Consider the following 115343-nt stretch of genomic DNA (forward strand, 5'->3'; position numbering starts at 1 on the left):
GCATTGATGCAAGCAGACCCACCGCCATCGCGAGCAAGCTCGGCTCCCACAGGGCTCGGCGGTGGACGCTGATCTTGTAAAGGACCAAAAACCTATGTGGGAGCGGGCTTGCTCGCGAAGACGGCGGGTCAGCTAAATAAAATGCCGGGATGTGCCCCGCTCTTGCTCTTGCTCTTGCTCTTGCTCTTGCTCTTGCTCTTGCTCTTGCTCTTGCTCTTGCTCTTGCTCTTGCTCTTGCTCTTGCTCTTGCTTTGGCTTTTGATCTTGGGCGCCCCGTTAAACCACGCTGGCCGAACGCAGGCATTGCGTAGTGGGCACCTCGGCATGGATGCCGAGGTAGCCGCGCTGGGCCATGGATGGCCCTTCGCGGCGGCCCACGGAGCAATGCCGGAGTGAGGGCATGCCGAGCTCTAGCGAGGCACCGAGTGGTGGGGCAAGAGCGTTTTGCTTACTTTTGCGCTTCTCAAAAGTGAGCCGCCGTAAGGGCGGAACCGCCAGTAGCCGTTACCGCAGAAACGGATATACACCCCCTCCAAAAGCAAGGTCCTAGGAGATTTCCTTCAAGTTGTAGCGAATTTGGTGAACTTGTCCGGCACCGGACTCGTGGCTAGTCTGGGTTTGTCACCGAAAAAACGGTGACACGGACGTGCAAGTCCGAAATATCTGTTTAGGGCGAAACGGCCCATGCCATTCAGCGATCTCATTTGGACTCGCTGTGTAGCAAAGGCTCCTTACTAGTCGTTTAGGAGTTCTCCAATGACAACAGCGGAAACGAAACACACTTCACACAGTCCCAACACACTCGACGAAGCTGCCCAGCGCGCCCTCGACTACTACCTCAATCCAAAACCTACCGATGAAGCCTCGGGAAAAGCCCCAACCGCCCAGCTCTTCATCGTAGCCCCAGACATCGACACCGAAACCCTCCTGGCCAATGCCTCCGAAGACTTGCTGTCCATCAGCGCCATCGCCGCCGACCTGGCTGATGACGTCGACGGCTCACGCCGCAGCGTGATCCTGGCGATCAGCCGGATGGCCGATGGGGTGCAGTTGTTGGTGGAGCGGGCGATGGATCGGCTGGAGGTTCAAGCAACGGGCTGACAGGCCTGCGGTGAATTGAGGACTGTCATCGCGAGCAAGCTCGCTCCCACACTGGATTTGTGTCGAGCCGAAATATCGAGATCAACACCGATCAACTGTGGGAGCTTGCTCGCGATAGCGTCAGCCCAGACAACACGACCCCCTGTGGCGAGGGAGCTTGCTCCCGCTGGCCTGCGAAGCAGGCCCCCAGCAGCTCTTCAGGCAGACCGCGTTACCTCGTTTTGCGACTGCTGCGCAGCCGAGCGGGAGCAAGCTCCCTCGCCACAGGGATCGGGTTGTGTCATTTGAGGCTAGATCAACCCCTTCTCATCATCATCGATCAACCGGCTCAACCCGCCCAGTGCTTCCCGGGCCTGGGTGCGGTCCATCAGCTTGGCCTGGGCCGCAGCAGGCAGGTCGGTGACGCGGATGACGCCTTTGCTGGTCAGCACCTGGATCAAGTCATCGAGTACCCGGATCATTTCCAGGTCGCTCTGCTTGAGCTGCTTGAGGCTGTTTTCCACCGCCTGGTTGGCGAACCAGTCCTGGATCTCGTGGCTGTCGGCCGGCAAGGTCTCGGTGGCTTCGGCATAAGCGGTGGCTTCTACGCGCACCAGCAGGCCTTGTGCATCGCGTTGCACATAAAACATCGGGCATCCCTCATGTATGAAGCGGCGTCATGCTGGGCAGCATAGGCCAACTGTGGGGGAGTATGAACACTTATCCCGTGGCGAGGGAGCTTGCTCCCTCGCCACGGGTTTTGTGTCAGGTTCAGCTGTTGTTGTGATCGACCTTGATGGTCGGGTCACTGCCGGCGATCAACGAGTTCAGGTTCACGTTCGACCAGTTGTTGCCTTCGAGCTTGATCGTCACGTCCGGCGCCGCCGCGGCACCGTTGGCCCCATTGAACTGGCCAGAGGTACTGACCTGCAGCGACGACACGCCATCGACCGTGCTGATCTTCAGGAAGTGGTCGATGGTGCTGCCGGTTTCGCCCTGCAACAGATCCCGCAGGTCGATCCGGTCGCCTTCGCCGGCGTTGAAGTTCTTGATCACGTCGGTGCCGGTGTCGCCGGACTTCCAGACAAAGGTATCGCCCCCCAGGCCGCCGATCAGGGTGTCATTGCCCTGGCCGCCGATCAGTGTGTCGTTGCCCGTGCCACCCAGCAGGATGTCATTGCCCTTGCCACCGTTGAGCGTGTCGTTGCCGCCCTGGCCGAAAATGATGTCGTTGCCGGCGCCGCCCAGCAGGGTGTCGTTGCCATCGTGGGCACCGGACACATCGAACGCGGTGTAGTGCTCGGTGATGTACTGGTGCACGTTGCTGGTGGTGACCTTGCTGACGTCCACGCCGTTCTGCTGGGCGACGAAAGCCTGGATGGCCTGATAGCCCTCGCCGGCAACGCCGTTGAAGCTCACCAGGTCGCCGAACAGGATGTCATTGCCGTCGCCACCGTTGACCGTATCGGCGCCCGGCAGGGTCGCTTCGGTGTGGCCGATGATCGAGTTGGCCAGGTTGTTCGGGTCGATGTTGGTCTGTGGTGTCGAGTCCGAATCGTAAGGCTTGAGGTCGTTCAGGGTCACATCACTGTTCAGGCCAATGGCTTCCACGCTGCTCAAGCCTTTGAGCAGCGTGAAGCTGTCGGTCGAGCCCGCTGCTGAATCGACATAGTTCCAGTAGTCGCCATAGCCGGTGCCGCCCTGGTTCGACAGTTCAAAGGTGCCATTGCCCTCGGCATGCACCGTGCCCACATAACTGTCGGTCCATTTCTTGCCGCTTTTGGTCGACAGGTACATCTCGCCGTTTTCGTAGATGGTGTACTTGTGTGTGCTGTCGATCGTCTGGGTGTAGTACTTGCCGACGCTGTAATTGGCTGCGCTCAAGACATCATCGAGCTTGACGGTGCCGTAAAGCGTCGGATTGGTCTGTTCGCCGGTCTGGTAGTAAGTCGGCTTGCCGTCGGTAATGAAATACGTCAGGTTCTTCGCCCCGGTATTGTTCAGGGCGTCGGTGCTCTTGAAGAAGTTCGCCGTGGTCTTGAACACGTCTTCATAGTTGGTACCGCCGCCGGACACCATCGAGTCGAGTACGCCCTTGAGCAGGGTCAAGGCGTTCGGGTTGTTGAGGTTGACCGAGACCGTGTTGTTCACCTGGCTGTCGAAGTCCGCCAGGAAGATGTTCACCGTGCCGGAGTTGCTGCCCAAGCTTTGCTTGAGGGTGTTGAACACCGAAGTCAGCGAGGCCTTGGCCGCTGCGATGGACGAGTCGCTCATGCTGCCAGAGCTGTCGACCATGAAGGCGATGTTGTAGTTGACCCCCGGCACCACGGTCAGCCCGCCGATGTCGGCGACCACGATGTCGTTGCCGTCGGTGCCGGTGACGTTGTCGCTGCCAGACGTGGCGGTGACCGCGTTGTAGGTCGCCGGGTAGACGGTGACCGGGATCTGCGCCGTACTGACCGCCGAGCCGCCGAGGGCTTCGGTAGAGGTCGACGTCACGGTCAGGTTGAACTGGCCGTTGTAGTAGGTCGGTGGCGTCAGGGTCAGGCTGCCCAGGTTCCAGCCGGTGACCGAGGCCTCGCCGTTGCTGCCCACGGTCGCGGTATGGCCCGCGCCGTCACTCAGCACGCTGCCTTCCGGAATGCCGCCGATCTTCACGCTCAGGCTTTCGGAGCCGTCGGTGTCGGTCAGGGCGGTGGTGATCTTCGACAGGTGCACGCTGGTGCCTTCGGCGCCTTCGTTGAGCTTGAAGCCGTCGTAGTAGCCTTCGCCGTTGCTGCCGTGCAGGTCGGAGACGGTCACGCCAGCGTTCGCCAGGTCGGTCACGCCGGTGTAGAGCGGCACGCCGGCACTGCTCAGGTCCACGGGTGTGCTGCCGTTGACCGATAGGTTCACGTCGTAGCTGCCCGGGCCGGTCTGGTTGTGGTGGTAGATGTCCAGGGTGTAGTAGCCGCTGGTGGTCGGCGTGAACGAACCGTTCAGCTTGCCGCCCGCGCCCCAGGTAATGCCCGCCACATCCTTGCCGCCAATGGTCACCAGCAGGCTGTCATCGCCCGTGCCGCTGAAGGTGTAGGTCTTGCCGGCTTCGAGGAAGATCAGGCCCGAGGTTTTCGACGCGGTGCCCGGGTTGACGTTGCTGTCGGACTGCACGTTGGTCACGTTGGTGCTGCTGTTTGGTGTGCCGGCGGCATCGATCACCGACTTGAGCGTGCCGGACGGTGCGCCGCTGCCATCGGTGCCCAGGCCCGACAGGCCGGTCCAGACTTCCTTGATCAGACCGGTGGAGGTCACGCTGTTGCCAGCCACGTTGAGGCTCGGTGCGTCGGCGACCGGCGTGATATCGATCTTCACGGTGCTGGTGTTGCCCAGCGCCTGGCCGTCGGTTGGTTGGAAGCTGATTTGCGCGTAATCGGCCTTTTGATCGCCCACGCCGGTCGGGTTGCCATTGGCGCCGGATTCGTTGGCATCGGGGGTAAAGCGCAGTTTGCCGGCGTCGATGTCGGCCTTGGTGAACGTCTGGTTGTTGGCCACGTCCTTCCAGGTTGCGCCGTCCAGGTACTGCAGCTTGCCGTCACCCGGCAGCCCGGTGATTTTCACACCCTGGCTGGCGGCGGCGCTGTCCACGTCACTGATACCGAACGTCGACCAGCCGAGCACCAGCGAAGTGTCTTCGGTACCGGTCACCGCGCCACCGGTGGCTACTGGTGCGTCGTTAACCCCGACCACGTTCACGGTAGTGGTAGCGGTGTTCGAGTAGTTGCTGCCGTCGGTCACCGTCACGGTGATGATGCGCGGTACGGTGCTCGGATCTTCGCTGTTGTTGATGAAGCTGATGTTCTTGATCTGCTGCATGTAGTCGGCCAGCGTCGCATTGCCCGACAGCGTCAGCACGACCTTGCCGTCGGTGCTGTTGGCGTTGATGCTGATGCCGTTGACGCTGTTGCCCAGGTTCAGCGCATCGCCAGGCTGACGGTTGGTCAGCACGATGGTGGCGCCGGTCAGCATGGTGCTGTCCGGGTCGGTGATCTTCAGGTCGGTGTCGGCGATGGACACGCCCGGGCCAGTGGTGCCTTCGGTGAAGGTCACCTGGTAATCGGCACCCGTCTTGCCGCTGGAGTTGTTGGCGTCCAGGTCGAGTACCGGCGGCGCATCGTTGTCGATGATCGAGGTGCTGACGCTGCCGTTGGTGCCGCTGACGCCCAGGTGTTCGAAACTGCCCCCGGTGGCCGAGTCGATCTTGACCACGAAGTTTTCGGTGCCTTCGGTGATCTTGTCGTCCAGCGTCGCCACGTTGAAGGTAGCGCTGGTGGCGTTGGCCGGGATCTTCACGGTGTAGACACCGGTGAAGTCCGTGCCGTCGGCGGCGGTGCCGCTGTAGACGATCTTGACGGTCACTTCCGTCTGCGCCGGGTTGGTCAGGCTGACGGTGTACGTCGCGGTCTGGCCTTCGGTGACGGACGTGCTGCCGCTGATGCTGACGGTGGTGTTGTCGACGGTATCGCCCACCGCCGTTGACGCGCCGGTCTTGTCGACAGCGATGGCTTCGAGGTTGCCGCCGGAAGCCGATTTGATCGTTTCGGTGATGGACGGAGCACCGGTGTAGACATCGTTGCCAGCAGCCACATCCAATACGCCCGAGCTTGCGCCGGCGGCGATGGTGATGGTTTTGCCGCTTTCCAAGGTCACAGTGACCGGACCGTTTTGTGCGGTGACGGGTTTGCCGTCGGCGCCGGTCAGGGTGGCGGTGTAGGTGATGGTGCCGTTTTCGTTCACGGTTGGTGTGGCGGTCAAGGTCACCGTGGTGGTGTCGTTGACGTCGCTGACCACAGTGCTGACAGGCGCGGTGTTTGGTGCGATGGCTTCGAGGTTGCCACCGGATGCATCTTTGATCGACTCGGTGACGGTGGTCGGGCCTTGATAGACGTCGTTGCCGACGGCTACGTCCAAGACGCCCGAGCTTGCGCCGGCAGCGATGGTGATGGTTTTGCCGCTTTCCAAGGTCACAGTGACCGGGCCGTTTTGTGCGGTGACGGGTTTGCCGTCGGCGCCGGTCAGGGTGGCGGTGTAGGTGATGGTGCCGTTTTCGTTCACGGTTGGTGTGGCGGTCAAGGTCACCGTGGTGGTGTCGTTGACGTCGCTGACGATGGTGCTGACTGGAGCGGTGTTTGGCGCGATGGCTTCCAGGTTACCGCCCGTGGCGGTACTGATGCTTTCGGTGACGGTAGTCGGGCCTTGATAAACATCATTGCCAACCGCTACGTCCAACACACCCGAACTCGCGCCCGCTGCGATGGTGATGGTTTTGCCGCTGTCCAACGTCACGGTCACAGGACCGTTCTGCGCGGTGACGGGCTTGCCATCGGCACCGGTCAGGGTGGCGGTGTAGGTGATGGTGCCGTTTTCATTCACGGTTGGTGTGGCGGTCAAGGTCACCGTGGTGGTGTCGTTGACGTCACTGACCACAGTGCTGACAGGCGCGGTGTTCGGAGCGATGGCTTCGAGGTTGCCGCCGGATGCCGAGGCAATCGATTCAGTAACCGTCGTTGGACCTTGGTAAACGTCATTGCCAACTGCTACGTCCAACACTCCCGAGCTGGCACCAGCGGCGATGGTGATCGTCTTACCGCTGTCGAGAGTAACGGTCACTGGACCATTTTGCGCGGTGACGGGTTTGCCGTCGGCACCGGTCAGGGTGGCGGTGTAAGTGATGGTGCCGTTTTCGTTCACGGTCGGTGTAGCAGTCAAGGTCACGGTGGTGGTGTCATTGACGTCGCTGACGATGGTGCTGACTGGAGCGGTGTTCGGTGCGATGGCTTCCAGGTTACCGCCCGTGGCGGTACTGATGCTTTCGGTGACGGTGGTTGGGCCCTGGTAGACGTCGTTGCCAACGGCTACATCCAGCACGCCCGAGCTTGCGCCCGCTGCGATGGTAATGGTCTTGCCGCTGTCGAGCGTCACGGTCACAGGACCGTTCTGCGCAGTGACGGGCTTGCCATCGGCACCGGTCAGCGTGGCGGTGTAAGTGATCGTGCCGTTTTCGTTCACGGTTGGTGTGGCGGTCAATGTCACCGTGGTGGTGTCGTTGACGTCACTGACCACAGTGCTGACTGGAGCGGTGTTCGGAGCGATGGCCTCAAGGTTGCCACCGGATGCATCTTTGATCGACTCGGTGACGGTGGTTGGGCCTTGATAGACGTCGTTGCTGACGGCTACGTCCAATACACCCGAGCTTGCGCCGGCTGCGATGGTAATGGTCTTGCCGCTTTCCAAGGTCACAGTGACCGGGCCGTTTTGCGCGGTGACAGGTTTGCCGTCGGCACCGGTCAATGTGGCGGTGTAGGTGATGGTGCCGTTTTCGTTCACGGTTGGTGTGGCGGTCAGCGTCACCGTGGTGGTGTCGTTGACATCGCTAACGATGGTGCTGACCGGAGCGGTGTTCGGTGCGATGGCTTCCAGGTTGCCACCGGAGGCGGAAGCAATCGACTCAGTCACCGTCGTTGGACCTTGGTAAACATCGTTGCCGACAGCCACATCCAAGACGCCCGAGCTTGCGCCCGCGGCGATGGTGATGGTCTTGCCGCTTTCCAAGGTCACAGTGACCGGACCGTTCTGCGCGGTGACGGGCTTGCCGTCGGCACCGGTCAGAGTGGCGGTGTAAGTGATGGTGCCGTTTTCGTTCACGGTCGGCGTAGCAGTCAACGTCACGGTAGTGGTGTCGTTGACATCACTCACCACGGTGCTGACAGGCGCGGTGTTCGGAGCGATGGCTTCGAGGTTGCCGCCGGATGCGGAAGCAATCGATTCAGTTACCGTCGTCGGGCCTTGGTAGACGTCGTTGCCAACCGCTACGTCCAATACGCCTGAGCTTGCGCCAGCGGCGATGGTGATCGTCTTACCGCTTTCCAACGTCACGGTGACCGGGCCGTTTTGTGCGGTGACGGGTTTGCCATCGGCACCGGTCAGGGTGGCGGTGTAGGTGATGGTGCCGTTTTCGTTCACGGTTGGTGTGGCGGTCAATGTCACGGTGGTGGTGTCATTGACATCGCTGACGACGGTGCTGACTGGAGCCGTGTTCGGAGCGATGGCTTCGAGGTTGCCGCCCGATGCGGAGGCAATCGACTCCGTCACCGTCGTTGGACCTTGGTAGACGTCGTTGCCTACCGCCACGTCCAACACACCCGAGCTTGCGCCCGCTGCGATGGTAATGGTCTTGCCGCTTTCCAACGTCACGGTCACAGGACCGTTCTGCGCGGTGACGGGCTTACCATCGGCACCGGTCAGGGTGGCGGTGTAAGTGATGGTGCCGTTTTCGTTCACGGTTGGTGTCGCGGTCAACGTCACGGTGGTGGTGTCGTTGACGTCGCTGACCACGGTGCTGACCGGCGCGGTGTTCGGAGCGATGGCTTCGAGGTTGCCGCCCGATGCCGAAGCAATCGACTCCGTCACCGTCGTTGGACCTTGGTAAACATCGTTACCCACAGCGACATCGAGCACGCCGGAGCTTGCGCCCGCGGCGATGGTGATGGTTTTGCCACTGTCGAGGGTGACGGTGACCGGACCATTTTGCGCGGTGACCGGTTTACCGTCAGCACCGGTCAGGGTGGCGGTGTAAGTGATGGTGCCGTTTTCGTTCACGGTCGGCGTGGCGGTCAACGTTACCGTGGTGGTGTCATTGACGTCGCTGACGATGGTGCTGACTGGAGCGGTGTTCGGAGCGATGGCCTCAAGGTTGCCACCGGATGCATCTTTGATCGACTCGGTGACGGTGGTCGGACCTTGGTAGACGTCGTTGCCGACGGCTACGTCCAAGACGCCCGAGCTTGCGCCCGCTGCGATGGTGATGGTTTTGCCGCTGTCCAAGGTCACAGTGACCGGGCCGTTCTGCGCAGTGACCGGTTTTCCATCGGCACCGGTCAGGGTGGCGGTGTAGGTAATCGTGCCGTTTTCGTTCACGGTTGGTGTGGCGGTCAAGGTCACCGTGGTGGTGTCGTTGACATCGCTAACGATGGTGCTGACCGGAGCGGTGTTCGGTGCGATGGCTTCCAGGTTGCCACCGGAGGCGGAAGCAATCGACTCAGTCACCGTCGTTGGACCTTGGTAAACATCGTTACCCACAGCGACATCGAGCACGCCGGAGCTTGCGCCGGCTGCGATGGTGATGGTCTTGCCGCTGTCGAGGGTGACGGTGACCGGACCGTTCTGCGCGGTGACGGGCTTGCCATCGGCACCGGTCAGCGTGGCGGTGTAAGTGATCGTGCCGTTTTCGTTCACGGTCGGCGTAGCAGTCAAGGTCACGGTGGTGGTGTCATTGACGTCGCTGACGATGGTGTTGACTGGAGCCGTGTTCGGTGCGATGGCTTCGAGGTTGCCGCCGGATGCGGAGGCAATCGATTCAGTCACCGTCGTTGGACCTTGGTAAACATCGTTGCCCACAGCGACATCAAGCACACCCGAGCTCGCGCCTGCCGCGATGGTGATGGTTTTGCCGCTGTCCAGCGTCACGGTCACAGGACCGTTTTGCGCGGTGACAGGTTTACCGTCAGCACCGGTCAGGGTGGCGGTGTAGGTGATTGTGCCGTTTTCGTTCACGGTTGGTGTCGCGGTCAACGTCACGGTGGTGGTGTCGTTGACGTCGCTGACCACGGTGCTGACCGGCGCGGTGTTCGGAGCGATGGCTTCCAAGTTACCGCCCGTGGCGGTACTGATGCTTTCGGTGACGGTGGTCGGGCCTTGGTAGAAGTCGTTGCCGACAGCCACATCCAACACGCCCGAGCTTGCGCCGGCAGCGATGGTGATGGTTTTGCCGCTTTCCAACGTCACAGTGACCGGACCGTTTTGCGCAGTGACGGGCTTGCCATCGGCACCGGTCAGCGTGGCGGTGTAGGTAATCGTGCCGTTTTCGTTCACGGTCGGCGTAGCGGTCAACGTTACCGTGGTGGTGTCATTGACGTCGCTGACGATGGTGCTGACTGGAGCGGTGTTCGGAGCGATGGCCTCAAGGTTGCCACCGGATGCATCTTTGATCGACTCGGTGACGGTGGTCGGACCTTGGTAGACGTCGTTGCCGACGGCTACGTCCAAGACGCCCGAGCTTGCGCCGGCAGCGATGGTGATGGTTTTGCCGCTTTCCAATGTCACGGTCACCGGACCGTTCTGCGCAGTGACCGGTTTGCCATCGGCGCCGGTCAAGGTGGCGGTGTAGGTAATCGTGCCGTTTTCGTTCACGGTCGGCGTGGCGGTCAAGGTCACCGTGGTGGTGTCGTTGACATCGCTGACCACGGTGCTGACTGGAGCCGTGTTCGGTGCAATGGCTTCCAGGTTACCGCCTGTGGCGGTACTGATGCTTTCGGTGACGGTGGTTGGGCCTTGGTAAACATCGTTGCCTACCGCTACGTCCAACACACCCGAGCTTGCGCCCGCAGCGATGGTGATCGTTTTGCCGCTGTCGAGGGTGACGGTCACAGGACCGTTCTGCGCGGTGACGGGCTTGCCATCGGCACCGGTCAGCGTGGCGGTGTAAGTGATCGTGCCGTTTTCGTTCACGGTCGGCGTAGCAGTCAACGTCACGGTAGTGGTGTCATTGACGTCGCTGACGATGGTGCTGACTGGCGCGGTATTTGGCGCGATGGCTTCCAGGTTACCGCCCGTGGCGGTACTGATGCTTTCGGTGACGGTAGTCGGGCCTTGATAAACATCGTTGCCTACCGCTACGTCCAACACACCCGAGCTTGCGCCGGCGGCGATGGTGATGGTTTTGCCGCTGTCGAGGGTGACAGTGACCGGACCGTTCTGCGCGGTGACGGGCTTGCCGTCGGCACCGGTCAGGGTGGCGGTGTAGGTGATGGTGCCGTTTTCGTTCACGGTTGGTGTGGCGGTCAACGTTACCGTGGTGGTGTCATTGACATCGCTGACGATGGTGCTGACTGGAGCGGTGTTTGGCGCGATGGCTTCGAGGTTGCCGCCGGATGCCGAGGCAATCGATTCAGTAACCGTCGTTGGACCTTGGTAAACGTCATTGCCAACCGCTACGTCCAAGACGCCCGAGCTTGCGCCTGCGGCGATGGTGATCGTTTTGCCGCTGTCGAGGGTGACGGTGACCGGGCCGTTTTGCGCGGTGACGGGCTTGCCGTCGGCACCGGTCAAGGTGGCGGTGTAAGTGATGGTGCCGTTTTCGTTCACGGTTGGTGTGGCGGTCAGCGTCACGGTGGTCGTGTCGTTGACATCACTCACCACGGTGCTGACTGGAGCGGTGTTCGGTGCAATGGCTTCCAGGTTGCCACCGGATGCCGAAGCAATCGACTCAGTCACCGTCGTTGGACCTTGGTAAACATCGTTACCCACAGCGACATCGAGCACGCCGGAGCTTGCGCCGGCTGCGATGGTGATGGTCTTGCCGCTGTCGAGGGTGACGGTGACCGGACCGTTCTGCGCGGTGACGGGCTTGCCATCGGCACCGGTCAGCGTGGCGGTGTAAGTGATCGTGCCGTTTTCGTTCACGGTCGGCGTAGCAGTCAACGTCACGGTAGTGGTGTCATTGACGTCGCTGACGATGGTGCTGACTGGAGCGGTGTTCGGTGCGATGGCTTCCAAGTTGCCGCCCGTGGCGGTACTGATGCTTTCAGTGACGGTGGTCGGGCCTTGGTAGACGTCGTTACCCACAGCGACATCGAGCACACCCGAGCTTGCGCCGGCGGCGATGGTAATGGTCTTGCCGCTTTCCAAAGTTACGGTGACCGGACCGTTCTGCGCAGTGACGGGTTTGCCATCGGCACCGGTCAGGGTCGCGGTGTAGGTGATGGTGCCGTTTTCGTTCACGGTCGGCGTAGCGGTCAAGGTCACGGTGGTGGTGTCATTGACGTCGCTGACCACAGTGCTGACTGGCGAAGTGTTCGGTGCAATGGCCTCAAGGTTGCCACCGGATGCGGAAGCAATCGACTCAGTCACCGTCGTTGGACCTTGGTAAACATCGTTACCCACAGCGACATCGAGCACGCCGGAGCTTGCGCCCGCGGCGATGGTGATGGTTTTGCCGCTGTCGAGCGTCACGGTGACCGGGCCGTTTTGCGCGGTGACGGGTTTGCCATCGGCGCCGGTCAGGGTGGCGGTGTAGGTGATGGTGCCGTTTTCGTTCACGGTTGGTGTGGCGGTCAAGGTCACCGTGGTGGTGTCGTTGACGTCGCTGACCACGGTGCTGACAGGCGCAGTGTTCGGTGCAATGGCTTCGAGGTTGCCGCCCGATGCGGAGGCAATCGATTCAGTCACCGTCGTTGGGCCCTGGTACACGTCATTGCCGACGGCTACGTCCAATACGCCCGAGCTTGCGCCAGCGGCGATGGTGATCGTTTTGCCGCTTTCCAACGTCACGGTCACAGGACCGTTCTGCGCAGTGACCGGTTTACCGTCAGCACCGGTCAGGGTGGCGGTGTAGGTAATCGTGCCGTTTTCGTTCACGGTTGGTGTCGCGGTCAACGTCACGGTGGTGGTGTCGTTGACGTCGCTGACCACAGTGCTGACTGGCGAAGTGTTCGGTGCAATGGCCTCAAGGTTGCCACCGGATGCCGAGGCAATCGACTCAGTAACCGTCGTTGGACCTTGGTAAACATCGTTGCCTACCGCTACGTCCAACACACCCGAGCTTGCGCCGGCAGCGATAGTGATGGTCTTGCCGCTTTCCAAGGTCACGGTGACCGGACCGTTTTGCGCGGTGACGGGTTTGCCATCGGCACCGGTCAGGGTAGCGGTGTAGGTAATCGTGCCGTTTTCGTTTACGGTCGGCGTAGCGGTCAACGTCACGGTAGTAGCGTCTATCGAATCGGTGATCGTAGTGACCGCAGGCGCAGTGCTCGGCACCAGATTCTCAAAGTTGCCACCTGTCGCACCGGTGATGGTGGTGCTGACAGTGCTGCCGTTGTTGTAGACGTCGTTGGCCGGGGTGTCCACGGCAATGGTGCCGGTAGTAGCACCGGCGGCGATATTGATCACCGCGCCATTGCTCAAGGTCACGGTCACTGGGGTTTGAGCGGCATTGGTCAAGGTGGCGGTGTAGGTAATCTGGCCGCCTTCGGTGATGGTGTTGCTGGCCGTCAGGGTCAGGCCAGTGGTATCGACCGAATCGGTAATGGTGGTAACGGCAGGCGTGGTGCTCGGCACCAGGCTCTCGAAGTTGCCACCGGTCGCACCGGTGATGGTGGTGCTGACAGTGCTGCCGTTGTTGTAGACGTCGTTGTCCGGGGTGTCCACGGCAACGGTGCCGGTAGTAGCACCGGCGGCGATATTGATCACCGCGCCATTGCTCAAGGTCACGGTCACTGGGGTTTGAGCGGCATTGGTCAAGGTGGCGGTGTAGGTAATCTGGCCGCCTTCGGTGATGGTGTTGCTGGCCGTCAAGGTCAGACCAGTGGTGTTCACCGAATCGGTAATCGTAGTCACCGCTGGTGCGGTGCTCGGTACCAGGTTCTCGAAGTTGCCACCCGTCGCACCGGTAATCGTGGTGCTGACAGTGCTGCCGTTGTTGTAGACGTCATTGGCCGGTGTATCGACGTTGACGGTGCCGGTGGTTTGGCCCGCAGCGATGGTGATGACTGAGCCATTGCTCAAGGTCACTGTCACTGGGGTTTGAGCGGCATTGGTCAGGGTTGCGGTGTAGGTGATCGAACCGCCTTCAGTGATGGTGTTGCTGGCGGACAGGGTCAGGCCAGTGGTGTCCACCGAATCGGTAATCGTAGTCACCGCTGGTGCGGTGCTTGGCACCAGATTCTCGAAGTTGCCACCTGTTGCACCGGTAATCGTGGTGCTGACGGTGCTGCCGTTGTTGTAGACGTCGTTGGCTGGCGTCTCAACGTTGACGGTGCCGGTGGTCTGGCCCGCAGCGATGGTGATGACCGAGCCATTGCTCAAGGTCACTGTCACTGGGGTTTGAGCGGCATTGGTCAGGGTTGCGGTGTAGGTGATCGAACCGCCTTCAGTGATGGTGTTGCTGGCGGACAGGGTCAGGCCAGTGGTGTCCACCGAATCGGTAATCGTAGTCACCGCTGGTGCGGTGCTCGGTACCAGGTTCTCGAAGTTGCCACCGGTCGCACCGGTGATGGTGGTGCTGACAGTGCTGCCGTTGTTGTAGACGTCGTTGGCCGGGGTCTCTACGGCAACGGTGCCAGTGGTAGCACCGGCTGCGATGTTGATCACCGCGCCGTTGCTCAAGGTCACGGTCACCGGAGTCTGGGCCGGGTTGGTCAACGTCGCGGTGTAAACAATCGAACCGCCTTCGGTGATGGTGTTGCTGGCCGTCAAGGTCAGGCCAGTGGTATCCGCCGAATCGGTGATCGTGGTGACCGCAGGCGCAGTGCTCGGAACCAGGTTCTCGAAGTTACCGCCGGTCGCGCCAGTAATCGTGGTGCTGACAGTGCTGCCGTTGTTATAGACGTCATTGGCTGGCGTCTCGACGTTAACGGTGCCGGTCGTCTGGCCAGCAGCAATGGTGATGACCGAGCCATTGCTCAAGGTCACGGTCACTGGCGTCTGGGCTGGGTTGGTCAGGGTCGCGGTGTAGGTGATCTGACCGCCTTCGGTAACGGTGTTGCTGGCCGAGAGGCTCAGGCCAGTGGTATCGACCGAATCGGTAATGGTGGTAACCGCAGGCGTGGTGCTCGGCACCAGGTTCTCGAAGTTGCCACCCGTCGCACCGGTAATCGTGGTGCTGACAGTGCTGCCGTTGTTGTAGACGTCATTGGTCGGTGTATCGACGTTGACGGTACCTGTGGTCTGGCCCGCAGCGATGGTGATGACCGAGCCGTTGCTCAAGGTCAAGGTCACTGGGGTCTGGGCCGGGTTGGTCAAGGTGGCGGTGTAGGTGATCTGACCGCCTTCGTTGACGGTATTACCTGCCGTCAAGCTGACGGTGGTGGTGTCGACGGTATCGGTGATCTGGGTCACGGCCGGCGTGGTGGGCACGGTCACGGCGATGCCGGTGCCGCCGGTGGTGCCAGTGACTGTCACGCTGATTTGGGTGGCGTCGTTATAGACGGTGTCGTTCGGCGCCAGCGGTACGTTGACGCTGCCGGTCGTTTGTCCGGCAGCAATGACGATCACCGAGCCGTTGGACAGTGTCACCGTCAGGTCGGTCTGAGGCGCCTGGGTGACTGTCGCGGTGTACACCAGCACGCCGCCGGCCTCGGTCAGGGTCGGTGTGGCGCTCAGGGTCATCGTCGCGTTGAGCACGGCGTTGGTGGTCGTATCCGTGGTATCGCCACCCAGGATGTTGTTATCGGTGGCGGCAGCCGCAGCGAGACCTTCCGTTGGGAAACCGACGGTAGGGTCGACGCTGCCGGCGGTGGCATCCAGCACCACAAAACTGTGGCCGCCACCGGCGGCACCACCCGTACCCGCGGCAGTGGCGCCGGCGGCGGTGGCTTCCAGGGCGGTCGTCGGGTCGGCGCCCGCGGCGATGGCTTGCTGCAGCTCTTCTACCGACGGCGCGGCCTGGGCAGTGGCTTGGGCCAGGTCGGTGGACGAGTCCGGGGCACTGGCGCTCCACTGGGTATCGCGACCCAGGTCCAGGGTGCGGCCATCGGCCAGTTCCAATGTGACGGCGCCGGCAGGGCCGGTGTCCAACTGGTCGCCTACGTTCAGGCGATCACCTTCAATGAGTACGCGCCGGATGCCCTCTGGGGATACGACGAAAACCTGACCAACAATGCTTTTGACGACGGCAATAACACTGCTCATTGAAGACTCTCCGGGTGCCACGTTCAGTAGACTTCCATGGACCCGGGGGCCTCTGGGCCTCGGCGGTCTGGACGTTCTCTTTAACTAAGTAAGGTTGTTTTGACGTTCCGCTATGTCAAAAATTTGGCTGATTAATTCCGATTTATTTGTTTATGCCAAACTATTGACCTTATGTCGGCCATCCTAAACAATCGCTTCAGTAATGTCACATTGATATTTAAGCGGCGACCTGTCCTTTCGGTGCTTGATCCAGTTCTTGTTTCGAACTTTCCGACATACGGTCATTCCGGTTGCCATCATCCGATGCAGCGCCACGTTTCGCTGTGATTCAAGACAAGAGTTTCAGGAAAAAACCACCATGCGTCCGCACTTGTTCATGGCTTTGCCCTTCGCCCTCGCCGCAAATTTCGTACAAGCACAAACCTTGCCGCAAGCCATGCAACAGGCCTTGGATGTCCATCCGGAAATCCAGGCCGGAGTGAACAGCCGGTTGGCGGCTGACTACCAACTCAAGGCGGCCAAGGGCGGCTACCTGCCTAGAGTGGACCTTGCAGCCGGGTATGGCCGTGAAGGCACCGACAGCGTCACCACTCGGTCGGGTAGCAACAACCATTGGGAAACCCTGAACCGCAGTGAATCGAGCCTGCGCCTGTCACAAATGGTTTTTGACGGTTTTGCCACGTCCAGCGAAGTGGGGCGTCAACAAGCCACCGTCAATGCCCGTGCCTACTCGTTGCTGGACGCCTCCGAGCGCACCGGTTTGACGGTGGCCCAGGTCTACCTGGACGTGCTGACCCGTCGTGAGTTCGTGCGCCTGGCCGAGGAAAACCTCAAGAGTCATGAACGCATCTTCGACCAGATCAAGCTGCGCACCTCCCGAGGCGTGGGCAGTGGCGCCGACCTGGACCAGGCCGAAGCGCGCATGGCCCAGGCCCGCAACAACCTGATCACCGAACAGACCAACCTGGCCGACGCCGAGACCAACTTCCTCAGCGCCGTGGGCCAAATGCCCGATCAACTGGAGCGTCCCGCCGACTTTCTGGCGCTGTTGCCGGCCAACCTGACCGAAGCCCGTGCCCAGATGCTGGAAAACAGCCCGGTGCTGCGTTCGGCCGAAGCCGACATCGCCGCCGCCGAGCAACAGTACGAAGCCGCCAAGTCGAGCTTCTACCCACGTTTCGACGCCGAGTTGGGTCGCACGGCCGACAACGACCTGGACGGTCAGAACGGCCACAACAACGAGTGGCAAGCCATGCTGCGCATGCGTTTCAACCTGTATGCCGGTGGCAGCAACAAGGCCGACCTGGAATCCAAGTCGTACCTGTCCAACCAGGCCCTGGACATCCGCAACAACGCGCTGCGCCAGTTGAACGAAGAGCTGGGCTTGGCCTGGAACGCCTTGAACAATGCTAACGCCCAGGTGCCGGTCGCCCAGCAATACGTGGATCGCAGCGCCAATGTGCGCACCGCCTACCAGAAGCAGTTCAGCCTCGGCGAGCGGACCCTGCTCGACTTGCTCGACAGCGAAAACGAGCTGTTCAGCGCTTCCCGTCGCCTGGCGGAAATCAAGAATGTGCAGCTGTTCACCCAGTACCGGATCAAGGCAACCATGGGCCAGCTGTTGAAAAGCCAGGGTGTGGTCGCACCGTTGGCATCGGTTGTGCAGAACGACATGAAGCCCAAGGTTCAATTGCCTGGGATGAATTGAGTCCTACCACCCGTTTTAATCAGTCAGAGTGCCGAGCGTGGAATCAGAAGTCAGTCCAGTCGAACTAGTTCATGACCCGCGCACGCTGCACGACGACCCGCTGCTGGACGGTCTGCTGGCGCTCTGCATGCTGCATCAGAAGCCGGCCAGCGCAGCGATGCTCACCACTGGCCTGCCGCTGCCCAAGCAACGGCTGAGCGTCGAATTATTGTCGCGCGCGGCGGCCCGTGCCGGCCTGCAAGGCCGGGTGCTGCAACGCAAGCTCGAGCAGATCCCGACCATCGCCATGCCGGCGCTGTTGCTGCTCAAAGACGGCCGCAGCGCCGTGCTGCTGGGCTGGGTCGGTGACGATCAGGCGCGGCTGCTGCTTAGCGAAAGCGACGGCGGTGAGGTGACCGTCAGCCGCGAACTGCTGGCCGATGACTACAGCGGCAAGGTGTTCTTCGCCCAACCGCAGCATAAATTTGACGTCAACCACGGCACGCTCATTCCCCGGGCGCGTTCGTGGTTTCGCGATACCCTCAAACGGTCCCGCTGGCTGTACGCCGATGCCATCGCCGCGAGCCTGCTGATCAACATCATCGCCATGGCCGCGCCATTGTTCGTGATGAACGTCTACGACCGCGTGGTGCCGAACCAGGCCGAGTCGACCCTGTGGGTGCTGGCTGTCGGTATCACCGGCGCCTATGTGTTCGACCTGATCCTCAAGATGCTGCGCAGCCTGTGCCTGGACCTGGCGGGCAAGAAAACCGACCTGATCATCTCGGCGACGCTGTTCGAACGCATCGTCGGCATGTCCATGAAGTACCGCCCGGCGCGGGTCGGCAGCTTTGCCCAGAACATCCATGAGTTCCAGAGCCTGCGGGACTTCCTCGCTTCGCTGACCCTCACCAGCCTGATCGACTTGCCGTTCACCCTGCTGATCTTCATGGTCATTGCGATTATCGGCGGGCACCTGGTGTGGATTCCGGTGCTGGCGTTCCCGATTGCCCTGCTGATCGGCTATGCGTTGCAGAAGCCCCTGGTGGCGACCATGGAGCGCACCATGGCCCTGGGCGCCGAGCGCCAGTCCAGTCTGATCGAGACCCTGGCCGGTCTGGACGCGGTGAAGGTCAACAACGCCGAGAGCGAGCGTCAATACCAGTGGGAACAGACCATCGGCACCCTCAGTCGCCTCGAATTGCGGGTGAAGATGCTGTCCGGGCTAGCAATGAACATCACCTTGCTGATCCAGCAATTGGCCGGGGTGATCATGATCGTCTTCGGCGTTTACCTGATCATCGCCGGCAACCTGAGCATGGGTGGGCTGGTTGCCTGCTACATGCTCAGCGGCCGTGCCCTCAGCCCACTGGCGTCGCTGTCGGGCCTGTTGACCCGCTATCAGCAGGCGCGGGTGACCATGACCTCGGTCGACCAGATGATGGAGCTGCCCCAGGAGCGCAATTTCGACGAGCGCCCCCTCAGCCGCAAGGTGTTGCAGGGCGCCATTGAATGCCGTCAGTTGAACTTCACCTACCCGAACCAGCAGAACGCCGCGCTGAAAAACATCAACCTGGTGATCAAGCCCGGCGAGAAAATCGGCATCATCGGTCGCAGCGGCTCGGGCAAAAGCTCGCTCGCCAAATTGCTGGTGGGCCTGTATCAGCCTGACGACGGTGCCTTGCTGGTGGACGGCGTGGACATCCGCCAGATCGACGTCAGCGAGCTGCGCTACAACATTGGCTACGTGCCCCAGGACATCCAGCTGCTGGCCGGCACCCTGCGGGACAACCTGACCTCCGGCGCCCGTTACGTCGAAGACGAACTGGTGCTCCAGGCCGCTGAGCTGGCGGGCGTGCATGAATTCGCCCGCCTGCATCCGCAAGGCTATGAACTGCAAGTCGGCGAGCGCGGGCAGAACCTGTCCGGCGGCCAGCGCCAGAACGTCGCCCTGGCCCGCGCGCTGTTGCTCAACCCGCCCATCCTGCTGCTGGACGAACCCACCAGCGCCATGGACAACACCGGTGAAGAACGCTTGAAGCAGCGCCTGGCCGCCGTGGTGGAAAACAAGACCGTGCTGTTGGTGACGCACCGGGCATCCTTGCTGTCGCTGGTGGATCGCCTGCTGGTGATCGACCGTGGACAGATCCTCGCCGATGGCCCGAAAGCCGCTGTCATGGAAGCGCTGAAGAAGGGGCAGATCAGTGTTGCTTAAGCCAGGTTTAAAGGGCGGGGTGGGCCGCTATTTCAAAGGTTCCGACTCGCTGCACGGCCAACCGCTGCCCGAGGTCAACAAAGCCCTGATCGAGGACGCTCCCCGGGTGGTGCGTTTGACGATCTGGGGCATCATCGGCTTCTTTGTATTCCTGATGCTGTGGGCCAACTTCGCCGAGATCGACGAAGTGACCAAGGGCGACGGCAAGGCGATCCCATCGTCCAAGATCCAGAAAATCCAGAACCTGGAAGGCGGCATCGTCGCTGAGCTGTTCGTCAAGGAAGGGCAGATCGTCGACGTCGGCGCGTCGTTGATTCGCCTGGACGACACACGGTTTGTCTCCAACGTCGGCGAAACCGAGGCTGATCGGCTGTCCATGTTGTTGCGGGTCGAGCGCCTGAGCGCCGAGGTCGATGACCGTCCGCTGAACTTCCCGGCCGATGTACTCAAGGCGGTGCCGGGCCAGGCGGCCAGCGAAGAGTCGCTGTACATCAGTCGCCGCCAGCAGCTGCACGATGAAATCGGCGGCTTGCAGGAGCAGTTGATCCAGCGCCAGCAGGAACTGCGCGAGTTCGTGTCCAAGCAGGCGCAGTACCGCTCCGGCCTGGCGCTGCAACGCCAGGAAATCAACATGTCCGAGCCGCTGGTGGCCCAGGGCGCGGTGTCGCCGGTAGAAGTGCTGCGGCTCAAGCGCGCCGAAGTCGAGACCCGTGGACAACTGGACGCCACGACGCTGGCGATCCCCCGCGCCGAATCGGCGATCAAGGAAGTGCAGCGCAAGATCGACGAGACCCGCGGCAAGTTCCGCAGCGAAGCCCTGACCCAGCTCAACGAAGCCCGCACCGACCTGAACAAGGCCCAGGCCACCGGTAAGGCCCTGGAAGACCGGGTGAGCCGGACCCTGGTGACGTCGCCGGTGCGCGGCATTGTCAATAAATTGCTGGTGAACACCATCGGCGGCGTGATCCAGCCCGGCAGCGACCTGGTGGAAATCGTGCCGCTGGACGACACCATTCTGGTGGAAGCGAAAATCCGTCCCCAGGACATCGCCTTCCTGCACCCCGGCCAGGACGCCACGGTGAAATTCACCGCGTACGACTACACCATCTACGGCGGGATGAAAGCCAAGCTGGAACAGATCGGTGCCGACACCATCACCGATGAAGACAAGAAAACCACCTACTACATCATCAAGCTGCGCACCGAACGCAGCCACCTGGGCACGCCTGAAAAACCCTTGCTGATCATCCCTGGGATGGTGGCGTCGGTGGACATCATCACCGGCAAGAAAACCGTGCTCAGCTACCTGCTCAAACCGATCATCAAGGCCCGGTCCGAGGCGTTGCACGAGCGCTAGTTTTCAAGCCTGTCCTCCACAGCCGCCAATCGGTGGCTGGATAGCTTTTGTGGTGCTAGATCTTCAGCGAACCCCCTTGTGGGAGCGAGCTTGCTCGCGATGGCGGTGTGTCAGCGACAGATAGGTGTCTGACCTGGTGCCATCGCGAGCAAGCTCGCTCCCACAGTTTCTGCCACCTGAGCTAAACGCCATATCGTTATTCATTAACGGTATTTAAATTTCAATTCTTATACCCTTAAAGTCATCCCCCTGCGTACCTGCCGACCAATCGGCACGCCGCACGACACAAACCAACACGGTGACCCCGTGAGTTTTGATCGATTGCGCGCCCATTGAAGCGCGCCGTGCGTGGGAGTGATGTATGCCAGCCGTCTCTTTTTCTCCAGATTCAAATGCCGCGACCATCGCGCCGCAGTCGTTCGGAATCTTCCCGTTTCGCGATGCCGTCGGCGCCGAGATCGTTGGGCTGGACCTGTCCCGGCCCATCAACGACCAGGATTTCGCCCGTATCCATCGCGCGCACCTGGACTATCACGTCGTGGTGTTCCGCGACCAGCGCATCACCCCCGAACAGCACATCGCCTTCAGCCGCCGTTTTGGCGTGCTGCAAATCCATGTGCTCAAGCAGTTCCTGCTGGCCGGGCATCCGGAAATCCTCATCGTTTCCAACATCATCGAAAACGGCCAATCCATCGGCCTGGGCGATGCAGGCAAGTTTTGGCATTCGGACCTTTCCTATAAGGAACTGCCCAGCCTCGGCTCGATGCTCCACGCCCAGGAACTGCCGAGCGAAGGCGGCGACACACTGTTTGCCGACATGCACAAGGCCTGGGACGGTTTGCCCGAAACGCTGCGTAAAGCGGTCGAGGGCCGTTCGGCGGCGCATTCCTACACCGCGCGTTACAGCGAAACCAAATTCGAAGGCAACTGGCGCCCGACGTTGACGCCGGAGCAACTGGCCCAGGTGGCCGAGGTCGTGCACCCCATCGTCCGCACTCACCCGGAAACCGGGCGCAAGGCGTTGTTCGTCAGCGAGGGGTTCACCACCCGCATCGTCGGCCTGCCGGAGGATGAAAGCAAAGCCATCCTGACGGAGCTGTATGCCCACAGCGTGTTGCCTCAAAACATCTATCGCCATCAATGGCAGCCCCATGACTTGGTGTTCTGGGACAACCGCTCGCTGATCCACCTGGCTGCCGGTTGCCCGAGCCATCTGCGCCGCAAGCTGTATCGCACCACCATCCAGGGCGACGCCCCTTTCTGATCGGCTGCGCCTCGCGCAAAGAGCCCGGAGAATCACCATGTCCAAACGCATTGCTTTTGCACCGCTGGCCGCCGCCATCGGCCTGGGCTTCAGTTTGCTGGCCGGCAGCCTGGTCGCGCCGGCCAGCGCCCACGCCGAAGGCGAGATTCGGATCGCCGAGCAGTTCGGCATCGTTTACCTGTTGCTGAACGTGGTCCGCGACCAGCAATTGATCGAGAAGCACGGCAAGGAAGAGGGTATCGACATCAAGGTCGATTGGACCCAACTGTCCGGCGGGGCGGCGGTCAACGATGCATTGCTGTCGGGTTCCATCGACATTGCCGGAGCCGGCGTCGGGCCGTTGTTGACCGTCTGGGACCGTACCCGTGGCAAGCAGAACGTCAAGGCCGTGGCCTCGTTGGGCAACTTTCCCTATTACCTGTTGAGCAACAACCCCAACGTCAAGACCATTGCCGACTTCACCGAGAAGGACCGCATCGCGGTGCCCGCGGTGGGAGTTTCGGTGCAGTCGCGTTTCCTGCAATACGCCGCCGCCAAGCAGTGGGGCGACAAGGACTTCAATCGCCTCGACAAGTACACCTTGGCTGTCCCGCACCCGGACGCCACGGCGGCGTTGATTGCCGGCGGCACCGAGTTGACCGGGCATTTTTCCAACCCGCCGTTCCAGGACCAGGCCCTGCAAAACCCCAACGTCCATGTGGTGCTCAACTCCTATGACGTGCTCGGGCCAAACTCGCCCACGGTGCTGTTCGCCACCGAGAAATTCCGCGAAGAGAATCCGAAGACCTACAAGGCGTTCGTCGAGGCGCTGACCGAAGCGGCCGAGTTCGCCCAGAAGGACAAAGGTGCGGCGGCGGACACCTACCTGCGGGTGACCAAGGCCAAGATCGACCGGGCGACCTTGTTGAAAATCATCGACAACCCGCAGATCGAATTCACCGTCACCCCGAAAAACACCTACCCGCTGGCGGAATTCCTCTACCGCGTCGGCGCCATCAAGAACAAGCCGGCGTCGTGGGAAGATTATTTCTTCCAGGACGCCAAACCGTTGCAGGGGAGCTGATTGTCATGAACGCGCTTTTGCAAGGCCACGCGGCCAGCAACCCCACCCGCACCGACACGGCATTGTTGTCGGTGGATAACGTCAGCCTGGAATACCGCACCCCGCAGCGGGTGGTGCGGGCCACCCACCAAGTGAGTTTCGAAGTCGACCCTGCGGACCGTTTTGTTTTGCTTGGCCCGTCCGGGTGCGGCAAGTCCACCTTGCTCAAGGCCATTGGTGGCTTCATCACGCCGTGCGAAGGCGAGATTCGCTTGCAAGGCCAAACCGTCAACGCGCCGGGACCGGACCGGATCGTGGTGTTCCAGGAGTTCGACCAACTGCCACCGTGGAAAACCGTCAAGCAGAACGTGATGTTCGCGTTGCTGGCGTCCGGCACCCTCAAGCGTCGCGAGGCCGAGGAGCGGGCGCTGCATTACCTCGACAAGGTGGGTCTGGCGGCGTTTGCCGATGCCTACCCTCACACGTTGTCCGGTGGCATGAAAGCTCGCGTCGCGATTGCCCGGGCGTTGGCGATGCAGCCGAAAATCCTCTTGATGGACGAGCCTTTCGCCGCCCTCGATGCCCTGACCCGACGCAAGATGCAGGAAGAACTGCTGCTGCTCTGGGAAGAGGTGCGTTTCACCCTGCTGTTCGTCACCCACTCGATTGAAGAAGCGCTGGTGGTGGGTAATCGCATCCTGCTGTTGTCACCACATCCGGGGCGGGTCCGGGCGGAAATCCACAGCCATCAATACGATCTGCACAGCCTCGGTGGCGTGGGGTTCCAGCACACGGCCCGGCGGATTCATGGGCTGCTGTTCAATGAAGGTCAGCCGCCTGAAACCGAGCATGAGCTGGATTTCACCGACATCCGTATTGCGTATTAAGGGGACCTTTCATGAGTCAGTTATCGCCTGCGCGCGAAGAATACGAAGTCGATCTGCAACCTTTGACCCACGTGCCCTTGGAGCGCGAGTTGCCCTTGGGCCAGCGCCTCTGGCAACAGGGTTGGCTGCGCAAAAGTTTGATCCTGTTATTGCTGGCGGTGGTGTGGGAGGGCGTGGCGCGTTACCAGAACAACGACCTGCTGCTGCCGAGCTTCTTGCAGACCGCCAGCGCCTTGTACGACGGTTTGCTCAGCGGCGAGCTGTTGGGCAAGGTGTGGATTTCCCTGGTGGTGCTGCTCAAGGGCTATCTACTGGGCATCATCCTGGCGTTTGGCTTGACCACCTTGGCAGTGTCGACGCAGTTGGGCCGCGACCTGCTCAGCACGTTGACGTCGATGTTCAATCCGCTGCCGGCCATCGCCCTGTTGCCGTTGGCGCTGCTGTGGTTTGGCCTGGGGCAGAACAGTCTGATTTTTGTGCTGGTGCATTCGGTGTTGTGGGCGCTGGCGTTGAACATGTATTCGGGGTTTCTCGGTGTGTCGGAAACGCTGCGCATGGCCGGGCGCAACTATGGGCTGCGGGGCCTGCGTTTTGTGCTGTTCATCCTGATCCCGGCGGCGCTGCCGTCGATTCTCGCCGGGCTGAAGATCGGCTGGGCCTTCGCCTGGCGTACCCTGATCGCCGCCGAACTGGTATTCGGCGCCACCAGCGGCAAGGGCGGCCTGGGCTGGTACATCTTCCAGAACCGCAACGAGCTGTACACCGACAAGGTGTTTGCCGGGTTGGCGGTGGTGATTTTGATCGGGTTGCTGGTGGAGAACCTGGTGTTCGACAGCCTGGAGCGGGTGACGGTGAAGCGTTGGGGGATGCAGCGCTGATCGGTGGAGTGAATGAACCCTGTGGCGAGGGAGCTTGCTCCCGCTGGCCTGCGAAGCAGGCCCCTGGGTTTCTTCAGCCTGACCGCGTTGTCTGGTTTTGCGACTGCTGCGCAGTCGAGCGGGAGCAAGCTCCCTCGCCACGGATTCTGGGTTGTCTGGGCTGGCGTCATCGCGAGCAAGCTCGCTCCCACACTGGATTTGTGTAGAACCGAAAAATTGAGGTCAACACTGTTTAACTGTGGGAGCGAGCTTGCTCGCGATGGCGGTTTTCAATCCACCACGGGAACGTCAGCCCGACGCCTGGACCTCAAGCCGATCCATCGCCCGCTCCACCAATAAATGCACGCCATCAGCCATGCGGCTGATCGCCAGGATGACACTGCGACGACTGCCTTCAACGTCATCCGCCAGGTCGGCGGTGATGGCGCTGATGGACAGCAGGTCTTCGGAGGCATTGGCCAGCAGGGTTTCGGTGTCGATGTCCGGGGCGACCATGAAGAGGTGGGCGGTTTGGGTTTTGCCCGAGGTTTCATCGGCCGGTTTGGGATTGAGGTAATAGTCGAGAACGCGCTCGGCGGTTTCGTCGAGTTTTTTGGTTTTCGAGGATGTGCCAGAGCTGTTGCCAGGATCGCCTGGCGGATTTGGTGTCACTTTGAACATGTCATGTAGCTCCATCTGTAGTGTTGGAACTGACACTCTTTGCTTGCACGCAAATGAGGTGGCAGTTGTACGCAGGTGTGCAAGACCGGGCAGACGGAACCCCGGCAGACTCTTCCTTACGGAAAAATCTCCCACGCACAACTGCCATAAAGAGAGCCTTAGTCAGGGCTGATAGCAGTGTGCGACGTCTTTTACCCGGACTTGCACGTCCGTGTCACCGTTTTTTCAGTGACAAACCCAGACTAGCGGCGGGCCCGAAGCCGGACAAGTTCACCAACATCGCTACAACTTGAAGGAAATCTCCTAGGACCCAACTGTACGAGTGCACCCAATCCAAATAGCCAGATAAAGCCTCCTCCTTTTCCATTAGACTTGCGACCCTCCAGCAAGCCTTCAGGACACGGAATGCCAGTCCCTCAAAGCCCCCTTCGCAAAGCCTTGGTCAATTGGCTTTATGCCGCCGCCCTGATGCATCTGCTTGCCGGCATCACCCTGAGCTGGGCAGGCCATTCGGGCTTGTTCGATGGCTACCTGCAAAACATCGAACAGACCTTCTGGGGCGCTGCCGCAGTGCCCGTTACGGCCCGCGCACAGCAGGTCTGGTGGCTGGCCTTGTTCGGCGCCACGTTGCAAAGCTACGCGCTGTACATGCTCGCCCTCGTGCACATAGGCAATCGACTGAAAAGCGCCATGCCTTGGGCCTGGATAATCGCCGGCATCCTGCTCTGGGCGCCCCAGGACATGTTGATTTCCGCCCAGGCGCGCGTCTGGTCGCACTTGTGGCTCGACAGTCTCGCGCTGCTGCTGTTACTGCCGCCGCTGTTCTGGCTCTACCGCCACGACCGCCGCACCTCCCTGACTGACCACGCGCCGAGTGATGCAAACCATGCCTGACTTTTCCCTGCTGGACTGGGCCATCACGCTGTTGATCGCCCAGGCGATCCTGGGCGCGCTGGATACCCTGTATCACCACGAACTTACCGTCGCCTTGCCCTATCGCCACAGTGCTCGCCTGGAGCTTTCCATCCATGCCCTGCGTTCGTGTTTCTACGGGATTCTGTTCCTGGGCATGGCGCACCTGGCCTTCCAGGGGACGTGGGCGATTGTCATTGGCTTGCTGTTCGCGCTGGAGATCGGCCTGACGCTCTGGGATTTCGTGGTCGAGGACCGGACCCGCAAGTTGCCCGCCATCGAGCGCATCATGCACACGGTGCTGGCGGTCAACGGCGGGGCGTTTTTCGCGCTGTACGGTGTGCAACTGGCGCAGTGGGCGAGTCTGCCGACCGGCCTGGTTGCGATCGATTTCGGCTGGCGCGGTTGGCTGCTGACCTTGTTCGCCATCGGCGTCACGGCCTCGGGGATTCGTGATGGATTAGCGGCATTGCGCATGCAGCGTCAAGGCCGACCGGCCAATCCATTCGCGGGCGGTGCCTATAAGCGCGTGCTGGTGACGGGGGGCACCGGGTTTATCGGCGAGGCCCTGGTCAACCAATTGCTCGACGCCGGGCACACGGTCAGCGTGCTGGCCCGCGATCCCTTGAAAGCGGCCTATCTGTTCGACGGCCGTGCCCGGTGCCTGCGTTCGTTGGGCAAACTGGGCCATGACGAAACCTTCGACGTCGTGATCAACCTGGCGGGCGCGCCGGTGGCCGGGCCGCGCTGGAGCCCGACACGTCAGGCACAACTCATTGCGAGTCGGGTCAACACCACCGAAGCCTTGATGACCTGGTTGAAAAACGCCCGACACAAACCGGCCTTGTGGATACAGGCCTCGGCCGTCGGTTTTTATGGCGTGCGCGACGCCAGCGAAAGCCTCGATGAAAGCGCCACCCGGGGCGAGGGCTTCATGGCTGAACTCTGCGCGCGTTGGGAGGCTTCAGCGCTGCCCGCCACTGAGCTGGGCGTGCGCCAGGTGGTGATGCGCCTGGGCGTGGTGTTCGGCCCGGGTGGTGCATTACTGCCGCTGCTGATTCCGTTTCGCCTGGGGTTCGGCGGGCGGATGGGCGACGGTCGGCAAATCATGAGTTGGGTGCACCGCGACGATGTCATCCAAGTGATCGCCCGTGCGTTCGATGACGAAAGCCTGAGCGGCACCTACAACCTGGTGGCGCCAGAAACCGTCAGTCAGGCGCTGTTCGCCGAGCGCGTGGGCAAGGTACTCAAGCGTCCGGTGTGGTTCCACATCCCAGCCGCGCCAGTGCGTGCCCTGGCGGGTGAGATGGCCCAGTTGTTTTTCGACGGCCAGCGCGTGGTGCCCAATCGTCTCGTCGAGGCCGGTTACACGTTCCGTTACCCGACCCTCGACGCTGCCCTGCGCGACCTGGCCTGAGGACCGTCCATGAGCAAGCCCCGGATGTACCTGCTGGCCGGCAACGGTAGCGCCGCCGATTGGTGGGACGACGCGTTGCCGCATTTTCAACACCACGACGTGGTGCCGCTGGAACTGCCCGGCTTCGGCAACAACCCCCAAGCCCCTGGCGAGGACCTGACGGCCTACGCCCAGGCGTTGCTGGCGGCGACGGTCAAGGGCAGCGCGATCATGGCGGTGGGGATGAGTGCGTTGTTGGTGCTGCATGCGCTGCAACGTCAGCCGGGACACTTTTGCCGCAGCGTGTTGCTGGCGCCGGTGGGCGCTTTTTTGTGGCAGCGACGACTGCCGGCGTTGATGTCGCCGTTGCCGATTCGCAAGACCATTCACTGGTTGCTCTCGAATAAGCCGACGCTGTTTGCCCACAAATTCTCCCGCCAGACCTGGACGTCTGCGCAATACCAGCGCATGGGCGCCGGGTATGCCCGCTGCCGCGCCTTTGTGCCGCTCTGGGATCAACTGCGTGCGGATACCGCGTTGCCACTGCTGGAATGGATCACCGACCCGGTCGAACTGGTCTGGGGCGATCAGGACAAGGTGCTGGGCGTTGCCCAAGCGGCCGCCTGGTCCGCCATTTTGGCCCGTGCCGATCTGACCATCAGCCTGAAACCCGGCTGGGGTCACTACCCGTGGATCGACTCCCCGGCCGAGTTCGCCGCATGGCTGGAGTCCGGCGAGCGTGGGTTCGTTGCGCACACCAAGGGTGGGCGCTTGTGCCTGGCGGAGCTGGCCGGGCAAGCGGTGCCTGCGGCGCTGTCGCTCAACGACTGTCATGATCCGCGCTTACCAGGTTTTTTGAAGAGCCAGGCGGAAGCTATCTGGGCCGTGCGTTCCTCCAGTTATGGCGAAGATCAGGCCGATGCGGCCAATGCCGGCCTGAGCACCACGTTCTTGCGTGAACCGACGCACAACGTGCCAGTGCGCATTGCCGAGTTGACGGCGGCGGGTGTCGAGGAAGTGGTGGTCCAGCGTTTCATCACGCCGCGGTTGTCGGGGATTGCCTTCGTGCGCCACCTATCCGTCGAGCTGGAGTGGGTCGAAGATCACCTGGAGTCGTTGGCCGATGGTCAGGTGAGCCCCGAACGCGCGATCATTTCCCGCCTCGGCGAGTCATGGAACAGCGGCACATTCAAGCCCGCCCATGGCCTGACCGAAGACGTGCTGTGGCGTTTCCTGCAAGGCGTGCTGCGGGTCTTCCACTACGTGCCCGGCGACGTCGAATGGGCTTGGGACGGCACCCAGCTGTGGCTGCTGCAATACCGGCCGATCAGCGACTACGGCTGGCGTCGCCACCTGACCGCTGCCAACATCGCCGAGATCCTGCCGCCGCAACCCAGCGTGTTGGTGGAGTACGCCCAGCGCCGCGCGGCGGCGAGCATTCCGGCGATCATGGCGCGCTGGGACTCGCGGGTGTTGCAGGACAACGAGCCGTTCACGGCGGTGTTTGGCGGTGCGTCGTACATCAACAATGATTTGTTTCTCGCCCGACTGGCTGACTGGGGCATCAGCGCCAGCAGCTACGCGGGCGAGGTCGGCGGCGCGACACCGCACCTGCCTTGGCGGCCACTGCGCCTGCTGCGCTCGCTGCCGTTGTTCCTGCGGATGCAACGCATCGCCCGCGGGCATTTGCTGACGTTGGAAAACGGCTTGCGACGTTTTGACCGAGAGCTGCACGAACTGACCACACAAGGCGCCGACGGCCAGCAATTGGCCGACTGGTTCACCCGCTTCTATGTGTTTGTGGTGCAGGGCAACCTGTGCATCGCCAGCGCCTTGGCCAGCAGTGGCGGCGACCTGTTGGGGCGACCGCCGACCGCCTATGACGACCTTGAACACAGCCCCCATCGCCTGCCCTGGGAAACCGACCCGGCAACGCCACGCCCAGCACCAACCGAGTTGCCCTTGCAGGCCTTTCCAGAATGGCCCCTGGCGATTCGTGTTGCTCATTCGACCGGCTTGCCGGGCTTGCGTGGTTACTACCTGCAAGTGCGCGAATGGTATCGCGACAACCTGATGCGCATGTTCTTCCGCCTGCACCACGCCATGCCGACGGCTGACCGAGCACATTGGTTCGCGCCGCACCCGGACATCCGCACCCGCGATGGCAGCTTCTGGCAGGACGGTCGTGAAGGCACCGAGCAGGCCAGCGGCTTCATGATTTATCCGGGGCAGGCCCAGGGGATTCTGGGCGAGGACATTTTGTTGGAAGACACCCTGGACCCTGGTCGCCATGCACACTATCAAAGCGCCCGGGCCGTGATTGCGCGAATGGGTGGGCGTTTGTCCCACGGCTCGACGCTGCTGCGTGAGCTGCGCAAACCCTCGGCGGTGCTGCCGCAGGTGGATGTGACGTGGCTGGGGCGTGAGGTTGTGTATCGGGATGGTGAGTTGCGGTTGGTGACGTAGCCAGCCGCGACACCCGTCAGGCATGGAACCGTTTGGATCGGGGCATGGTTAACCTGTGGCGAGGGGATAAATCCCCTCGCCACAGGGAGCGCGTTCAACTCAGGGGTTGTTCTCAACCCCTAAAAACGAAAAAACCGGCCGAAGCCGGTGTTTTCACCCCAACGGCCAGAGAATTTAATCTCTGCGTACGAGGTTGAGCAGTGAGCGAATCCTAGGCTGAAGGGGCCGAGAGGTCAACGCTATAAGTGCTGATGTTACTTGACCTGTGGCGAGGGGATTTATCCCCGCTGGGCTGCGTAGCAGACCCAAATGGCTGAAGAACAGCAGCCAGACACACCGAGATGACTGCTTTCAGGGCCGCTTCGCGTCCCAGCGGGGATAAATCCCCTCGCCACAGGGCGTGTATGACCACCAAATTTCTCGCCTCCCTTGACGCCCCCCACCGCTGTCGTAGACTCCGCCCATCCGTCAGGGAGTAACGGCATGGGACGTTTGAGTAGTTGGGTTGTGGGATTGACCTTTGTAACGTGCGGCGTGCAGGCGCAAACGCCTGTCGCGGACGATCCTCTGCTGGAAAGCGGCGTCACGGCCAGTGCGCCGAGTGGCGACGAGGCACGTGGGGTGCTTCGGGCGCGAGACCAGGCGGTGCTGGCCAGCGAGTTGGCCGGGCGCATCGTCGAGTTGCCGTTTAGCGAGGGCGAGTCGTTCAAGAAGGGCGATACCCTGGCGCGGTTCGATTGCTCGGCCTATCAGGCCCAGCTCAACGCGGCCCAGGCGGCAAGCCGGGGGGCCAGTGAAGAGCTGGCGCATAACCGGCAACTGGCGGCGCTGAAGTCGGTCGGACGTTTTGAAGTGTCACGGGCCGAAGCCCGGCTCAATGAAACCCAGGCTCAATCCCAGGTGTACCAGGTTCAGGTCAAGCGTTGCAGCGTCGTTGCACCCTTCGACGGGCAAGTGGTGGCGCGCAAGGTCCAGCGCTATGAAAGCGTGGCGGCCGGCGCGCCGTTGCTCGATGTGGTCGACAACCGCACCCTGGAGATCCACCTGCTGGTGCCGTCGCGCTGGATGGACCGGCTCAAGCCTGGCCAGCCCTTTACCTTCGTCCCCGATGAAACCGGCAAGCCGTTGCAAGCGACGGTCAAGCGCCTGGGCGCGCGCATCGACGAGGGCAGCCAGACCCTGTTGCTGGTGGCGAGCGTGCCGGATGCCAGCGGCCTGCTGTCCGGCATGAGCGGCACGGCGCGTTTCGCGGAGCCCAAGTGAACGCGCCGGTATCGGGCAGCGCCGAGCAGGTGTTTGCCCGCTTCCTTGACCTTGAACGCCAGACCCGGGCCGCACGAACGCCGGCACAATTGAGCTACAGCCTGGTCAACGACGGCCAGGCCCTGTTCGGCTTTCGTCATGCCGCGTTGTTGATCGCCGGCAAGGTCCAGGCGGTGACCGGCGTCAGTACCGTGGAGCCGAATGCGCCATTCGTGGCATTTGTCGAGCAGGCGGTGGCGCAGCTATTCAAACAGGGCCTGTTGAATCAGGCTCGGGTGATCGCCGCCGATGGGGTGAGCGAATCCATCCGGGCGGACTGGCAAAGCCTGTCCGCCGGGCAAGTGTTCTGGCTGCCGTTGGTCGATCATCAGGGCCAGGTATTCGGCGGTTTGTGGCTGGCCCGGGACCTGCCCTGGACCCCACCCGAACAAGTGCTGCTGTCGCAACTGGGGGACACCTACAGCCATGCGTGGCTGGCGCTGCAACCGCGCAAGCCGTGGCGCCTGCGTTGGACGCGCAAGCGCCAGGTCGCCCTGGTGGCGGTGTTGCTGCTGGGCTTGCTGATCCCGGTGCGCCAGTCCGTGTTGGCCCCCGCCGAAGTGGTGCCGCTGGGCGGGCAGGTGGTGGCGGCGCCGTTGGATGGGGTGATCGCCGAGTTCCTGGTCAAGCCCAACCAGACCGTCAAGAACGGCGACCTGTTGCTGCGTTTCGAAAGCACCAGCCTCAAGGCCCAGGCCGATGTGGCCGAGCGTGCGTTGGGCGTGGCTGAGGCCGAACTCAAGGCCAATTCCCAGCGCTCGTTTGCCGACGCTGAATCCAGTTCGAAGATTGACTTGCTGGCCGCCCGCGTCGAACAGAAACGCGCCGAGCGCAACTACGCGCTTGAACTGCTCAAGCGCAGCGAAGTACGCGCCGAGCGCGACGGCATCGCGGTGTTCGCCGACGCCGAGCGCTGGCTCGGCAAGCCTGTGCAGACCGGCGAGCGACTGATGGAAATCGCCGATCCGAACCAGGCCGAGTTGCGTATTGAATTGGCGGTGGGCGACGCGATCGCCCTGGAGCCCGGTGCGCAAGTGGCGTTGTTTCTCGACAGCGACCCGTTGCAGCGGCACCTGGCCTGGCTCGAGCGCTCGGCCTATGAAGCGCAGCCTACCGCCGCCGGGCAACTGGCGTATCGGTTGGACGCGCGTTTCGATGCCACGGCGCCTCGCATCGGCCTGCGGGGCACGGCGAAGGTCTTTGGCGACCGCGCGCCGCTGGCGTTGTACCTGTTGCGGCGGCCATTGGCCGGCCTGCGCCAGAGCGTAGGCCTGTAGCATGGACTTGCCGAGCCTGCGGCCGGACCTGCAATTGTCCGCGGCGGCGCCGGACCCGGACGGTTCGCCGCAGTGGACCTTGGCCGATCCGGTGCGCGGGCGCTATTTCAAGCTTGGCGCGGCGGCAATGCGCATGTTGCGGCATTGGTCCCTGGGCGATCCGGAACAGGTGCTGCAAGCCGCAAACCGCGAGCCGGGCCTGCCGCTCAATGGCGAGTCGCTGGAGCAACTGCTGGGTTTCCTGCGTGGCCATGACCTGATTAGCGCGATGGACCCACAACAGCGCGACAGTTACCTCTTCAAGACCGCCGCACAACGCCAGAGCCTGTGGCAGATCCTGCTGCATCAATACCTGTTTTTTCGCATACCGCTGTGGCGCCCGGACGCCTTTCTCAACCGGGCCTGGCCCTGGTTGGCGCGGTTCGGCCCCGGGATCCTGCGCTATGGCCTGCCGCTGACCCTGGGCCTCGGCATCTTCCTGGTGTCGCGGGACTGGCAGCGCTTCATCGCGACGTTTCCGCACCTGTTCAGCCTGGGCGGTGCGCTGGCCTTCGGGACGGCGTTGCTCTTCGCCAAGCTGTGCCATGAGTTCGGCCATGCCTTCATGGCCAAGCGCGCCGGTTGTCGTGTGCAAAGCATGGGCGTGGCGTTCATGGTGCTGTTGCCGATGTTCTATACCGACGTCAGCGACGCCTGGCGGATCAACGATCGTCGCGCACGGCTGCTGATCGGTGCCGGCGGAGTCCTGGCCGAGCTGCTGCTGGCGTGCATCGCGCTGCTGGCCTGGTCGCTGCTGCCTGACGGGCCGGCACGCACCGCGGCGTTCATGCTGGCCAGCGCCACCTGGATCACCACGCTGATCATCAATTTGAACCCTTTCATGCGTTTTGACGGGTATTTCCTGCTCAGTGATTTCTGGGCGGTGGATAACCTTCAGGGGCGTGCGTTCGCCCTGTGCCGCTGGCGCCTGCGCGAAGCCTTGTTCGGTTATGGCGCGGCGGCGCCGGAACCCTGGTCGCCGAAGATGCGCCGGCGTTTGCTGGTCTGGGGATACGGCTCCTGGCTGTGGCGGGCGTTGTTGTTTTTCGGGATTGCCCTGGCGGTCTATCACCTGTTCTTCAAGGTGCTGGGCATTTTTCTGATGATGGTGGAATTGGTGTGGTTCATTTTTATGCCCATCGTGAGTGAGTGGCGGCAATGGTGGAGTCGCCGTGAGCAAGCCCGCGGTGGGCGGATGCTCCTGAGCGGCCTGGTGTTGCTGGCGTTGCTGTTGGCGTTGCTGTTGCCCTGGCGCAGCGCGGTGGAAGTGCCTGCCATGCTCGAGGCCGGGCGGGCCAGTGCCTTGCATGCGCCGGTGGCGGCACGGGTCAAGCAGGTGAACGTGCACGACGGCCAGACCGTGGCCCAGGGCGATGTATTGATTGAACTGGAATCGCCGGACATGACCTCGCGCCTGGCCATCGTGCGCCGGGAAATCCAGATCCAGCAGTTGCAGATGCGCCGTCAGGCCGGGCGCAGCGAAACCGCGGCCGATGCCGGCATCATCGAACAGCAACTGGCCGAAGCGGTGGCCGAGTACCGGGGCCTGGTGGCCCAGCGTGAACGCCTGTTGTTGCGTGCGCCCCATGCCGGCCAGGTGCGCGACGTGTTGCCGCAACTGTCGGTAGGGCGCTGGCTGTCACCGACGCAGGTGCTGGCGCGGGTGGTGCAGACCGATTCGCGGTTGCGCGGGTACCTCACCGAAGCCGAGCTTTGGCGGGTCGGGCCGGGCGCCACGGGACGGTTCATCGCGGACGATCCGATGCACACGTCGATTGCCGTGCAGTTGAATGAAATCGACACCAATGGCGTGGCCTGGGTCGAACAACAAGCGTTGACGTCCGACCACCATGGGCCGATTGCGGTGCGCCGCGATTCGCAGCAACGGGCCGAGCCGGTGCAGGCTCAGTACGGTGTGCGGCTGAGTGCAGTGGACGACGCGTCCGCTCCGGCGCAGCCGCTGCGTGGCGTGGCGGTGTTGCAGGGCAAGGGCGAGTCGGTGTTGGGAGCGGCCTGGCGACGGTTGGCGGCGTTGGGTGTAAGGGAAAGCGGGTTCTAGTCCTAGGGAGCGAGCATGGATTCAGTGGCGGCAGAGGGATTGGTGGTGCGTCCATCGCGGGTCAGCGATGGTCCGTTCCTGCAGGGCCTGTACCAGGCGGCGCGGCCGGACCTGCAATGGATCGACGGTGACCCCGAACAGGTGCAGCAGGTGATTGCCCAGCAGTTCCAGGTGCAGGAGCAAGGGTTGGGCGAGAACTTCCCCGACGCCATGCATTACGTCGTGGAAAAACTCGGCACCGCGATCGGTGCCTTGAGCACGGATTTCGGCCCCAATGAAATTCGCGTGCTGTACCTGGCGTTCATCCCCCAGGCGCGCGGGCAGGGGTATGGCCGGGCGGTGTTGCAAGGGGTGCAGAAAGCCGCGCAACAGATCCGTTGCCCGGTGGCGACCGTGGTCTGGACCAGCAACCCCCATGCGCGCCGGCACTACCTGGCGCTGGGCTTCGAAGTGCAAGAGCGCAACCCGGCGGCGGAGCGGTTGGTCTGGTATCCGAAAGGCAACTGAACAGTGCCTGACTTGCCACCTGTTCAATGTGGGAGCGAGCTTGCTCGCGATGAGGGCGGTAAATCCAACATGGATGCAAGCTGACCGTCCGCCATCGCGAGCAAGCTCGCTCCCACAAGGGATCATCAGTCTTTAGTTAAACGCGATGTAGAAATATCCCAACGCCGGATCCCGTCCCATGGGCGGTATCCGTGACACGAACACCCCCTCGATCTTGCCCAGTTCCGGCACCTCCAGCCCGCAGAGGCCGTCCACGAACGCGGTGCTCTCCAGGCTGTTGAACTCGACGCTGAAGGGCATGCGCTCGGTGCTCGGCATCTTCGCCCGAGGTGTTTCTTCAAGGGTTTCGAAGCGCACCGGCAGGCAACTGCCGTCGGGCAGGATCAGGTTGCCGGTCTGGCCCAGCAGCGGTTGGAAATGGCGGCTATGAACCTGTTGCAGCATGTCGACACTCCAAAAGGCCGGAGGACCGCAGCCCTCCGGCGGTTCATCAGTTACGAGACGGGAAGTAGCCTTGAAGGGCGATGCTGAAGTTGATGGCCAGGAAGGGGTTCATGACGGCCAATGGCATTCCGTTGCCCGCAGGGGAAATCGTGCCGCTGACGGTGGTGCTGACACCTTGCAGCGGTACTGGCGAGGCACCGATCTGGTCGGAGTAGATCGCCGCCGAGCCTGGTCCGGTGCCCGAGGTGCCGATGAATGAGTTGGTGGCCGTGGGTGTGTTCACTGGATTGCTGGCCGGGTTCGCCAGTTGCAGGGTGGTCGAGGCGGTGACGCCCGTGAGGGTGTGGGTGTGGATGGGCAGGTTGTTCAGCGTCGGGGTGACGTTTTCGGTGCCGGAGATCTCGCCGATGACGCGTGGGGTCAGGCCCAGGCCGTTGCCTTGGCCCAAGGGCAGGCGACCTTGCAGGTTGGGTAGCATGAAGGTGGTCTGGCCATTGCCTCCGTACGTCACGCCGATCAAGGCGAACAAGGTCTGGTATTGAGAAAGGGAAAGCGTCTGTCCGTTGCACAGGGCCCAGTCCCTGGGGGCAAAGTTAAAGGCGAATGACTGGATAGTGCCGATGAATACTTCCATAGATTCCTCATCCTTCAGGTGATTGGGTTTCGCAATGCCCGGCGCGTCAAAGGACAAGAGTGCGATCAGCCCGACTCCTTTATTCCCTGGCCTGGTCACGCACGGCTGAGCGTAGACCGGGATGTTTGATTTTGCCGAGCGAAGCGGGCGGAAAAATCTCGCGAAACGGCTTAATCGATTCAGGTTCACGAGGATTTCTACCGTCCATCTTTATTTTTAGCCTAGGCGAATCTGATATCAAAGTACTACTAGGCGAAGATTATTTCATCGGCTACGCTTGGCGCTACAAAAGGACTACAAAACAGGTGAAGGGATTGCCGCAGTTTCACTTTATTTCCGGTTTACCGCGCTCAGGCTCGACCCTGCTTTCTGCCATTTTGCTGCAGAATCCGCGCTTTCATGCCGGCATGACCAGTCCCGTCGGTTCGCTGTTCAGCACCGTCCTGCAGCAATGCAGCGCCGGCAGCGAGTTCGGTTCGGTGATCGACACCGACCTGCGCCGCCGTCTGTTGCGTGGCCTCTTCGATTCCTACTACGCCGACAAAGCCGATAAACCGGTCATCTTCGACACCAATCGCCAATGGTGTGCCCGCCTGCCTGCCCTGCAGGATCTGTTCCCCCAGGCCAAGACCATCGCTTGCGTGCGCAACGTCGCCTGGATCCTCGACAGCCTGGAGCGCCTTTATCGCGCCAATCCGTTCGAGAACACCAAGCTGTTCAACGACGATGACGAGCGCAATACCGTCTACAGCCGCTGCGAAACCTTGGCCCAGCGCAATCGCCTGGTGGGGCTTGCCTGGACGGCGCTCAAAGAGGCCTATTACGGCGAGAATGCCGAGTCGCTGCTGATCGTTGACTACGATCTACTGAGCCAGGCCCCCGAGCGGGTCATGCGCCTGGTGTACGAGTTCATCGGCGAGCCCTGGTTCGAGCACGATTTCAATCACTTGACCTACGACGCACCGGCCTTCGACCAGGCCCTGGGCGTTGCCGGCCTGCACAAGGTCAAGCCCAAGGTCGCGCCGCAAGCCCGGCGGACCTTGTTGCCGCCGGATCTGTTTGAAAAGTATGCCGAGTTGTCGTTCTGGCGCGATGGGTCCGCAAGCGCCGCCAATGTCATTCGTATGAAATCCGACGCCGCTGTCAGCTGACAGCGGTTTTTTTCATTTGCGTTCAAGAAGTTCGAGTCCAGGTGATCGTCATGTGGTGGAGCAAAGGCAAATCGCGGGTAACCGAGGGCGCACAGGCCCTGGCATCGCCAATGATCATGTCCCTGGAGCCGCGAATGCTGTTCGACGGCGCGGTGGCGGCAACCGTGGCCGATGCCGCGCAAGCAGACGCGCAACCCAATGCCGAGGCAGCCAAGACGCCCACGGCGGACCAGCCGGCCGACACTCATGCGCCCCAAGGCCAGGTCGATGCCACCCAGGCTGCCGTTCCGGGCAAATCCGTGGTGTTTGTCGATTCCCGGGTCAAGGATTCCGCCAACCTGCTCGAAGGCGTGGCGCCCGGGACCCAGGTGGTGCAACTGGATGCCACCAAGGATGGCCTGCAACAGATCGCCGATTACCTGGACACCCACCAGGGCATCAGCTCGGTGCAGATCATCGCCCACGGCAACGCCGGTGATTTGTGGCTGGGCAACAGCTACCTGTCGGCGGACAACGTCCAGGCCCGCAGCGAAGTACTGGCGCAGATCGGCCAGGACATGAACGCCGGCGGCGATATCCTGATCTACGGCTGCTACACCGCCGAAGGCGAGCGTGGCCTGAGCCTGGTGGATTCATTGGCGCAGTTGACCGGTCGTGACGTGGCTGCATCGAACGACCGCACGGGCCTGGGCGGTGACTGGGACCTGGAAATCGCCACCGGCAACATCGAAAGCGCCAACGTGCTGTCGGCCAATGCCATGAGTGAATACCAGTGGGGCCTGGCCACCTGGACCGCCACCAACAATGCCAATTCCGGCGTGGGCTCCCTGCGCGCCGCCCTGGCTTCCGCCCAGAACGGCGATATCGTTACCTTCAACAGCAGCATGACCGTCGCCTTGACCCAGGTGCTGGTGGTGAACAAGAACGTCACGATCGACGGTGACCTCAACAACGACAATGTCGCCGATGTCACCCTGGACGGGCAGTTCCGCACCCAGGTGATCAACGTGACGGCCGGCACCACGGCCACCCTCGATGGCTTGGTGATTACCCGCGGCGTTGTGTCGGGCAACGGCGGTAACGGTGGTGACGATGCGCTGGTGGCCAAGGGCGGCGGGATCAACAACGCGGGTACCTTGACCCTGCGTAACGTCACGGTCACGGCTAACGTGGCGGCGGGCGGTGGCGGCGGCGGTGGTGTGACGCCGGAATACGCAGGTGGTGGCGGCGGCGGTGGTGGCGCGCTCGGTGGCGGGATCGGCGGGCGTGGCGGCGATACGCTCAACTCCTCAGGTTCCAACGGCTCGGCCAACCAGGGCGGTGCCGGGGGCGGCTTCTTCAACATCGGTGGCCGTGGCGGCTCCGCGACCGGCGGTACCGGCGGCGCTGTCTATGCCGGCTACAGCACCGGTTCCTCTGGTGGCACGGCCAGCAGCGGTGGGTTGTCCATCGGCGGCGGCGGTGGTGGCGACGGCTATAACGACATCGGTGGTGCCGGCGGTGGCGCGGTTGGCGGTATCTACAACGACACGGGCGCAACCCTGCGGATCATCGGTAACTCGGTCATCTCCAACAACATCGGGGCGGGCGGTGGTGGCGGTGGCGGCGGCGCCGGTGGTGGCTACACCCAGGCGGGCGGCGCCGGTGGCGTGGGTGTCGGTGCTATCTGGAACAAGGGTTCGATCCTGATTACCGCGGCCAACTTCGCGGCCCTGGCCGGCAACGTCGGCGGCAGCGGCACTGGTGGAACGAGTGCCGGCACGGCAGGTGTCTCGCCGAGTTCGGTGGCCAACGTCTATGGCGATGGCGGCACCATCAACACCAACTACACGCCGGACGAAACGCCGCCCACCGCGACTGTTGTCGTAGCCAACACCAACCTGAATTCCGGCGCTACGTCGCTGGTGACCATCACATTCTCCGAGGCGGTGACGGGACTGACCGCGGCGGACCTGACCGTGCAGAATGGCACCATCGGCACGCTGACCAGCGGCGACGGCGGCATCACCTGGACCGGTACGTTGACGGCGGCAAGCAACATCGCCGATACCACCAACATCGTCACCTTGAACAACACCGGTGTGGCGGACCTGGCCGGTAACGCCGGGGTAGGCACCACCGATTCGAACAATTACGTCGTCAACGACACCGTGGCACCGACGGCGTCCATCGTGGTATCTGACACGGCCCTCAGGAGCGGCGAAACCTCACTGGTGACCATCACCTTCTCCGAGGCGGTCAGCGGGTTGACCACGGCTGACCTGACGGTGGCCAATGGCACCCTCAGCGGCCTGAGCAGCAGTGACGGCGGTATCACCTGGACAGCAACCCTGACACCCGACGCCGCTGTCACCGACACCACCAATCTGGTGGTGCTGAACAATACCGGTGTCGCGGACCTGAGTGGCAATGCCGGTGTCGGCACCACCAACTCCAACAACTACGCTATCGACACCCTGCGCCCGACGGCCACTATCGTGGTCGCCGACACGGCGCTGAGCGCCGGCGAAACGTCCTTGGTGACCATTACCTTCAACGAGGCGGTGAGCGGTTTCACCGTCGCAGACCTGACGGTGGCCAACGGTATAGTTACCGGGCTGAGCACCAGCGACGGTGGTATCACCTGGACCGCAACCCTGACACCCGACGCCGCTATCACCGACACCACCAATCTGGTGGTGCTGAACAACAGCGGCGTTGCCGACCTGTCCGGCAACGTCGGTACCGGCACCACCGCCTCGAACAACTACGCCATCGATACGCTGCGCCCGACCGCGACGATCGTGGTGGCCGACAACGCCCTGAATATCGGTGAAACCTCCCTGGTGACGATTACCTTCAGCGAGGCGGTGACGGGTTTCACCCTGGCCGACCTGACCGTTGCCAACGGTTCTCTGAGCGGACTAAGCAGCAGCGACGGTGGCATCACCTGGACCGCGACGCTCACCCCAAGTGCTAGCACCACGGACGCCACCAACCTGATTGTCCTGGCCAATACCGGCGTACTGGACGCGGCCGGTAACGCTGGCACCGGCACCACCAGTTCCAACAACTATGCCGTCGATACCGCTCGCCCGACCGCGACGATTGTGGTCGCTGACAACGCCTTGAGAATCGGCGAAACCTCGCTGGTTACCATCACCTTCAACGAAGCAGTGACCGGTTTAACCACCGCCGACCTGACGGTCGCCAACGGCACCCTGACCGGGCTGAGCACCAGCGACGGCGGTATCACCTGGACCGCGACACTGACCCCGAGCGCCAGCACCAGCGACGCCACCAACCTGATCACCCTGGATAACACCGGCGTGGCGGACGCTGCCGGCAACGCCGGCAGCGGTACCACCGACTCCAACAACTACGCCATCGACACGGCGCGCCCTACCGCCACCATCGTCGTCGCCGATACCGCCGTCGCCCTGGGCGAAACCTCGGTGGTGACCATCACCTTCAACGAGGCGGTGACCGGCTTCACCCTGGCTGACCTGACGGTCGCCAACGGCAGCCTGAGCGGGCTGAGCACCAGCGACAACATCACCTACACCGCCACCTTCACCCCGAGCGTTGGCACCAGCGATGCCACCAACCTGATCACGCTGAACAACACGGGCGTCGTGGATGGGGCGGGCAACGCTGGCAGCGGCACCACCGACTCCAACAACTACGTCGTCGACACGCTGCGCCCCACCGCGACCATCGTGGTGGCCGACAACGCGCTGAGCGTCGGTGAAACGTCACTGGTGACCATTACGTTCTCCGAGGCGATCAGTGGTTTCGACAATTCGGACCTGAGCGTGGCCAATGGCACCCTGAGCGCGGTCAGCAGCAGCGATGGCGGCATCACCTGGACTGCCACGTTCACCCCGGCCCTCGGGGTCAGCGACACTTCCAACGTCATCACCCTGAACAACACCGGCGTCAGCGATGCCGCGGGCAATACCGGCACCGGCACGACCAACTCCAACAACTACCAGGTCGACACCAATGTGCCGACAGCAACTATCGTGATTGCCGATACCAGCTTGAGCATCGGCGAGACTTCAGTGGTTACCGTGACCTTCAACTCGGCGGTCAGTGGGTTCGACAATGCGGACCTGACCGTCAGCAACGGTACCCTGAGCACCATGATCAGCACCGACGGCGGCGTCACCTGGACGGCCACGTTCACGCCGAGTGCGAGCATTTCCGATACCAGCAACGTGATCACGCTGGACAATACCGGCTTGATCAACGGCGCGGGCAACGCGGGCGTCGGCACCACCGATTCGAACAACTACGCGGTCGACACCGTGCGCCCCACCGCGACCATCGTCGTGGCCGACACGGCCGTTGCCATTGGCGAAACCTCGCTGGTGACCATTACCTTCAGCGAGGCCGTGACGAGCTTCACCCTGGCTGACCTGACCGTGAGCAATGGTTCCCTGAGCGGGCTGAGCACCAGCGACAACATTACCTTCACCGCGACTTTCACCCCGAGTGCGGGTGTCAGCGACAGTACCAACCTGATCAGCCTCAACAGTGGTTCGATCGCCGATGTGGCGGGCAACATCAACACCGGCACGGCGGATTCGAACAACTACGCTGTCGATACCCTGCGTCCGACTGCGACCATCGTGATGGCCGATAGCAACCTCAGCGTCGGCGAGACTTCATTGGTGACCATCACCTTCAGCGAGGCGGTCAGCGGTTTCGACAACTCGGACCTGAGCGTGGCCAACGGCACCCTGAGCGCCGTGAGCAGCAGCGATGGCGGCATCACCTGGACGGCGATCTTCACCCCGGCCACCGGCACGCGGGACGCCACCAACCTGATCGTCCTGAACAACAGCGGCGTGAGCGACGCGGCCGGCAACGCCGGTACCGGCACCAGCAACTCCGCCAACTACACCGTCGATACCCAGGTGCCGACGGCGACCATCGTGGTGGCCGATACGTCCCTGAGCATCGGTGAAACCAGCCAGGTGACGATCACCTTCAACGAAGCGGTGAGCGGTTTCGACAACAGCGACCTGACCGTCAGCAACGGCACGCTGAGCAACGTGTCGTCCTCCGACGGCGGCGTCACGTGGACGGCCACGTTCACACCGAGTGCGAGCATTGCCGATACCAGCAACCTGATCACCCTGGACAATACCGGTGTCGTCAACGTCTCAGGCAACGCTGGCGTCGGCACCACCGATTCGAACAACTACGCGATCGACACCGTGCGCCCGACCGCGACCATCGTCGTCGCCGACACCGCCATCGCCGCGGGCGAGACCTCGCTGGTGACCATCACCTTCAGCGAGGCCGTGACGGGCTTCACCACTGCCGACCTGACCGTCGCCAACGGGACCCTCAGTGGGCTGAGCAGCAGTGACGGCGGCATTACCTGGACCGCGACCTTCACGCCTGCCGCTGGCATCACGGACACCAGCAACCTCATCACCCTCGCCAATGGCGGCGTCGCCGATCTGGCGGGCAACGTCGGCAGCGGCACCACCGATTCGAACAACTACAGCGTCGACAGCCAGCGTCCGACCGCCACCATCGTGCTGAGCGATTCGGTGCTGAAGCCGGGTGAAACCGCCCAGGTGACCATCACCTTCAGCGAGGCGGTAACCGGCTTCAGCAACGCTGACCTGAGCGTGGCCAACGGCACCCTGAGCGCCGTCAGCAGCAGCGATGGCGGCCTGACCTGGACCGCGACGTTCACACCAACCCTGGGCGTGACCGACGCCACCAACCTGATCAGCCTGGATAACACCGGCGTAAGCGATGCGGCTGGCAACACCGGGACCGGTACCACCGATTCGGCCAACTATGCGGTCGAGACGCAGGTACCGACTGCCACGATCGTGGTGGCTGACAGTGCCCTGCAAATAGGGGAAACCTCACAGGTCACCATAACCTTCTCGGAAGCGGTCAGCGGTTTCGACAACACTGACCTGAGCGTGAGCAACGGCACGCTGAGCAACGTCTCGTCCTCCGATGGCGGCGTGACCTGGACGGCGACGTTCACCCCGAGCGCGAGCATTACCGACACCAGTAACCTGATCACCCTGGACACCAGCGGCGTGGTCAACGCCTCAGGCAACAGCGGTGTCGGCGTGGTGAACTCCAACAACTACGCGATCGACACGGCCCGTCCTGGCGCGACCATCTCCCTGGGCGATACCACCCTGGGCATCGGCCAGAGCACCACCGTGACCATCACCTTCACCGAGGCGGTGTCCGGTTTCGACTTGTCGGACCTGAGCGTGGCCAATGGCGTGCTGTCCAACCTCGCCAGCAGCGACGGCGGCCTGACCTGGACGGCGACCCTGACGCCCACCGCAGGCGTCAGCGATGCCACCAACCTGATCCTGCTGGACACCGGCAACGTACAGGACCTCGCCGGCAACGTCGGGGCAGGCATTGCGATCTCCAGCAACTACGCGCTCGATGCCTCCCGGCCGACCGCGACCATCGTGGTGGCCGATCCGAACCTGACCGTGGGCGAGACGACCCAGGTCACCATCACCTTCAGCGAGGCGGTGAGCAATTTCGATCTGTCGGACCTCAGCGTCACCAACGGCGAGCTGACCAACCTGACCAGCAGCGACGGCGGCAGGACCTGGACCGCGACGTTCACACCCACGGTGAACCTCACTGACCCGAGCAATTTCATTGCCCTGGACACCAGCAACGTCAACGACCTGACCGGCAACACCGGGGCCAGCGTGGCGGTGTCCAACAACTATGCGATCAACACCGTGGTACCCAACGATGTGAAGCCGCCGCCGGAGTTCCTGACGTCCGACCCGGTCACGGTTACCCCGCCGTCCGAGGTGCCGCTGCAACCGATCGTCTTTACCCCGCCGACCGGCAACCTCGGTTCGCCGCTGGGCTTCCCGCCGCTGTTCGAGCAGCGGGACGTTGGCGGTGGCCTCAAGCCGATTGGGGATATTTTCATCAACCGGGGCCAACTGGCGCCTAGCTATATCGCCCAGGTGTTCGGCAACGATGCCGGGGGCGATGGTTCTGGCCAGGGGTTCCTGGGCTTTGGTGGGGGCGATGGCGGGGTGTTCGGCAGCAGCACGCTTTCGACCCTGTTCACCCAGGACTCCGCTTCCGAGGGCGACTCGATGGATGCCTTCGGTAGCCAGTCGATGCAGGGCGGCGATGTGTCCCAAGGGCTGCGCGGGATGTTCGGCGCACCGACCTTGGGCCAGCAACTGCAACAGCTCAAGGACACTGAACAGCGTCAGGTCGATAGCCTGGCAACGGCGTTACGACAGGTCGGCATCAGCCAGGCGCAGGCCTGAATTCTAAAAAATATTGGGGCAGCCAGGGGCAATCCAGGGAATGAATAGAAGTCAGAAGTTATTCGGTATGAGTTTGCTGGCGTTGGTGGTCAGCGGGTGTGCGGTCACCAGCGAGCCGATCGATCGCAGCGTCAGCGAAGAGCGCGCTCGAACCGACCTGCAGAACATGTACAAGGATCAGGAGCCGCTGAGCGGCCCCCTGACCCTGCACCAGGCCATGGCCCGGGCGGTGAAGTACAACCTCGAAGGTCGCTTGAAGATCATGGAGGAGGCCCTGGCCAAGCGTCAGCTGGACCTGGCCAGTTTCGACATGCTGCCACGCATGGCCCTGGACGCCGGGTATGTGGGCCGTAACAACGTCAACGCCTCCAGCAGCCAGAGCGTGGAAACCGGTACCCAGTCCCTGGAACCGTCGACCTCCCAGGACCGTGACCGTGAAGTGGCGGACCTGACCATGGTCTGGAACGTGCTCGATTTCGGTGTGAGCTACATCAGTGCCAAGCAGGCCGGGGACCAGCGCCTGATTGTGCAGGAGCGCCGGCGCAAGGTAATCAACACCATCGTCCAGGACGTGCGTTCGGCCTACTGGCGCGCCATGGCCGCCGAGCGCCTGCTCAAGCAGATCGACAGTCTGATGGTCCGGGTCGACGCGGCGCGTGGCAACAGCCAGAGCATGAGCGAACAGCGCATCGGCGACCCGGTGCAGGCCCTGGGTTACCAGCGCTCGCTGATCCAGGCCACCCGCCAGCTTGAAGAACAACGCCGGGCGTTGTCCCTGGCCAAGACCGAACTGGCGACCCTGATCAACTTGCCTCTGGGCACCGAGCTGACCCTGGCGACCCAGGATGAATACACCATTCCGGAACTCAAGGTCGACCTGGCCCGTCTCGAACAGGAAGCCCTGGCCAGCCGCCCGGAACTGCGCGAGCAGGATTACCAGACCCGCATCACCGCCGCCGAAACCCGCAAGGCCATGTTGCGTCTGCTGCCGGGGCTGGAGTTTTCCGCTGGCGGCCACTACGACAGCAACTCGTTCCTGGTGGAGCAGGGCTGGGCTGACTATGGTGTGAAAGTCACCTGGAACCTGTTCAACGTGATCTCCGCTCCGGCGGCCATCGACGTGGCCAAGGCCGGTGAAGAAGTCGCGTCGGCGCGGCGCCAGGCGATGTCGATTGCCGTGCTGGCGCAGCTGTACGTCGCCAATGCCAACTATCGCGAAGCCCTGCGCCAGTTCAAGACCAGCCAGCAACTGTCGGACATCGACGGGCAGATCGTTGGCCAGTTGCGCAGCCGTCACCAGGCTGCCGGCATTGGCGAGCTGGACCTGATCCAGGGTGAACTGAACACCTTGCAGGCTGATCTGCGCCGGGACTTGGCCTATGCCGACCTGCGCAACGCCTACGGTCAGATCTTCGCCAGCGCCGGCCTCGATCCAATGCCGAACGAAGTGCAATCGACCGCAGTGCAATCGATCGCGACGGCGCTGGCGAACCGCGAAGCGGCCTGGGCCCAAGGGAACATCAACGTGCCAACGGCCGCCGTGCCCCAGTAACGGGCCTTGGGCATGATGCGCCCGGCGTTTTCCCGGCTGCCAGTGGCGGTGAACCTGCCGTTGCTGTTGCAGGCACTGGCGGCCATTGAAGACGCGCGCTGGCAAGGGCATTTCAACAGTGCCTACTACAGCGGCGACTGGAGCGGGGTGGCGCTGATTTCGGCGGCGGATGCCGTCACCGAGCTGTCGCCCGGGCGCGGTCAGCCAAGTCAGCGTGCGCCTTGGCTGGCGGACGGTCGCTGGCATGAGGCGTTGCGCGACTGGCCCCTGGAGATCGTCTCGGCCCGGCTGCTGCGGCTGGGTCCCGGTGGGTGCATCCACGAGCATCGCGACTATGATCTGGGCGGGCCGGACGCCGACCTGCGCCTGCACGTTCCGCTGCTCAGCCCACCTGACGTGGACTTTTTCCTGGATGGACAAATCATTCCGCTGACGGCCGGCGAGTGCTGGTTTCTCGACCTGGCGCGGCCTCACCGGGTGGTTAACCGAAGTGCTCATTCGCGGGTTCATCTGGTGCTCGATTGTCGCCCCGGGCCGTGGCTGGCCCAGCAGATTGCCGATGGGCTGCCCACCACCCCCGCCGCTGGCGTAAGGCCAAGCGACTTCGCCCGTTTTCAGCAGCGCGTGGGAAGCGATCCTGAACTCGCCCGTACCTTGCAGAGCCTGCACGACCTCGACGCTTTCATTGAGTCCAGCCTGGCGCTGGGGGCCGAACGAGGGCTTCATTTCACCCGGGAAGAATTGCGGGCCGCCATGCGCAACGGTCGCCAGCAGTGGAGAAGCCCGTGGAAGACCTGAACCTGCACGGTTGGTTGCCGATCCGCCTCTGGCAAGAGGCCGGGCAGTGGTGGGTCGATTGGTGCTGGTTCGGCGACGCGCGACTGTCACAGCCGTTCTTTGGCGATGCGGTGGAAGACGCCCTGCGCCTGCCCTTCAACCAGGCGTTCCGCCGCCGGACGCCCTTGGGCACACTCGGTCAATGGCAACGACAAACCCCGGGACTTGAGCCCAGCGCATTCATTTTCCATGCCTCCCGTTGCGGTTCGACATTGATCAGCCAGATGCTCGCCCAGTTGGACGACCATATCGTTATCTCGGAACCGCCACCTCTGGATACGCTGCTGCGCAGTGATTTGCCACCGGCCGAGCGGTGTGTGGCACTCAAGGGCTTGATGTCGGCCTACGGGCAGCGCCGCCGAGGTGTGGAGCAACGCCTGGTGGTCAAGCTCGACGCCTGGAACATCGGTGAACTGCCGCTGCTGCGTGAGTGCTTTCCCGACACACCCTGGCTGTTCGTGTACCGCGACCCCTTGGAAATTTCGGTCTCCCACCTGCGGCGTCCCGGCATGCACATGGTGCCGGGGATGATCGGGGCGACGGTCCTGGACGATGGATTGGCGTTTGGCAGCCAGGAAGATTTCATCCCGCGGCGGGTGGGGCGGCTGTTGGGAACAGGCTTGGAACACTGCCGGGCATTGGCTGGGATGGCGGTCAACTACACCGAACTGCCCGAGGCGATGACGGGCAGGCTGGCGGCGTTTTTCGGGCTCGATGATCGGCAATGTGAGCAAGTGTTCGCCACGGTTGGGCAGCATGCCAAGCAGCCGGCGCAGGCGTTTGTCGGTGACAGCGAGGGCAAGCGCCGGGAGGCTTCGGCGCTGTTGCGGGAGCGGGTCCTGCACTGGGCGCAGGGGCCCTATGACGCACTCGAAACATTGCGCTATGGCGAGGGGTTCTAGCGAAACGCCGCACGCTCCCGTTGTGGGAGCAAAGCTTGCTCGCGAAACAGGCGCCTCGATTTCTGAAAGACCGCATCGCCGCCATCGCGGGCAAGCCTTGCTCCCACAGTGGGCAGTGCGTGCATTGTCGGTAACGCATCGAGCCTTGTTAGGTGACAACTCCGCCATCCCCTTGAGCAATTCAATCGGCAAGGGGAAGACGATGGTGGGTAAGCATCCGGGGAAGGCACATTGCGATGGGCTAAGCTGTGATCCTTCTGGATTGAGGTCTTAGCATGGAATGTCATGTTCGTCCCGCCACGAGCAAAGATGCAGCAGCGATTAGCCGTGTAGTTCTGGCTTCCCTGCGTGAGTCAAATTCACAGGACTACCCGCCTGATGTGATCGCTCAGGTTGAGCGCAGTTTTGCTCCTGAGGTCGTCACCGCACAACTTGCCAGGCGCAGGGTTTTCGTAGCCTTGCTGGGCGAAAAAATCATCGGCACTGCTGGACTCGACGGTGACGTAGTCAGAAGTGTTTTCGTTGACCCAGCTCACCAAAAAAGCGGTATCGGTCGGCATTTGATGGATGTCATTCATGCAACCGCTGCCCACGCCGGTATTGGGGCTGTACGTGTGCCATCGTCGATTACAGCTGAAAAATTCTATGCCGCGTTGGGTTATCAGAAAATTCGCGACGAGTTTCATGGGGCTGAGCGCACCATCGTTATGGAAAAACGGCTCTAGGACTAGCCCGCTCATTCACCCGCTGATCGCCAGCAGCGCAACCATCAACCAGTGAATGTTCACGGGATCCTCCACAACGTGTCGTCGTCGGGATGTTTATTCAAAGTCTAGTCGAGTCGGGGGTTGATTGAATTTTGATCAGTCTGGCGGTCGGCGAGGGGCTAGACTGCCTAGGAACAACCCCGTCATCCACTCATGTCCAGGAGCCCCCTATGGAACCGCCGATCCACACCCTTCGCGCATTGTTCAAGCAACTGGGCTTGCCCGATGACGCCATTGGCATTGATCAGTTCATCGCCACGCATTCACCCCTCAAGCCCGGATTGCACTTGGCCGATGCGTTTTTCTGGAATGAGGGCCAGCGGCAAATGCTGCGCGAGGAAATCCTCGAGGATGCGGACTGGGCGGAAGTGATAGACCAGTTGGATGTGTTGATGCGCAAGGGGCGTAGCGAGCGGCCTGCCTGAGAGACCTGTGGGAGCGAGCTTGCTCGCGATGGCGGTATGTCTGTTACATCAATGTCGACTGACCGTTCGCTATCGCGAGCAAGCTCGCTCCCACAGGGGTTAACCTGTTATTCGTTTTAAGCATTAACAAATAGCTTCTTATTCCTTAAATAATATAGCTCTCCTCCCTATACTCGTCCGGGAACAGACACGCAGGAGAGCACCCATGCGCAACGAATCGATTCGCTACCTGATTGTGCCGGGCTGGCAAGGATCGCCGGAAAATCATTGGCAAACCCACTGGCAGAACAGCCTGCCCAACAGTGCCAGGGTCGAGCAGGCCGACTGGGTGACGCCTCGGCGTGAAGACTGGGTCGCGGCGCTGGCCGAGGCTGTGGCCGCCGACAGCACCCCGGTGATCCTGATTGCCCATAGCCTGGGTTGCATCACGGTGGCCCATTGGGCCGCCACCGCGCCGGTGCAGTTTTTGCGGCAGGTGCGTGGGGCGTTGCTGGTGGCGCCGGCGGATGTCGAGCGGCCAGCCTGCGTCCCGGCGCTGCGCAACTTCGCGCCGATTCCCAGCGATCTGTTGCCGTTCCCAAGCCAAGTGGTCAGTTCCGACAACGACGCCGCCGTGAGCGCCCCGCGAGCCTTGGAGTTGGCGCGCAACTGGGGGGCCGAGGCCGGAATTCTGGCCGGGGCGGGGCATATCAACGTGAAGTCCGGCCACCAGCGTTGGGAGCAGGGTTTCGCTTATCTCTATCGTCTGCAAAACCGCATGGAGCATCACGCCCTGCGTCGCGCCTGAATTTTTAGCGCCCCCCGTCTCCCGGCGGTCTGGGGCGGGAGCCTGCCATGAGTTTGCATGAAACCTTCGGTCAGCCCTTGCTGACCTTTCCCGATGCGGAAAAAAGCCCCCTGAGCATTCGCGCCAAGGCGCTGGTGTTCGTCGACCCCCGTTCACGGCAGTTGCGCCAGGAGTTGGAGCAACTGGCGCCCCGTGCTATCTCGGTGCTGATACGCGGCGAAACCGGTAGCGGCAAGGAACTGCTGGCCCGGCATATCCATCGCGAAAGCGATCGCGGCGGATTGTTTGTGTCGGTCAACTGCGGCGCCATCAGCCCGACCTACGCCGACGCCGAACTGTTCGGGTATGCCGCCGGCAGCTACAGCGGCTCGGCCAGCAGCCGGGCCGGTTGGTTCGGTTCGGCCAACGGCGGCACCCTTTACCTGGATGAAATCGGCGATTTGCCGCTGCCGATCCAGATCAAGTTGCTGGCGGCCCTGGAGAACCACGAAGTCACCCGTGTCGGCGCCCACCAGCCCAGTCCGGTGGATGTCCGCCTGGTCGCGGCCACCAGCATCGACCTGGCGCAAGCGGTGGCGGCCGGGAAATTCCACGAACGGCTCTACCACTACCTGGGCGAAGGCCGACTGGAACTGCCAGCCCTGCGTGAACGGGTGGGCGATATTCTGTCCCTGGCCGAATACTTCCTGGGCATCTACAGCCAGCGACTCGGTCTGGCCGTGCCGCTGATCAGTGAGGCGGCGCAGCATGCCCTCGAACAGCACAGTTGGCCGGGCAACACCCGCGAGTTGGAAAACGTCATTCATTTCGCATTGCTGGTCAGCACCGGTGACGAGATTTTACCCGAGCACCTGAATTTGCCGCCCCAGCCTTCAGTGCCGGAACTGATCGAGCAGCAAGTGGCGCAGGTCATCGCAGGGGGATCGGAAGGTGAGCGTGCCGCACTCAAGGTGCTGCTCAGTCGATTGGGCTCGACGCTGTAAGCGTGGCTGACCCGCTCTTGTGGCGAGGGCGCTTGCTCCCGCTGGGCTGCGTAGCGGCCCCAAGATCTTGCGGTTGCTGCGCAACCGAGCGGGAGCAAGCTCCCTCGCCACAAAAGCGGTGTTAGCTATATGAGTAAAATGAATATGAACTTGAACAAAAGATATTGTTAAGGAATAAAAAATATCGGTATTGTCCGCATCACGCCAGCGATAGCACTTCACTGGCACACCCTCATTTAGCCGTCGTCCATGACGACTGTGATTTTCGATAAGGACACTGCATGAAAAAGGTTCTGTTGTTCACCGCATTGGCGGCAGCCCTGACGTCGGGCCTGGCCCAGGCCGCAGAGAAACTGGTGGTGGCCGCCACGCCGGTGCCCCACGCTGAAATCCTCGAGCTGATCAAGCCAGCCCTGGCCAAGGAGGGCGTGGACCTGGAAATCAAGGTCTTCACCGACTACGTCCAACCCAACGTGCAAGTTGACCAGAAACGCCTGGATGCCAACTACTTCCAGACCCTGCCGTACTTGAAGAACTTCAACGAAGGCAAAGGCACGAACCTGGTGACCGTGATTGGTGTTCACGTCGAACCGTTCGGTGGCTACTCCAAGAAGTACAAGAAGCTGGCTGACCTGCCAAACGGCGCGACCATCGCGCTGCCCAACGAAGGCAGCAACAGCGGCCGTGCGCTGCTCCTGTTGCAGAAGGCTGGCCTGATCGAGTTGAAAGACCCGAAAAACGCTTTGGCGACGCCGAAAGACATCGCCAAGAACCCGCACAACTTCAAGTTCAAGGAACTGGAATCGGCCATGCTGCCGCGGGTGCTGGACCAGGTCGACCTGGACCTGATCAACACCAACTATGCCCTGGAAGCGGGTCTTAACCCGGCCAAGGATGCCCTGGTGATCGAAGGCTCGGATTCGCCTTACGTCAACTTCCTGGTAGCCCGTCCGGACAACAAGGACAGCCCGGCCATCCAGAAACTGGCCAAGGCCCTGACCAGCCCTGAAGTGAAGGCGTTCATCGAGAAGAAATACAGCGGCGCGGTATTGCCGGCGTTCTGATTCGCGCGGTCAACCCTTTCATGGTTTCAAACGCCGACGGCTGATACAGCGTCGGCGTTTTTTACTGTGGGAGCTTGCTCGCGATGACGGTTCATCAATAAACACTGATGTGACTGACAGGCCGCTATCGCGAGCAAGCTCCCACAGGGGATGGATCAGGCCACCCCGCTCTTCAACGCCCTGCGCAACGCCATCAACAATTTCAATATGTCCTGCGGTTCCAGTCGCTGCGGCACGTTTACGTCAGCCATGTTTTCTTCCTTGTAATGGTGAGGGAGATGTCGAAAAAAGATCCTCCCTGCGGCGCAAGGAAAATAGTCGTCTTTGCTCTTCGCGGCAAATCCGGGGATAGTTTTTTGCGTGATATCAATATGCTTTAACGGTATTTAAATTACAGTTCTTATGCCATTAAAGTCAGTGCCTGCCGAGTAGCTATCCGCTGCCCATGGACCGCACGACCGCCGCTTACCGAGTGGCGTCCAGGATGTTCAATGAACTTCGATTACGCTTTTATCCTCAGCACCCTCCCGGCGTTTCTCAAGGCCGTGGGTGTGACGCTGCAAGTCGGCCTTATCGCCATCGCCACCTCGCTGCTGGTGGCGCTCGTGAACGCAACGATCCTGGTGTTGCGCACACCTTACCTGCAACGCCTGGTGGGGCTGTATGTGGAGCTGGCCCGCAACACCCCGCTGCTTATTCAGTTGTTCTTCGTCTACTTCGCCTTGCCGACGCTGGGCATCAAGGTGTCGGGGTTTGCCGCAGCGATCATCACCATGACGTTCCTCGGCGGTGCCTATCTCACGGAAGTGCTGCGTGCGGGCGTGGACGCGGTGCCCCAGGCGCAATTGGAATCCGGCCGTTCCATCGGCCTGTCCCACGGGCAGTTGCTGCGCTACGTGATCCTGCCGCAGGCCGGGATCCTCAGCCTGCCGTCGCTGTTCGCCAACTTCATTTTCCTGCTCAAGGAGACCACCGTGGTCTCGGCCGTAGCAGTGCCGGAGATTCTCTACACCACCAAAAGCTACATCGCGCTCTACTACAAGACCTACGAAATGCTCGCCGTGCTGACGCTGATTTGCGTACTGCTGTTCTTGCCGCTGTCGCTGCTGCTCAGCCGCCTGGAAAGGAGGCTCCAGCATGGCCAGTTCGGGTCTTGAGTTGCTGTGGGTGTCGTTGCCGCAACTGGGCAAGGGCGCCGCGCAAACTTTGTCGATTTCCTTCCTGAGCATCGCCCTCAGCACCGTGGGCGGCGTGCTTTATGGGGTGTTGCGGACGTTGGGCGTGAAAGGCGTGGATGTCGTTCTGCGGGTCTACCTGGAGTTGTTCCGGGCGATCCCGGTGCTGGTCTGGTTGTACCTGCTGTTCTTCGGCCTGCCGATCTTTTTCGGCCTGAGCCTTCCAAGCTTTTGGTGTGCGGTCCTGGTGTTGTCGTTGTGGGGCGCCAGTGAAGTGGGTGAAGTGGTGCGCGGTGCATTGCATTCGTTGCCGCGCGGCCAGCGCGAGGCGGGCTTGTCCATTGGCCTGAACGGTCCGCAACTCTACGGCCATGTGCTGTTGCCGCAAGCGTTGAGACGCATGACACCGCCGACCATCAACGTCTACACGCGCATCATCAAGACCAGCTCCCTGGCCGTGCTGATCGGCGTGGTGGACGTGATCAAGGTCGGCCAGCAGATCATCGAGCGCACCTACGAGTCCGTGCTGATCTACGGTGCGCTGTTCCTGTTTTTCTTCTTTATCTGCTACCCGCTTTCGGCCGCCTCCCGCGTGCTTGAGCGGCGCTGGACGCAAGCATGAGCGCATTGATCGAGTTCAAGGGTTTCAACAAGGTTTTCGGCGAACAGCAGGTGCTGGATGGCATCGATCTGCAAGTGCAGTCGGGCGAAGTGATCGTCATCCTCGGCCCCAGTGGTTGCGGCAAAAGTACCTTGCTGCGTTGTCTCAACGGGCTGGAAGTGGCCCACAGCGGCAGTTTGGCATTCGCCGGTCGCGAGTTGCTGGACAAGGGCACCGACTGGCGCGAAGTGCGGCAGCAGATCGGCATGGTGTTTCAGAGCTATCACTTGTTCCCGCATATGAGCGTGCTCGATAACCTGCTGCTCGGCCCGGTCAAAGTGCAAAAGCGCGACCGCCGCGACGCACGCGCACAGGCCGAAGCCTTGCTGGCGCGGGTGGGGCTGCTGGACAAGCGCGATGCCTTTCCCCGCCAACTCTCCGGCGGCCAGCAGCAACGCATCGCCATCGTGCGTTCGCTGTGCATGAACCCCAAGGTCATGTTGTTCGATGAGGTCACCGCCGCCCTCGACCCGGAGATGGTCAAGGAAGTGCTGGAAGTCATCCAGGGCCTGGCCCGCGAAGGCATGACGCTGTTGATCGTCACCCACGAAATGGCCTTCGCCCGCGCCGTGGCTGACCGCATCGTGTTCATGGACGCCGGGCGGATCCTTGAACAAAACCCTCCCGAGATTTTCTTTACGAACCCGCAAACCGCACGAGCGCAGCAGTTCCTGGAGAAGTTCTCCTACGTCGCCGCACTACCCAAAACGACTCAAACAAAGGAACTGGAACTGTCATGAAAACTGCCAAGTCTTCTCTGCTGCTACTGCCGTTGCTCGCCGCCGCTTTGCTGGTCGGCTGCAATAAAACCGAAGAACCGCCGAAGCCGAACGTGGCCAGCCCAAGCGCCGCGTCGACCAGCTACCTGGACAAAATCAAGGCGCGGGACAAATTGATTGTCGGCGTCTTCACCGACAAGCCGCCGTTTGGCTTCGTCGATGAGGCGGGGCGTTATGTCGGCTTCGATACCGACATCGGTCGTCGATTCGCCAAGGACCTGCTCGGCGATGAAAACAAGGTCGAGTTCGTCGCGGTCGAACCGGCGAGCCGGATTCCGTTCCTGCAAAGTGACAAGGTCGACCTGATCCTGGCCAACATGACCGTGACCCCGGAGCGCAAGGAAGCGGTGGAGTTCACCAATCCGAACCTGAAAGTCGCGGTGCAGGCGCTGGTGCCACAAGCCAGTGCGGTGAAAAGCCTCGATGATCTGGCGAGCCGCACCACCATCGTCACCACCGGCACCACGGCGGACATCTGGCTGACCAAAAATCACCCGGACTGGAAGCTGCTCAAGTTCGAGAAAAATTCCGAGTCCTTGCAAGCCCTGGCCAACGGGCGTGGCGATGCTTATGCCCAGGACAATCTGGTGCTGTTCAGTTGGGCCAAGCAGAACCCCGGCTATCGCGTGCTGGAGCAGACACTGGGTGCCGAAGCGCCGATTGCACCGGCGGTGAAGAAGGGCAATATCGAGTTGCGTGATTGGGTCAATGCCGAGTTGGCGAAGCTGGGTGAAGAGAAGTATTTGCTCAAGCTGTACGACCAATACGTGCGCAAGGAACTGAGCGATGACACCAAGCCGGAGAGTGTGATTGTCGAGGGTGGCAAATGGCAGGGGTGATTCTCTGAGGGGTGTGTAGACCTTCAGCGCGCCTTCGCGAGCAAGCTCGCTCCCACAGGGGAATTGTGTGTGGGAGCGAGCTTGCTCGCGATTCGGTTTACAGGCGTCAATCAATCCGGCCAGTGCCACGCCGGCTCATCCAGCGCCCGCTGCCCGACGATCCCGGTCTGTCCGAGATCTTTCTCCAGCACGATGCAATTGCACTGTTCATCCTGTTCCAGGGCTGCGATCAGGCGTGTGGCATGGGACACGACCCAGACCTGGCAATTTGCCGAGGCGCGGATGATCAACCGCGCCAGGGCCGGCAGCAGGTCCGGGTGCAGGCTGGTTTCCGGTTCGTTGAGCACCATCAGCGAAGGCGGTCTTGGGGTGAGCAGGGCGGCCACCAGCAACAGATAGCGCAGGGTCCCGTCCGACAGTTCGGCGGCGGACAGCGGCCGCAGCAGGCCATGTTGTTGAAACGCGATGGCGAAACGTCCGCCTTGCAGTTTCTCGATGTTCAGGCGGGCACCGGGGAACGCGTCGCCGATGGCGGCATGCAGGGCTTCGTCGTCACCGATTTCAAGGATGGTCTGCAGGGCGGCGGCCAGGTCGCGCCCGTCGTGGTGCAGCACCGGCGTGCGGGTGCCCAGTTGCGGTTGGCGCACCGGGGCGTCGGCGTCGCTGCGAAAATGGTCATAGAAGCGCCAGCGACGAATGAACTCGCGCATCTGCAGGACTTCCGGCGAAGTGCGCAGGCTGCCGACCTGGTCGAACAGGCTGTCGAAGGTGGGCGTGTTCTGGGCCAGCACATCCCAGGAACGGCCTTCGCGGGCACGGATCATCGGCCCGTTGCGGTCCACCAGCAGGCTGGCGGGCCGGAACACCGGGCCGGCCCAGATGCATTCGCGCTTGATTTCAGGGTCCAGCGAGAACGCTGAACTGCTGGGCTCCGGCAAGCCCAGGGCGATCGAATAGCTGAAGTCTTCCCCGGCGAAACCCAGGCGCAGGCGCTTGGTGCCCTGGCGCACAATCGCCTGGACCGGCACCTCGCCGTTACGCATGCGGCGGCTGATTTCCTCCGGGCCGGCCCAGAAGGTCGAGTCGAGTCCGCCTTCACGGGCCAGGGCGTTGACCACCCCACCCTGGGCCGTCTCGGCCAGCAGGCGCAGGGCACGGTAAAGATTGGATTTGCCGCTGCCGTTGGGGCCGGTGATCAGGTTCAGCCGGCCCAGGGGGATGACCAATTTATTGATCGATCGGTAGTTGGCCACCGCCAATGTCTTGAGCATGAGCAGACTCCTGCTGCATGGGTTCGTAGGAGCTGTCGAGCGAAGCGAGGCTGCGATCTTTTGATCTTTCGCTTGAGATTCAACTGTCAGGGGAAAGATCGCAGCCTCGCTTCGCTCGACAGCTCCTACAGGAGGCGATCAGTTTGCCTGATTTGCTGCACCCATTGTATTCGCGGAACCCTGTTCTAAGCTCACAGTCGTATCGTCACTGGTACGTCCGTACAACGCAAAGGAGTCTGCATGACTGGTCCCGGAATCAAATGGGTTATTGGTTTGGGCGTGTGTGCATTGTTGACGGGGTGCGGTGATAAGAAGCCCGAAGAAAAAGCCCTGCCGCGGGTTTTCGTGCAGCAAGCCGTTCCCAGTGAATACGCAGCCTCGGTGACCCTGACCGGCGATGTCCAGGCGCGGGTGCAGGCCGATCTGTCGTTTCGTGTGGGCGGCAAGATCATCGAGCGCAAGGCCGATGTCGGTGACCGGGTCTCGGCCCGACAAGTGCTGGCCCGGCTCGATCCCCGGGACCTGCAGACCAACGTCGATTCCGCCGAGGCCCAGGTGGCTGCCGAGCAGGCGCGGGTCAAGCAGAGTGCGGCGGCGTTCGTGCGCCAGCAGAAACTCCTGCCCAAGGGCTACACCAGCCAGAGCGAATACGACGCGGCCCAGGCTCAACTGCGCAGCAGCCAGAGTGCGCTGACCGCCGCCCAGGCCCAATTGGCCAACGCCCGTGAGCAACTGAGCTACACCGCGCTGATTGCCGAGGCACCGGGTATCATCACCGCGCGCCAGGCGGAAGTCGGCCAGGTGGTGCAGGCCACGGAGCCGATCTTCAGCCTGGCCCGGGACGGCGAGCGCGACGCGGTGTTCAACATCTACGAGTCGCTGTTGAGCGAACCATCGTCGGACCCTGCAATCACCATCAGCCTGCTGGATGACCCCGCCGTCAAGACCACCGGCACGGTACGCGAAATCACTCCCGCGGTGTCTGCCCAGACCGGCACCGTGCAGGTCAAGGTCACCCTCAAAGATTTGCCCGAAGGCATGCGCCTGGGGTCGGTGGTCAGCGCCACGGCCAAGTCCGCCGGCAAGACCGCTTTCGAGCTGCCTTGGTCGGCCCTGACCAAGAACCTCAGTGAGCCGGCCGTATGGCTGGTGGATGGCGAAGGCAAGGCGCAGTTGCAAACGGTGACGGTCGGCCGCTACCTGACCGGCAAGGTCATCATCAGCGACGGCCTCAAGGGCGGTGAGAAAATCGTCACTGCGGGCGGGCAATTGCTGCACCCCGGCGTAGGCGTCGAGATCGCTGAAGACACTTATGGAAAATCCAAGCCGGGAGCCCAGCCATGAAGCGTTTGTGGATGGTCTCGGCCGGCCTGTTGCTGGCCGCCTGCTCCAAGGAAGAAGCGCCGCCCGAACCGGTGCGCCCGGTGTTGTCCGTTGAGGTCCGGGCCCTTGACCAGCAGGCACTCGGGCGGTTCGCCGGGAATATCCAGGCGCGATACGAGAGCAACGTGGGTTTCCGCGTGCCAGGACGTATCGCCAGCCGCAATGTCGATGTCGGTGCTGAAGTGAAGAAGGGCGACTTGCTCGCCACGCTCGACCCCACCGACCAGCAGAACCAATTGCGCGCCGCCCAAGGTGACCTGGCGCGGATCGAGGCGCAGTACATCAATGCCCAGGCCAATGCCCGTCGCCAGCAGCAGTTGTTCGACCGTGGCGTTGGGGCCCAGGCGCAACTGGACATCGCCCAGACCGATCTGAAAACCACCGGCGCCTCTCTCGAACAATCCCAGGCCTCGGTGGAGCAGGCCCGCGACCAGCTCAACTACAGCGAACTGCGTACCGACCATGACGCCATCGTCACTGCCTGGAATGCCGAAGCCGGGCAGGTGGTCACCGCTGGTCAACAAGTGGTGACCCTGGCCCGCCCGGACGTCAAGGAAGCGGTGATCGACCTGCCGGCCGGGCTGGTCGAGCGCCTGCCCACGGACGTGGTGTTCGAGGTCGCGGCGCAATTGGACCCGACGATCCACACCAGCGCCATCGTGCGCGAGATCGAACCCCAGGCCCAGAGCGCTACCCGCACCCGTCGCGCGCGCCTGACGCTGACCGACACACCGCCAGGTTTTCGCCTGGGCACGGCCATCAGCGTGACCCTGAGCTCGACCATCGAACCGCGCATCGAGCTGCCGCTCAGCGCCCTGCAAGAGATCGACGGCAAGGTGCGCATCTGGCTCATCGACCCGCAGAGCCAGACCGTCTCCCCCCGCGAAGTACGGATTCTCGAACGCTCCAATGACGCGGTGCTGGTGGCCAACGGTATCAAGGCCGGCGACCGCGTGGTCAGCGCCGGCGTGAACAGCCTCAAGCCGGGGCAGAAAGTGAAACTCGACGAGGACACACGATGAAAGGGCCTTTCAACTTATCCGAATGGGCCCTGCGGCATCAGTCGTTCGTCTGGTACCTGATGTTCGTGGCGCTGTTGATGGGCGTGTTCTCGTACATGAACCTGGGGCGGGAGGAAGACCCGTCGTTCACCATCAAGACCATGATCATCCAGACCCGCTGGCCGGGCGCGACCCAGGAAGAAACCCTCAAGCAGGTCACCGACCGCATCGAGAAGAAACTCGAAGAGCTCGACTCCCTCGACTACGTCAAAAGCTACACCCGTCCGGGCGAATCGACGGTGTTCGTGTACCTGCTCGACACCACCGGGGCCAAGGACATCCCCGAGATCTGGTACCAGGTACGCAAGAAGATCGACGACATTCGTGGCGACTTCCCCCAGGGGCTGCAAGGCCCGGGGTTCAACGACGAGTTCGGTGACGTGTACGGTTCGGTGTACGCCTTCACCGGTGACGGTCTGTCGATGCGCCAGTTGCGCGACTATGTGGAGCAGGTGCGCGCCGAGATTCGCGACGTGCCCGGGCTGGGCAAGGTGGAAATGCTCGGCGAGCAGGATGAAGTGCTGTACCTGAACTTCTCCACGCGCAAACTCGCTGCGTTGGGCATCGATCAGCGCCAGGTGGTGCAGAGTCTGCAATCGCAGAATGCCGTGACGCCGGCGGGGGTGATCGACGCGGGGCCGGAGCGGATTTCCGTGCGTACGTCCGGGCAGTTCCAGTCGGAAAAGGACCTGGCCAACGTCAACCTGCGGCTCAATGACCGGTTCTATCGACTGGCCGACATCGCCGACATCAGCCGGGGTTATGTCGACCCCGCCACACCGATGTTCCGCTTCAACGGCACGCCGGCCATTGGCCTCGCCATCGCGATGAAGAAGGGTGGCAACATCCAGGATTTCGGCAAGGCGCTGCATGCGCGCATGAACGAACTGACCGCCGACCTGCCGGTGGGCGTTGGCGTGCACACCGTGTCGGACCAGGCCGAGGTGGTGGAAGAGGCCGTCGGCGGCTTTACCAGCGCCTTGTTCGAGGCGGTGATCATCGTCCTGGTCGTCAGCTTCATCAGCCTTGGCGTACGGGCCGGGCTGGTGGTGGCCTGTTCGATTCCACTGGTGCTGGCGATGGTCTTCCTGTTCATGGAATACAGCGGTATCACCATGCAGCGGATTTCCCTCGGCGCGTTGATCATCGCCCTCGGCCTGCTGGTGGACGACGCGATGATTACCGTGGAGATGATGGTCACACGCCTGGAAAAAGGTGACAGCAAGGAACAGGCCGCGACCTTCGCCTATACCTCGACGGCGTTCCCGATGCTCACCGGGACCCTGGTGACTGTCGCCGGTTTCGTGCCCATTGGCCTGAATGCGAGTTCCGCCGGTGAGTACACCTTCACCCTGTTCGCGGTCATCGCCGTGGCGATGCTGGTGTCGTGGATCGTCGCGGTGCTGTTTGCCCCGGTTATCGGCGTGCATATTCTCAGCACCAACGTCAAACCTCACAGCGCCGAGCCGGGGCGGATCGGCCGGGCGTTCAACGGCGGCCTGCTGTGGGCGATGCGCAATCGCTGGTGGGCCATTGGCATCACGGTGTTGCTGTTCGTGCTGGCGGTGTTTTGCATGCGCTTCGTGCAGAACCAGTTCTTCCCCTCCTCGGACCGACCGGAAATCCTGGTGGACCTCAACCTGCCGCAAAACGCCTCGATGGACGAGACCCGCAAAGCCGTCGACCGCCTGGAAGCGACCCTCAAGGGTGACCCGGACATCGCGCGCTGGAGCACCTACATCGGCGAAGGCGCGATTCGCTTCTACCTGCCGCTGGACCAGCAGTTGCAGAACCCCTATTACGCGCAACTGGTGATCGTCAGCAAGGGCCTGGAGTCGCGCAACGCCCTGACCGAGCGCCTGCAAAAGCGTCTGCGCGAGGATTTCGTCGGCATTGGCAGCTACGTGCAGGCCCTGGAAATGGGCCCGCCGGTGGGCCGGCCGATCCAGTACCGGGTCAGCGGCAAGGATGTCGACCAAGTGCGCAAGCACGCCATCGAGTTGGCCACCGAGCTGGACAAGAACTCGCACATCGGCGAAATCATTTACGACTGGAACGAGCCGGGCAAGGTCCTGCGCATTGATATCGCCCAGGACAAGGCGCGGCAATTGGGCTTGTCTTCCGATGATGTGGCCAGGCTGATGAACAGCATCGTCAGTGGCTCGCCGGTGACCCAGGTCAACGACGATATCTACCTGATCGATGTGGTCGGCCGCGCTGAAGATGCCGAGCGCGGTTCGCCGGAAACCCTGCAGAACCTGCAGATCGTCACCCCGAGTGGCACCTCGATTCCGTTACTGGCGTTTGCCACGGTGCGCTATGAACTGGAGCAGCCGTTGGTGTGGCGTCGTGACCGCAAGCCGACCATCACCATCAAGGCCGCGGTGCGCGACGAGATCCAGCCCACCGACCTGGTCAAGCAACTGCAACCGGATATCGACAAGTTCGCCGCCGGCCTGCCGGTGGGTTACAAGGTCGCCACGGGCGGTACGGTGGAAGAAAGCAGCAAGGCCCAAGGGCCGATCGCCAGCGTCGTGCCGCTGATGCTGTTTCTGATGGCGACCTTCCTGATGATCCAACTGCACAGCGTGCAGAAGCTGTTCCTGGTGGCGAGCGTCGCGCCCCTCGGGTTGATCGGCGTGGTGCTGGCGCTGGTGCCGACGGGCACGCCCATGGGCTTCGTGGCGATCCTCGGGATCCTCGCCTTGATCGGCATCATCATCCGTAACTCGGTGATCCTGGTGACCCAGATCGAGGAATACGAACGTGACGGCTACGAGCCCTGGGACGCGGTGGTGGAGGCCACCGAACATCGGCGCCGGCCGATCCTGCTCACGGCCGCCGCGGCGAGCCTGGGGATGATCCCGATTGCCCGGGAAGTGTTCTGGGGGCCGATGGCCTACGCGATGATCGGCGGGATCGTCATCGCCACGCTGCTGACGCTGCTGTTCCTGCCGGCGCTGTATGTGGCCTGGTACAAGATCCGCGAGCCCAAGCGCGATTGAGTTGGCGTTAACTCATTAGGGTTGCTGTGCAGCCCTTCGCGAGCAAGCTTTGCTCCCACAGCGGATCCGTGGTGATTCAAATTCTGTCTTCACAAAGATCCAACTGTGGGAGCAAAGCTTGCTCGCGAGGCGCCCTTTCAGTCACCCCAAACGCTTTATTTGCGCAACAACCGCAACCCATTGAACACCACCAACAAACTCACCCCCATGTCGGCAAACACCGCCATCCACATGGTGGCAAGCCCGGCGAAGGTGACCCCAAGGAAAATCGCCTTGATCACCAACGCCAGGGCAATGTTTTGCTTGAGGATGCTGGATGTCTGCCGCGACAGGCGAATGAACGCCGGAATCTTGCGCAGATCATCGTCCATCAGCGCGACGTCGGCGGTCTCGATGGCCGTGTCGGTGCCGGCCGCCGCCATGGCGAAACCGATTTCCGAACGGGCCAGGGCCGGGGCGTCGTTGATGCCGTCGCCGACCATGCCGACGCGGTGACCCTGGGCATACAGCGCCTCAATGGCTTGCAGCTTGTCTTCCGGCAACAAGTCGCCCCGCGCCTGATCCATACCCACCTGCGCGGCAATCGCTTCGGCGGTGTGGGCGTTGTCGCCGGTGAGCATCAGGGTCTTGATGCCCAGGTCGTGCAATTGCCGGATGGCTTCGCGGCTGGAGTCCTTTACGGTGTCGGCCACGGCAAACAGCGCCAAGGGGCCCGTAGCGTCGAGCAGCAGCACCACCGACTTGCCTTGTTTTTCCAGGGCGAAGAGTTTTTCTTCCAGCTCGGGAGAGCACAGGCCGAGGTCTTCCACCAGGCGGTGATTGCCCAAGTGATAGGTCTGGCCGCCGATGTCGCCGCGCACGCCGCGCCCGGCGAGCGCCTCAAAGTTATCCACAACCTGCGGGGCCAGTTGCTTATCCACCGCCGCATTGGCAATCGCCCGGGACACCGGGTGGTCGGAACGGGCGGCGAGGCTGGCGGCCAGGGCCGGGGCGGTGTTTTCCACCGTCGGGTCCAGGGCCACATAGTCGGTTTGCACCGGTTTGCCGTGGGTGATCGTGCCGGTCTTGTCCAAGGCCAGGTAGTCGAGCTTGTAGCCGCCCTCCAGGTACACGCCACCCTTGACCAGGATGCCTTTGCGCGCCGCGGCGGCGAGGCCGCTGACGATGGTCACGGGCGTGGAAATCACCAGCGCGCAGGGGCAGGCGACCACCAGCAGCACCAGCGCCCGGTAGATCCAGTCGAACCACGCCGCGCCCATGAACAGCGGGGGGATGACGGCCACGGCCAAGGCCAGGGCGAACACCGCCGGGGTGTAGATTTTCGAGAACTGATCGACGAAGCGCTGGGTCGGTGCGCGGGAGCCCTGGGCTTGTTCCACAGCGTGGATGATCCGCGCCAGGGTGGATTGGTCGGCCGCCGCGGTCACGGTGTATTCCAATTCACCGGCCTGGTTGATGGTGCCGGCGAATACTTTGTCGCCGACGGTTTTTTCCACCGGCAGGCTTTCGCCGGTGATCGGTGCCTGGTCGATGGTGGAGCGGCCGGCGACCACGTCACCGTCCAGGCCCACGCGTTCGCCGGGGCGCACCCGCACTCGCGCACCCAGGGCAATGGCCTTGACCTCTTGCACCTGCCAGCTGCCATCGGCCTGTTGCACGGTGGCCTGTTCCGGGGCCATCTGCATCAGGCCACTGATGGCGTTACGCGCCCGGTCCAGGGATTTGGCCTCGATCAGCTCGGCCACGGTGAACAGGAACATCACCATCGCCGCTTCCGGCCATTGGCCGATCAGCACGGCACCGGTCACGGCGATGCTCATCAGCGCATTGATGTTCAGGTTGCGGTTCTTCAGGGCGATCCAGCCCTTCTTGTACGTGCCCAGGCCACCACTGAGGATCGACACCAACGCCACCAGCGCGACCACCCAGTTGGGCGCGGCATTGGTGAAATGGATCAGCTCGGCGCCCAAGGCCGTCACGCCGGACAGCGCCAACGGCCACCAGGGTTTGGCCGGGGCGGGCAGGTCGTTGGTTTGCGATTTCTGGCCCGGGGTCAGCGGGTCGGCCTGCATCCCTAAGGACTCGATGGCCTGGATGATCGGCGCGTCGCTGGGCAAATCGTGAGTCACGCCCAGCACACGGTTGATCAGGTTGAATTCCAGCCGCTGCACGCCTTCGAGCTTGCCGAGCTTGTTCTGGATCAGTGTCTGTTCGGTGGGGCAGTCCATGGCTTCGATGCGGAAACTGCTCAGCCGCGCACCGTCCGTCGGCGTTTTGCCGAGGTTGACCACCGCTGGCGCCGCTTTCGAGGCGCAGCAGGAATGCCCGTGGTCATGGCCGTGGTCGGGTTTGTGGGTGTGAAGGGAATCGCTCATCGGGTGACGTCCGTGAAAAGTGCCTGTTGCGCAGTAAAGACCCTGTAGCCACTATAGGGTCAAGCACCTATTTGGGAGGTCGCATCATGAAGATCGGAGAATTGGCGAAAATCACCGACTGCCAGGTCGAAACCATCCGCTATTACGAGCGCGAAGGCCTGCTGCCGGAACCGGCCCGCAGCGACGGCAATTACCGCGTCTACACCCAGGCCCATGCCGAGCGGCTGACGTTCATCCGCAACTGCCGCACCCTGGACATGACCCTGGAAGAAATCCGCAGCCTGCTGGCCCTGCGTGACAGCCCCCAAGACCAATGCGAAAGCGTCAATGCGCTGATCGACGAACACATCCAGCACGTCAAGGCCCGTATCGATGGCCTACTGGCCCTGCAGACACAACTGATCGACCTGCGCCATCGCTGTGGCGAAGGGCCGGACCTGGATCAATGCGGGATCTTGCAGCGGTTGGAGGTGAGCGGGGCGGTGGCGCCGGAGGTGGAGCATTCGCATGTGGGGCGCAGTCATGGGCATTGAGTGCCTTGAACCCTCAGGAAACCCAATGTGGGAGCGGGCTTGCTCGCGAATGCGGTGTGTCAGATTGCATATTCGCTAGTTGACACACCGCTTTCGCGAGCAAGCCCGCTCCCACAGGGGAGGGTGGTGTGGCTTAGACGGCCATCGGCGCGGTCATTGGCGCATGGTGCTGGTAGCCTTCCAGGGAGAAGTCGCCCGGCTCCACCAACTCCAGCCACTCCGGCTGGTACACACCGGTCTTGGCAAACTCCGGCACACGTTCGGAAATCACCAGCTTGGGCATCGGGAACGGCTCACGCTTGAGCTGTTCGTTGAGCATGTCCAAGTGGTTTTCGTAGACGTGGGCATCGCCGATGAAATAGGTGAACCAACGCGGTGTGTAGCCGGTCAGGCGACCGATCAGGCTCAGCAGGGCGGCGCCTTCGGTGAGGTTGAACGGCGTGCCCAGGCCCAGGTCGTTGGAGCGGATGTAGAGGGTCAGGGAGATTTCCCTGGTCTCGACATTCGGGTGGAACTGGTACAGCAGATGGCACGGCGGCAGGGCCATTTCATCGAGCTGGGCGCAGTTCCAGCCGTGGAACAGGATACGCCGGCTGCCCGGGTCCTTGATGATGGTGTCCACGCACTGGCGAACCTGGTCGATGGCCTTGTACAGCACCACGTAGGCCTGGCCGTTTTCTTCGCCTTCGGCGATTTGCCGGTAACCCTGGGCCAGCGTCTGCTCGATGGCCGCCGGGTTGCTCAGGGGTATCTGCTTGTAGGCCGGCCATTTGCGCCATTGCACGCCGTAGATCTCGCCCAGGTCGTCGTCGCCCTGGCGGAACGGGTTGGCCAGCCACTGGGCGTTTTCGTTGGCGTTCTGGTCCCAGACCTTGCAGCCCAGGGCGCGGAACTCGGCGGCATTGTTCACGCCACGGAGAAAACCGCACATTTCGCCGATGGCCGACTTGAAGGCCATCTTGCGGGTAGTGATGGCCGGGAAGCCGTCCTTCAAGTCATAGCGCAGCATGGCGCCGGGGAAGCTGATGGTGTTCACACCGGTGCGGTTGGCTTGCTTGGTGCCGTTCTTGATGACGTGGGCCACCAGATCGAGATATTGCTTCATGGGTTACCTGTGTCCTTGAACCCGAGGCCAGCGCCCCGGGGTTCGAATTTTAAACCTTGGCCGCCGCAGCCGGTGCACGACGATAAGCCAGCCAGATCAGCGCCAGGCCACCGATGATCATCGGCAGGCACAGCACCTGGCCCATGGTCAGCCAGTTCCAGGCCAGGTAGCCAAGCTGGGCGTCCGGGACGCGGACGAATTCAACGATGAAGCGGAAGATGCCATAGAACAGCGCGAACATGCCCGATACCGCCATGGTTGGCCGCGGCTTGCGCGAGAACAGCCAGAGGATCAGGAACAGTGCCACGCCCTCGAGGGCGAACTGGTACAGCTGCGATGGGTGGCGGGCAAGTTGCAGCTCGTCAGTTGGAAATTTCATTGCCCACCAGACATCGGTCGGCTTGCCCCACAATTCGGCATTGATGAAGTTGCCGATGCGCCCGGCGCCCAGGCCGATCGGCACCATCGGCGCGACAAAGTCCATCAGCTCGAAAAACGACTTGTTGTTGCGCTTGCCGAACCACAACGCCGCCAGCATCACGCCGATGAACCCGCCGTGGAACGACATGCCGCCTTTCCAGACTTCGAAGATCAGCGTCGGGTTGGCCAGGTAGGCGCTCAGGTCGTAGAACAGCACGTAGCCCAGGCGTCCGCCGACGATCACGCCCATGGACAACCAGAACACCAGGTCGGAGAGTTTCTCCTTGTTCCAGGTCGGGTCGAAGCGGTTGAGCCGGCGCGACGCCAGCAGCCAGGCGCCGCCGATGCCGATCAGGTACATCAGGCCGTACCAGTGGATTTTCAGCGGGCCGATGGCCAGGGCCACCGGATCGATCTGCGGGTAAGGCAGCATTGATATTCCTCGTAAACGTCAAAAATACCCGGGCGACGCTGCCACCTCGGGATTAAGCCAGGATTGCGTCAGAACAGAAAACTCAAGCCCACGCAGAATAGCAAGGCGGCGAACAGCCGCTTGAGCAAGCGCGGCGACAGGCGATGGGCCAGCCGCGCGCCGAAACGGGCGAAGACCATGCTGGTCAAGGCGATGCCCAGCAGCGCCGGTAAATACACAAATCCGAGACTATGGGCCGGCAGCAGCGGATCGTGCCAGCCCAGAATCATGAAACTCAAAGCACTGACCACGGCGATGGGCAGTCCGCAGGCCGATGACGTGGCGACCGCTTGCTGCATCGGTACGCTGCGCCAGGTCAGGAATGGCACGGTCAGCGAACCGCCGCCGATGCCGAAAATCGCCGAGGCCCAGCCGATCACGGTGCCGGCCACGGTCAGCCCGGCCTTGCCCGGTACGGTGCGGCTGGCCTTGGGCTTGACGTCCAGGGCCAGTTGCATGGCAACGATCAGGGCGAACACGCCGATGATCTTTTGCAGGTGCGGGCCGGAAATCGCTTCGGCGGTGATCGCGCCGAAACCGGCACCGATCAGGATTCCCACCGTCATCCAGGCGAAAATCGGCCAGCGCACCGCGCCTTTGCGCTGATGCTCGCGCACGGCGTTGACCGAGGTGAAGATGATCGATGCCAGGGACGTGCCGACGGCCAGGTGCGTCAACACCTGCGGATCGAAACCCTGCAGGGTGAAACTGAACACCAGCACCGGGACGATGATGATCCCGCCCCCCACGCCGAACAACCCGGCCAGCACCCCCGCGCAGGCGCCGAGCAGCAGATAGAGCACAAATTCCACCAGACTCTCCCCGCCCATCCCCGAAATAAGAGCGGCATGGTAACGGATCCAGGGCCCCTGGCTCCACTGAAGGCGATGGATGCCGGGGCGATGTGTGGGTAGAGTGGGCTGAGAACCCTGGAGATATTGGGGGGACGAACTGCTGTTGTGGCGAGGGAGCTTGCTCCCGCTGGGTGTAGGAGCTGTCGAGTGCAACGAGGCTGCGATCTTTCCCCTGACACTTGAATCCCAAGCGAAAGGTCAAAAGATCGCAGGCTTCGCCAGCTCCTACAGAGCCCAGCGGGAGCAAGCTCCCTCGCCACAAAGGCTGTGTTCGGCTCTACTCTTTCAATGGATTGGCATTATTAACAGGACGACCTGATGTGCCTGATCGTATTTGCCTGGCGCCCCGGCCACGCCCAACCGCTGATCGTGGCGGCCAACCGCGACGAATTCTATGCCCGGCCGACCTTGCCCCTGGCCCAATGGCCTGACGCGCCCCATGTTCATGCCGGGCGCGATCTCGAAGCCGGTGGCACCTGGCTCGGTATTGGTGCCGAAGGTCGTTTCGCCGCCCTGACCAACATTCGCGACCCGGGCCAGGTGCCGGCCTTCAAGTCGCGCGGTGAACTGGTAGCGCGGTTCCTGACCGGGAATCTGTCGATTGCTGATTACCTCAGCGAGATCGTGCCCCGCGCCAACGAGTATGGTGGCTTCAACTTGCTGCTCGGCGATGGCACCGAGCTGTGGCACCACAACGCCCGCGATACCCAGCCCCAGCGTCTGGCCGAGGGCGTCTATGGTTTGTCGAACGCTGGGCTGAACACGCCATGGCCCAAATTGCTCAAGGCCCGGGCGGCCCTGGGCGAGGTGCTGGACGATCCGCAGCCCCAGGCCTTGTTGGCGCTGCTGAACGACCCACAACCCGCGCCGGTGGCGGAACTGCCAGACACGGGCGTGGGCCTGGCGACCGAGATGCTGCTATCGAGTGTGTTCATTGCCAGCCCGGCCTACGGGACGCGGGCGAGTACGGCGCTGATTCTCCATGCCGATGGGACGCGGCAGATGGTCGAGCGCAGTTTCGGGCCGCATGGGGGGCATTTGGGGGAGGTGGAGGTCAGGGTTTAGTTTTGCTGTGTCATTGCGGGCCTCATCGCGAGCAAGCTCGCTCCCACAGTAGATCGTCAGTGAACACAAATTTGTGAACCACCGAGATCCACTGTGGGAGCGAGCTTGCTCGCGATAGGGGCGCCGCAGGATCAGAGCGTCTTGTTCGAAGCCGGATTGATCATCCGCGCCAACCCAAGGTTCTTCAGCGCCAGTTGCAGGGAGCTGTGGATCACTTGCGGGTTGTCGATGGTCATCACTTCCGCCAGCAATTCCTGGGCCTTGCTGAGGTTGATCTGGCGCAGCATCCACTTCACTTTCGGCAGGTTGGTGGCGTTCATCGACAGGCTGTCGAACCCCATCGCCATCAGCAGCACCGCGGCCGCCGGGTCGCCGGCCATCTCACCGCAGATGCTCACCGGCTTGCCTTCGGCATGGGCGTCACGCACCACGTTCTGCAGGGCTTGCAGCACCGCCGGGTGCAGGTAGTCGTACAGGTCGGCAACCCGTGGGTTGTTACGGTCCACGGCCAGCAGGTACTGGGTCAGGTCGTTGGAGCCCACCGACAGGAAGTCCACCTGCCGCGCCAGTTCCTTGGTCTGGTACACCGCCGCCGGGATCTCGATCATCACCCCCACCGGCGGCATCGGCACGTCGGTGCCTTCGTCGCGGACTTCGCCCCAGGCCCGGTGGATCAGGTGCAGGGCTTCTTCCAGTTCATGGGTGCCGGAGATCATCGGCAACAGGATGCGCAGGTTGTTCAGGCCCTCGCTGGCCTTGAGCATGGCGCGGGCCTGGACCAGGAAGATTTCCGGGTGGTCGAGCGTCACGCGGATGCCGCGCCAGCCGAGGAACGGGTTGTCTTCCTTGATCGGGAAGTAGGACAGGGACTTGTCGCCGCCGATGTCCAGGCTGCGCATGGTCACCGGTTGCGGGTGGAACGCGGCCAGTTGTTCGCGGTAGATCGCCAGCTGTTCCTTTTCGCTGGGGAAGCGCTGGTTGATCATGAACGGCACTTCGGTGCGGTACAGGCCCACACCCTCGGCCCCACGCTTCTGCGCCCGGGCCACGTCGGCCAGCAGGCCGGTGTTGACCCACAAGGGCATGCGGTGGCCGTCGAGGGTCACGCATGGCAGGTCCCGCAATGCGTCCAGTCCCAGGGACAGTTGCTTTTCTTCCTCCACCACATCGGCAAACTGCTTGCGCAGCACGTCGCTGGGGTTGGTGTAGACCTCGCCGTGGTAGCCATCGACGATCATCTGGATGCCGTCGACCTTGGAGTACGGCAGGTCCACCAGGCCCATCACCGTCGGGATGCCCATGGCCCGGGCCAGGATCGCCACGTGGGAGTTGCCCGAGCCCAATACCGAGACCAGCCCCGCCAGCTTGCCTTCGGGCACTTCGCCGAGCATGGCCGGGGTCAGCTCTTCACTGACCAGGATTGTGTTGTCGGGGTAGACCAGGGTCTGCTGGCGCTCCTGCTGCAAGTAGGCCAGCAACCGGCGGCCAAGGTCCTTGACGTCCGAGGCGCGCTCGCGCAGGTAGGCGTCGTCCATCAGTTCGAAGCGGTTGACGTGGTCGGTCACCACCTGGCGCAGCGCGCCCTGGGCCCACTGGCCGGTCTTGATGACGGTGGTCACTTCGCTGCCCAGGGAGGCATCGTCGAGCATCATCAGGTAAACGTCGAACAGCGCGCGCTCTTCAGGGCGCAGCTGCGTCGCCAGCTTGGCCGACAGGGCCCGCATGTCGGCCCGCACGCCTTCGATGGCGGTCTTGAACAGGCCCAGCTCGGCGTTGATGTCGGTGATGGTCTTGTCCGGCACCACGTCGAGGTCGGCGGGTGGCAACATGACCACGGCCGTGCCCACCGCCGCGCCCGGCGAACCCGGCACGCCGACGAACTTGGCTTCCTGGATGCCCTTGCCCTGGCGACCCAGGCCGCTGATCGAACCGGTGGCCTCGGCGTGGGCGATAACGCCGGCCAGTTGCGCGCTCATGGTCACGAGGAAGGCTTCTTCACCTTCGTCGAACTGGCGGCGCTCTTTTTGCTGGATGACCAACACGCCGACGACGCGGCGGTGGTGGATGATCGGTGCGCCGAGGAACGAGGCATAACGCTCTTCACCCGTTTCGGCAAAGTAGCGGTAGCGCGGGTGATCCGCGGCGTTTTCGAGGTTCAGGGGTTCTTCGCGCGTGCCGACCAGGCCGACCAGGCCTTCATTGGGGGCCATGCTGACCTTGCCAATGGAGCGCTTGTTCAAGCCCTCGGTGGCCATCAGCACGAAACGGTTGGTCTCGGGGTCCAGCAGGTAGACCGAGCAGACCTGGCTGCCCATGGCCTCTTTGACGCGCAATACAATAATCCCCAACGCCGCCTTGAGATCCTTGGCGGAGTTAACTTCCTGGACGATCTTGCGCAGCGTATTGAGCATGGCTCGGGGTCGAACTCCGTCGTCAGTCGCGCGTCAGCAGGCGCGGGGCAAGCTCTTTGAGAGCGCGTCGATACACTTCGCGCTTGAATGTCACCACCTGGCCCAACGGATACCAATAGCTGACCCAGCGCCAGCCATCGAACTCCGGTTTACCGGTCAAATCCATCCGCACCCGCTGCTCGTTGGAGATCAGGCGCAGGAGAAACCATTTCTGCTTCTGGCCGATGCACAGCGGTTGGCTGTGCGTGCGGACCAGGCGTTGCGGCAAACGATAGCGCAACCAGCCTCGGGTGCAGGCGAGTATTTCGACATCTTCTCGCTCAAGCCCCACTTCTTCGTTCAACTCGCGGTACAAGGCCTCTTCCGGCGTCTCCTGAGGGTTGATCCCACCCTGGGGAAACTGCCAGGCGTCTTGATTGATACGGCGAGCCCATAGCACCTGCCCAGCATCATTCGTAAGAATGATCCCCACATTGGGACGGAAACCATCGGGATCGATCACGGCAACAACCTCGCAAACGCATGTCGCCGCATTGTTCCACAAAGGTTGTGAAAGCAGCAACGAGCGCCCCTAGCTTATGTGCACTCTTGTGAAAAGTCCGTATTCTGGACGCCTTTCTTCAGATTTTTCAGCGAGTAACTGCAATGCGGCTGGCTTTATTCGACTTGGATAACACATTGCTGGGCGGCGACAGCGACCACGCGTGGGGCGATTACCTGTGTGAGCGCGGTTTTCTGGACGCTGTCACGTACAAGGCACGCAACGACGCGTTCTACGAGGATTACCTGGCCGGCAAGCTCGACAACGCCGAGTACCTGAATTTTTGCCTGGAAATCCTCGGGCGTACCGAAATGCACGTGCTGGCCCAGTGGCACCAGGACTACATGCGCGACTGCATCGAGCCGATCGTATTGCCCCAGGCCATCGAACTGCTGAAAAAGCACCGTGCCGCCGGTGACAAACTGGTGATCATCACCGCCACCAACCGCTTCGTCACCGCGCCGATTGCCGAGCGCCTGGGCGTCGAAACCCTGATCGCCACTGAATGCGAGATGGTCGACGGGCGCTACAGCGGCCGCAGCACCGACATCCCGTGTTTTCGCGAGGGCAAGGTGACGCGCCTCAACCGTTGGCTGGAGGAAACGGGGTATTCCCTGGAGAACAGCTATTTCTATAGCGATTCGATGAATGACTTGCCGCTGCTGGAGGTGGTGACGCACCCGGTGGCGGTGGATCCGGATCCGAATCTTCAGGCCGAAGCCGAGAGGCGGGGTTGGCCGGTGATTTCGTTGCGCGGCTGAAAATGGCTATCGCGAGCAAGCTCGCTCCCACAGGGGATTTGCGTCGATCACGCAACCTCTTGTGGGAGCGAGCTTGCTCGCGATGAAGGCGACACGGTCCAAAGCCTTAAACCGGCTTGGCCCCCATCAACCCCGCAATGGCGATAAAGCAGACGACGCTGAACAGTGCCAGGGCCAAGGTGAATTTGCCGTTGCCCGCCGTCGGCAGCTTGCGCAGTTTGTTCAACCGCACCAATAGCCAGAACCCGGCCAGCGCCGCCACGGTGTACAGCACGCTGGAAGCCAGCAGCCAGGTCTGGCCCAGTGGCCAGCCGACTTGATGCACCATCCACCAGCCGGTGAAGGGCAGGCTCGCCAGTGCCAGGATCATCACCAGCCAGATGAACAGTCGCGGCCGTTGCAGCGTGCGCGCGGCCGCCGTGGCGTCGCCGTTGCGTCGCGTGCGCCAGACCCAGACGGCCAGCCCCAGGGCGCCTGCCAACAGCAACACCGTGGCGACGACGTGAGCGATTTTCAGCGCGGTTAACGTTTCCATCGTTCGATTTCCTTATGACGTGCTCAACAGCTTAGACCCCCGTGGCGAGGGAGTTGTGGGAGCAAGGCTTGCCCGCGACGAAGCTGACGCGGTTTGCCTTGGAACCGAGACGTCTGTGTCGCGAGCAAGCTTTGCTCCCACAGAAGCTCCCTCGCCACAGGTCCAAACAGCCGCAATTATGGGTTCACCCCAGGAATAGCTGGTACGCCGGGTTGTCACTTTCATCCCAGTACGGATAGCCGATTTCCTCCAGGGCTGCCGGCACCAGGTGGCGTTCATCGTGAGGCACTTGCAGCCCCGCGACTACGCGGCCGTCCGCCGCGCCATGGTTGCGGTAGTGGAACATCGAGATATTCCAGCGCCCACCCAGCTTGTTGAGAAAGTTGAACAGCGCGCCCGGGCGCTCCGGGAACTCGAAGCGCAGCACCACTTCATCGATGACATGGGCCGCATGCCCGCCGACCATGTGGCGGATGTGCAACTTGGCCAGCTCATTGTCGGTCAGGTCCAGCACCGGGAAGCCTTGTTCGGTCAGGCTGGCGATCAGCGCGCTGCGCGGGTCGTTTTCCGGGTGGGTCTGCACGCCGACGAAAATGTGCGCTTCACTGCCGGTGTTGTAGCGATAGTTGAACTCGGTGATCTGGCGCTTGCCGACGGCTTCGCAGAACGCCTTGAAGCTGCCCGGCTGCTCGGGGATGGTCACGGCGATGATCGCTTCGCGGCCTTCGCCCAGCTCGGCGCGCTCGGCGACGTGGCGCAAGCGGTCGAAGTTGACGTTGGCACCGGAGTCGATGGCCACCAGGGTCTGGCCGCTGATGCCCCGTGACTCGACGTACTTCTTGATCCCGGCCACGCCCAGGGCACCGGCAGGTTCGGTGATCGAGCGGGTATCGTCGTAGATATCCTTGATGGCAGCGCAGATCTCGTCGGTGCTGACGGTGATCACTTCGTCCACGTGGTGCTTGCAGATATCAAAGGTGTGCTGGCCGATCTGCGCTACGGCAACGCCGTCGGCGAACAGCCCCACGGTCGGCAGCACCACGCGCTCGCCCGCGGCCATGGCGGCTTGCAGGCAGTTGGAGTCGTCCGGTTCGACGCCGATGATCTTGATGTCCGGGCGCAGGTATTTCACGTAGGCCGCGATCCCGGCAATCAGCCCGCCACCGCCCACCGGGACGAAAATCGCGTCCAGGCGCCCAGGGTGCTGGCGCAGGATCTCCATCGCCACCGTGCCCTGCCCGGCAATGGTGTGGGGGTCGTCATACGGGTGGATGTAGACGTAGCCCTTTTCGTCCACCAGTTTCAGCGAATAGGCCAGGGCTTCGGGGAACGAATCGCCGTGCAGCACTACTTTGCCGCCACGGGAGCGCACGCCTTCGACCTTGATTTCCGGCGTGGTCTTGGGCATCACGATGGTGGCCTTGACCCCCAGCACCTTGGCCGCCAGGGCCAGGCCCTGGGCGTGGTTGCCCGCCGAAGCCGTGACCACGCCGCGGGCGCGTTCTTCGTCGCTGAGCTGGGTCAGCTTGTTGTAGGCCCCGCGAATCTTGAACGAGAACACCGGCTGCAAGTCTTCACGCTTGAGCAAAATGCTGTTGCCCAGCCGCTCGGAGAGCTGGCGAGCGGTCTGCAGCGGGGTTTCTACGGCAACGTCGTAAACGCGCGAGGTGAGGATCTTTTTGACGTACTGTTCAAGCATCGGAAAGCATCACTGAGCGGGTTGGGCAGGGCCAAGGAGTCTAACCCGGCTTTTGGCCGGGCGACCACACGAATTAAGGGGTTTGAAGGCCGCGAGCCCCCGCTGGCGAGGGTGCCTACTCCCGTTGGGCCGCGCAGCGGCCCCAGAAAAAGCGATGAGCGCTTCGCACTCAAGCGGGAGCAAGCTCCCTCGCCACGGTTTCTACGCCTATAATGCCGGCCTTTCGTTCCCTCTCGGCACCTTCGGAGCCCGCATGACCCAGGATCAACTCAAACAGGCCGTGGCCCAGGCCGCCGTCGACCTCATCCTCCCGAAACTGGATGACAAGAGCGTCGTCGGGGTAGGCACCGGCTCCACGGCCAATTGCTTCATCGATGCGCTGGCGCAACACAAGGGCGCGTTTGACGGCGCGGTCGCCAGCTCCGAAGCGACTGCCGCGCGCCTCAAGGGCCACGGGATCCCGGTGTACGAGCTCAACACCGTCAGCGACCTGGAGTTCTACATCGACGGCGCCGACGAAAGCGACGCGCACCTGAACCTGATCAAGGGCGGCGGCGCGGCCTTGACCCGCGAGAAGATCGTCGCGGCGGTGGCCAAGACCTTCATCTGCATTGCCGATGCCAGCAAGCTGGTGCCGGTGCTGGGCGCATTCCCATTGCCGGTGGAAGTCATTCCCATGGCCCGCAGCCACGTGGCCCGGCAATTGGTGAAGCTGGGCGGCGACCCGGTGTACCGCGAAGGCGTGCTGACCGATAACGGCAATATCATCCTGGACGTGCATAACCTGCAGATCACCAACCCGGTGGAGCTGGAAAGCCAGATCAACGCCATCGTTGGCGTGGTCACCAATGGTTTGTTCGCGGCGCGTCCGGCGGATGTGCTGTTGCTGGGAACCGCTGAAGGGGTGAAGACCCTGCGGGCTGAGTAAGTTGGCGAAACAGTTCTTTTGAGTGAAGCAGCCTGTGGGAGCGAGCTTGCTCGCGATAGCGGTCTATCCAACACGCTAATGTTGGCTGACACACCGCCATCGCGAGCAAGCTCGCTCCCACATTAGGTTTTGTGGTGCATCAAGGCTGCGGCTTCTTGAACACATAGAACAGGTTCGGCTCACTCACCAGGTACAGGTTGCCATCGTCGTCCATGGCCAGGCCCTCGGCCTGGGGTACGGTTTTTTGCAGGCCCTGGCCACCCTTGCTCAACGACAGCGTGCTCAACGGCCGGCCGTCGATATCCAATTCGATAATCAGCCGCGATTCATCGGACAGCGCCAGCAAGTGGCCGCTGCGTTCATCGTATTGCAGGCTTGAAAGGTCGCGCACGAACAGCCCGGCATCGCGCTTGGGGTTGTTGATCACATGGACCGCGTAGGATTTTTCTGGATTGTGGTGGGGAAACCCATGCACTTCATAAATCAGCATCGGGTCGCGTTCCTTGGCCACGAACAGGCGTTTGCCCACTGAGTCGTAGGCCAGCCCTTCGAACCCCTTGTTGCCGCTCATGTGCACGCCGAGGGTCATTTGCTCGGCGTCGGCGGCGTCGAGGAATTGGGTGTCGTCCTCCAGGTGAATCTTGATCAGGCGCTGCTGGCGCTCGTCGGTGATGACGTAAGTGTCTTCGCTGATGAATTCCACCGCCTCCGGATCGCCAAAGCCGATCAGGGCGATGCGCCGCAAAATCTTGCCGTCCAGCGACAGCTCGATCAGCTCGGCGTTTTTATTGGTCACGGTGAACAGGCTCTTGCGGACCGGATCGAACGTCAGTGCGGAGACGTCATCGTCCAGGCCGTCGATCACCTGCGCTTCGACCGTGACGCGGTATTGGTCCAGGGCGATGGTCTCTTCGCTGATGGGTTTCCAATAGGTGTTGAGGTTGAACCAGGCGCGCTCGAACAGGCGCAGGTGTTGACCGGCGGCGATCAGGAGGATCAGCACCAGCGTCAGCAATATCAGGATCAAGGGTTTGGGGCGGGCGAGTCGACGCATGTTGGGGTGGGCTCGGATGAGAACAGGTGAGTGGAAATACCACGGCTGCCTGAACTGAAGCTTAATGGCTGTGTGCCACACCCTACAACGAAAGGGAACTTACCTTACAGAGTTAGCCCTGTCAGCGCTGTTTTTCGAGACGATAGAACAGATTCGGCTCGCTGACTATGTACAGGTTGCCGGCTTCGTCGATGGTGACGCCTTCGGCGCGAGGGATCGTGTCTTTCAGGCCGTTGAAGCCACCCAGCAAGGTCATGAAGCTGACTTGTTCGCCTTTTTCGTCCAGTTCCAGCAGCAGGTGGGAGTCGGCCGAAAGCACCAGCGTATGACCGGTGCGCGGGTCGATCGCCAATGCCGAGAGGTTGCGCAGGTCCAGTTCATTGCTGACATGGATCTGCTTGTCGCCCTTGAGCAGTTGGCTGCCATCGCTTTTCCAGGTGAACAATGCCGGCGGGCGTTCTTCGCCGAGCACCAGTTGCTGGTTGCGCGGGTCCCAGGCGATCGCTTCGAACCCTTTGTTCTGGTTCTGCGAGGTGCCCAGATCATAGTGAGGAAAGTCAGTACTGTTCAGCTCGCGGGTGTTGGCATCCACCTGGACGATCGACAGCATGTGATTGCGCTCGTCGGTAATCGCCAACAGGCCATTGGTCATGTAGGTCACGCCTTCAGGGTTGCTCCAGCCCACCAAAGGCATCTTGCGCAGCACGTCGCCCTGCAGGGTCAGCTCCACCAGGAAAGGGTTCTTGCCCATGACCGCGAACAGGGTCTTGGTCTGTGGGTTGTAGGCCACATCGGATGCCTCGTCCTTCTCCATGCCCGGTAGCGGCTTGGCGTCGATCACGGCGTGGTAGTCCGGCAACCAGATGCTTTCCTGGCGCTGGGCCGGGCTCTGGAAGTGTTCCGATAGCCAAAGCAGGCCGCGGTCGTCCCAATGCATCGCAAACGCCAGGCCATAGGCTGCGGCCACCGCCAGCAGCGACCAGGCATACCAGGGCAAGGCGAAGCGCGAGCGGCGGGCAGGTTTGGCGGCAGGCAGTGCTTGGGTTTTGGCCATCGGGGAATGCGTTCCAGAAAATTCGGCTAGGGGAGTGGCTGGCTCAGATGCCGCATTCCCCGGAATTATCCGGATGGCATGTGAAAAAAACGGTAAATGATCGCAGATGCGTCATGTATACCCTGTGGGAGCGAGCTTGCTCGCGATGAGGCCATCACCTTCAACATGGGTGTTGGCTGGCACACCGCTATCGCGAGCAAGCTCGCTCCCACAAGGGAGCAAGGGTTGGCCGTTAGCGAACGCTGCTTTCGAAGCGGCTCGCCCCTGGCAGTTCCAGGATCAGCTCATCGCCCGCATTCAGCGGCCCGACGCCCGCCGGGGTGCCGGTGAGGATCACGTCGCCGGCCTGCAGCGAGAAGCAACCGGCCATGTATTGGATCATCGGCACGATGGGGTTGAGCATCAGGCTGCTGTTGCCGTCCTGGCGCACTTCACCGTTGATGGTCAGGCGCACGGGAATGTCAGTCAGGTCGGCAAACGTAGCGTTCGAAACAAACGGGGCAATCACCGCCGCGCCGTCAAAGGACTTGGCAATCTCCCAGGGCAGGCCCTTGGCCTTGAGCTCGGCCTGTTTGTCCCGCAGGGTCAGGTCCAGGGCCGGGGCGAAGCCGGAGATCGCGTCCAGTACTTCTTCAGCGCTGGGTTTGGTGGACAGCGGCTTGCCGATCAGTACGGCGATTTCCGCCTCGTAGTGCACCGAGCCACGGTCGGCGGGAATGCTGAAGCCGCCTTCCAGCGGCACCACACAACTGCCCGGCTTGATGAACAGCAAAGGTTCGGTGGGCACCGGGTTGTCCAGTTCCTTTGCATGTTCGGCGTAGTTACGGCCAATGCACACCACTTTCCCCACCGGGAAATGAATACGTGTACCGTCGACATACTGGTGCTGATAGCTCATTACCGACTCCTGCTTCTGGGGTTCATCAGGTGTTTTAGGTATCAAATCGCGAAAATCTTGCCCGGGTTCATGATGCCGTTCGGGTCGAAGACGGCCTTCACGGCTTTCATGTATTCGATTTCTACCGGCGAACGACTATAGGTCAGGTAGTCGCGCTTGGTCATGCCCACGCCGTGTTCGGCGGAAATCGAGCCGTTGTACTTCTCGACGGTTTCAAAGACCCATTTGTTCACGGTCGCGCATTTGGCGAAGAACTCATCCTTGCTGAGGTTTTCCGGCTTGAGGATGTTCAAGTGCAGGTTGCCGTCGCCAATGTGGCCGAACCAGACGATTTCGAAATCCGGGTAGTGTTCGCCGACGATCGCGTCGATTTCCCGCAAGAAGGCTGGGACTTTCGAGACAGTCACCGAAATGTCGTTCTTGTACGGCGTCCAGTGGGAAATGGTTTCGGAGATGTACTCGCGCAGCTTCCACAGGTTCTGCAGTTGGGTTTCGCTCTGGCTCATCACGCCGTCCAGCACCCAGCCCTGCTCCACGCAGTGCTCGAAGGTTTCCAGGGCGTGGTTGGCGACTTCTTCGGTGGTGGCTTCGAATTCCAGCAAGGCGTAGAACGGGCAGTCGGTTTCGAACGGCGCCGGAACGTCGCCACGACCGAGGACCTTGGCCAGGGCCTTGTCGGAGAAGAATTCGAAGGCGGTCAGGTCCAGCTTGCCTTGGAAAGCGTGTAGCACCGGCATGATCGAGTCGAAGTCCGGGGTGCCGAGCACCATGGCGGTGAGGTTTTTCGGCGCGCGGTCCAGGCGCATGGTGGCCTCGACCACGAAGCCCAGGGTGCCCTCGGCGCCGATGAACAGCTGTCGCAAGTCGTAGCCGGTGGCGTTCTTGATCAGGTCCTTGTTCAGTTCCAGCAGGTCGCCCTTGCCGGTGACGACCTTCATGCCCGCCACCCAGTTGCGGGTCATGCCGTAGCGAATGACCTTGATACCGCCGGCATTGGTGCCGATATTGCCGCCAATCTGGCTGGAACCTGCCGAGGCGAAGTCCACCGGGTAGTACAGGCCATGTTCCTCAGCCTGGTTCTGTAGCTGTTCGGTGACCACGCCCGGCTGGCACACGGCAGTACGGTCGGTCAGGTTCACGTCGAGAATCTGGTTCATGTAGTCGAATGACACCACGACTTCGCCGTTGGCAGCCACGGCCGCGGCGGACAGCCCGGTGCGCCCGCCCGATGGCACCAGCGCGATTTTGTGCGCATTGGCCCAGCGCACGATGGCCTGGACTTGTTCGGTGGTCTTGGGAAAGACAATGGCCGAAGGCGCCGGGGCGAAATGCTTGGTCCAATCCTTGCCGTAAGCGTTCAGGGAGTCGGCATCGGTCAAGACTTTGCCAGGCTCAACCAGGGTCTTCAGCTCATCTATCACGGCAGGATGGGTCATCGACAGAACTCTCGAACAATTCATGGTCATCCTGAGAACGCTTCACGTCGCAGGAATGAGTGTTTAGCGGGGTGCGTATGCTAGCATACCGACCCCGCAGCGTAGTGCCCAACGGCTGTTCTGCGGCGACGGCTGTCACGCCGGTCGGGCCAGCATGCGCTGTCCGATTCCCTGCCATTTTTCTCCGGGACACAGGTTTACGCAGATGAGCAAGACTTCTCTCGATAAGAGCAAGATCAAGTTCCTTCTTCTCGAAGGCGTCCACCAATCGGCTGTCGACGTCCTCAAGTCGGCGGGCTACACCAGCATCGAGTACATCACCAGTTCTCTGCCGGAAGCCCAGCTCAAGGAAAAGATCGCCGATGCTCACTTCATCGGCATTCGCTCCCGTACTCAACTGACCGAAGAGATCTTCGACCACGCCAAGAAACTGGTGGCGGTCGGCTGCTTCTGCATCGGCACCAACCAGGTTGACCTCAACGCGGCTCGCGAGCGCGGTATCGCGGTGTTCAACGCGCCGTACTCCAACACCCGTTCCGTTGCCGAGCTGGTGCTGGCCGAAGCGATCCTGCTGCTGCGCGGCATCCCTGAGAAGAACGCTTCCTGCCACCGTGGTGGCTGGATCAAGAGCGCGGCCAACTCCTTCGAAATCCGCGGCAAGAAGCTGGGTATCGTCGGCTACGGCTCGATCGGCACGCAGTTGTCGGTCCTGGCCGAAGGCCTGGGCATGCAAGTGTTCTTCTACGACACCGTGACCAAGCTGCCCCTGGGCAACGCCACCCAGGTCAACGACTTGCACGAGCTGCTGGGCATGTCCGACATCGTGACCCTGCACGTACCGGAAACCGCCGCCACCCAGTGGATGATCGGCGAGAAGGAAATCCGTGCCATCAAGAAGGGCGGGATCCTGATCAACGCCGCGCGTGGCACCGTGGTCAAGCTCGACGCCCTGGCCGAAGCGATCAAGGACAAGCACCTGATCGGCGCGGCCATCGACGTGTTCCCGGTGGAACCACGCTCCAACGACGACATCTTCGAAAGCCCGCTGCGTGGCCTGGACAACGTGATCCTGACCCCGCACATCGGCGGTTCCACCGCTGAAGCCCAAGCCAACATCGGCCTGGAAGTGGCGGAGAAGCTGGTCAAGTACAGCGACAACGGTACGTCGGTATCGTCGGTGAACTTCCCGGAAGTGGCCCTGCCGGCACACCCTGGCAAGCATCGCCTGCTGCACATCCACGAGAACATCCCGGGTGTGATGAGCGAGATCAACAAGGTCTTCGCCGAAAACGGCATCAACATTTCCGGTCAGTTCCTGCAGACCAACGAGAAAGTCGGCTACGTCGTGATCGATGTCGACGCCGAATACTCGGACCTGGCGCAAGAGAAGCTGCAGCACATCAATGGCACGATTCGTTGCCGCGTGTTGTTCTAAGCAGGCTGGCTTTGCAGTAAAAAAAACGGGAGCCTCGCAAGGGGCTCCCGTTTTTTTGCCTGGCACAACATGAAATCTTGTGGGAGCAAAGCTTGCTCGCGATAGCGGTCGTCCAGTTGGCATCCATGTTCAATGGACCACTGCTATCGCGAGCAAGCTTTGCTCCCACAGGCGTTTGTGTTGTATCAGTCGGTGCTGTTATTTCACGGTGACCGTGATCTTCTTGGACACGATCGACGGCTCGAACGGCATGTGGCCACTGTCGCCCAGGATCAATTGCAAGGTGTGCTTGCCCGGGGCCAGTTTGATGGTGGCCTGGGTCTGTGCCTTGCCGAAGTGCATGTGGTTGGCGTCGTTTGGAATCGCTGCGCCTGCCGCAGGCAACGTGTCGACATCGATCAGCAAATGGTGATGGCCAGTGTTCTTGGTCACATCGCCGGCGGGGGCCAGGGCGATGTCCTTGACGCCGAACTTGACCGTGAATTCCTGGGCGACGGTGTCGCCGTCTTCCGGGGAAACGATGAACACTTCAGCACCTTTAGGCGCCGGTGTCGCGGCGCTTGCCAGCATCGAAGCGCCCAATAACAGACCGGCCAACGCGGCACGAGACATAAAGCTTTTCATTTTTTTCTCCAGTTTTTCCATGAAATCCGCCTGGCCATCACAACTTCATGACCAATCGTTGTCGAAGCCTGCAACAACCATAGCAAAGCGAGCCTGAAACGAGCGTCGCTTGTATAAATACAAAGGAGTGACCATGCGCTTTCTGCCTGGCCTGATTTGCCTGCTACCCCTTTTGAGCCCCCTGGCTCATGCCGAACTGATCGATGACATCAATGACCGTGGCGAACTGCGCATTGCCCTTGAGGCCAACACCGCGCCCTTCAACTTCAAGGAAGACGGCAAACTCACCGGCTTCGAAGTGGAGCTGGGTGAAATGCTCGCGGCTGAACTCGATGTACGACCCGATTTCGTGGTCACCGATGCCGGGGATCTGCTGCCCGGTGTGGAGAGTGGCAAGTACGACGTTGCCATCAACCACATAGCAATGACCCCGGAACTGGCCGAACGTTTCGACCTCAGTGCCGCTTACAGCCGTCCGGATGCACAACTGCTGGCGAGCAAGGAGGAGCCGCAGCGTCCGTTGGTCATGGCGCAGTCGTTCCAGCCGGAAGAAGAGAAGAGCGGCCCGCCACCGAGCCTGGTGATTCCGTTCCAGAAGGGCAACCCGGCGTTCAAGGCCAGCCTGGATAACGCCCTGACGCGTATCAAGGATGACGGGAGGCTGGAGCAGTTGTCGCAGAAGTGGTTGGGTCGTAGGAGCTGACGAGTGCAACGAGGCTGCGATCTTTCCCCAGACACTTGAGTCTCAAGTGAAAGGTCAAAAGATCGCAGGCTTCGCCAGCTCCTACAGAGCCGAGCGGGAGCAAGCTCCCTCGCCACAGGGGCAGCATTCAGTCGGTCGAGCCGAGCCGGGCCGGCTCTCAAGCCTTACGCCAGACACTCGCCAACCAAGGCTGTTGCTCCCGCGGCAGCCCCGCCGGCCGGTAATAATGCTCCAGCTCTACAAAGCCCGCTTGCGTGAGCAATGTGCGCCAGGCCGCGAGGTCGTGATAGGCGCCGAAGCGCTGGCCATTCCAGCCCTCCTGGTTTTCGCCCCGAGGGTTCGAGCTGAACAGCACGCCGCCGGGCTTGAGCGTGGCGTGCAGTTGCCGGAGTACCCGAGGCAGTTCCTGGACCGGGACATGAAACAGCACCGCGTTGGCGAAAATCCCGTCAAAGCGTTCGGCCGGCAGGTCGAGTTCCAGGAAGTCCTGCTGCCACACCTCACAACCGCTGTCCTGGCGCGCCATGCGGGCAAATTCCGCTGAACCGTCGAGGCCGACCGCGACATGGCCCATGGCTGTGAAGGTGCGCAGGTCGCGCCCCGGGCCGCAGCCGAAATCCAGGATGTGCAGCGGTGCCTGGCCCTGGATATGGCGCAGCAAGGCGTCGATGTTCTGGCTGACATCATGGTCGCGGGTGCCTTCGCGGAAGCTTTCTGCCACGGCGTTGTAATGGCTCAGGGTCGTGGCGGTGATGGCGTGCAGGTCGTCGGCGGTGTGTTTCATGGGTATTGGCTTGGGTGGGAAACGTTGGGCTGACTATACCGCACATCCACGGGTCACCCCCTGTGGGAGCAAAGCTTGCTCGCGATGAACGATGACACGGTATTGAAGTTGAAACCGTGTCGCCTGTTCGCGAGCAAGCTGGGCTCCCACAGTCCCTACAAACTCAGCGCTTATTCAAGCCCCGCGCCAGGCGGTCACCCCCCAATTGGATCACAGCGACCAACGCCACCAGCAACACGATCACCGTGAGCATGATCTGGCTGTCGAAACGCTGGTAGCCATAGCGGTAGGCGATGTCGCCCAGGCCACCGGCACCGATTGCCCCGGCCATGGCCGAGGAGTTGATCATGGTCACCAGCGTGATGGTGAAACCGCCGACGATGCCCGGCAGGGCTTCGGGCAGCAGCACATGCCAGACGATGTGCCAGCGGCGGCAACCCATGGCCTGGGCCGCTTCGATCAGGCCATGGTCGACTTCCCGCAGGCTGACTTCGGCGATACGGGCGAAGAACGGCGTGGCGGCGATGGTCAGCGGTACGACCGCGGCCCACACGCCATAGGTGGTGCCGACGATCAGCCGGGTGAACGGAATCAGCGCCACCATCAAAATCAGGAACGGTATCGAGCGGAACAGGTTCACGAACGCGCCCAAGGCCCGGTTCAAGGCCGGCGCTTCATAGATCCCGCCCTTGCCGCTGGTGACCAGGATCACCGCCAGCGGGATGCCCGCCAGCAACGCGATCAACGACGACACGCCGACCATCAGGAACGTGTCGATGAAACCTTGCAGTAACCGATCAAACCACATAACCCAGCACCTCCACCCGTTGCGCCCAATTGCCCGCCCGTTGCCGCAGTTCCTCGGCGCCCCACGACGAACCGCTCACGGCCAGCAGCAATTGCCCCAGCCCGTGGCCCTGAATCCGTTCGATGCCGCCGTGCAGCAATCGCACCCGCCCGCCCAGGGCGCTGAACAAGGCGGCAAGATCCGGTTCCTCGCGATCTATGCCGGTGAATTGCAGGCGCAGCACCGTAGCCGCGTCCGCCGACGCCGGCAGCACCTGCAGGCGACTTTGCAGTTCTTCCGGGATGGCGTGTTGCAACGGCGCCAGCAGCGTCCGGCTGACCTCATGTTGCGGGTTGCCGAAGACTTCCCAGACCGGTCCCTGCTCGACGATCCGCCCCTGCTCAAGCACCACCACCCGGTCGCAGACTTCGCGAATCACTGCCATTTCATGGGTGATCAATACGATGGTCAGGCCCAGCCGCTGGTTGATCTCGCGCAGCAGGCCGAGGATCGACTGGGTGGTCTCCGGGTCCAGGGCCGAGGTGGCCTCGTCGCACAGCAGGATCTGCGGGTCATGCACCAGCGCCCGGGCAATCCCGACGCGTTGCTTCTGCCCGCCCGAAAGCTGCGCCGGGTAGGCCTTGTGCTTGCCGTGCAGACCCACCAGCTCCAACAGCTCGCGGACTTTGCGCTGGCGCTGCTCCTTGGGCACGCCGGCGACCTTGAGCGGCAGTTCGACGTTCTGCCACACGGTCTTGGCCGACATCAGGTTGAAGTGCTGGAAGATCATGCCGATGCGCCGACGCAGCTCCACCAGGCGGTCTTCATCGAACTCGCCGATGTCCACCCGGTCGATCAACACCCGGCCACTGGTGGGTTGTTCGAGCCGGTTGATGGTGCGGATCAGCGAAGACTTGCCAGCACCGCTGCGGCCGATGATGCCGAACACTTCGCCGCGCTGGATCGCCAGGTCGATGCCCTGCAGCGCCGCCACCGGGCCCTGGCTGCCGTTGTAGGTCTTGCCCAGGCCGATGAAGCGCACGTGGGCACGGTTCAACTCTGGATGCAGTTCAGTCTGGTCGGCGCTTTGCGGCGCGGGGGCTTCGTCGCGCAGTCGCGCGTTGACGGCGTTCATGTCAGCCTTCCCAACCGGCCTGGTAGAGCTTGCCGTGGGCCTTGTCCAGGGCGGCGCGCACGACTGGCGAGTGCTGGTAGATGTCGACGAACTTGATCAGCCGTGGATCGTTCTGGCTCTTGGGCTGGATCACGAACTGAATCACGTATTCCTTGTGATCGAGGCCGTCGAACAGCAAGGCCGAGCTGGCATCGAAGGTCTTGGCCAGGCGGATGTAGGCCGGATAACCCTGCACCAGGTCGGCGTCTTCATAGGCGCGCACCAGTTGCACCGCTTCGACTTGCAGGATCTTGAGTTTCTTCGGGTTGGCGACGATGTCGTCTTCGGTGGCCTTGTAGCCGACGCCCGGCTTGAGGCTGATCAGCCCGGCCTTGGCCAGCAGTTGCAGGCCGCGACCGCTGTTGATCGGGTCGTTGGCAATGGCGACGCTGGCGCCTTCGGGCAGTTCGTCGAAGCTTTTGTATTTTTTCGAATAGAGACCAACGTTGTTGATGATCCCCGGCGCAAACGGCACCAGGTCGAACCCGGCGGCGGCCTTGGCGTTTTCCAGGAACGGGATGTGCTGGAAGTAATTCACGTCGATGTCACCGGAGGCCAGGCTGACATTGGGCGCGATCCAGTCGCTGAACTCCACCAGTTCGACCTTCAGGCCTTGCTTGCCGGCTTCTTCGACCGCTGCCTCCAGGGGAATGGCGAACGCGGCGGTGGTGCCGATCTTCAACGGTGCGTCGGCGGCAAACAGCGCCGAGCTGAACAGGCCGAGGGCCAGGGCCAGTGCTTTGACTGGCAGGGTCAGGAGTTGCGTGGTCATGTCGGTTATTCCAGTCATTGATTAATTGAGCCGTGCGCTTTTTTGGCGGTAGGTCGAACCGGTGTGTTGTTCGGGTAGATGGGCCTCTGCGCGGAACAGCTTTTCCCGCAAGGTGCCGTTGTCGTATTCGGTCTTGTACGAGCCGCGTCGCTGCAACTCGGGGATCACCAGGTCGATGAAGTCCACGTAGCTTTGCGGCGTCACGATGCGAGTCAGGTTGAAGCCATTGAGGCCGGTTTCAGCGATCCACGACTCCAGCTCATCGGCCACCTGTTCGGGCGAGCCCACCACCGTGATGTAGCGACCGCCCAAGGCGTGTTGCTGCAACAATTTGCGCCGGGTCCAGTCGTTGTTCTGCAGGGTCTTGGTGGCGGACTGGATGGCGTTGCTCTTGACGTACTGGATCGGCTCGTCCAGTTCGTACTGGGAAAAATCGATCCCCGTCGACGCGGAAAAATGCGCCACCCCGGCTTCGGCACTGGCGTAGCTGAGGTATTCGGCATGCTTGGCCCAGGCGGCCGCCTCGGTCTCGCCGACGATCACGTTCAGGCCCATGAACACCTTGATGTCCTCGGGGTTGCGTCCGGCCTCGATGGCACTGGCGCGGACCTTGTCCACCTGGGCCTTGGTCGCCGGTTTGTTCTGGCCGCTGATGAACACGCACTCGGCGTGCCGCCCGGCGAACAGCAAACCACGCTCGGAACTGCCGGCCTGGAACAGCACCGGGGTGCGTTGGGGCGATGGTTCGCACAGGTGATAGCCCTCGACCTGGTAGAACTCGCCTTGGTGGCGGACCTTGTGCACTTTCTCCGGTTGGGCATAGATCCGCTGCTCGCGGTCGTTGATCACAGCGTCGTTTTCCCAGCTGCCCTCCCACAGTTTGTAGAGCACTTGCAGGTATTCATCGGCCTGGTCGTAGCGGCGGTCATGCTCGACTTGCGCCGTCAGGCCCATGGCTTTGGCGGCGCTGTCCAGGTAGCCGGTGACGATGTTCCAGCCGACCCGGCCGCGACTCAGGTGGTCGAGGGTGCTCATGCGTCGGGCAAACAGGTAGGGCGGTTCGTAGGTCAGGTTGGCGGTGAGGCCGAAGCCCAGGTTTTTCGTCACGGCGGCCATCGCGGAGACCAGCAGCAATGGGTCATTGACCGGCAGTTGGATCGACTCCTTGAGCGTGACATCCACCGACTGTTGGTACACGTCATAGACGCCAACGATGTCGGCGATGAACAACCCGTCGAACAACCCGCGCTCGAGCAATTGCGCCAGGGCGGTCCAGTATTCGAGGGTGTTGAACTGAGTCGAGGTGTCCTGGGGATGAGTCCACAGCCCATGGTTGATGTGCCCGATGCAGTTCATGTTGAACGCGTTGAGCAGGATCTTTTTTTTGCCGGCCGCCATCAGATGGTCCCCCGCAGCGGCGGTTTTTCGTCGTTGAGGTAGAAGTTGCCCACGGCGTGGTATTTCCAGCGCACCGGATCATGCAGGGTGTGCACCCGGGCATTGCGCCAGTGACGGTCGAGGCCATGTTCGGCCAGGGTCGCCTGGCTGCCGGCCAATTCGAACAGCGTGCTGCTGGCGGCCAGGGATGTTTCGGTGCTGATGGCACGGGCTTCGGCCACGGCAATCGAGGCGGCGGCGACCGTGTCGGCCCCGGTGTCGGCCTGGGCCCGGTCGAGGAATTCTCCGGCGCGTTCCAACAAGGCTTCGGCGGCATGCAGGCGGATGCTCAGTTGGCCGAAACTCTTGAGGGTGTGCGGGTCTTCGGTGGCGATGTCGCTGGTGGCATCGATCCAGGGACGGGTTTTGCTGCGGACAAAATGCAAGGCGTCTTCATAGGCGGCGCGGGCGATGCCGGTGTCGATGGCTGCGTGAAGAATCTGCGCCAGTGGCCCCACCGGTGTGGGACGTTCGAAAGCACTTTGGAAGGGCACGATGTCGTCGGTGGCGACATACACGTTTTCAAACACCACCGAACCACTGCCTGTGGTGCGCTGGCCGAAACCGCTCCAGTCGTCGATCACCGTCAGGCCTTTGCTGTCACGAGGGACGAATGCCAGTTGTTGCACGCCGTTTTCATCCACCACCGAGGTGGGGATACGCTGGGCATAGATAGCCCCCGTGGCGTAGAACTTGCGGCCGTTGATGCGATAGCCCTCGCCGTCGCGGCGCAGTTGGGTGGTGCGGTCATGGGCAGTCTTCGTACCAAGTTCGGCCAGGGCGTTACCAAAACGCTGCCCGGCGAGCACTTCGGCGTACAGGCGTTGTTTTTGCGCTTCAGTGCCGTTTACCCGCAACACCTCCAGGGCGTAGAAATGATTTTGCGGAATCTGCCCCAGCGAGCCGTCGGCCTGGGAAATCAGGGCAATGACTTTGGCCAGGGTGACGTTGGACACACCGGCACCGCCATAGGCCTTGGGTACACTGATGCCCCACAGGCCTGAGCGGGAGAAGGCCTCCAGTTCCGGGTACGGCAAGCGCCGCTCGCGGTCGCGCAGGGCACTGTCGCGCTTGAAGTCATCGGCCAGGTCACTGGCCACGATCAGGGCTTGTTCATCGCTGGTGATCACCGCGACGTGTTGAGAAAACGTCATGTACTGCTCCAGAGGTCGGGTCGTCAGATCCAGGAATGCCGGGCCGGCAAGGTGCCGTTCAGGTGGTAGGCGCCTACCGCGTGATACTTCCAGCGCACCGGGTCGTGCAGGGTATGGACCCGTGCGTTGCGCCAGTGGCGATCAAGATTGAATTCGGCGAGGGTGGCGCGGCTGCCGGCCAGCTCGAACAGTTTTTCGCTGGCTTGCAGGGCGATCTCGGTGGTGAGTGCCTTGGCTTCGGCCACGGCAATCGAGGCGCGGGCGGACGATTGCGCGGTGATGGGGGCGGCACTGACTTGGTCCAGTACTTGTCCGGCCTTGCGCAGCAACGCTTCGGCGGCGTGCAACTCGATTTTCAGCTTGCCGATGTCGGCGATCACGTAGAGGTCATCACTGGCCCGGTCGACCTTGGCGTCGATCCAGGGCCGGGCCCGTTCGCGGACGAAGGCGATGGCATCGTCGATGGCGCCACGAGCAATGCCTGCATCAATGGCGGCCTGGATCAGTTGGGAAATCGCCCCTTGCACACCGGGCGTTTCGTTGATGCGCCAGTTCTCCAGCACTAACTCGGCATCCACCCGCACATTGTTCAGCAGTACGGTGCCGCTGGCTGTGGTGCGTTGGCCGAAGCCCGACCAATCGTCGACGATGCGCAGGCCCGGGGTGCCACGCCGCACGAACGCCAGCACTTGCCGGCCCTCGTCATTCAGTGCCTTGACCGCGACCCAGTGGGCGAACAGTGCGCCAGTGGAATAGAACTTCTGGCCATTGATGACGAAGCCGTCACCGTCGGCGGTGATCCGCGCCTTGAGTTCAAGGGTGTTGCGAGTGCCACGTTCGGGCCCGGCATTGCCAATGCGCCAGCCTTCGAGCACGCTCTGCAACAGGATTTTTTTTTGCCGTTCGGTACCGGTACCGAGAATCAGCTGGAGCACGCCGAACTGGTTCTGGGGGATCTGCCCCAGGGCCGGGTCGGCGGCGGAAATGATTGCGAACACGTCGGCCAGGGTGACGAACGAAACCTGCGGGCCGCCGTAAGCCCGGGGAACGGCGATGCTGCCCAGTCCGCTGCGGGTGAATTGCTCGATTTCCGCCCAAGGCAGCTTGCGTTGCTGGTCACGACGCGCGGCTTGCTGACGGGCGACCTGTGCCAGTTCATGGGCGGCCTTGATCGCCTCGGCATCGTTGCGCAACACTTGCGCGGGCAACAGCAGGGGGGCGATGTCCAGGTCGCTCTGGACCTTTGCTTGCGCCAAATCCGACATTACAGCCACTCCGTGGCTGCGGGCAGTGCCTTGGCATACTGCACTGGGGCGATTGTGTTCCGTTCCATACCCACCTCACATCTCAAGAAACGCCGCGATGAAGGCGGCGAGCAAAAATCTAGAATGTCCGGTGGTCCGGTTTATATACCCTAGGCGTGTGTAAATTATTTTTGAACTAACTTTTAGGAATATATATAGGTTAGATTCAATTTGAAGGAGTCCTCTGTGGCGAGGGAGCTTGCTCCCGCTGGGTTGCGCAGCAACCCTTCTTTCATCGGTGGGCGCTGCGCACCCAAGCGGGAGCAAGCTCCCTCGCCACCAAAAGCGCTCTGTATCAAGGCGCTCGATGTTGCGGTTCAGCGGCCATGAGGGCCTCTTTCGAGGGCTTCTTCGGATAGGGATTGGCGCAACCGATCTTCAACGTCCGTGGCGGTGCCCAGTGGGAGTTGTTGCCCACGCGGTCGAGGATGCAGTAGGTCACTTCCAGGCGCAGGTCTTCTCCCGCCTCCAGGATGATCTGCGGCGGGACCCAGATATTGATCGGCTGGCCGACCTCGCTGGCGGTGAGCGCAGGCAGGTCCATGCGTACATCGCCCCAGCGCAGGGTCACGGCATCGCCGACGGCCATGTTCAGGTAGGGTTCGATGGTCAGCGGTACGCCGCGCTTGATCTGGCTCGGGTTCACCCCTTGGCGCCGGATGGTGGTGGGAATGCGCACCGGCGCCAAGCCCTGGTTTTCATCGCCGCTCAGGGCCAACGGTTGGCCGCCGGGACAATCGAGCTTCACCAGCACCTGTTGCTTGGCCGACAGCGCCGGCCCGCGTCCGACCTGCATCACCCGATAATGGATGCGCGAGGTGCCGTTGACGATGAAGCTCTCCGGGACCCGCATCGTGATGTTGCCCAGTACGTCGGCCTGGGACAGCACGCGTGAACCGACGTAGCAGTTGTCCCAGAACAGTTCGATCAGGTCACCGGTGTCCATGCCGGGGTAAGGCGCAATAGCCACCTCCAGGTGAGCGGCGTTGGCGATATTGATGCCAGTAGGGTGGGCATTGGCCAGTGTGGGGGCGGCCAGTTCAGGACTCTTCGACTTACATGTCATGGTGTTCTCCTTGATGCTTGAAAACTAAGTCCGTTTCGGGAAGATCAAAAGGCGATAGATCATCGCGATGTATATGTTATGGGTGTAGTCATAGGGGCTGTCTGCGCTTAGTCACTGCGCAAACTAAAATACGGTGCGTCGCCTGTCGGGCACTAGATAAGGGCTCTACAGTTTCAGTGTCAATAGAGCCGGTTGCTTAATAACTCGTTGTGAAAGGCTTCAGAAACGTCCTACGTGTGCATGTTAAGAATGCGCGGCGCGGCAGGCCAATTTCCTAGGCTCGTTGGTTTTTTCGAGAAGGGCTAGAAGCCGCGTCTGACAACTAAGTTTGTGAGGAAGGCGGAGGGAAAATGTTGCGAGAGTTTTATATAGGTTACTTCCTATATAAAAACGGAGGCTTTTAGTCGGGTGTGAATTGCAAGTTGTGTCGTTCGGATAAAAGAGCGGCGATGTCGTGTTAGTTGTGCGGCGGCCTCACTTCCATCCCTGGAAGTGATAACACTGATTTACTGGTCGCCGTGTCCGGCAGAGAGGAACTTGCTGAGGAACTGTCGCGTGCGTTCTTCCTTGGGGGCCGCAAACAAGGCCTTGGCTTCGCCTTGTTCGACGATCACGCCTTTGTCGAAAAACACCACACGGTTGGCCACGTCCCGGGCGAAGCCCATTTCGTGGGTCACGATGACCATGGTGCGCTTTTCTTCGGCCAGGCCGCGAATGGTTGCCAGGACCTCGCCTACCAGCTCCGGATCGAGGGCCGAGGTCGGCTCGTCGAACAGGATCACCGCTGGTTCCATCGCCAACGCCCGGGCAATCGCCACGCGCTGTTGCTGGCCGCCGGAAAGGCGCCGTGGGTAGGCGTTTTCCTTGCCGGCCAGCCCGACCTTGGCCAACAGCTTGCGCCCCAAGGCTTCGGCGTCGGCGCGGGGAATTTTCTTCACCACTTGCGGGCCTTCGGTGACATTTTCCAAGGCGGTGCGATGGGGGAACAGGTTGAAGTTCTGGAACACGAAGCCCACCTGCTGGCGCAAACGGCGCACCAGGCCTTGTTGCTGGTTCAGCGGACGACTGCCATCGATCTCGATGTCGCCGACCTTGATCCGGCCACTGGTAGGCTCTTCGAGGAAGTTCAGGCAGCGCAGGAACGTCGTCTTGCCCGAGCCGCTGGGGCCGATGATCGCAACCACTTCGCCTTCTTCGATCTTCAGGTCAATGCCGTTGAGCACCACCTGACCCTTGAACTGCTTTGTCAGTTTTTCCACGACAATCATGGGTCAGGACTCCTGGTCATGCCGATTGACCCGGGCTTCCAGGACGTTCTGCAGGTGCGAGAGCACGGTGGCAAGAACCCAATAGATCAGCGCGGCGGCAAGGTACATGGTGAAGATTTCGAAGGTTCGCGCGGTGATCAACTGCGCCTGGCGGAACAGCTCCGGCACCTGGATGGTCGCCGCCAGCGCGGTGTCCTTGACCAGGGAAATGAAGCTGTTGCCCAACGGTGGCAGGGCCGTGCGTGCGGCTTGCGGCAGGATGGCCCGGCGCAGGGTCTGGGCGCGGGTCATGCCGATACTCGCCGCCGCTTCCCACTGGCCGCGCTCGATGGAGCTGATGGCGGCCCGCAGGATTTCACACGCATAGGCGGCCATGTTCAGCGAGAAACCGATCAGCGCCGCTGGCAGCGGATCCAGCTCGATGCCCAGTTGCGGCAACCCGTAATAGATCACGAACAACTGCACCAGCAACGGCGTGCCGCGAAAGAACGACACGTAGATGCGGGCAATCCAGCTCACCAGTTTGAAGCGCGACAGGCGCATCAGCGCCAGGCCGAACCCCAGCAGCAAGCCGAAAAACATGCCGCCCAGGCTGAGGATGACCGTGTAATACGCGCCCTTGAGCAGGAAGGGCGCGGAGTCCAGTGCGAGTTGAAGAGCTGCTTCCATTATTGGGTAACGTCAGCGCTGAAGTATTTTTCCGAAAGTTTCTTCAGCGTACCGTCGGCGCGCAGTTTCTCGATGGCCTTGTTCACGGCTGCCAGCAGTTCGGGCTCGCCTTTGCGCAGGGCAATACCGGCTTCCTGGCGGGAGAAGGCTTCGCTGGTGACGGTGGTGTCCTTGGCTTTCTTGGCGTATTCCAGTGCGGCCAGACGGTCGATCAGGATGGTATCGATACGGCCGACGCGCAGGTCCTGGAACTTGGTAGGGTCGTCATCGTAGGTTTTGACTTGGGCGCCCGGTACTTCAGCTTTTACCCACTGTTCGTAGTTGGTGCCCAAGCCCACGCCGACTTTCTTACCGTCCAGGTCAGCGGCCTTCTTGATGTTCAGCTCGTCGGCTTTCTTGGTCAGTACCAGCGCTTGAATCCCGGAAACGGTGTACGGCTCGGAGAAGTCATACTTTTTCTTACGCTCCTCGGAGATAGTCACCTGGTTGACCACTGCGTCCAGACGCTTGGATTCCAACGCCGCGAGGATGCCGGCCCATGGGGTCGTCTGCAGCTTGACCTTCACACCCAATTCCTTGGCCAGGGCTTCGGAGAATTCCACTTCGAAGCCGGTCAGCTTGCCGCTGTCATCAACGAAGCTGAACGGTGGATAAGTGCCTTCCAGGCCGATCTTGATTTCACCGGCATCCTTGATTTTCTGCAGTTGCTCACCGGCAACCGCTTGCCCCAACAGCCCGGCGCTCAATGCCAGGCCCAGCGAACCGACCAACAGGTTGCGACGTAATGCGGAAAAATTCATGACAAGCCCCTGTGTTTTCTTATGAAGAGGTTATTTTGGCTGAGATAAGGCGTAGCCGCGATCCGAAAAGATTGCCACATCCTGCCTTAAAGCAACCTGGGCGTCTCGCGGCAAATACGCCTGCGGCGAGACTATAAGTTGGCTTTTATAGATTGGAAAATAATATTAAATCAACCATATATGCCTGTTTGGAATGACCCCCTGTGGGAGCGAGCTTGCTCGCGATAGCAGTGGATCAGCCCAATTCCAATCAGCTGACACACCCTCATCGCGAGCAAGCTCGCTCCCACATTGAGGGTTTCCACATCTTCAGAAGACGGTGTTATAGGCAAACAACGCCGGTGCGCCGCCGGTGTGCAGGAAGATGATCGGGCCTTCGTCGAAGCGGTCGCGGCCAATGCCATCGAGCAGGCCGGCCACGGCCTTGCCGGTGTAGACCGGATCGAGCAACAGGCCTTCCAGGCTGGCCAGCAGCTTGACCGCCGCCAGTGTCCCGGCGTTCGGTTCGCCGTAGCGGGGGGCAAAATATTCATCCCACAGGATCACTTTGAACGCTTCCGGAAGGGCGACTTCAAGTAACGCTGCCGTGCGCTCGGCCAGGCCCTGGACCTTCGGAAACTGGTCCTCCTCGCTGCGCGAAACCGTGACGCCAATGACCGGAAGCGCCGGCAGGCTTTCACTCAACGCCAGCGCCAGGCCGCTGTGGGTCCCGGCACTGCCCGAGGCCAGTACCACGGCAGCGAACTCGATTCCGGTGTCCTTGATCTGCTCGGCCAATTCCAGGCCGGCGCGCACATACCCCAGTGCGCCCAAGGCGTTCGAACCGCCAATCGGCACCAGGTAGGGCTTTTTCCCATTGCTGCGCAGGCGTCCGGCGAGGGCCTGCAATTGCTCGTCGGCGTTGTCCAGGTTTTCCACTAGCTCGACCTTGGCGTCGAACAGCTCCAGCAGCAGCCGGTTGCCGTTGCCCAGGTAATTGCTGTCTTCGGTGCCGATGGGGTTTTCCAGCAAGGCCACGCAACCCAGGCCCAGCTTCGCGGCCAGGGCGGCGGTCTGGCGTACGTGGTTGGACTGGATCGCCCCGGCGGTGATGAGGGTATCGGCGCCTTGGGCGATGGCATCGGCGGCCAGGTATTCGAGCTTGCGCAGTTTGTTGCCGCCCAAGGCCAGGGGCGTCAGGTCGTCGCGCTTGATGTAGACGTCCCGGCCGAGCCAGGTGGAGAGGCGGTCGAGTTTTTCCAACGGTGTCGGATGGCTGAGCAGGTCGAGACGGTTAAAGCGAGACAACTGTTCTTTGATCATGGGTCCGTACTGGTTGTAGGCGATGTCTGGACTATAGGCACGCGGATATTCGTGGGCAACCGGCAATCATTTGTTTGGAAGTAAACCGGCGACGGGCAGGGAGTGACACATGATTTATGAACACCTCAAATCCTGTGGGAGCGAGCTTGCTCGCGATAGCGTTGGTTCAGTTGGCCTCTGTATTGACTGACATACCGCCATCGCGAGCAAGCTCGCTCCCACAGGGGGCTGTGTATATGGCTTAGACACTGAACGAATGCTCACCAGGCAACGTCATACCCTCCCGTAGGCTAGCGTAGGAAGCATGCCGTTGAGCCCTGCGATTAGTCCTTAGCTGCCTATTCATGTTTAACTTGAACGTTCATTCAAGTTAAACCGTCGGTTTGCTGCCCGCTCACAATAAGGAGGCTTGCTTTTGCCGAGTCCGTTTTCGACCCTCGCCGTTTCGCTGCCCGGGGTGCCTCGCCCATGAGTGCTTCGTCCCTGCCACCCAGCGGCCTGGTCCGCATGAACCCGCCGGTGTTTTACTTCGCCGCGACCTTCATCCTGCTGTTCGGCCTGGTGGTGATTGCCATGCCCACCCAGGCTGGCGCCTGGTTGCTGGCCGCGCAGAACTGGGCGGCCAATACGGTCGGCTGGTACTACATGCTCGCGATGACGCTGTATCTGGTCTTCGTGGTGGTCACCGCCTTGTCCGGCTACGGCAAGATCAAGCTCGGTGCCGACCACGACGAGCCCGAATTCAGCTATCTGTCCTGGGCCGGTATGCTGTTTGCCGCTGGCATCAGCATCACGCTGTTTTTCTTCTGCGTTTCCGAGCCGCTGACCCATATGGTGCAGCCGCCCCAGGGCCAGGCCGGTACCGCCGAGGCGGCGCGCCAGGCCATGCAGATCCTGTTCTTGCACTGGGGCCTGCACGGCTGGGGCGTCTTCGCGTTCGTCGGCATGGCCCTGGCGTATTTCGCCTACCGGCACAATTTGCCGCTGGCCCTGCGCTCGGCGCTGTACCCGCTGATCGGCAAGCGCATCAATGGCCCCATAGGCTACGCCGTGGACGGCTTCGGTATTATCGCGACGGTGTTCGGCCTCGGCGCGGACATGGGTTTTGGTGTGCTGCACCTCAATTCCGGGCTCGACTACCTGTTCGGCATCGCTCACACCCAGTGGATTCAAGTTGGTTTGATCGTGCTGATGATGGGCGCGGCGATCATCGTCGCGGTGGCCGGTGTCGACAAGGGCGTGCGGGTCATGTCCGACATCAACATGCTGCTGGCCTGTGCGTTGTTGCTGTTCGTGTTGTTCGCCGGACCCACCCAGCATTTGCTCAATACGTTGATCCAGAACATCGGCGATTACCTCGGCGCCTTGCCGATGAAAAGTTTCGACCTGTACGCCTACAACGAGCCCAGCGACTGGCTGGGCGGCTGGACGGTGTTCTACTGGGCTTGGTGGATCGCGTGGTCGCCGTTCGTGGGCCTGTTCATCGCGCGGATTTCCCGTGGCCGCACCATCCGCGAATTCGTGTTTGGCGTGCTGCTGATCCCCCTGGGTTTCACCCTGGCGTGGATGTCGATCTTCGGCAACAGCGCCATCGACCAAGTGCTGAACCACGGCATGAGTGCCCTGGGCATGTCCGCCCTGGAAAACCCGTCGATGAGCCTTTACCTGCTGCTGGAAACCTACCCCTGGAGCAAGACCGTCATCGCGGTCACCGTGTTCATCAGCTTCGTGTTCTTCGTCACGTCCGCTGACTCGGGCACCGTGGTGCTTTCGACGCTGTCCGCCAAGGGTGGCAATCCCGATGAGGATGGGCCGAAATGGCTGCGGGTGTTCTGGGGTGCGATGACGGCCCTGGTGACCAGTGCGTTGTTGTTCTCCGGCAGCATCGATGCCTTGAAGTCGGCGGTGGTGCTGACGTCCTTGCCGTTCTCACTGATTTTGCTGTTGATGATGTGGGGCCTGCACAAGGCGTTTTACCTGGAGTCCCAGAAGCAGATCGCGCAATTGCACTCCCTGGCACCGGTGTCGGGATCGCGCCGGGGCACGGGTGGCTGGCGTCAGCGCTTGAGCCAGGCGGTGCATTTTCCGTCTCGTGATGAGGTGTACCGTTTCCTCGACACCACGGTGCGCCCGGCCATTGAAGAAGTGACCGCGGTGTTCGTCGAGAAGGGGCTGACGGTGGTGACCCAGCCCGACCCGGCCAACGACAGCGTCAGCCTGGAGATCGGTCACGGCGAGCAGCATCCGTTCATCTACCAGGTGCAGATGCGCGGCTACTTCACGCCGTCCTTCGCCCGCGGCGGCATGGGCTCGAAGGAGCTCAACAACCGGCGCTACTACCGTGCCGAGGTGCACTTGAGCGAAGGCAGCCAGGATTACGACCTGGTGGGCTACACCAAGGAGCAAATCATCAACGACATCCTCGACCAGTACGAGCGGCACCTGCAGTTCCTGCATTTGGTGCGCTGAGCGAGGCTGTAGGTTTTCCATCTTTACCGGCCTCATCGCGAGCAAGCTCGCTCCCACAGGGGCAAGTGATTCCTTCTTGGAGGGCTGCTGACTCCCTTGTGGGAGCGAGCTTGCTCGCGATAGCGGTTTGGCGGGCGCCGCCGGGCGAAGCTTCAGACAAGCCCGCCATTGGCCCGCAGGACCTGCCCATTCACCCAGCCAGCGGCCGGGCTCACCAGGAACGCGATGATGCTGGCAATGTCCTGCGGCTGGCCGAGGCGTTCCAGGGGCGGCATCTTGGCGTAGTGCTGCACCTGTTCTTCGCTCTTGCCGTGCATGAACAGTTCGGTGGCGACCGGGCCGGGAGCCACGGCATTGACCGTGATCTGCCGACCGCGCAGCTCCTTGGCGAATACCTGGGTCAAGGACTCCACCGCCGCCTTGCTGGCGATGTACACCGAGTAGCCGGGCAGGTTCAGGCCTACGGTGCTGCTGGAAAAATTCACGATCCGGCCACCGTCGTTCAGGCGGGTCGCGGCTTCGCGCAAGGTGTTGAAGGTGCCACGGGTGTTGATGGCGAACGTCTGCTCGAACAGCTCGTCGCTGTGTTGCGCCAGGGGCATTACCTGGAGGATGCCGGCGTTGTTGATCAATACATCGACCTTGCCCAGTTTCGCTTCGGTTTCATCGAACATCCGCCGCACATCGGCGGAAGAGGACACGTCTGCCTTGACCGCTATGGCTTGGTGACCGGCCTGGCGCAGTTGAACCACCAGTTTCGAGGCTTCGGTGGCGCTGTTGGCGTAATTGATGACCACGGCAAAGCCTTCGCTGGCCAGTTGCTTGGCAATCTCTGCTCCGATGCCGCGGGAGGCGCCGGTCACGATGGCAACTTTCGAGTTTTGAACAGTCATGTGAGGTTCCTTTGAGGTTGAAGTGTCGTGATTCGTTGAAACCAGATTCACATGTTTACTCTTGGCGATAAATGCCCGAGAGTTGCCTTGACTGTTCAATATTTTCCAACAATCAAGGCGCGGGGTTCAGATGGACCAAGTCAAGGCGATGAGGGTATTTGTCCGCATATACGAGCGCAGCAGCTTCACCCTGGCCGCTGAAGACTTGAATATGCCCCGGGCCACGCTGACCCATACGCTCAATCAATTCGAAGCCTGGCTGGGCATTCGTTTGCTGGAGCGCAGCACCCGCAAGGTGCGCCCGACCCTCGACGGCGAAGCCTACTACCCGCGCTGCGTGCAATTGCTGGCGGAGCTTGAAGAGGCCGAACTGGCGTTTCGCGGCGTGGCGCCCAAAGGCAAACTCAGAGTAGACCTGCACGGCACCCAGGCGCGGTACTTCGTGATTCCGGCGTTGCCGCAATTCATGGCCCGCTACCCCGAAATAGAACTGTTCATCAGCGAGGCGGATCGTTTCGTCGACCTGATTGCCGAGGGCGTCGATTGCGTGCTGCGCTCCGGTACGCTGGCGGATTCGTCATTGATCGGCCGGCGTGTCGCCAATCTTCGGCAGATCACCTGTGCCAGCCCCGGTTACCTGCGCCAGTATGGCGAGCCGAAGAGCCTCGATGACTTGAAGCATCACAGGGCGGTGAATTACGTCTCGCGGACCACCGCCAAACTCTATCCGTTCGAGTTCATGGTCGATGGCGAACTCAAGGAGGTGCCGATCGGGGGGGCGTTGTCGGTGTCCGGCGCCGAGATCTACGCCGCCTCGGCCATCGCCGGCATGGGCCTGATCCAATGCCCGCATTACCGAATGGAAGAACCGATCCGGCAGGGAATGATCCAGGAAGTCCTCACCGCCTACCCGCCGCCTTCCATGCCGGTGTCGGTGCTCTATCCCCACAACCGACACATGTCGCCACGGGTTCGCGTATTCGTGGATTGGGTGGCGGAGGTGTTTGCGCAGGCGCGATGACCGAGTGGTGATGGCGGTGCATTTGTAGGAGAGTTGAACTAATATTTTTCTGGGTGTGTATTGTGTGTATCGGGAGCCTTTTTCGCAGCTAGAGTTTTCCGGCAGAGTTGTCGAATAGGGCAAAGGTGATGCGAAGTCGGGAAATGATCAGGAAGATCGAAGAGGACGGTTGGTATCTGGTGGCTGTCAAGGGTAGCCATCATCAGTACAAGCATTCCACCAAGGCTGGAAGGGTGACGATCAAGCACCCTGACGCCGATCTGCCCAGAGGCACGATCAATAGCATATTGAAACAGGCGGGCCTGAAATGAAGCCCATGACCGATTACGAAATCCCCGATGGGGATGCATTGTTATCAGACCGGTTGCTGCGGTTGCCGGATCTGAAGGAAGGATTCGTCCACATGAAATTTCCGGTCGTTCTGCACAAGGATGCCGATTCCGACTACGGAGTGACGGTCCCGGATGTACCGGGTTGTTTCTCCGCAGGCAGTACTGTGAGCCAGGCATTCGAAAATGTGAAAGAGGCGCTCTCGTTGCACTATGAAGGCTTGATAGCCGACGGCGAACCGCTGCCGCAGATCCATGAAATCGACGATCATCTCGACGATCCGCAATACGCCGGGGGGATATGGGGGGTGGTTGAGTTTGATGTCACGCCCTATTTCGGAAAGTCAGTGCGGTTCAACGCCACGCTGCCCGAGCAATTGCTTGAGCGCATCGACCAAACCGTGCGACGGGACCAGCGTTATAGCTCGCGTTCGGGTTTTCTGGCAGCGGCGGCCTTGCGCGAACTTTCAGCCTGACCGAGGCGTCTGTGAAATGTTAGCGTCTGTCACCCGCCGTCCGAACAGAGAGCCTTTTCGATGACCTACACCGCTGCGCAAAACCGCTACGAGTCCATTCCCTACCGCCGCGTCGGTCGCAGCGGGCTGGTGCTGCCGGCGTTGTCGCTGGGGTTGTGGCACAACTTCGGCGACAGTACGCCCATCGACACCCAGCGCGCCTTGCTGCGCACGGCGTTCGACCTGGGCATCAACCACTTCGACCTGGCCAACAACTACGGCCCGCCCTACGGCAGCGCCGAGATCAATTTTGGCCGGTTGCTGCGCGAAGATTTCCAGCAGTACCGCGATGAGCTGATCATCTCCAGCAAGGCCGGTTGGGACATGTGGCCGGGGCCTTACGGCCAGGGCGGCGGTTCGCGCAAATATGTGCTGGCCAGCCTCGACCAAAGCCTGCAACGCCTGGGGCTGGACTATGTGGATATCTTCTATTCCCACCGCTTCGACCCCGATACGCCACTGGAAGAAACCGCCAGTGCACTGGCCACTGCGGTGCAGCAGGGCAAGGCGTTGTACATCGGCATTTCCTCGTATTCCGGGGTGAAGACCCGGGAAATGGCGGCGCTGCTCAAGGAATGGAAAGTCCCGCTGCTGATCCACCAGCCGGCCTACAACCTGCTCAACCGCTGGGTTGAAAAAGACCTGCTGGACGCCACCGACGAATTGGGGACCGGTGTGATTGCCTTCACCCCACTGGCCCAAGGGCTGCTGACCGACAAGTACCTCAAGGGCGTTCCGGCCGATGCGCGGGTGAATCGTCCGGGGGGCGGCTCGTTGCAGGCTTCGCACTTGTCGCAGGAGAACCTCGCCCACGTGCGCGCCCTCAATGAGATCGCCCAGCGTCGTGGCCAGAGCCTGGCGCAAATGGCCCTGGCCTGGACCTTGCGCGATCCCCGGGTCACCTCCGCCCTGATCGGCGCCAGCCGGCCGGAGCAGATCATCGAGAACGTCGGAGCCTTGCAGAACCTGAACTTCAGCGCCGAAGAGCTGGCGCAAATCGACCGGTTTGCCCAGGAAGGTGGGATCAATCTTTGGGAAAAGCCTTCGTCAGCTGAGTAACACAAACCCCTGTGGCGAGGGAGCAAGCTCCCTCGCCACAAGTGAGTGGTGCGTTCAGCGAAAAAACGGCACATCCCCCAACACCGTCGCCCGGTGCATCACCCGCCGGGCCGGGCGGTAGTCGTCCACGGCGAAATGCTGGGTCACACGGTTATCCCAAAACGCCACGTCGTTGACCTGCCAGCGCCAGCGCAGGGTGAACTCCGGGCGGGTGGCGTGGGCGAACAGCAGTTTCAGGATCGCCTCGCTTTCGCTTTCCGACAGCTCGTTGATCCGTGTCGTGAAGCCTTCATTGACGAACAGTGAACGACGCCCGCTCACCGGATGGGTGCGGATCACCGGATGGGACAGCGGCGGGTTTTTCCGCCGAGCGTCTTCCCAGCGCGCCAGGTCTTCGGCGGTGTTGCCAAAGCGCTCCAAGGGAAAGGACCGGGTGAAATCGTGGGTCGCCGTCAGCCCTTCCAGCAAGCGTTTCAACGGTGTCGACAAGGCTTCATAGGCGGCGATGCCACTGGCCCACAACGTATCGCCACCCACCGCCGGCAACAGCTTGGCGCTGAGCACCGCGCCGAGGGCTGGCGTTGGGAGAAAGGTCACGTCGGTGTGCCACACGGCGTTGTCGCGGACATCGGTGACGGCGGTGTCGAGCACCAATACTTCGGGCTGCTCCGGCACGTTGGGGTAGATCGGATGAATGTGCAGGTCGCCAAAATACCCAGCGAAGCGCGCCTGCTGTGGCGGTTCGATCGGCTGGTCGCGGAAAAACAGCACCTGGTGTTCGAGCAGCGCCTGCTCGAGGGTATCGCGGTCGGCCAGGCTCAGCGGCTGGCGGATATCGATTCCTTCGATCTGCGCGCCGAGGGCGGTGCTCAAAGGCGTAATGGTCGGGCGGTTCATCGCAGTGTTCTCGGTCTGGGCGCCGAATGGTCGGCGTGGTCATTGGGTATCAATGGGTCTGGCCGTGCCACGGCACCAGTTTGCGTTGCAGGGCGCGCAGGCCCATTTCCATGGCGAAGGCAATCAGCGCGATCACCAGGATTCCCAACACCACCACATCGGTGACCAGGAACTGCGCCGCGGACTGCACCATGAACCCCAGGCCGCTGGTGGCGGCAATCAGCTCGGCGGCCACCAGTGTCGACCAACCCACGCCCAGGCCAATACGAATACCGGTGAGGATGTCCGGCAGGGCGCTGGGTACGATCACATGGCGAATCAGCTGGGCCCGCGTGGCGCCCAACGACTGCGCCGCGCGCAGCTTGGCCCGGTCGACGGTGCGCACGCCGGTGGCGGTGGCAATGGCAATCGGGGCGAAGATCGCCAGGTAGATCAGCAGCACCTTCGACAACTCGCCAATGCCGCACCAGATCACGATCAATGGCAGGTACGCCAACGGTGGAATCGGCCGGTAGAACTCGATCAACGGATCGAGCACACCGCGCGCGATGCGGTTGGCGCCGATGGCGATGCCCACCGGCACCGCCGTCAGCACCGCGAACAACAGGCCCAGGCCGATGCGTTCAAGGCTGGCGGCCAAGTGTTGCCAGAGGGTGGAGTCCATGTAGCCGTGGGTCGCCAGCAGCCAGCCTTTTTGCAGCACGGCCGACGGCGGGGGCAGGAACAACGGTTCGATCAGGCCGCTGGCGGTGACGGCCCACCAGGCTGCCAGCAACGCGATCAGGGTCAAGCCGCTGATCCAACGCGTACTCAGGTGGGGCCTCAAACCGCTGGCCGCGGGCCGAGTCGCCGCGTCACGGACCCCGGCTGGAATTTCGTAGCTGCTCATGCGCGCTCCTGGGGTCGAGTGGCGCTGCGTTGGGAAAACACTTTGGCGAGTACATGCTCGCGGGTTTCGATAAAGCGCGGGTCGGACTTGATCGACCGCGCCGATTCCCCGGCGCCGTAGCGCTGGCCGAAATCCAGGCTCAGGCGCTCGACGATCTGCCCCGGGTTCGGTGCCAGCAGAATCAAGTCAGTGGCGAGGAAGACGGCTTCTTCAATGTCATGGGTGATCAGGAACACCGGCTTGGCGGTGCGCTGCCAGACCTGCAACAACAGTTCCTGCATCTGCTCGCGGGTGAAGGCGTCCAGCGCGCCGAACGGTTCGTCCATCAACAGCACACGCGGGTCGGCCGCCAACGCCCGGGCCAGGCCGACGCGTTGTTTCTGGCCGCCGGAGAGCTGCCAGACGCGGCGTTGCTCGAAACCGGCCAGGTCCACCAGGGCAAGCATTTCCCGGGCGCGAGCCTCGCGTTTTTCCTTGGGAATGCCGGCCAGTTCCAGGCCGAACCCAACGTTTGCCAGTACGTCCTGCCACGGCAGCAGCGCATCGTCCTGGAACACCACGCCGCGTTCGGCGCTCGGGCCCTTGACCGGCGTGCCGTCGAGGGTGATCTGCCCGGCGCTGGGCTCGACGAACCCGGCAATCAGGTTCAACAGCGATGTCTTGCCACTGCCGGACGGACCGAGGGCAACCAGCAACTGCTTCGGCCCCAGGGTCAGGGAAATATCCGCCAGTACCGGTTCCGCCGCGCCGGGGTACTGTGCGCTGATGCGCTCCAGCTGTAGCAAGGCCATCGCATGTCTCCTTTTTTTGATCAGCGAGTGATGTATTTGGCGCTGACGTAAGGCGCGTAGTCCGGCAGCACGGCTTCGACTTTGCCTTGCTCCTTGAGGAACGCCGCGGTATCGGTGATGGCTTGGGTGGTCGGTGCGCCGAGGCTCACGACCTGATCGGCCGCCAAGGGAAAGACGTTGCCTTGCAGCAACAACGGGATATCGCTGGCCTTGGCACCGGAGAGCTTCACCAGTTTGTCGACGTTGGACGCATCGGCCAGCCAGGCTTGTGGGTCCTTGCGGTACTGGGCGTAGGCGTCCAGGGTCACTTTGGCGAAGGCGGTGACGATTTCAGGGTGCTTCTGGGCGAAGTCCTTGCGCACGATCCAGGCGTCGAACGTCGGGGCGCCGAACTTGGCCAGCTCCGCGGAGGTGATCAGCACCTTGCCGTTTTCCTTGGCCACACCCAGGGCCGGGTCCCAGACGTAGGTGGCGTCGATGTCGCCACGCTTCCAGGCGGCGATGATGGCCGGTGGCGCCAGGTTGAGCACGGTGACTTTCGAGGGGTCGATGTTCCAGTGCTTCAACGCGGCGAGCAGGCTGTAGTGACCGGTGGACACGAACGGCACGGCGATCTTCTTGCCGATCAGGTCTTGCGGGGAATTAATGCCGGAGCCGTCACGAACCACCAAGGCCTCGGCGGCGCCGATCTGGGTGGCGATGAGGAACGTTTCCACCGGGACCTTGCGGGTGATGGCCGCGGTCAACGGGCTGGAACCGAGGTAGCCGATCTGCACATCGCCCGAAGCGATGGCGGTGATGACGTCGGCACCGTTGTCGAACTTGCGCCAGTCGATCTTGGCTTGGGTGGCTTTTTCGTAGGCGCCATCGGCCTGGGCGACTTTGGCCGGGTCGACGGTGGTCTGGTAAGCGACGGTCAGGTCGGCTGCCTGGGCAAAAAGACTCGTTGCTGCCAGGGAGGCGGCCGCGAGAAGGCGAAGGGGGAAACGCAAAGACATGGAAAATCTCCTCAACAGGCCGCCGGACGTTCGGCGTTCGAGGAGACTAAATGATCTAAGAATTCAGAAATAAATAACTTTTTCGAATTAGCTTATTTGCGAAAAAACATCCGGAAACGACTGAGGCCTCCGTGGCGAGGGAGCTTGCTCCCGCTCGGTTGTAGGAGCTGTCTCGCGAAGCGAGGCTGCGATCTTTCCGCTGGTGCTTGAGTCTCAAGCGAAAGATCAAAAGATCGCAGCCTTCGGCAGCTCCTACAGCGCAGTCCAGCGGGAGCAAGCTCCCTCGCCACAAGAGTATCCCCGCCAAAGAGGGATGTTCAGTTGCTGATCGCCAGGATGCTTGCCTGGTAAGAACCCACGAACACATCGAAATCCCCCACCTCGTTCTGTTCCAGCTCAGCTTGCTGGACCAGCGACTCGCGCGCGGTCTCTTCGAATGTCGCTTGTTCCTGGGCAGGCAACGGCTCGGCGCGGAAGAATTCGGCGTGGGCCTTGCTTTGGCGCAGGGAGAATTGGGCGAAGCTTTCCTGGTGTTCGGCCATGGCGGCCAGCACCTGGGCGGAAGGCGTCAGGGACGGATCGCGGACTTTCGCCAATTGCGCGTCCAGTGCCTGGCGATGGGCATCGCCACCCTGGCTCTGGTCGAGCAGCGCGGCCAGCGGAGCGATTTTTTCCAGCAATTCCACGGCCCAGGCCTGCATGTCCACCGCTTGACCCTGGCGCTGCAATTGCAGGCCTGGCTTGCGACCTTCCTTGACCACGGTCAGGAAGTTGCTCGTGGCGTTGCCGCATTCGTTGTTTTCCAACTGCGGGCTGTCATTGAGGCCGCAATACAGTAGGAACGCATCGAGGAACCGCGCTTCGGTGAGGTCGATACCCATCGGCAGGAACGGGTTGATGTCCAGGCACCGCACTTCGACGTACTGGATACCCCGGGCCATCAAGGCCTGGATCGGCCGCTCGCCGGTGTAGGTCACGCGTTTGGGACGGATGTTGGAGTAGTACTCGTTTTCGATCTGCAAGATGTTGGTATTGAGCTGCACCCATTCGCCGTTCTGGTGAGTGCCGACTTCGACGTACGGCGCGTAGGGTGTCGCCACCGCTTTGCGCAGGCTGTCGGTGTAGCTCGGCAGATCGTTGTAGCATGGCGTGAGGCCGGCCTGGGCGTTGCTCTGGTAACCCAGGTCGCTCATGCGCAGGCTGGTGGCGTAGGGCAGGTACAAGGTGTCCGGGTCCAGTTGTTCCAACTGGTGCGGACGGCCCCGCAGGAAACCGACGTCCAGGGCCGGCGAGGCCCCGAACAGGTACATCAGCAACCAGCTGTAGCGGCGGAAATTACGGATCAGCGCGATGTAGGCCGACGACTGGAAGTCACGGTCGCTCAGATCGGCGGCTTCGTTCTGACGGAGCAGCGGCCAGAGCTTTTCCGGCAGGGAAAAGTTGTAGTGGATCCCGGCGATGCATTGCATGGTCTTGCCGTAGCGCAGGGCCAGGCCCTTGCGATAGACGTACTTGAGCTGGCCGATATTCGAGGTGCCATAGTAGGCGATCGGAATCTCTTCTTCCGCTGGCAGTGGGCACGGCATCGACGGGCTCCACAAGTACTCGTCACCCAGTTTGCTGTAGGCAAACCGGTGGATCTTGTCGAGGCTGCGCAAGGTATCGGCCGGGTTGGCCAGGGCCGGCGTGATGAACTCCAGCAGCGACTCGGAATAGTCGGTAGTGATCTGTTCGTTGGTCAGCGCCGAACCCAGGGCCTTGGGGTGCGGAGTCTGCGCCAGGCGCCCATCGTCCGTGACACGCAGGCATTCACGCTCGATGCCGTGCAGGCACTGTTCGAGCAGGGAGAGGTTGGCGCGCTCGCCGAGCAGGGCCAGGCGGCGGTTTAAAAGGTCGCTCAAGTTGAATTCCTTCACGCGTCAGTCGCCCCAATATGGGGGTGGGCAAGACGGTCTACAAGGGTGAAGTTAAAACTGGCGTTTTCGCCTGGTTTTCGTGCCAAAAGCTAGCCACCGCAACCCCACTGTGGGAGCGAGCTTGCTCGCGATGGCGGTGGATCAGCAACGTTGATCTTGACTGACTCTCCGTTATCGCGAGCAAGCTCGCTCCCACAGGAAAGTCCGACACTGCATTCATGGCGTCGAAATTAACTCAAATCGATGACAGGGAGCTATAGGACAGCGAACGTGCCTTGCGCTTTTGCGACCAGTTTGTCGCCTTGCATCACCTCGGCTTCGACCACCAGCGTGCGCCGGCCCGGGTGGATGACCCGGGCAGTGCACAGCACTTCGCCGTCGGACACGGCGCGAATGTAGTTGATCTTGCATTCGATGGTCGCGCTTTGCTGGTCAAAGCCATGGACACTGGAGCAGGCCAGGCCCATGGCGATGTCCACCAGGCTGAACAGTGCACCGCCGTGCAGCTTGCCGCCGCGGTTGCGCAACGGCGGCTCAAGGCCCAGGGCGACTTGCGCCACCCCGTCCCCCAGGCTCTGCAAGCGGCAGCCGAGCAGCTTGAAAAAAGCGCTTTCCACCAACCCGGCCGGCGTGTCCATCAGCGTTTCTTCAACTGCTTGGCGTTGGCGAACAGCGAGGCCATGGCGTTGTTCACCGGGGCCGCGGTGGCGGTTTCCTTGCGCGGCGCGGTGTTCTGCGACTGACGCGGGGTCGAGCCAGGGCGAGCACCACGGGCACCGTCGATTTTCTCGCCCGGTGTGTCGCTCATGCGCATCGACAGGCCGACGCGTTTGCGCGGGATGTCGACTTCCATGACCTTCACTTTCACTACATCGCCAGCCTTCACCGCTTCGCGCGGGTCCTTGATGAACTTCTCGGAGAGTGCCGAGATGTGCACCAGACCGTCCTGGTGCACGCCGATGTCGACGAAGGCACCGAAGTTGGTGACGTTGGTCACCACGCCTTCGAGGATCATGCCCGGTTGCAGGTCCTTGAGGTCTTCGACGCCGTCCTGGAACTCGGCGGTCTTGAACTCGGGGCGCGGGTCGCGGCCCGGTTTTTCCAGTTCCTGGAGGATGTCGGTGACGGTGGGCAGGCCGAAGGTTTCGTCGGTGAATTTCTTCGGGTCCAGGCGCTTGAGGAACGCGGCATCACCGATCAGCGAACGAATGTCGCGGTCAGTCTGGGCGGCAATGCGTTGCACCAGCGGGTAGGCTTCAGGGTGGACGGCCGACGAATCCAGCGGGTTGTCGCCGTTCATGACCCGCAGGAAGCCGGCGGCCTGTTCGAAGGTTTTTTCACCCAGGCGTGGGACTTTCTTCAACGCGGCGCGGGTCTTGAACGCGCCATGTTCGTCACGGTGGGTGACGATGTTCTGCGCCAGCGTGGCGTTCAGGCCGGAGATCCGCGCCAGCAGCGCCACCGAAGCGGTGTTCACGTCCACACCCACGGCGTTCACGCAATCTTCCACCACGGCGTCCAGGCCACGGGCCAGTTTCAACTGGGAAACGTCATGCTGGTATTGGCCGACGCCGATGGATTTGGGGTCGATCTTCACCAGCTCCGCCAGTGGATCCTGCAGGCGACGGGCGATGGACACCGCGCCACGGATCGACACATCCAGGTCGGGGAATTCCTTGGAAGCCAGTTCCGATGCCGAGTAAACCGAAGCGCCGGCCTCGGAGACCATGACCTTGGTCATTTTCATGGCTGGGTATTTCTTGATCAGCTCGGCGGCCAGTTTGTCGGTCTCGCGGCTGGCGGTGCCGTTGCCGATGGCGATCAGGTCCACCGAATGCTTGGCGCACAGGGCGGCGAGCACGGCGAGGGTCTGGTCCCACTTGTTGTGCGGCACGTGCGGGTAGACCGTGGCGTGATCCAGCAGCTTGCCGGTGGAGTCCACCACCGCCACCTTGCAACCGGTGCGCAGGCCCGGGTCCAGGCCCAGGGTGGCGCGGGGGCCGGCCGGTGCGGCCAGCAGCAGGTCGTGCAGGTTGTGGGCGAACACGTTGATCGCCTCGGTCTCGGCGTTGTCGCGCAACTCGCCCAGCAGATCGGTTTCCAGGTGGGTGTAGAGCTTGACCTTCCAGGTCCAGCGCACCACTTCGGCCAGCCATTTGTCGGCGGCGCGGTTCTGGTTCTGGATGCCGAACTGCTGGCCGATCATGCCTTCGCACGGGTGCATGGTGCCCGGCAATTCTTCACCGACCTTCAGGGCGGAGCTGAGGATGCCTTCGTTGCGACCCCGGAAAATCGCCAGGGCGCGGTGGGACGGCATGCTCTTGAGCGGTTCGTCGTGTTCGAAGTAGTCGCGGAACTTCGCGCCTTCCTCTTCCTTGCCGGCGATCACCCGAGCGCTGAGGATGGCTTCCTGTTTGAGGAAGTTGCGCAGTTTCTCCAACAGGTTGGCGTCTTCGGCGAAACGCTCCATGAGGATGTACTTGGCGCCTTCCAGCGCGGCTTTCACGTCCGCCACGCCTTTTTCGGCATCGACGAAGCGCGCAGCTTCGGTTTCCGGGGCCAGCGTCGGGTCGTTGAACAGGCCGTCGGCCAGCTCGCCGAGGCCGGCTTCCAGGGCGATCTGGCCCTTGGTGCGGCGCTTTTGCTTATAGGGCAGGTACAAGTCTTCGAGACGAGTCTTGGTGTCGGCCAGCTTGATGTCGCGCTCGAGTTGCGGGGTCAGCTTGCCCTGCTCCTGGATGCTGGCCAGGATGCTGATGCGCCGTTCGTCGAGTTCTCGCAGGTAGCGCAGGCGCTCTTCCAGATGCCGCAGCTGGGTGTCATCGAGGCTGCCGGTCACTTCTTTCCGGTAACGGGCGATGAAAGGCACCGTGGAACCTTCATCGAGTAGCGCGACGGCCGCTTCGACCTGTTGTGGGCGTACACCGAGTTCCTCGGCGATGCGGCTGTTGATGCTGTCCATAAAACCACCTGACAAATTGTGAAATCAGGCTCGCCACCACAGAAACCGGGCTCGGCGAGACTGGTTGAGCGGCCTGGCATGCGCCGCTGCCTGGGTCAAAAGGCTGCCTGTTGACCCGCGAAATTCAAAAAGTTGCCTTGCCAAGGCTAAAAAAATGGCACGTCGGGATCACGATCCGACATTCCCTGGCACAAAAGGCCGCGCATTATAACCAGCGTTCCGTCCTGAGGGGGGGACATGGTCTGTAGGCTTGATACCCGGATTTGTGGAGATAGAGGAAAAATCTGCTAACAATGCACACGGTGCGTATAACGGCAGCTAGGCCATAATGCGCGCCGAGATCAAAGGAGCTTCCTATGAGCAGCACTGCACAAACTGCTGAAGGCGAAAAAATTCTTATTGTTGACGACGATCCAGGGCTGAGCAGCCTGCTGGAACGCTTTTTCGTCAGCAAGGGCTACCGCGCCCGCACCGTACCGAACACCGAGCAAATGGATCGGTTGCTGGCACGTGAAGTGTTCAACCTGGTCGTACTCGACCTGATGCTGCCCGGTGAAGACGGCCTGACCGCCTGCCGCCGCCTGCGCGGCGCCAACAACCAGATCCCGATCATCATGCTCACCGCCAAGGGCGACGAGTTGAGCCGTATCAAGGGCCTGGAACTGGGCGCCGACGATTACCTGGCCAAGCCGTTCAACCCCGACGAGCTGATGGCCCGCGTCAAGGCGGTGTTGCGCCGTCAGTCGGCACCGGTGCCTGGTGCGCCGGGCAGCGAAGATGAAAGCGTGACCTTCGGCGACTACGAACTGTCCCTGGCCACCCGTGAGCTCAAGCGCGGCGATGAGGTCCACATGCTCACCACCGGTGAGTTCGCCGTGCTCAAGGCCCTGGTGATGAACGCCCGTCAGCCGCTGACCCGCGACAAGCTGATGAACCTGGCCCGCGGTCGTGAATGGGATGCGCTGGAGCGCTCCATCGACGTACAGATTTCCCGCCTGCGCCGGATGATCGAGCCTGATCCTTCCAAGCCGCGGTATATCCAGACCGTCTGGGGCGTGGGTTATGTGTTCGTGCCGGATGGCGCCGCCAGCAAGTGATCGGCGATTTGTAGGAGCGGGTGGCCTGGCCGGTTGAAATGTCTTCTTCCAGGCGACTCGCGGTCTGTCATTGTGCGAGCATCGCTCGCTCCTGCAAGTGTATAGCGGTTATTCATGAAAACCCCCGTTTGGTTCCCCCAGAGTTTCTTCTCCCGCACCCTCTGGCTGGTGCTGATCGTCGTGCTCTTTTCCAAGGCACTGACGTTGGTGTACCTGCTGATGAACGAAGACGTGCTCGTGGACCGACAGTACAGCCACGGCGTTGCCTTGACCCTGCGGGCCTATTGGGCGGCGGACGAAACCAACCGGGCGAAAATTGCCGAGGCGGCGACGCTGATCCGTGTCGTCGGTGCCGGCGTGCCGGAGGGCGAGCAGCATTGGCCCTACAGCGAGATCTATCAACGCCAGATGCAAGCCGAACTGGGCGCCGATACCGAGGTGCGATTGCGCATGCATTCGCCGCCGGCGCTTTGGGTGCGGGCTCCAAGCCTGGGGGATGGCTGGCTGAAAGTGCCGTTGTACCCGCATCCGTTGCGCGGCCAGAAAATCTGGAACGTGCTCGGCTGGTTCCTGGCCATCGGCCTGCTATCGACGGCATCGGCGTGGATCTTCGTCAGCCAGCTCAACCAACCGTTGAAACGCCTGGTCTACGCCGCCCGCCAACTGGGCCAGGGGCGTAGCGTGCGGCTGCCCATCAGCGATACGCCCAGCGAGATGACCGAGGTCTACCGCGCCTTCAACCAGATGGCCGAGGATGTGGAACAGGCCGGGCGCGAACGCGAGCTGATGCTGGCGGGCGTCTCCCACGACCTGCGCACGCCCTTGACCCGGCTGCGGTTGTCGCTGGAGTTGATGGGCGAGCACACCGACCTGACCGACGAGATGGTCCGCGACATCGAGGACATGGACGCGATTCTCGACCAGTTCCTGGCGTTCATACGCGACGGGCGTGATGAGTCCGTGGAAGAGGTGGACCTCAGCGAGTTGGTGCGGGAAGTGGTCGCGCCCTATAACCAGAACGACGAGAAAGTGCACCTGCGCCTGGAGCCGATTCAGCCGTTCCCGTTGCGCCGGGTGTCGATGAAGCGTTTGTTGAACAACCTGATCGGCAATGCCCTGAACCATGCCGGCGCCGGCGTCGAAGTGGCGGCCTATGTCTCTGGCGACACCAGCGCGCCTTACGTGGTGCTGAGCGTCATGGACCGTGGCGCCGGCATCGATCCCTCGGAGCTGGAAGCCATTTTCAACCCCTTCACCCGGGGCGATCGCGCCCGGGGTGGGAAAGGCACGGGCCTGGGCCTGGCCATCGTCAAGCGTATCGCCTCGATGCACGGCGGCAACGTCGAACTGCGCAACCGCGCCGGTGGCGGGTTGGAGGCTCGGGTGCGGTTGCCGTTGGGGTTGATGCTGCCAAGGGATGCGGTATAACCATCTCTCTCAAGTAAGACAGAGAACCTGTGGGAGCCGAGCTTGCTCGCGATGGCGGTGGATCAGTAAAGTTGATCTTGACTGGCGCACCACTATCGCGAGCAAGCTCGGCTCCCACAAAGGCTCGCTCCCACAGGGTTTTGTGTTGACTCAGCCCTTTCCTTTGGTCCGGGTCATGTTCGGCCCGCCATTCTTTTCCAGATGCTCGATGATGATCCCTGCCACGTTCTTGCTGGTGGTGGTCTCGATGCCTTCCAGGCCCGGCGAGGAGTTGACCTCCATCACCAGCGGCCCGTGGTTGGAGCGCAGGATATCCACGCCGGCCACGGCCAGGCCCATGACTTTTGCGGCCCGCAGGGCGGTCATGCGCTCTTCCGGGGTGATTTTGATCAGGCTGGCGCTGCCACCGCGATGCAGGTTGGAGCGGAACTCGCCGGGCTTGGCCTGGCGTTTCATCGAGGCAATCACTTTGTCGCCAACTACGAAGCAGCGAATGTCGGCGCCACCGGCTTCCTTGATGTATTCCTGGACCATGATGTTCTGCTTCAGGCCCATGAATGCCTCGATCACCGATTCCGCCGCCGTCGCGGTTTCACACAGGACCACGCCGATGCCCTGGGTGCCTTCCAGCACCTTGATCACCAGCGGTGCGCCGTTGACCATCGCGATCAGGTCGGGAATGTCGTCGGGCGAGTGGGCAAAACCGGTGACCGGCAGGCCGATCCCGCGCCGTGACAGCAATTGCAGCGAGCGCAGCTTGTCCCGGGAACGGGCGATGGCCACGGACTCGTTGAGGGGAAAGACCCCCATCATTTCGAACTGGCGCAACACGGCGCAGCCATAGAACGTCACCGATGCGCCGATGCGCGGGATCACCGCGTCGAACCCTTCCAGCGGCTTGCCACGGTAGTGGATCTGCGGCTTGTGGCTGGCGATGTTCATGTAGGCGCGCAGGGTATCGATCACCACCATTTCATGGCCACGTTCGGTCCCGGCTTCAACCAGGCGACGAGTGGAATACAGACGCGGATTACGCGACAGCACAGCGATCTTCATGCAACACCTGTGGCAGAGGTAGTGGACACCGGGAATGCCGGCTTTTCTTGAACATATTTGGTGCCCGGATTGACCACCAGTTGGCCGTCGATCAAGGCTTTGGAACCCAGTAACAGGCGATATCGCATGGATTTGCGGCAGGCGAGGGTGAACTCGACCCGCCAGACCCGGTCACCCAGCGCCAACGTGGTGCTGATCACGTAGCGGACCTGAGCGTGGCCGTTGGAACTCTTTATGGTCTTGCGCGCCACCAGCGGGGCTTCGCAGCGGCGATGGCGCAACTGCACCACCGTGCCAAGGTGCGCCGTGAAGCGCACCCATTTTTCGCCATCGCGCTCGAACGGCTCGATGTCAGTGGCATGCAGGCTGGAGGTGCTGGCCCCGGTGTCGATTTTTGCCCGCAGGCCCACGACTCCCAGATCCGGGAGCGCTACCCACTCGCGCAGACCGACAACGGTCAAATGGTCAAAAGTCTTCAATAAAAAAACCTGCGATCAGTGCATCGGATCGTGGACTCCGCGAATCGCGGTATTCACGCAGAATAATCACAAAATGGCGACAGTTATCTACGCACTTGTGTGTGCTTGTAACCGATTCCGGCCGAAGCGATGTGTGTGGCGTCGGTTTGGCGGGCATTCTATCCGTCGGGCCTGATTCGTGCGCTCGACAAAAACGGTAGTACAGTTCCGGCTAATGGCAGAAAGAGGAATTGCAGTGGCACAAAAAAAGGAAGAAGACGACAAGGTCCGTCTCGATAAATGGTTGTGGGCGGCGCGCTTCTACAAGACACGGGCCCTGGCCAAGACCGCCATCGAAAGCGGCAAGGTCCATCACCGGGGAGAGCGCTG

At 62.0% G+C, this 115343-nt stretch carries 88 protein-coding genes and 1 pseudogene (1 of these 89 running past the window's edge); 46 read left to right on the forward strand and 43 right to left on the reverse strand.

Going from position 1 to position 115343, the window contains the following annotated elements:
* Positions 1–276: 276 nt before the first annotated feature.
* A complete protein-coding gene (locus IB266_RS30890; protein WP_263864934.1) occupies positions 277–402 on the reverse strand; it encodes a hypothetical protein in 126 nt (41 codons plus the stop codon).
* A 354-nt stretch (positions 403–756) separates the two neighbouring features.
* Here IB266_RS30890 and IB266_RS18130 point away from each other — a divergent pair, with 354 nt between their 5' ends.
* Positions 757–1101 carry a DUF6124 family protein gene (locus IB266_RS18130; protein WP_192261990.1) on the forward strand — a complete coding sequence of 115 codons (345 nt, stop codon included), beginning with the start codon at positions 757–759 and terminating at the stop codon, positions 1099–1101.
* A gap of 290 nt (positions 1102–1391) precedes the next feature.
* Here the strand turns inward: IB266_RS18130 and IB266_RS18135 are convergent, their stop codons facing one another.
* Together IB266_RS18135 and IB266_RS18140 are read right to left on the reverse strand one after the other, a co-directional pair.
* Entirely contained in the window at positions 1392–1730 is a 339-nt protein-coding gene (locus IB266_RS18135; RefSeq protein WP_060739744.1) for a hypothetical protein, read from the reverse strand.
* Between the two features lie 121 nt (positions 1731–1851).
* The gene (locus IB266_RS18140; protein WP_192261991.1) at positions 1852–15801 is read right to left on the reverse strand and encodes a LapA family giant adhesin; all 13950 of its coding nucleotides are present in this window, start codon (positions 15799–15801) and stop codon (positions 1852–1854) included.
* Positions 15802–16159: 358 nt separating this feature from the next.
* On the opposite strand from IB266_RS18140, the gene IB266_RS18145 reads away from it, so the two are divergent.
* From IB266_RS18145 to IB266_RS18175, 7 genes are all read left to right on the forward strand, one after another.
* Positions 16160–17509: a TolC family outer membrane protein gene (locus tag IB266_RS18145; protein WP_192261992.1), complete on the forward strand. Its 1350-nt coding sequence runs from the start codon at positions 16160–16162 to the stop codon at positions 17507–17509.
* A 37-nt stretch (positions 17510–17546) separates the two neighbouring features.
* Positions 17547–19703 carry a type I secretion system permease/ATPase gene (locus IB266_RS18150; protein WP_092169421.1) on the forward strand — a complete coding sequence of 719 codons (2157 nt, stop codon included), beginning with the start codon at positions 17547–17549 and terminating at the stop codon, positions 19701–19703.
* Positions 19693–21060, forward strand: a complete 1368-nt coding sequence (locus tag IB266_RS18155) for an HlyD family type I secretion periplasmic adaptor subunit (RefSeq protein ID WP_060739741.1) — start codon at positions 19693–19695, stop codon at positions 21058–21060. Before IB266_RS18150 ends, IB266_RS18155 begins: the two co-directional genes overlap by 11 nt.
* 361 nt (positions 21061–21421) lie before the next feature.
* Complete coding sequence (locus IB266_RS18160; RefSeq protein ID WP_192261993.1) at positions 21422–22324, forward strand: TauD/TfdA dioxygenase family protein; 903 nt, start codon at positions 21422–21424, stop codon at positions 22322–22324.
* Between the two features lie 37 nt (positions 22325–22361).
* The gene (locus IB266_RS18165) at positions 22362–23387 is read left to right on the forward strand and encodes an ABC transporter substrate-binding protein (RefSeq protein WP_192261994.1); all 1026 of its coding nucleotides are present in this window, start codon (positions 22362–22364) and stop codon (positions 23385–23387) included.
* 5 nt (positions 23388–23392) lie between these two features.
* Entirely contained in the window at positions 23393–24253 is an 861-nt protein-coding gene (locus IB266_RS18170; RefSeq protein WP_060739738.1) for an ABC transporter ATP-binding protein, read from the forward strand.
* An 11-nt stretch (positions 24254–24264) separates the two neighbouring features.
* Complete coding sequence (locus IB266_RS18175) at positions 24265–25131, forward strand: ABC transporter permease (protein WP_060739737.1); 867 nt, start codon at positions 24265–24267, stop codon at positions 25129–25131.
* Positions 25132–25419: 288 nt separating this feature from the next.
* Here IB266_RS18175 and IB266_RS18180 read toward each other — a convergent pair whose 3' ends face one another.
* On the reverse strand, positions 25420–25791 hold the full coding sequence (locus tag IB266_RS18180) for a DUF6124 family protein (protein ID WP_192261995.1): 372 nt from the start codon (positions 25789–25791) through the stop codon (positions 25420–25422).
* Positions 25792–26196: 405 nt separating this feature from the next.
* On the opposite strand from IB266_RS18180, the gene IB266_RS18185 reads away from it, so the two are divergent.
* From IB266_RS18185 to IB266_RS18215, 7 genes are all read left to right on the forward strand, one after another.
* On the forward strand, positions 26197–26685 hold the full coding sequence (locus IB266_RS18185; RefSeq protein WP_192261996.1) for a cell division protein: 489 nt from the start codon (positions 26197–26199) through the stop codon (positions 26683–26685).
* Positions 26678–28120 (forward strand): TIGR01777 family oxidoreductase, encoded by a 1443-nt coding sequence (locus tag IB266_RS18190; RefSeq protein ID WP_192261997.1) that lies wholly within the window; start codon positions 26678–26680, stop codon positions 28118–28120. Before IB266_RS18185 ends, IB266_RS18190 begins: the two co-directional genes overlap by 8 nt.
* A 9-nt stretch (positions 28121–28129) precedes the next feature.
* Complete coding sequence (locus IB266_RS18195) at positions 28130–30565, forward strand: alpha/beta fold hydrolase (protein WP_192261998.1); 2436 nt, start codon at positions 28130–28132, stop codon at positions 30563–30565.
* Between the two features lie 483 nt (positions 30566–31048).
* The gene (locus IB266_RS18200; protein WP_192261999.1) at positions 31049–31828 is read left to right on the forward strand and encodes an efflux RND transporter periplasmic adaptor subunit; all 780 of its coding nucleotides are present in this window, start codon (positions 31049–31051) and stop codon (positions 31826–31828) included.
* A complete protein-coding gene (locus tag IB266_RS18205) occupies positions 31825–33144 on the forward strand; it encodes an efflux RND transporter periplasmic adaptor subunit (RefSeq protein WP_192262000.1) in 1320 nt (439 codons plus the stop codon). The genes IB266_RS18200 and IB266_RS18205 overlap by 4 nt, the downstream gene beginning before the upstream one ends.
* 1 nt (position 33145) lies before the next feature.
* Entirely contained in the window at positions 33146–35242 is a 2097-nt protein-coding gene (locus tag IB266_RS18210) for an efflux RND transporter periplasmic adaptor subunit (protein WP_192262001.1), read from the forward strand.
* Between the two features lie 15 nt (positions 35243–35257).
* Positions 35258–35749 (forward strand): GNAT family N-acetyltransferase, encoded by a 492-nt coding sequence (locus IB266_RS18215; protein WP_060739728.1) that lies wholly within the window; start codon positions 35258–35260, stop codon positions 35747–35749.
* A gap of 132 nt (positions 35750–35881) precedes the next feature.
* Here the strand turns inward: IB266_RS18215 and IB266_RS18220 are convergent, their stop codons facing one another.
* Together IB266_RS18220 and IB266_RS18225 are read right to left on the reverse strand one after the other, a co-directional pair.
* A complete protein-coding gene (locus IB266_RS18220; protein ID WP_192262002.1) occupies positions 35882–36193 on the reverse strand; it encodes a DUF6916 family protein in 312 nt (103 codons plus the stop codon).
* Positions 36194–36239: 46 nt separating this feature from the next.
* Entirely contained in the window at positions 36240–36827 is a 588-nt protein-coding gene (locus IB266_RS18225) for a phage tail protein (protein WP_192262003.1), read from the reverse strand.
* Between the two features lie 305 nt (positions 36828–37132).
* Between IB266_RS18225 and IB266_RS18230 the strand changes: the two genes are divergently transcribed.
* The 14 genes from IB266_RS18230 (at position 37133) to IB266_RS18295 (ending at position 56035) form a co-directional block, all read left to right on the forward strand.
* Positions 37133–37978 (forward strand): sulfotransferase family protein, encoded by an 846-nt coding sequence (locus IB266_RS18230; RefSeq protein ID WP_060739725.1) that lies wholly within the window; start codon positions 37133–37135, stop codon positions 37976–37978.
* Between the two features lie 50 nt (positions 37979–38028).
* A complete protein-coding gene (locus IB266_RS18235) occupies positions 38029–45264 on the forward strand; it encodes an Ig-like domain-containing protein (RefSeq protein ID WP_192262004.1) in 7236 nt (2411 codons plus the stop codon).
* Positions 45265–45304: 40 nt separating this feature from the next.
* Complete coding sequence (locus IB266_RS18240) at positions 45305–46816, forward strand: TolC family protein (RefSeq protein WP_192262005.1); 1512 nt, start codon at positions 45305–45307, stop codon at positions 46814–46816.
* Between the two features lie 12 nt (positions 46817–46828).
* Positions 46829–47614 carry an aspartyl/asparaginyl beta-hydroxylase domain-containing protein gene (locus IB266_RS18245; protein ID WP_192262006.1) on the forward strand — a complete coding sequence of 262 codons (786 nt, stop codon included), beginning with the start codon at positions 46829–46831 and terminating at the stop codon, positions 47612–47614.
* Complete coding sequence (locus tag IB266_RS18250) at positions 47602–48555, forward strand: sulfotransferase family protein (protein ID WP_192262007.1); 954 nt, start codon at positions 47602–47604, stop codon at positions 48553–48555. Before IB266_RS18245 ends, IB266_RS18250 begins: the two co-directional genes overlap by 13 nt.
* A gap of 275 nt (positions 48556–48830) precedes the next feature.
* Positions 48831–49280: a GNAT family N-acetyltransferase gene (locus tag IB266_RS18255; RefSeq protein ID WP_192262008.1), complete on the forward strand. Its 450-nt coding sequence runs from the start codon at positions 48831–48833 to the stop codon at positions 49278–49280.
* Positions 49281–49492: 212 nt separating this feature from the next.
* Positions 49493–49747, forward strand: coding sequence for a DUF2789 domain-containing protein (locus tag IB266_RS18260; RefSeq protein ID WP_060739718.1), 255 nt, complete (start codon positions 49493–49495; stop codon positions 49745–49747).
* Between the two features lie 205 nt (positions 49748–49952).
* Positions 49953–50534 carry an alpha/beta hydrolase gene (locus IB266_RS18265; RefSeq protein ID WP_122565144.1) on the forward strand — a complete coding sequence of 194 codons (582 nt, stop codon included), beginning with the start codon at positions 49953–49955 and terminating at the stop codon, positions 50532–50534.
* 47 nt (positions 50535–50581) lie between these two features.
* Positions 50582–51517: a sigma 54-interacting transcriptional regulator gene (locus IB266_RS18270; protein WP_192262009.1), complete on the forward strand. Its 936-nt coding sequence runs from the start codon at positions 50582–50584 to the stop codon at positions 51515–51517.
* A 281-nt stretch (positions 51518–51798) separates the two neighbouring features.
* On the forward strand, positions 51799–52581 hold the full coding sequence (locus IB266_RS18275; protein WP_192262010.1) for a MetQ/NlpA family ABC transporter substrate-binding protein: 783 nt from the start codon (positions 51799–51801) through the stop codon (positions 52579–52581).
* A 491-nt stretch (positions 52582–53072) separates the two neighbouring features.
* Entirely contained in the window at positions 53073–53738 is a 666-nt protein-coding gene (locus tag IB266_RS18280; RefSeq protein ID WP_192262011.1) for an amino acid ABC transporter permease, read from the forward strand.
* Positions 53719–54378, forward strand: coding sequence for an amino acid ABC transporter permease (locus IB266_RS18285; protein ID WP_092446074.1), 660 nt, complete (start codon positions 53719–53721; stop codon positions 54376–54378). Before IB266_RS18280 ends, IB266_RS18285 begins: the two co-directional genes overlap by 20 nt.
* Positions 54375–55157 carry an amino acid ABC transporter ATP-binding protein gene (locus IB266_RS18290; RefSeq protein ID WP_192262012.1) on the forward strand — a complete coding sequence of 261 codons (783 nt, stop codon included), beginning with the start codon at positions 54375–54377 and terminating at the stop codon, positions 55155–55157. Before IB266_RS18285 ends, IB266_RS18290 begins: the two co-directional genes overlap by 4 nt.
* On the forward strand, positions 55154–56035 hold the full coding sequence (locus tag IB266_RS18295; RefSeq protein ID WP_060739711.1) for a transporter substrate-binding domain-containing protein: 882 nt from the start codon (positions 55154–55156) through the stop codon (positions 56033–56035). Before IB266_RS18290 ends, IB266_RS18295 begins: the two co-directional genes overlap by 4 nt.
* A 110-nt stretch (positions 56036–56145) precedes the next feature.
* On the opposite strand, the gene IB266_RS18300 is transcribed toward IB266_RS18295, so the two are convergent.
* The gene (locus tag IB266_RS18300) at positions 56146–57306 is read right to left on the reverse strand and encodes an AAA family ATPase (RefSeq protein WP_192262013.1); all 1161 of its coding nucleotides are present in this window, start codon (positions 57304–57306) and stop codon (positions 56146–56148) included.
* A 240-nt stretch (positions 57307–57546) separates the two neighbouring features.
* Here IB266_RS18300 and IB266_RS18305 point away from each other — a divergent pair, with 240 nt between their 5' ends.
* From IB266_RS18305 to IB266_RS18315, 3 genes are read left to right on the forward strand one after another with little or no spacing between them, the layout of a single operon-like run.
* Entirely contained in the window at positions 57547–58650 is a 1104-nt protein-coding gene (locus IB266_RS18305; protein WP_192262014.1) for an efflux RND transporter periplasmic adaptor subunit, read from the forward strand.
* The gene (locus IB266_RS18310) at positions 58647–59711 is read left to right on the forward strand and encodes an efflux RND transporter periplasmic adaptor subunit (RefSeq protein ID WP_192262015.1); all 1065 of its coding nucleotides are present in this window, start codon (positions 58647–58649) and stop codon (positions 59709–59711) included. The genes IB266_RS18305 and IB266_RS18310 overlap by 4 nt, the downstream gene beginning before the upstream one ends.
* Positions 59708–62755: an efflux RND transporter permease subunit gene (locus IB266_RS18315; protein ID WP_192262016.1), complete on the forward strand. Its 3048-nt coding sequence runs from the start codon at positions 59708–59710 to the stop codon at positions 62753–62755. Before IB266_RS18310 ends, IB266_RS18315 begins: the two co-directional genes overlap by 4 nt.
* Positions 62756–62910: 155 nt before the next feature.
* Here IB266_RS18315 and IB266_RS18320 read toward each other — a convergent pair whose 3' ends face one another.
* A complete protein-coding gene (locus IB266_RS18320) occupies positions 62911–65130 on the reverse strand; it encodes a heavy metal translocating P-type ATPase (RefSeq protein ID WP_192262017.1) in 2220 nt (739 codons plus the stop codon).
* Between the two features lie 86 nt (positions 65131–65216).
* On the opposite strand from IB266_RS18320, the gene cadR reads away from it, so the two are divergent.
* The gene (gene cadR / locus IB266_RS18325) at positions 65217–65663 is read left to right on the forward strand and encodes a Cd(II)/Pb(II)-responsive transcriptional regulator (protein WP_003196623.1); all 447 of its coding nucleotides are present in this window, start codon (positions 65217–65219) and stop codon (positions 65661–65663) included.
* A gap of 28 nt (positions 65664–65691) precedes the next feature.
* Here the strand turns inward: cadR and IB266_RS31230 are convergent.
* From IB266_RS31230 to IB266_RS18340, 4 genes and pseudogenes are all read right to left on the reverse strand, one after another.
* Positions 65692–65778: pseudogene (locus IB266_RS31230) on the reverse strand (metal ABC transporter ATP-binding protein); the annotation flags it as partial.
* A gap of 18 nt (positions 65779–65796) precedes the next feature.
* Entirely contained in the window at positions 65797–66768 is a 972-nt protein-coding gene (locus IB266_RS18330) for a thymidylate synthase (protein WP_192262018.1), read from the reverse strand.
* A 49-nt stretch (positions 66769–66817) separates the two neighbouring features.
* Positions 66818–67621 (reverse strand): prolipoprotein diacylglyceryl transferase, encoded by an 804-nt coding sequence (gene lgt / locus IB266_RS18335; protein WP_192262019.1) that lies wholly within the window; start codon positions 67619–67621, stop codon positions 66818–66820.
* Positions 67622–67689: 68 nt separating this feature from the next.
* Complete coding sequence (locus tag IB266_RS18340) at positions 67690–68472, reverse strand: sulfite exporter TauE/SafE family protein (protein WP_192262020.1); 783 nt, start codon at positions 68470–68472, stop codon at positions 67690–67692.
* A gap of 360 nt (positions 68473–68832) precedes the next feature.
* On the opposite strand from IB266_RS18340, the gene IB266_RS18345 reads away from it, so the two are divergent.
* Positions 68833–69579 carry an NRDE family protein gene (locus IB266_RS18345; protein WP_192262021.1) on the forward strand — a complete coding sequence of 249 codons (747 nt, stop codon included), beginning with the start codon at positions 68833–68835 and terminating at the stop codon, positions 69577–69579.
* Positions 69580–69710: 131 nt separating this feature from the next.
* On the opposite strand, the gene ptsP is transcribed toward IB266_RS18345, so the two are convergent.
* Complete coding sequence (ptsP, locus tag IB266_RS18350) at positions 69711–71990, reverse strand: phosphoenolpyruvate--protein phosphotransferase (protein ID WP_053180992.1); 2280 nt, start codon at positions 71988–71990, stop codon at positions 69711–69713.
* A 22-nt stretch (positions 71991–72012) separates the two neighbouring features.
* Complete coding sequence (locus IB266_RS18355; RefSeq protein ID WP_003186867.1) at positions 72013–72492, reverse strand: RNA pyrophosphohydrolase; 480 nt, start codon at positions 72490–72492, stop codon at positions 72013–72015.
* Positions 72493–72635: 143 nt separating this feature from the next.
* Here IB266_RS18355 and IB266_RS18360 point away from each other — a divergent pair, with 143 nt between their 5' ends.
* On the forward strand, positions 72636–73292 hold the full coding sequence (locus IB266_RS18360) for an HAD family hydrolase (RefSeq protein ID WP_192262022.1): 657 nt from the start codon (positions 72636–72638) through the stop codon (positions 73290–73292).
* 106 nt (positions 73293–73398) lie between these two features.
* On the opposite strand, the gene IB266_RS18365 is transcribed toward IB266_RS18360, so the two are convergent.
* Together IB266_RS18365 and ilvA are read right to left on the reverse strand one after the other, a co-directional pair.
* A complete protein-coding gene (locus tag IB266_RS18365; protein ID WP_192262023.1) occupies positions 73399–73827 on the reverse strand; it encodes a DUF2269 family protein in 429 nt (142 codons plus the stop codon).
* A 184-nt stretch (positions 73828–74011) separates the two neighbouring features.
* Positions 74012–75526: a threonine ammonia-lyase, biosynthetic gene (gene ilvA / locus IB266_RS18370; protein WP_060739701.1), complete on the reverse strand. Its 1515-nt coding sequence runs from the start codon at positions 75524–75526 to the stop codon at positions 74012–74014.
* A gap of 253 nt (positions 75527–75779) precedes the next feature.
* Between ilvA and rpiA the strand changes: the two genes are divergently transcribed.
* Complete coding sequence (rpiA, locus tag IB266_RS18375) at positions 75780–76454, forward strand: ribose-5-phosphate isomerase RpiA (protein ID WP_060739700.1); 675 nt, start codon at positions 75780–75782, stop codon at positions 76452–76454.
* Between the two features lie 139 nt (positions 76455–76593).
* Here rpiA and IB266_RS18380 read toward each other — a convergent pair whose 3' ends face one another.
* The 4 genes from IB266_RS18380 to IB266_RS18395 all read right to left on the reverse strand — a co-directional run bounded on the left by IB266_RS18380 (position 76594) and on the right by IB266_RS18395 (position 80896).
* Complete coding sequence (locus IB266_RS18380) at positions 76594–77508, reverse strand: SdiA-regulated domain-containing protein (RefSeq protein WP_192262024.1); 915 nt, start codon at positions 77506–77508, stop codon at positions 76594–76596.
* A gap of 121 nt (positions 77509–77629) precedes the next feature.
* The gene (locus tag IB266_RS18385; RefSeq protein ID WP_192262025.1) at positions 77630–78562 is read right to left on the reverse strand and encodes an SdiA-regulated domain-containing protein; all 933 of its coding nucleotides are present in this window, start codon (positions 78560–78562) and stop codon (positions 77630–77632) included.
* Positions 78563–78794: 232 nt separating this feature from the next.
* Positions 78795–79460 (reverse strand): fumarylacetoacetate hydrolase family protein, encoded by a 666-nt coding sequence (locus IB266_RS18390; RefSeq protein ID WP_192262026.1) that lies wholly within the window; start codon positions 79458–79460, stop codon positions 78795–78797.
* Between the two features lie 41 nt (positions 79461–79501).
* Positions 79502–80896: an FAD-binding oxidoreductase gene (locus IB266_RS18395; protein WP_192262027.1), complete on the reverse strand. Its 1395-nt coding sequence runs from the start codon at positions 80894–80896 to the stop codon at positions 79502–79504.
* A 205-nt stretch (positions 80897–81101) separates the two neighbouring features.
* On the opposite strand from IB266_RS18395, the gene serA reads away from it, so the two are divergent.
* Positions 81102–82331, forward strand: a complete 1230-nt coding sequence (gene serA, locus IB266_RS18400) for a phosphoglycerate dehydrogenase (RefSeq protein WP_025211258.1) — start codon at positions 81102–81104, stop codon at positions 82329–82331.
* Positions 82332–82529: 198 nt separating this feature from the next.
* On the opposite strand, the gene IB266_RS18405 is transcribed toward serA, so the two are convergent.
* On the reverse strand, positions 82530–82955 hold the full coding sequence (locus tag IB266_RS18405; RefSeq protein WP_192262028.1) for a DUF4399 domain-containing protein: 426 nt from the start codon (positions 82953–82955) through the stop codon (positions 82530–82532).
* Between the two features lie 133 nt (positions 82956–83088).
* On the opposite strand from IB266_RS18405, the gene IB266_RS18410 reads away from it, so the two are divergent.
* Complete coding sequence (locus tag IB266_RS18410; protein WP_192262029.1) at positions 83089–83658, forward strand: transporter substrate-binding domain-containing protein; 570 nt, start codon at positions 83089–83091, stop codon at positions 83656–83658.
* A gap of 157 nt (positions 83659–83815) precedes the next feature.
* Here the strand turns inward: IB266_RS18410 and IB266_RS18415 are convergent, their stop codons facing one another.
* From IB266_RS18415 to IB266_RS18470, 12 genes are all read right to left on the reverse strand, one after another.
* Positions 83816–84442, reverse strand: a complete 627-nt coding sequence (locus IB266_RS18415) for a class I SAM-dependent methyltransferase (RefSeq protein WP_192262030.1) — start codon at positions 84440–84442, stop codon at positions 83816–83818.
* Positions 84443–84605: 163 nt separating this feature from the next.
* Positions 84606–85250: a methionine ABC transporter permease gene (locus tag IB266_RS18420; RefSeq protein WP_025211262.1), complete on the reverse strand. Its 645-nt coding sequence runs from the start codon at positions 85248–85250 to the stop codon at positions 84606–84608.
* Entirely contained in the window at positions 85240–86364 is a 1125-nt protein-coding gene (locus IB266_RS18425; protein WP_192262031.1) for a methionine ABC transporter ATP-binding protein, read from the reverse strand. The genes IB266_RS18420 and IB266_RS18425 overlap by 11 nt, the downstream gene beginning before the upstream one ends.
* 1 nt (position 86365) lies before the next feature.
* Positions 86366–87175: a MetQ/NlpA family ABC transporter substrate-binding protein gene (locus IB266_RS18430; protein WP_092329978.1), complete on the reverse strand. Its 810-nt coding sequence runs from the start codon at positions 87173–87175 to the stop codon at positions 86366–86368.
* Positions 87176–87196: 21 nt separating this feature from the next.
* A complete protein-coding gene (locus IB266_RS18435; protein WP_192262032.1) occupies positions 87197–88573 on the reverse strand; it encodes an LLM class flavin-dependent oxidoreductase in 1377 nt (458 codons plus the stop codon).
* Positions 88573–89766, reverse strand: coding sequence for an SfnB family sulfur acquisition oxidoreductase (locus IB266_RS18440; protein WP_192262033.1), 1194 nt, complete (start codon positions 89764–89766; stop codon positions 88573–88575). The genes IB266_RS18435 and IB266_RS18440 overlap by 1 nt, the downstream gene beginning before the upstream one ends.
* A gap of 23 nt (positions 89767–89789) precedes the next feature.
* Positions 89790–91031 carry an SfnB family sulfur acquisition oxidoreductase gene (locus tag IB266_RS18445; RefSeq protein WP_072409220.1) on the reverse strand — a complete coding sequence of 414 codons (1242 nt, stop codon included), beginning with the start codon at positions 91029–91031 and terminating at the stop codon, positions 89790–89792.
* A gap of 334 nt (positions 91032–91365) precedes the next feature.
* Positions 91366–92136: a hypothetical protein gene (locus IB266_RS18450; RefSeq protein ID WP_192262034.1), complete on the reverse strand. Its 771-nt coding sequence runs from the start codon at positions 92134–92136 to the stop codon at positions 91366–91368.
* 506 nt (positions 92137–92642) lie between these two features.
* On the reverse strand, positions 92643–93404 hold the full coding sequence (tcyN, locus tag IB266_RS18455; RefSeq protein ID WP_072409216.1) for an L-cystine ABC transporter ATP-binding protein TcyN: 762 nt from the start codon (positions 93402–93404) through the stop codon (positions 92643–92645).
* 3 nt (positions 93405–93407) lie between these two features.
* On the reverse strand, positions 93408–94073 hold the full coding sequence (tcyL, locus tag IB266_RS18460) for a cystine ABC transporter permease (RefSeq protein ID WP_060739686.1): 666 nt from the start codon (positions 94071–94073) through the stop codon (positions 93408–93410).
* On the reverse strand, positions 94073–94873 hold the full coding sequence (tcyJ, locus tag IB266_RS18465; protein WP_060739685.1) for a cystine ABC transporter substrate-binding protein: 801 nt from the start codon (positions 94871–94873) through the stop codon (positions 94073–94075). The genes tcyL and tcyJ overlap by 1 nt, the downstream gene beginning before the upstream one ends.
* A 309-nt stretch (positions 94874–95182) precedes the next feature.
* Positions 95183–96175, reverse strand: a complete 993-nt coding sequence (locus IB266_RS18470; protein WP_192262035.1) for a D-cysteine desulfhydrase — start codon at positions 96173–96175, stop codon at positions 95183–95185.
* Between the two features lie 507 nt (positions 96176–96682).
* On the opposite strand from IB266_RS18470, the gene betT reads away from it, so the two are divergent.
* The gene (gene betT / locus IB266_RS18475; RefSeq protein ID WP_192262104.1) at positions 96683–98644 is read left to right on the forward strand and encodes a choline transporter BetT; all 1962 of its coding nucleotides are present in this window, start codon (positions 96683–96685) and stop codon (positions 98642–98644) included.
* Positions 98645–98796: 152 nt separating this feature from the next.
* Here the strand turns inward: betT and IB266_RS18480 are convergent, their stop codons facing one another.
* Positions 98797–99537, reverse strand: coding sequence for an SDR family oxidoreductase (locus tag IB266_RS18480; protein ID WP_060739682.1), 741 nt, complete (start codon positions 99535–99537; stop codon positions 98797–98799).
* A gap of 130 nt (positions 99538–99667) precedes the next feature.
* Here IB266_RS18480 and IB266_RS18485 point away from each other — a divergent pair, with 130 nt between their 5' ends.
* The 4 genes from IB266_RS18485 (at position 99668) to mgrA (ending at position 102461) form a co-directional block, all read left to right on the forward strand.
* Positions 99668–100558 carry a LysR family transcriptional regulator gene (locus tag IB266_RS18485; RefSeq protein ID WP_192262036.1) on the forward strand — a complete coding sequence of 297 codons (891 nt, stop codon included), beginning with the start codon at positions 99668–99670 and terminating at the stop codon, positions 100556–100558.
* Between the two features lie 128 nt (positions 100559–100686).
* Positions 100687–100869, forward strand: coding sequence for a type II toxin-antitoxin system HicA family toxin (locus IB266_RS18490; RefSeq protein WP_192262037.1), 183 nt, complete (start codon positions 100687–100689; stop codon positions 100867–100869).
* A gap of 92 nt (positions 100870–100961) precedes the next feature.
* Entirely contained in the window at positions 100962–101363 is a 402-nt protein-coding gene (locus IB266_RS18495; RefSeq protein ID WP_063325186.1) for a type II toxin-antitoxin system HicB family antitoxin, read from the forward strand.
* A 60-nt stretch (positions 101364–101423) separates the two neighbouring features.
* The gene (gene mgrA, locus IB266_RS18500) at positions 101424–102461 is read left to right on the forward strand and encodes an L-glyceraldehyde 3-phosphate reductase (RefSeq protein ID WP_192262038.1); all 1038 of its coding nucleotides are present in this window, start codon (positions 101424–101426) and stop codon (positions 102459–102461) included.
* A gap of 54 nt (positions 102462–102515) precedes the next feature.
* Here mgrA and tauD read toward each other — a convergent pair whose 3' ends face one another.
* The 7 genes from tauD to IB266_RS18535 all read right to left on the reverse strand — a co-directional run bounded on the left by tauD (position 102516) and on the right by IB266_RS18535 (position 110914).
* Positions 102516–103358 (reverse strand): taurine dioxygenase, encoded by an 843-nt coding sequence (tauD, locus tag IB266_RS18505; RefSeq protein ID WP_192262039.1) that lies wholly within the window; start codon positions 103356–103358, stop codon positions 102516–102518.
* Positions 103359–103407: 49 nt separating this feature from the next.
* Positions 103408–104247, reverse strand: a complete 840-nt coding sequence (tauC, locus tag IB266_RS18510) for a taurine ABC transporter permease TauC (protein WP_192262040.1) — start codon at positions 104245–104247, stop codon at positions 103408–103410.
* Positions 104244–105038, reverse strand: coding sequence for a taurine ABC transporter ATP-binding subunit (gene tauB / locus IB266_RS18515; RefSeq protein WP_192262041.1), 795 nt, complete (start codon positions 105036–105038; stop codon positions 104244–104246). Before tauB ends, tauC begins: the two co-directional genes overlap by 4 nt.
* Positions 105039–105058: 20 nt before the next feature.
* The gene (gene tauA, locus IB266_RS18520) at positions 105059–106036 is read right to left on the reverse strand and encodes a taurine ABC transporter substrate-binding protein (protein WP_092475524.1); all 978 of its coding nucleotides are present in this window, start codon (positions 106034–106036) and stop codon (positions 105059–105061) included.
* A gap of 317 nt (positions 106037–106353) precedes the next feature.
* The gene (gene gshA / locus IB266_RS18525) at positions 106354–107937 is read right to left on the reverse strand and encodes a glutamate--cysteine ligase (RefSeq protein ID WP_192262042.1); all 1584 of its coding nucleotides are present in this window, start codon (positions 107935–107937) and stop codon (positions 106354–106356) included.
* 269 nt (positions 107938–108206) lie between these two features.
* On the reverse strand, positions 108207–108590 hold the full coding sequence (locus IB266_RS18530; RefSeq protein ID WP_192262043.1) for a PaaI family thioesterase: 384 nt from the start codon (positions 108588–108590) through the stop codon (positions 108207–108209).
* Positions 108590–110914: a Tex family protein gene (locus IB266_RS18535; protein WP_192262044.1), complete on the reverse strand. Its 2325-nt coding sequence runs from the start codon at positions 110912–110914 to the stop codon at positions 108590–108592. Before IB266_RS18535 ends, IB266_RS18530 begins: the two co-directional genes overlap by 1 nt.
* Before the next feature lie 356 nt (positions 110915–111270).
* Between IB266_RS18535 and ompR the strand changes: the two genes are divergently transcribed.
* Both ompR and IB266_RS18545 read left to right on the forward strand, forming a co-directional pair.
* A complete protein-coding gene (gene ompR / locus IB266_RS18540) occupies positions 111271–112011 on the forward strand; it encodes a two-component system response regulator OmpR (RefSeq protein WP_003196691.1) in 741 nt (246 codons plus the stop codon).
* Positions 112012–112125: 114 nt separating this feature from the next.
* Complete coding sequence (locus tag IB266_RS18545; protein ID WP_060739672.1) at positions 112126–113439, forward strand: ATP-binding protein; 1314 nt, start codon at positions 112126–112128, stop codon at positions 113437–113439.
* Between the two features lie 150 nt (positions 113440–113589).
* Here IB266_RS18545 and rimK read toward each other — a convergent pair whose 3' ends face one another.
* Both rimK and IB266_RS18555 read right to left on the reverse strand, forming a co-directional pair.
* Entirely contained in the window at positions 113590–114495 is a 906-nt protein-coding gene (rimK, locus tag IB266_RS18550; protein ID WP_003196697.1) for a 30S ribosomal protein S6--L-glutamate ligase, read from the reverse strand.
* A complete protein-coding gene (locus IB266_RS18555) occupies positions 114492–114956 on the reverse strand; it encodes an ATP-dependent zinc protease (protein ID WP_170847591.1) in 465 nt (154 codons plus the stop codon). Before IB266_RS18555 ends, rimK begins: the two co-directional genes overlap by 4 nt.
* Before the next feature lie 253 nt (positions 114957–115209).
* Between IB266_RS18555 and IB266_RS18560 the strand changes: the two genes are divergently transcribed.
* On the forward strand, positions 115210–115343 hold the beginning of the coding sequence (locus IB266_RS18560) for an RNA-binding S4 domain-containing protein (RefSeq protein WP_060739670.1). Its footprint extends 271 nt past the window's final position; the window shows 134 of its 405 coding nt (coding positions 1–134); its start codon is at positions 115210–115212; its stop codon lies off the right edge, out of view.

Source organism: Pseudomonas sp. Pdm06 (assembly GCF_014851795.1).
GTDB lineage: Bacteria > Pseudomonadota > Gammaproteobacteria > Pseudomonadales > Pseudomonadaceae > Aquipseudomonas > Aquipseudomonas fluorescens_AA.

What these genes read in the sequence shown, in the direction of transcription:
- IB266_RS30890 (WP_263864934.1), bottom strand. Translation starts at nt 402, where the DNA reads ATGCCCTCACTCCGGCATTGCTCCGTGGGCCGCCGCGAAGGGCCATCC.
- IB266_RS18130 (WP_192261990.1), top strand. Translation starts at nt 757, where the DNA reads ATGACAACAGCGGAAACGAAACACACTTCACACAGTCCCAACACACTC.
- IB266_RS18135 (WP_060739744.1), bottom strand. Translation starts at nt 1,730, where the DNA reads ATGTTTTATGTGCAACGCGATGCACAAGGCCTGCTGGTGCGCGTAGAA.
- IB266_RS18140 (WP_192261991.1), bottom strand. Translation starts at nt 15,801, where the DNA reads ATGAGCAGTGTTATTGCCGTCGTCAAAAGCATTGTTGGTCAGGTTTTC.
- IB266_RS18145 (WP_192261992.1), top strand. Translation starts at nt 16,160, where the DNA reads ATGCGTCCGCACTTGTTCATGGCTTTGCCCTTCGCCCTCGCCGCAAAT.
- IB266_RS18160 (WP_192261993.1), top strand. Translation starts at nt 21,422, where the DNA reads ATGCCAGCCGTCTCTTTTTCTCCAGATTCAAATGCCGCGACCATCGCG.
- IB266_RS18165 (WP_192261994.1), top strand. Translation starts at nt 22,362, where the DNA reads ATGTCCAAACGCATTGCTTTTGCACCGCTGGCCGCCGCCATCGGCCTG.
- IB266_RS18170 (WP_060739738.1), top strand. Translation starts at nt 23,393, where the DNA reads ATGAACGCGCTTTTGCAAGGCCACGCGGCCAGCAACCCCACCCGCACC.
- IB266_RS18175 (WP_060739737.1), top strand. Translation starts at nt 24,265, where the DNA reads ATGAGTCAGTTATCGCCTGCGCGCGAAGAATACGAAGTCGATCTGCAA.
- IB266_RS18180 (WP_192261995.1), bottom strand. Translation starts at nt 25,791, where the DNA reads ATGTTCAAAGTGACACCAAATCCGCCAGGCGATCCTGGCAACAGCTCT.
- IB266_RS18185 (WP_192261996.1), top strand. Translation starts at nt 26,197, where the DNA reads ATGCCAGTCCCTCAAAGCCCCCTTCGCAAAGCCTTGGTCAATTGGCTT.
- IB266_RS18190 (WP_192261997.1), top strand. Translation starts at nt 26,678, where the DNA reads ATGCCTGACTTTTCCCTGCTGGACTGGGCCATCACGCTGTTGATCGCC.
- IB266_RS18195 (WP_192261998.1), top strand. Translation starts at nt 28,130, where the DNA reads ATGAGCAAGCCCCGGATGTACCTGCTGGCCGGCAACGGTAGCGCCGCC.
- IB266_RS18200 (WP_192261999.1), top strand. Translation starts at nt 31,049, where the DNA reads ATGGGACGTTTGAGTAGTTGGGTTGTGGGATTGACCTTTGTAACGTGC.
- IB266_RS18210 (WP_192262001.1), top strand. Translation starts at nt 33,146, where the DNA reads ATGGACTTGCCGAGCCTGCGGCCGGACCTGCAATTGTCCGCGGCGGCG.
- IB266_RS18215 (WP_060739728.1), top strand. Translation starts at nt 35,258, where the DNA reads ATGGATTCAGTGGCGGCAGAGGGATTGGTGGTGCGTCCATCGCGGGTC.
- IB266_RS18220 (WP_192262002.1), bottom strand. Translation starts at nt 36,193, where the DNA reads ATGCTGCAACAGGTTCATAGCCGCCATTTCCAACCGCTGCTGGGCCAG.
- IB266_RS18225 (WP_192262003.1), bottom strand. Translation starts at nt 36,827, where the DNA reads ATGGAAGTATTCATCGGCACTATCCAGTCATTCGCCTTTAACTTTGCC.
- IB266_RS18235 (WP_192262004.1), top strand. Translation starts at nt 38,029, where the DNA reads ATGTGGTGGAGCAAAGGCAAATCGCGGGTAACCGAGGGCGCACAGGCC.
- IB266_RS18240 (WP_192262005.1), top strand. Translation starts at nt 45,305, where the DNA reads ATGAATAGAAGTCAGAAGTTATTCGGTATGAGTTTGCTGGCGTTGGTG.
- IB266_RS18245 (WP_192262006.1), top strand. Translation starts at nt 46,829, where the DNA reads ATGATGCGCCCGGCGTTTTCCCGGCTGCCAGTGGCGGTGAACCTGCCG.
- IB266_RS18255 (WP_192262008.1), top strand. Translation starts at nt 48,831, where the DNA reads ATGGAATGTCATGTTCGTCCCGCCACGAGCAAAGATGCAGCAGCGATT.
- IB266_RS18260 (WP_060739718.1), top strand. Translation starts at nt 49,493, where the DNA reads ATGGAACCGCCGATCCACACCCTTCGCGCATTGTTCAAGCAACTGGGC.
- IB266_RS18265 (WP_122565144.1), top strand. Translation starts at nt 49,953, where the DNA reads ATGCGCAACGAATCGATTCGCTACCTGATTGTGCCGGGCTGGCAAGGA.
- IB266_RS18270 (WP_192262009.1), top strand. Translation starts at nt 50,582, where the DNA reads ATGAGTTTGCATGAAACCTTCGGTCAGCCCTTGCTGACCTTTCCCGAT.
- IB266_RS18275 (WP_192262010.1), top strand. Translation starts at nt 51,799, where the DNA reads ATGAAAAAGGTTCTGTTGTTCACCGCATTGGCGGCAGCCCTGACGTCG.
- IB266_RS18280 (WP_192262011.1), top strand. Translation starts at nt 53,073, where the DNA reads ATGAACTTCGATTACGCTTTTATCCTCAGCACCCTCCCGGCGTTTCTC.
- IB266_RS18285 (WP_092446074.1), top strand. Translation starts at nt 53,719, where the DNA reads ATGGCCAGTTCGGGTCTTGAGTTGCTGTGGGTGTCGTTGCCGCAACTG.
- IB266_RS18290 (WP_192262012.1), top strand. Translation starts at nt 54,375, where the DNA reads ATGAGCGCATTGATCGAGTTCAAGGGTTTCAACAAGGTTTTCGGCGAA.
- IB266_RS18295 (WP_060739711.1), top strand. Translation starts at nt 55,154, where the DNA reads ATGAAAACTGCCAAGTCTTCTCTGCTGCTACTGCCGTTGCTCGCCGCC.
- IB266_RS18300 (WP_192262013.1), bottom strand. Translation starts at nt 57,306, where the DNA reads ATGCTCAAGACATTGGCGGTGGCCAACTACCGATCGATCAATAAATTG.
- IB266_RS18305 (WP_192262014.1), top strand. Translation starts at nt 57,547, where the DNA reads ATGACTGGTCCCGGAATCAAATGGGTTATTGGTTTGGGCGTGTGTGCA.
- IB266_RS18310 (WP_192262015.1), top strand. Translation starts at nt 58,647, where the DNA reads ATGAAGCGTTTGTGGATGGTCTCGGCCGGCCTGTTGCTGGCCGCCTGC.
- IB266_RS18315 (WP_192262016.1), top strand. Translation starts at nt 59,708, where the DNA reads ATGAAAGGGCCTTTCAACTTATCCGAATGGGCCCTGCGGCATCAGTCG.
- IB266_RS18320 (WP_192262017.1), bottom strand. Translation starts at nt 65,130, where the DNA reads ATGAGCGATTCCCTTCACACCCACAAACCCGACCACGGCCATGACCAC.
- cadR (WP_003196623.1), top strand. Translation starts at nt 65,217, where the DNA reads ATGAAGATCGGAGAATTGGCGAAAATCACCGACTGCCAGGTCGAAACC.
- IB266_RS18330 (WP_192262018.1), bottom strand. Translation starts at nt 66,768, where the DNA reads ATGAAGCAATATCTCGATCTGGTGGCCCACGTCATCAAGAACGGCACC.
- lgt (WP_192262019.1), bottom strand. Translation starts at nt 67,621, where the DNA reads ATGCTGCCTTACCCGCAGATCGATCCGGTGGCCCTGGCCATCGGCCCG.
- IB266_RS18345 (WP_192262021.1), top strand. Translation starts at nt 68,833, where the DNA reads ATGTGCCTGATCGTATTTGCCTGGCGCCCCGGCCACGCCCAACCGCTG.
- ptsP (WP_053180992.1), bottom strand. Translation starts at nt 71,990, where the DNA reads ATGCTCAATACGCTGCGCAAGATCGTCCAGGAAGTTAACTCCGCCAAG.
- IB266_RS18360 (WP_192262022.1), top strand. Translation starts at nt 72,636, where the DNA reads ATGCGGCTGGCTTTATTCGACTTGGATAACACATTGCTGGGCGGCGAC.
- IB266_RS18365 (WP_192262023.1), bottom strand. Translation starts at nt 73,827, where the DNA reads ATGGAAACGTTAACCGCGCTGAAAATCGCTCACGTCGTCGCCACGGTG.
- ilvA (WP_060739701.1), bottom strand. Translation starts at nt 75,526, where the DNA reads ATGCTTGAACAGTACGTCAAAAAGATCCTCACCTCGCGCGTTTACGAC.
- rpiA (WP_060739700.1), top strand. Translation starts at nt 75,780, where the DNA reads ATGACCCAGGATCAACTCAAACAGGCCGTGGCCCAGGCCGCCGTCGAC.
- IB266_RS18380 (WP_192262024.1), bottom strand. Translation starts at nt 77,508, where the DNA reads ATGCGTCGACTCGCCCGCCCCAAACCCTTGATCCTGATATTGCTGACG.
- IB266_RS18385 (WP_192262025.1), bottom strand. Translation starts at nt 78,562, where the DNA reads ATGGCCAAAACCCAAGCACTGCCTGCCGCCAAACCTGCCCGCCGCTCG.
- IB266_RS18390 (WP_192262026.1), bottom strand. Translation starts at nt 79,460, where the DNA reads ATGAGCTATCAGCACCAGTATGTCGACGGTACACGTATTCATTTCCCG.
- IB266_RS18395 (WP_192262027.1), bottom strand. Translation starts at nt 80,896, where the DNA reads ATGACCCATCCTGCCGTGATAGATGAGCTGAAGACCCTGGTTGAGCCT.
- serA (WP_025211258.1), top strand. Translation starts at nt 81,102, where the DNA reads ATGAGCAAGACTTCTCTCGATAAGAGCAAGATCAAGTTCCTTCTTCTC.
- IB266_RS18405 (WP_192262028.1), bottom strand. Translation starts at nt 82,955, where the DNA reads ATGAAAAGCTTTATGTCTCGTGCCGCGTTGGCCGGTCTGTTATTGGGC.
- IB266_RS18410 (WP_192262029.1), top strand. Translation starts at nt 83,089, where the DNA reads ATGCGCTTTCTGCCTGGCCTGATTTGCCTGCTACCCCTTTTGAGCCCC.
- IB266_RS18415 (WP_192262030.1), bottom strand. Translation starts at nt 84,442, where the DNA reads ATGAAACACACCGCCGACGACCTGCACGCCATCACCGCCACGACCCTG.
- IB266_RS18420 (WP_025211262.1), bottom strand. Translation starts at nt 85,250, where the DNA reads ATGTGGTTTGATCGGTTACTGCAAGGTTTCATCGACACGTTCCTGATG.
- IB266_RS18425 (WP_192262031.1), bottom strand. Translation starts at nt 86,364, where the DNA reads ATGAACGCCGTCAACGCGCGACTGCGCGACGAAGCCCCCGCGCCGCAA.
- IB266_RS18430 (WP_092329978.1), bottom strand. Translation starts at nt 87,175, where the DNA reads ATGACCACGCAACTCCTGACCCTGCCAGTCAAAGCACTGGCCCTGGCC.
- IB266_RS18435 (WP_192262032.1), bottom strand. Translation starts at nt 88,573, where the DNA reads ATGGCGGCCGGCAAAAAAAAGATCCTGCTCAACGCGTTCAACATGAAC.
- IB266_RS18440 (WP_192262033.1), bottom strand. Translation starts at nt 89,766, where the DNA reads ATGACGTTTTCTCAACACGTCGCGGTGATCACCAGCGATGAACAAGCC.
- IB266_RS18445 (WP_072409220.1), bottom strand. Translation starts at nt 91,031, where the DNA reads ATGTCGGATTTGGCGCAAGCAAAGGTCCAGAGCGACCTGGACATCGCC.
- IB266_RS18450 (WP_192262034.1), bottom strand. Translation starts at nt 92,136, where the DNA reads ATGACATGTAAGTCGAAGAGTCCTGAACTGGCCGCCCCCACACTGGCC.
- tcyN (WP_072409216.1), bottom strand. Translation starts at nt 93,404, where the DNA reads ATGATTGTCGTGGAAAAACTGACAAAGCAGTTCAAGGGTCAGGTGGTG.
- tcyL (WP_060739686.1), bottom strand. Translation starts at nt 94,073, where the DNA reads ATGGAAGCAGCTCTTCAACTCGCACTGGACTCCGCGCCCTTCCTGCTC.
- tcyJ (WP_060739685.1), bottom strand. Translation starts at nt 94,873, where the DNA reads ATGAATTTTTCCGCATTACGTCGCAACCTGTTGGTCGGTTCGCTGGGC.
- IB266_RS18470 (WP_192262035.1), bottom strand. Translation starts at nt 96,175, where the DNA reads ATGATCAAAGAACAGTTGTCTCGCTTTAACCGTCTCGACCTGCTCAGC.
- betT (WP_192262104.1), top strand. Translation starts at nt 96,683, where the DNA reads ATGAACCCGCCGGTGTTTTACTTCGCCGCGACCTTCATCCTGCTGTTC.
- IB266_RS18480 (WP_060739682.1), bottom strand. Translation starts at nt 99,537, where the DNA reads ATGACTGTTCAAAACTCGAAAGTTGCCATCGTGACCGGCGCCTCCCGC.
- IB266_RS18485 (WP_192262036.1), top strand. Translation starts at nt 99,668, where the DNA reads ATGGACCAAGTCAAGGCGATGAGGGTATTTGTCCGCATATACGAGCGC.
- IB266_RS18490 (WP_192262037.1), top strand. Translation starts at nt 100,687, where the DNA reads ATGCGAAGTCGGGAAATGATCAGGAAGATCGAAGAGGACGGTTGGTAT.
- IB266_RS18495 (WP_063325186.1), top strand. Translation starts at nt 100,962, where the DNA reads ATGAAATTTCCGGTCGTTCTGCACAAGGATGCCGATTCCGACTACGGA.
- mgrA (WP_192262038.1), top strand. Translation starts at nt 101,424, where the DNA reads ATGACCTACACCGCTGCGCAAAACCGCTACGAGTCCATTCCCTACCGC.
- tauD (WP_192262039.1), bottom strand. Translation starts at nt 103,358, where the DNA reads ATGAACCGCCCGACCATTACGCCTTTGAGCACCGCCCTCGGCGCGCAG.
- tauC (WP_192262040.1), bottom strand. Translation starts at nt 104,247, where the DNA reads ATGAGCAGCTACGAAATTCCAGCCGGGGTCCGTGACGCGGCGACTCGG.
- tauB (WP_192262041.1), bottom strand. Translation starts at nt 105,038, where the DNA reads ATGGCCTTGCTACAGCTGGAGCGCATCAGCGCACAGTACCCCGGCGCG.
- tauA (WP_092475524.1), bottom strand. Translation starts at nt 106,036, where the DNA reads ATGTCTTTGCGTTTCCCCCTTCGCCTTCTCGCGGCCGCCTCCCTGGCA.
- IB266_RS18530 (WP_192262043.1), bottom strand. Translation starts at nt 108,590, where the DNA reads ATGGACACGCCGGCCGGGTTGGTGGAAAGCGCTTTTTTCAAGCTGCTC.
- IB266_RS18535 (WP_192262044.1), bottom strand. Translation starts at nt 110,914, where the DNA reads ATGGACAGCATCAACAGCCGCATCGCCGAGGAACTCGGTGTACGCCCA.
- ompR (WP_003196691.1), top strand. Translation starts at nt 111,271, where the DNA reads ATGAGCAGCACTGCACAAACTGCTGAAGGCGAAAAAATTCTTATTGTT.
- IB266_RS18545 (WP_060739672.1), top strand. Translation starts at nt 112,126, where the DNA reads ATGAAAACCCCCGTTTGGTTCCCCCAGAGTTTCTTCTCCCGCACCCTC.
- rimK (WP_003196697.1), bottom strand. Translation starts at nt 114,495, where the DNA reads ATGAAGATCGCTGTGCTGTCGCGTAATCCGCGTCTGTATTCCACTCGT.